Raw genomic sequence first — 115,343 nt, 5'->3', positions numbered from 1 at the left:
GCCATGACGGCCTCCGATGCTTCGTTGCCGCGTCAGTCGACGACCGGCGGCGTCGTCCAGGAGTGGTAGGGTGCCGGCGAAGGCAGATCCCATTCCAATCCATGGGAGCCTTCCCAAACCTTTGCTGTCGCCGGCTCGCCCGCCCTGACGGTCTTGATCACCAGGAACAGGAAAATGAGCTGGGTAGCGCCGAACAGGAAGGCGCCGACACTGGCCACCTGATTGAAATCGGTGAACTGCAGTGCGTAATCCGGGATACGTCGCGGCATACCGGCCAGCCCCAGGAAATGCATGGGGAAGAAGGTCACATTCATGCCGATGAAGGACAGCCAGAAGTGGGTCTTGCCCAGGGTCTCGTCATACATGCGCCCGCTCCACTTCGGCAGCCAGTAATAGACAGCCGCGAAGATGCCGAACAGGGCGCCGGAAACCAGCACATAGTGGAAGTGGGCCACCACGAAGTAAGTGTCCTGATACTGGAAATCCGCCGGCGCGATGGCCAGCATCAAACCGGAGAAGCCGCCAATGGAGAACAACACCACAAAGGCAATGGCAAACAGCATCGGCGTCTCGAAGGTCATTGAGCCGCGGAACATGGTCGCCACCCAGTTGAAGACCTTTACCCCGGTCGGCACCGCAATCAGCATGGTGGTGTACATAAAGAAGATTTCGCCAGCCACCGGCATGCCCACGGTGAACATGTGGTGCGCCCAGACCACGAAGGACAGGAAGGCGATAGAGGCCACCGCGTAAACCATGGAGGTGTAGCCGAACAGCTTTTTACGGGCAAAGGTCGGAATGATCTCCGAGATAATGCCGAAGGCGGGCAGGATCATGATGTACACCTCGGGATGCCCGAAGAACCAGAAGATGTGCTGGTACATCACCGGGTCGCCGCCGCCGGCCGCATTGAAGAAACTGGTGTGGAAGTGGATATCCATCAGCATCATGGTCACGGTGCCGGCCAGTACCGGCATCACCGCGATCAACAGGAAGGCGGTGATCAGCCAGGTCCAGACGAACAGCGGCATTTTCATCAGCGTCATCCCGGGGGCCCGCAGATTCAGGATGGTGGCGATGATATTGATCGCCCCCATGATGGAGGAGATCCCCATCATGTGGACCGCGAAGATGAAGTAGGTGGTGCTCGGCGGGCCGTAAGTGGTCGATAGCGGCGCATAGGCCGTCCAACCGAAGTTAGGGGCACCGCCGGGCATAAACAGGGTCGACTCCAGTAGCACAAAACCGGCCACCAGGAGCCAGAAACTCCAGTTGTTCAATCTCGGCAGCGCCATATCCGGCGCGCCGATCATCATGGGTATCTGCCAGTTGGCCAGACCAACGAAGGCCGGCATGATCGCCCCGAAGATCATGGTCAGCCCGTGCATGGTGGTCATCTGGTTGAAGAACTCGGGTCTGACCAGCTGCATGCCCGGCTCGAACAGTTCCGCCCGGATGACCATGGCGAAACTGCCCGCCAGCAGGAACATCGTGAAGCTGAATATCAGGTACATGGTCCCGATATCCTTGTGATTGGTCGTGAAGAGCCAGCGGGTTATGCCCTTGGCCGGGCCGTGCGCGTGATGCTCTTCCTCGGCATGTGTATCGACGACCGCACTCATGGTGAACTCCCGTTAACGTCATCGTTATTCTTGCTGTTCCGGAATAACTGCTGTTCCGCCTAACCGGATTCCCGACTCGCTATTTTTCCTGTTCCGCCTTGAGCACCTCCTGCGGCGTCACCTTCTGACCGGTGTTGTTGCCCCAGGCGTTACGCTCGTAGGTGATGATGGCGGCGATATCGACCGGACTCAGTTGCTTGCCGAAAGCCGGCATCATGGTGCCCGGGCGGCCATGGATCACTGTGTAGATATGCTGGCTGGGGTCCGGCCCGGTGGTAATGGGTCGACCTTTGAGCGGAGGTATGGTCGGCGGCTGCCCCACGCCGGTCGCCTGGTGGCAGACCGCACAGTTGGCGTCGAACTTATCCTTGCCGCGGGACATCAACTCGGCCATCGTCCAGGTCTTGCTGTTCAGGGCGGCCAGCTGCTCGGCCTGCTTGCGCTGTTCGGCAACCCACTTGTCGTAATCGGCCTTGGGCACGGCCTTGACCACGATGGGCATGAAGGCATGGCCCTGGCCACAGAGTTCGGCGCACTGGCCGCGGTAGATGCCCGGCTTGTCGATCCTGGCCCAGGTTTCGTTGATATAGCCGGGAATGGCGTCTTTCTTCACGCCCAGGTCCGGCACCCACCAGGAATGGATCACGTCGTTGGAGGTCACCAGGAAGCGGACCTTCTCGCCGACCGGCAGGACCAGGGGTTTATCCACTTCCCGCAGGTACCACTTGTCCTTGGGCATCATGTTGTGGATTTCGTCCTGGGGGGTCGACAGCACACTGAAGAACCCGAACTTGTCATCCAGGTACTGGTAATGCCATTTCCACTGATAGCCTGTGATCTTGATATCCACCGCCGACTTGCTGGTGTTGTACATATCCAGCAATGTCGCCGTCGCCGGTACCGCCATGGCCACCAGGATCAGCAGGGGCACGATGGTCCAGGCTATTTCGACCAGGGTATGTTCATGGAAATTGGCGGATTTGTGCCCGAGGGACTTGCGGTGAAACAGCACGGACCAGAGCATGACACCGAACACCACGATGCCGATCACAACGCAGATCCAGAAGATGGTCATGTGGAGGTGGTAGATCGACTGGCTGACTTCCGTCACACCCCGCGGCAGGTTGACCGCCCAGTCAGCAGACACATTCGGTGACATCAGGACAAGTGCGACAGGAACCCCTGCCCACAGAGCGTGCACGCGCATATCGTGTCTCCACAGATTCTCTTATAGTTGTAAACTTCTGCGTGACACTTCCCGTACTGCTTGCCATGCCAGGAGCCGGTAAAACAGCAACAACCTGGCCGTGCAGGAAGCCGTTTCACGGATACACCTTTTCTACGCGCTTTCAGTATAGACAGGTGTGGCCATAACTCTCAAAGATCTGGTTAAAATTTAACCAGCTTAAAAATTCGTTTTTATTCCTTAGCGCCCTTAAAAATGCCTAACTCCCAACAATCCTCTGGGTGGCTATCCGCCTTTTGCCATGCCCCGGGCGCCCTCGACAAGCGACTCTGGAGCCTGGCCTGGCCACTGATGCTGACCAATATCACCGTCCCCCTGCTGGGTCTGGTGGACACCGCTGTGCTCGGCCACCTGTCGCAGCCGGACTATCTGGCTGCCGTTGCCGTCGGTGCCAACCTGTTCAGCGTGCTTTACTGGGCCTTTGGCTTTATGCGCATGGGCACCACCGGGCTGGTGGCCCAGGCGCGGGGCCGCGGTGACGGGGCAGCTGTCAACCGCCTGCTCCTGCAATCGCTGCTGCTGGGACTGGCCATCGGGCTGCTGATCATCCTGCTGCAATGGCCGCTGATTCATATCGGCCTGCATCTCATGCAGGCGAGCCCCGCGGTTACCGTCCTGGCAACGGACTATGCCGACATCCGCATCTGGAGTGCACCCGCGGTACTCTGCCAGTACACGGTGGTGGGATGGCTGATCGGCGTACAATACCCACGCGGCCCGATGCTGGTGATGATCGCCGCCAACGGGCTCAACATGTTGCTGGATATCACCTTCGTCACCGGTCTGGGCTGGAACAGCAGCGGTGTCGCCCTGGCAACACTGTTGGCGGAATACCTGGCCACCGGACTGGGCCTCTGGCTGGTCTGGCGGCAGCGCCCACGGGATGAACCCATTGCTTTTGAGCGCCTCTGGCACTGGCGGGACTATGCCGACATCCTGCACGTCAATCGCTATCTATTGGTCCGCACCCTTTGCCTGCTGCTGACATTTGCGTTCTTTACCGCGCAGGGCGCGCGCCAGGGCGACACCATCGTCGCCGCCAATGCCGTGCTTCTGACCTTCCTGATGCTGATATCCAACGGCCTGGATGGTTTCGCCAACGGCGCCGAAGCCTTGGTCGGGGAAGCCGTCGGTCGCCGCGACAAAGCGCTGTTCAAGGCTGTCTGCGTGACGGCACTGCGCTGGGCCCTGCTGGCGGCAGTATTATTCTCGCTGGTGTTCCTGATCGGCGGTCACCTGATCATCGCAGGACTGACCGACATTCCCGCCGTCCTGACGACCGCAGGGGACTATCTGCCCTGGGTCTGGATCCTGCCGTTGGCCGCCGTATGGAGTTACCTGCTCGACGGCATCTTCATCGGAGCGGTACAGACCCGCGCGATGCAGAACACCATGCTGGCCTCGGTGTTCCTGATCTTCCTGCCGGCATGGTGGCTGACACGCCCTTTCGGCAACCATGGCCTCTGGTTTGCCCTGACGTTGTTCATGCTGAGCCGCGGACTCACCCTCGGTTGGGGCTTCCGCCGGCTTTCGCGACCTTGGCGCTGGTTCTAAAAGTCATTGTTTGCCCACAGGGAATGGCCCAAGCGGACAGCCCGAAATCCTGCCGATTGCGCGCAAGATTCGCAGTCTCGACTACACTGAGAATGATTGCCATTGATCGCCCCGCATCACGGCGCCTTCTCTGGCCCAGGCAGGTTCAACATCGACAGACAGGTTGCCGTTAGCCCGCGTCGTACCGAGTTCGACAGGGCACTGACAGGAATTGGAGCCGACGTGTTTACACTCAGGAGAGGCTTCTCCAGCCCGGCATTGTCACCTCTGGATTTGCACATTCCACGGTCGGCAGGGAATTGATGTACGAAAGAGTAGCAGTACCGTTCATGACACCAGAAACGGTCTTCAGCATCATCGATCAGGCCAAGCAGCAGGAAACGTTGTCAGGTCAGTTCCGCCGGCATATCGCGGCGCGCCTGACCGAGCTGCCGCCCATCGTGACAATACGCCATCGCGACCCCCGGCATTGCCTGCTGCAGTTCGCGATCGAATACATCGAGATGGCACCCCGCCTGATCGAGTGTGTCGGCGTGTGCGCACGCGAAGCGAACAAACAAGCCCTGTTCCGTCCATTCACATCGGCCGCCATCAACTATTTTGTGCAGCCTTCGATGCTGCTGGCCCGTTACGATGGGCTGGACGGTCTGTTGATCAAGGCCTATCTGTGCCACCGGCTGATGGAGGAGATGTATGAAAACAACAAATCCATTCGCAACAGCCAGCTGGTCGAGGTCGAAGCCACCCAGGCCAATCTGCTGACACATCATTTGATCGGCGAACCCTTTGCCAACGAACTGGACCAGGCCATTTTGATCACGGTCCGCCAGATCGCCGGCACGCCCGATTACTATGAACTCAATCTCGACCCCTTTGTCGAACAGGTACGCCACACGGCCTGGAACTGGATGCGTGAATACTGGCGCGACCTCCTGCTGCGTAATCACATTGGTTTTCAGTTCAATTACCGGCGGCCAGTCTGAAGGGCCCCAGGAAGCTACGGTGAATGCATCACCAATCGCAGGACATCCCCGGAACAGGCGCCCGTCGCCACAAAGTAACCGCACCGGTATCATCGCCCTCGTGGGTGCCGGGCCGGGGTGGCTGTGGCGCGGTCTCGCTTTGGCACTCGGTTTCTGTCTCTGCCTGGGCGGCGCCCAGGCGGCCACCCTGTCGGTCACCGTGAGGAACGCTGACGGCAAGCCACTAGACAATGCGGTGGTCACTGCCAATTGGCGGGGTAGCGCCGCGCCGCCACCCACCGCGACACCCGCAATCATGGCACAGGAGCATCGTGCTTTCGTGCCTCACGTGCTGGTGGTGCCGCGGGGCAGTCTGGTCGCCTTTCCCAACCGCGACACCACCCGCCACGAAGTCTATTCGTTCTCTCCGCCAAAAGTTTTTGAAATCGACCTTTACGCCGGTCAACCCAAGAAACCCATTCCCTTCGATAAGCCCGGCGTCGTCGTTCTCGGATGCAATATTCACGACACCATGCGGGGATATATTATCGTGACCGAGTCTCCCGCCTGGGGTAAGACGGATGCCCGGGGACAGATCACGCTTTCCGGCCTCCCCCTCGGAAATGTGACACTGAAGGTTTGGCATCCCTGGCTCGCCGCGCAGGCTGATCGTCCCACCCGACAGGTTGATACCACCCGAACCACCGAGGTCACGATGACCCTCGATGTGAAACCGCCGATCAAAGCCCCCGAACCCCTGTCCAACCTCCAGCAACGCTTCAACCGGCTGAATCCGTGAGCAGTCGACGCCTCGGTTTTCGCGGCAGACTGCTGGTCACACTGCTATGCCTGATTATTATCGCGCAATTGGTTACTGCCTTCGCTGTGTTGCGTGCCGCCCGTCAGGAGGCCTTCAGTCGTGCCCACGAAAAATTGGATGTGGGCGTCCGCGTTCTGCACCAATTGATTGTCGGCCGACAGGCCCAGCTACTGAGCACCGTGCGAGTGCTCGCGGACGACTTCGGTTTCAAGTCAGCGGTGGCAACCGGTGACAAGCCCACACTGGAGTCGGTCCTGGCCAATCATGGCGATCGCGCCCACGCCAACCTGGTCATTCTCAGTAATATTCAAGGGCGCATCGAAGCGGAAGTTCCCGCCGTCGACGCCATGTCCGGCCCCTTTCCCTTTCCGGCACTGCTGCAACAGGCCCGCATGGCTGGCCAAGCGGCGTCGGTTGTCATGTACCGGCACCAGGCTTTTCTCATGGTATTGGTCCCGGTCAAGGCCCCTCAGCCCATCGCCTGGGTCGGTATGGGTTTCAGGCTCGATGCGACCCTGGCCCATTCGCTGAGTCGGCTGACCCAACTCGACGTCGCCTTTTGGGGACAGGACCAGCAGGGTGGGCGTTATGCCGTTTCCACCCTGCCCAAAACACGCCTGACATCGTTGCGAGACCAGTTGCCTGAACAACCGGGTGAGCGGAGGCGCCTGCTGGAGAGCCCGCACTTTCTCTCCATGACCTCAATCCTGGCGGAAAGCCCTGAGTACCGGGTCGATGCCCTCCTGATGCTGGATAAAGCCCAGATACTGGCCGGTTACCGCTCACTGGAAGCCAACCTGTTGCTGCTGTTCGGGATTGCCATGCTGCTGTCCGTTGTGGCGGCCGTCTGGGTGGCCCGTACCATCGGCCGCCCCATCCTGACGTTGAGCCACTTCGCACAGCGCATTGGTGCCGGAGAAACCGTGCCTCGCCCGGACATCCGTGACAGGGGCGAAGTAGGACTACTGGCGCAGACGCTGGAAACCCTGCAGGAACGGATTCGCGAACGGGAAGGTCGTATCCGCTTCCAGGCCCGCCACGATAGCCTGACCGGCCTGCCCAACCGTACCGCCATGGACGAAATCCTGCGTGTTCGCCTGGTGGAGCGCCAGCCGGGTACCGTTCTGCGCCTCTCAGTACGCGAGTTCAAGGAGATCAACGACACTCTTGGCTATCAGATGGGCGACCAGGTCCTGCAGTCCGCCGCCCTGCGCATACGGGCCTTTATCGGGGGCGATGGCTATCTTGCGCGCATTGGCGGCAACGATTTCATGGCACTATTACCGGACAGAAGCCCCTCCGGCATGGATCGCGACGACCTGACACGACATATTCTCAACCTACGCGAACGGATCGAGCAACCCATTCGCCTGATGGACACCCCCATCACCCTGCACATGGTAATCGGCGTATTACGCCTGCCTGAACATGCCGACACCCTGAACAGTCTTTGGCGCCGTTCTGCCATAGCCCTGAGTCAATCGCGAACCGCCAACGGCCAGACGGTGTATTACGAAACGGGCATGGACGAAAGCCACCTGCGCGAACTGACCATTATCCGGGACCTGATTCCCGCGCTGGAGGCTGGCCACATGTTCATGCTCTACCAGCCAAAGATCGATCTGGGCGACGCCAGTCTCAGCCAATTCGAAGCCTTGATTCGCTGGCGCCATCCCGAGATGGGGTTTATACCGCCGGACGAATTTATCGCCCTGGCCGAACGGTCGGGACAAATCGGTATCCTCACCCGCTGGGTGCTCGAACGTGTCATCACGCAGTTGTCGGACTGGTGGGAATCAGGTCGACACTATGGGGTCGCTATCAACCTGTCGGCACAGGATCTCAGCAACGGCGACCTTCTGGTCATTCTCGAAGAACGGCTGAAGGAGAGTCCGGTGCCACGGGATCGCATCACCTGTGAAGTCACCGAAAGCGCGCTCATCCGAGATCCTGAACAGGCTGTCCGGATCCTCGACGGTCTCAAGGCGATGGGGTTGCGGATCGCCATCGATGACTTTGGCACCGGTTACTCCTCCCTCGCCCAATTGAAGCGGCTCCCCGTCGACGAGCTGAAAATCGACAAGTCCTTCGTACTCAAGCTGAACAGCAGCCCGGAAGATCAGATGATCGTACGCTCGACGATCGATCTCGGACATAACCTGGGCGTCGACATCGTGGCAGAAGGCGTAGAGAACATCGAAAGCTGGCACCTGCTGGCCCAGTTCGGCTGCGATACCGCTCAGGGCTACCTGATCGCGAAGCCCCTGGCGGTGGACGATATCATCGACTGGGAAACGGATTTCGACGCACGGCGCCGCCACTTGATGAAGGCCCCCGAAAGCCCCGGTAGCCGCGACCACAGGAGACCATCGTGAAATCGCTTGTTCCACTCATCATTGCCGGCGTTTTGGGCCTGGCGCCAAGTCTCGCCTCTGCCGCTCCCGGTAGCCGCCTGTGGGCCACAGGGGGGGTTACCTCCTTCGAGGGTGCGGCAGGCGGTGGACTTACGCCCTGGGCGCTGATCGCCGGCTATGACAGCAGCCAGCAGTGGGGAGGCACCGTGGCGCAATCCACCGCCCATCTCCAGGATTACACGCTGAATGTGACCGCAGCGGCCGTCAGCTTCGACAATCGTGTCGAGCTCAGCCTGGCTCGCCAGCGACTTGATCTCGACACCCTGGGCGGCAGGCTGTCGATGGATACCCTGGGTCTCAAGGTCCGCCTTTACGGCAGCGCGCTCTACAACCGCTGGGGAGAGTGGAGTCTCGGCATAGAACACAAGCACGATCGCAACTTCGCCCTGCCCAGTGCCGTCGGTGCCCGCAGCAGCTCCGGCACCGATGTTTACCTGGCGGCCAGCAAACTGTTCTTCGGTGTCGTTGCCGGACGCAACCTGCTGCTCAACGCCGATATTCGAGCCACCAAGGCCAACCAGACAGGCTTCCTTGGCTTCGGTGGCGACAAGCATGACCGCTATCAGCCGGAGTTTGAGGGCAGTGCCGGTGTCTTCGTCAACCGACAATGGCTGGTTGGAACAGAATACCGGCAAAAACCGGACAACCTGAATTTTGCCAAAGAGGACGATTGGATGGATCTCTTCGTCGCCTATGTGCCCAATCGCAGTCTGGCGGTTACCGCCGCCTGGGTGGACCTCGGCGCTATTGCCGGCCTCAAGCACCAGAACGGCCCCTATCTCTCCGTGCAGGGCAGCTTCTAGAAAGGAGGAGCGACGATCATGTATCCACGATTGACCCGGACCCTGCTGGCCGCACTCTGCCTATGCGGACTCGGCGCCTGCAGTTCGATGCCTTCAGCCAGTGACAGTCTTTACCAACAGCTGGGCGGCAAGGCCGGTATTTCCAAAACCGTCACCATGTTCCTGTATCAGGTGGTCGATGACGACCGCATCAACCACTACTTCGCGGGCGTCAACGCCGACCGCTTGCAGAAACGCCTCACCAACCAGTTTTGTCAGCTCAGTGGCGGCCCCTGTCATTACGGCGGCGATAACATGCATAAGGTCCACGCCGGCATGCACCTGACTGATGCCGATTTCAATGCGCTGGTGGAAGACCTTATTCTGGCCATGGAGAAGCGCAGGGTGCCCATCAGTGCCCAGAACCGGCTACTGGGAAAACTGGCCCCGATGCATGCGCAGATAGTGGGAAAGTGAAGCCTGTAAAGCACCGATCCTACGCACTTGTGCCGCAGCCGATTTGCCAGGAGAATTGGCCGAAATCATAGCGAAGATATGCTGCTATCATCAGCGCTTATCCCAAAAACCGATCGAGACGCGACGTTGACCGACAGCACCGGAATCCGCCTCAATAAATTCATCAGCGACTCCGGCTTCTGCTCGCGCCGGGAAGCGGACAAACTGATCGAGCAGGGCAGGGTCGTCCTGAATGGCCAGGTGGCGATCATGGGCACGCGATGCATGCCCGGCGATGAAGTCCAGGTGGATGGCCGCAAAATCAAGGCTTCGGCGGCCAACAAGTCGGACCGGATCTATATCGCCTACAACAAACCCGTCGGTATCACCTGCACCACCGAACGCCACGTCAAAGGCAATATCGTCGACGCAATTGGCCACAGGCAGCGCATCTTTCCCATCGGGCGGCTCGATAAACCGTCCGAGGGGCTGATCTTCCTGACCACCGACGGCGATATCGTCAACAAGATCCTGCGGGCAGAGAACGCTCACGACAAGGAGTACCTGGTCACCGTCGACAAACCCATAGACACCCACTTTGTACAGCGGATGTCGAGCGGCATACCCATTCTCGATACCGTGACCAAGCCGTGCCAGGTGTTTGTCGAAGGGCGCTTCCAGTTCCGCATCATCCTGACCCAGGGGCTCAATCGCCAAATCCGTCGCATGTGCGAATACCTGGGCTACAACGTCACGCGGTTGAAGCGCATCCGCATCATGAATGTCCAACTGGGTAACCTGAAACCCGGACAATGGCGCAACCTGACTGCAGAGGAAAAGGCACAGATCAATCAAGCCGTAGCCGGCTCCAGCAAAACCGCCGCTGACAGTCCGCCACGCCCCCGAAACCGCGGAAAACTATCCCGTGGTGCACCGGCACGTCGTACGACGCGATAAAATACCGGCATTTTCCAGAGATGAAGCACCGCAAAGGGCTTGTATTCGCTTATACTCTGTGTGGATATATGTGCTTCCGGGTTAGAAGTTCAGGCGCTGACGCGACGGTTCTCCCGGATTGGCCGTCACCAGTATCGGGAAAGCCTGCGTGAGTCTGAATACACGCCTTTTATGCGTGCTATCCGCGTTAATTATCAGTACCTGCCTCGCGTCATGGCTGATCTTCCAACGAGTCACCGATACCATCGTGGAGCGGTGGGGGCGGGATGTCGCCGACATCGAGGTACGCTATGACAGCTCTCGCCTGCTGCAGGCGGTGGACCGGGAAATCGGCCTTTCCCGGCAACTGGCCGATTCACCCATTATCCAGAACTGGGCCAAGCATCCCGACGACCCGCGACTGAAAGACCAGGCCATTGCGGAAATGGAACGTTTCCGCCTCAACTTCGCCGACAGGAACTATTTCGTCGCGCTGCACACCAACAACGCCTACTACTTCAACAACGCCGCCAACGAATACGCCGGCAAACAACTACGTTATCACCTGAATCCCCAGAATCCGGCGGATGCCTGGTTCTATCAATTGATCCAGAACGACATGTCGTTCCATCTCAATGTCAATCCGGACGAGAATCTGGGAATCACCAAGCTCTGGATCGACGTGCTGGTCAAGGATAAGCAGACCCAGAAGATCCTGGGGGTCGCCGGCACCGGTATCGACCTGGAAAGCTTCCTGAAGAACATCGTGGATCTCAATAAGGCCGGGGTCAATACGCTGTTTGTGGATGAAAACGGCGCCATCCAGCTCTACCGCGATACCAAATACATCGATTACGCCAGCTTCGTTAAACCAGAAGGCCAAAAAAACACCATCGACCTTCTAATGGCCCGGCCATCGGATCAACAGGCCATCCATCGGATGATGAAACAGCTCCTGCAGCCGACCGCCAAACACCATGTCGAAACCGCTTTCGTCAACGTTGAGGGTAAGCGTCAACTGGCCGGGGTGGCCTACTTACCGACCATCGGCTGGTACGAAGTCACGCTGCTCGATCTCGACGTATTGCTGCCGTTCCGGATTTTCCTGCCAGTGGCCGGCGTTTTCGGGGTTGCCCTGATCCTCTCACTGCTGGTGTTTCACTTTTTCGTCCGCCGGATCGTCATCCGGCCCATCAACCGCCTCGACGCGGCTGTTCGGGACTTCCAGGCCGGCGGTGAGCCGCCCTTGCATCTGCCAGCCGCCGCGGGCGAACTGGGGCGCCTGAACACGCACTTCGGGGCCATGGCGAATGCCGTGGCCAATCAGGCACAGATCCTGCGGGATACCGTGGAATCCCGCACCCGGGACCTACAGCGTCAGGCCCGCATCGATCCGCTGACCGGCCTGCTCAACCGCCGGGGCATGAGCGAAAACCTGGAAGAGGCCTTCGAACGGGCACGACGGGAAGAGGCCCGTTTCGGGCTGGTCCTGATCGACGTGGACAATTTCAAGGACATCAATGACCGCCACGGCCATCCGACCGGCGATGCCGCGCTCAAAGCCGTCTCTGAGCAGATCGGCCTGCATATCCGCCCGTACGATCACGCCAGTCGTTGGGGTGGCGACGAATTCCTGGTCACCTTATCGCCTTGCAGCGGAGACATCCTGAACGGACTGTCCGATCGCATCTGTCGCGCGATCACCGAAAATGTCAGCATCAACAACAACGCCGTAACCGTCAGCATCGGCGCCTACCTGGTCCAGAGCGGAGACAGCATGGAGCTGGCCTTGCAGGAAGCCGACCGGGCCCTGTATCGATCCAAGGCTGCCGGCCGCAACCGGGTCTTTATCATCCACCGTGACACCTTGCCGCCGGAAAACGGCAGCTCCTGCGTTTGAGGCCGCCGAAGGCTGGCACTACAAAAGGCCCACCCCCTCCCCGGAAGAAACATTCGTACGCCAAAAGCCCTCGCTGTCACGCCAACCCGGGAATTCACCATCAGCCCCGCAGCCCCGCAGCCCCGCGTGACGCAGACGCTTGATTCAGGCATCCCATCGCACCTGGTAGTAACCCGAAAACCCGGCGATTACGACTTGTCGTCGTAGGCCATGAGATGTTACCGTCTAAAGACGGTACACCTGTACGCTCAAATTCATGCAATTGTCATCTCTCTGGCTCACACTGCCAGAGTGCGCTCAATCTGAAGAAAGAGGATGCCCCCATCACAACGCCTAACGCTCAACGTCTATCGCCAACCGCCAAGGCCGAAGCGCTGACTGCCTTGGAACCGCTGGTGGCGGACCTCATGGAACGCCATATCGGTGAGCGCCGCCTGTGGTTCCCCAACGACTTCCTGCCTGCCAGCGAGGAACTGAGCGAGGAAGACGAGCGCGTCCGTGCCGAGCTGCCCGAAAATGCCCGCGGCCTGCCGGATAGCGTACGCGTGTCCCTGGCGCTCAACCTGCTGACGGAAGAGGGGCTGCCCCATTTCCACCGTCTGATTGCCGTCTATATGGGCAACGACAACGCTTGGTCACGCTGGAACTTCCTTTGGACAGCGGAAGAGGATCGCCACGGCTGTGCCCTGCACGATTACGTACGGGATGCCCGGCTGTTCGATATGGGCGCTTTCGAGAAGCTGCAATACCAGTACCTCGAAGCCGGCTTCGATCCGGAGTGGCATAACGATCCTTACCAACTGCTGGCATACACCAGCCTGCAGGAGCGCGCGACACAGGTCGCCCACGCCAATACCGGCAAGATCGCCGGCAAGTACGAACCGCGCATCCAACGCATTCTGGCGCATATCGCCGGGGACGAAGCACGTCATCACCGCTTCTATCGGGATGCCTTCAAGGGGCTGCTGGAAATCGACTCCACCGGCGCCATGCAGTCGGCACTGAAAGTCATGCCCCGCCTGGCCATGCCCGGCCACAATATCGCCGGTTACGAGGATATGGCAGAAGTGGTGCGCCGTTCCGGCATCTATGGCCCACGCGACTACCGGAAGGTAGTTTCCGATTGCCTCGAGTCCTGGGGCATTGCGGATCTGGTGCCGACGGATGCAGCCGGACGTGAGGCGCAGGACAAGATGATGGCCCTCCCGGATCGACTCGACCGGCTGAGTGGCATTCAGGAAAAGCGCACAAAACCACGTGCCTACGCCTTCGACTTTCTCTATCGGCGCGATATCGCCTTTTCCTGACCGGCGGATCCTGTACCCGGCATACCGGCACGGCAGTCACCCCAGATGGCTGCCGCTCAACGAACGCCTCTCGGGCCCGCCCTATCCGACGGGCCCCACTCCCTGCTCAATTCCCTGACACACATCATCAGCGGATCGACCCGATCAACGCCATGCCGCGTTTTTCCTCTATCGGGATATTCCATCGGCGAGTAAGCTACGGCTTGCACTCGCGGCATGCCAAACTGCAGCCTTTAAGAGCCTATAACCCATGTTTTCTCTCACCACTCGCAAGCGACCATCTATCACCACTCTTACGCTTTGGTTATGTCTACTTACCATCGCTAACCATGCCCGTGCGGCAGGGCCGCTGGGAAACGGCACACTCATGGTCCAGGCCGGCCCCTATGTCGTGCACTGGAATAGCGACACCACCCATAATGCCTGGGCAAAACTCGTGGGTGCCGAATGGGAGAACCCCGACCGCTGGGAGCTGGGAGGAGCATTCTTCAAGAACTCATTCTATCAACCCTGCGTTTACCTATATGCCGGTAGACGCTGGTTTTTGCCGCGGCTTTCGGACAGCCTTTATATAAAGCTCACGGCCGGCCCCCTCTATGGCTACGTCGGTGAGTACAAAGACAAGGTGCCCTTTAATTACCGGGGATTGGGACTGGCCGTGCTGCCCGCTCTGGGCTACCAGTTCAAACGGGCCAATGTGCAGGCTGTCGTGCTGGGAGACGCCGGACTCATTTTCACCTTCGGTTATACGCTCAACTAAGGCACCGGAGATACCCGCATATGGGCGCCAGGAATCGGCGGAGGGCAGAGGCACCGGCATGACAGTCGGCGTTTCCGGGTGTCGCCTTTTCCGACTGGATCTGGCAACGTTATCGGCACGGGATTTATAACATCAGCACTGGATTTAATAACAACTGCGGAGTCTCCAACGGCATGAACAACCCTGATATCGGCAAACTGATCCTGCGCCTGACCCTGGGCATCCTGATCCTGTTCCATGGCGTGCATAAGTTGCTGCACGGCATTGGTTTTATCGAGACGATGGTGGCCGCACACCACCTGCCAGCCTTCTTCGCCTATGGCGTTTACATCGGCGAAGTCGTCGCGCCGCTGATGCTGCTGATCGGCTACCAGACCCGCATCGGCGCCCTGCTGATCGTCATCAACATGCTGGTGGCGCTGGCCCTTGTGCATACCGGCCAGTTCTTCAGCATCAGCGGTACCGGTGGCTATGCCCTTGAACTGCAGGCGTTCTACCTGCTCTCGGCGCTGGCGTTGATCTTCCTTGGGCCGGGGCGTTACAAGGCTCATTCCTAAGGCCCCTTAAAGGCTATCGGTCGCGGGTGCCAAAGGCGCTCGCGGCCACCCTCCGATCCGCCGCCGGCAACATCCGACAATCGCTCGACCTATCCACCGCAGAGACATGACCTCGATCCCGGCAAGGCGAAAGCCCGCCATAGGCAGATCAACGTCCATGGCAAAAGGGAAATGGAAGGGCCGGCCGAATCCGTTAAGATGTACGGCAAACCACAGGAGACAGCATGTCGAGCGCTGCGGCGATCCAACCCGGCCTTTCCATCATTCACGCCAATCACCTGGAAGACCTCCGCGAACTGGCCGTGGAATGGGTGCGGTCATACCCGTTGGGGCCCCTCGAAAACGAGGTATTCCTGGTGCAGAGCAACGGCATGGGCCAATGGCTCAAGCTGCGCCTGGCCGCCGACGACGCCTGCGGTATCGCCGCCGCCCTGGATATGCAGATGCCGGCGCGCTTTCTATGGTCCGCCTACCGGGCCCTGCTGGGTGCCGAAAGCGTCCCCGAAACCAGCGCCTATGACAAGGAACGCCTGATCTGGCGCCTGATGCGCCTGCTGCCACAGTGCCTGGACGCTCCGGCCTTTGCGCCACTCAAACATTTTCTGCGCCAGGACGACGACTTACGCAAGCGTCACCAGCTTTGCGAACACCTGGCCGACCTGTTCGACCAGTACCAGGTGTACCGGGCCGACTGGCTCGGCCACTGGGCGCGGGGAGAGGATCAACTGACCGATGCCCGTGGCCAGGCGCTTCCGCTGAATGAAGACCAGCGCTGGCAGGCCGAACTCTGGCGCCATATCCGCAACGACCTGACAACAGAGCGCCGGGACAGCAGCCGTGCCGACCTGCATGCCCGCTTTCTCGCCGCCTGCCGCGCCCACCGGGAGCGTCCGGCGAGCCTGCCCCGGCGCCTGATCATCTTTGGGATCTCGTCATTACCCGTGCAGATGATCGAAGCCCTGGATGCGCTCTCACACCTCATGCAGATCCAGCTCTTCGTGCTCAATCCCTGTCAGTATTACTGGGCCGACATCATCGAAGAACGCCAGTTGCTCCGCTTCCAGCGCTACCGCCATGCGGACAAGGCGGGTCTGGCCGACCTCGACCCGGACAGCCTGCACCTGCGCGCCAATCCCTTGCTGGCCGCCTGGGGCAAACAGGGCCGGGACTATATCGGCTTGCTCTATCAGTACGACCAGGCGGAAACCAGCACCCGCCAGATCGATGTCTTCAATCCCCGCACCAGCAGCGACGACGCCCCGCTGTTGCACCAGATCCAGCAGCGTATCCTGGACCTCGACCCGCTGCCGGACAAGCGGCTGCCGGTCGCGGCAGAAGACGACTCCGTCGCGCTGCACCTGGCACACAGCCGCCAGCGCGAAGTGGAGATCCTGCACGACCAGCTCCTCGACCGCCTGGAACGCAGTGCCACCGATGACGACCCACTCCAGCCGCGGGACATTATCGTCATGGTGCCCGATATCAGCGCCTATGCGCCGCATATCGAAGCCGTCTTCGGCAACCTGCCGACAGACGATCCACGCCATATTCCCTATACCATCGCCGACCGTCCGGAACGGGCCAGCAATCCTCTGCTGAGCGCACTGGAACAGCTGCTGGCTTTACCCGATGCCCGCTTCGGTGTCAGCGACCTGCTTGACCTGCTCGACGTTCCCGCCTTCCGCGACTGTTTCGGGATCGACGCTGACGACCTGCCCAAGCTGCATCGCTGGATCGAGGACAGCGGCATTCGCTGGGGACTGGATGCCGCACAGCGCCAGAGCCTGGATTTGCCCGCCGACCTGGAACAGAACAGCTGGCTGTTCGGTCTGCGCCGCATGTTGCTGGGGTATGTAATGGGCGATGCCGCCCCCTGGCAGGGTATCGAACCCTATCCGGAACTTGGCGGCCTGGATGCGGCGCTGGCCGGGCGTCTGGCCGATGTGATCGACGCCCTGCGCCAGGGCTGGCAGGCCCTTTCCGACACCTATACAGCCGACGACTGGGTCGCCACCCTGCGACAACTGCTCGAAGACTGTCTGCTGACCAGGGACAGTCACGATACGCTGCTGCTCAACCGCTTCCTCGACGTCCTGCAGCACTGGCAGGACGCCTGTCGCGAAGCCGCACTGGACACCCCCTTGCCCCTGGCCGTGGTGCGCGACGCTCTGCTCGCACGGTTTGACGAAAACAGTCTCTCCCAGCGCTTCCTTGCCGGCCGTGTCAATTTCTGTACCCTGATGCCGATGCGGGCCATCCCATTCAGGATCGTCTGCCTGCTCGGCATGAACGATGGCGACTACCCCCGTCAGCGACCGCCGATGGATTTCGACCTGATGGCCCAACATTATCGCCCCGGCGACCGCTCCCGGCGGGAAGACGACCGCTATCTCTTCCTCGAAGCGCTGCTGTCGGCGCGTGACCAGCTCTATATCAGCTACATCGGTCGCGATGCCCGCGACAACAGTCCGCGCACGCCGTCGGTGCTGGTCGGTCAGCTATGCGACCATATCGCCGACGGCTGGCGTCCCGCGGACACGGCAGGGAGCAGCCCCGAAGCCGGTCATCGCCTCCTGGCGTCACTGACCACCGAACATCCGCTGCAACCGTTCAGCGCGGCGTATTTCCAGTCATTGGATGAGCATGAGCAGCAGCCACGCCTGTTCACCTATGCCCGGGAATGGCGCCAGATTCACGAGCGACCGAATGTCCGCGAGGCAGAACAGCTGCCACCGCTGCAACTGGATGCCCCCATAGCGCTCGACACGCTGACCACTTTTTTCCGGCAACCCGCCGAGACCTTCTTCGAGCAACGCCTGCGGCTCCGCTTCCGCCGCGACACCCTGGCCAGCGAAGACCATGAACCCTTCCGCCTGGACGGACTGGCCGAATACCAGCTCAAGAAAGAGATACTGGAAGGCGCGCTGGCCGTCGCACCGGGGCACCGGGAACAAGCACTGGCGGAACGGGTGGAACGTATTCGTCGCCGCGGCGAGCTGCCGCTGGGACCGGCCGGCGAGCGGGCCGGCACCCAGTTGCGTATCCAGGCGGCCCAGGTCCTCGAGCACTGGCAACAGGTCGAGGCCCACTGGCCGCAAGCGGTCCCCGACCCGATGGAAATCGCCTTGAGTCTGGGGAATACCGCCCTGGAAGGCTGGTTGAGCAACCTCAGAAGCAATGCGGCCGGCCAGTTCGCCATCACCGCGCTCCAGCCCAGTCAGGCCTTCAGCGGCAAGCAGCTTAAGACACACTACTTCACCCGCCTGTGGATCCCGTTGCTGGCCGCCAATGCCCAGGGGCACAGCACCTGCGGACTTTTAGTATCCCGCGACGGCATACACCGGCTTGACCCGTTGCCAAGACAGCAGGCCGAAACGCAGTTGGCAGCCATCGCCGAGGGCTATCTGCAGGCGCTGCAGCAACCCCTGCCCGTTGCCCTGAAAACCGCCATGGCCTGGCTTTCGATGGCAGAGGAAGACAACGGCGACCCGTTGCCATCCGCCGTTGCCGCCGTCTACGACGGCAATGATTTCACCGGCGGCGGTGAAGTGACGGAGAGCGGCGCGCTCGCCCGTTGCTGGCCAGCCTTTGCCGACCTCTGGGGCGACGACTTCCGGCACTGGTCCGAACGCCTTTATCGCGGCTTCCATGACGCCCTCGCAAACCGGGGGGACAGCCCATGAGCCATCCCCTGAATCCATTGGACTTTCCCCTGCATGGCACCCGCCTGATCGAGGCCAGTGCCGGCACCGGCAAGACCTTTACCATTGCGCTGCTGTACGTTCGACTGGTGTTGCAGCATGGTGGCAACGCCGCCTTCGACCGGCCGCTACAACCGCCGGACATCCTGGTGGTGACGTTCACCAACGCGGCGACCGAGGAACTGCGGGACCGTATCCGCAAGCGGCTGACCCAGGCCGCCCGCGTGTTTCGTGGTGACGAGGCCGGCGATGCGCCCTTACAGGCCCTGATGGCGGACTTCACCGAAGCGGAAAGGCCCGCCCGGGCGCGCCTGCTCGATCTGGCCGCCAGCGCCATGGACGAGGCCGCCGTGCATACCATTCACGGCTGGAGCCAGCGCATGCTGCGCCAGCATGCCTTCGATAGCGGAAACCCGTTCCGGGCCGAACTGGACACCGACGACAGCGAGTTACTGCTGGAAGCCGCCCGCGACTATTGGCGAACCTATTGCTATGCCCTGGACCCCGAAACCCTGGCGCAGGTCCAGGCGCTGGTAGCAGACCCCGATGCACTGGCCCAGAGCCTGCGGCCCTTCCTCGACGGCACAGACGAGCCCGGCGCTACCGGCTTTCTGGACACCCTGGCGGCCTGGAGCCGGACACTGGCCGACCTGAGCCAGACTGCCGCTGACAGTTGGCAGACGGATGCCGGGCCCCTGGGCCAATGGTTTGAGGATGCCCTGACCAACAAGCGCCTGAACGGCAACCGCTACCGGCCGGACAGCACCCGCAGTGCCCTTGCGGAAATCGAGACCTGGGCGGCACAGGCCGGCCCCGCGCCCCTGAAAGCGCTGGAGCGTTTCGGCACTTCCCGCCTGAAGCTCAACAAAGGCGCCCCAGCGCCGGACTTTGCCGCACTCCAAGCCGTCGATCGCCTGCTGGATCATGCCGAGGCGAAACCGGATATCGAGGAGGCACTGCTACGTCATGCGGCGGCCTGGTGCCGTCATCGGCTGGAGCGCCAAAAGGCGAAGCTGAACCGCATGGGCTTCGACGACCTGCTGGTGCGCCTCGATGCCGCCCTTCAGGGGGAAAGCGGGCCGCGTCTGGCCCGGACTATCCGCCAGCAGTTCCCGATCGCCCTGATCGACGAATTCCAGGATACGGACCCCCTGCAATACCGTATCTTCCAGACCGTTTACCTGAACCAGCCGGGAACCGGCCTGTTCATGATCGGCGACCCCAAGCAGGCGATCTATGCCTTCCGCGGTGCGGATATCTATACCTACCTGCAGGCACGGGGGGATGCTGCCGGCAACCTGTTCACGCTACCGCGCAACTTCCGCTCAAGCAAAGGCCTGGTGGACGCCGTCAACCGGCTGTTCGGGCTGGCAGGAGATTATCCCCAGGGCAGCTTCCTGCTCGGCGACCGGATTCCGTTCCAGCCGGTTGACGCCCAGGGCCGCAAGGACCAGTTACTGATCGGCAGGCAGAAGCCCACACCACTGCAATTCTGGCTGCCGCAAGGACAGGAAGCCTGGTCGACCACGGACTATCGGAACCTGATGACCGATGCCACCGCCAGCCAGATCGTCCACCTTCTGGACGGCAACACTGGCTTCGTGGATGAAGAAGGACTACGTCGCCCACTTCAGGCCTCCGATATTGCCATCCTGGTCAGGGGCTGGCGCGAAGCCCAGCAGATCCAGTACGCACTGGCCGAACGCGGCCTGCGCAGCGTCTTCCTCAGCGAGCGCAGTTCGGTTTACGCCACGCCTGAAGCACAGGACCTGCTGTTGTGGCTGGAAGCCGTCGCCGAACCCGGCCACGAACAGCGACTCCGCCTGGCCCTGAGCAGTGCCACCCTGGACCTGCCGTTCAGCGAACTCGACACCGCGCAACAGGACGACGATGCCTGGGAAGCGCGGGTTGAGGATTTCCGCGAGCTGCACCAGCTCTGGCGCGGGCAGGGTGTGCTGCCACTGGTGCGCCGGCTGCTCGACCGCTTCGACGTGGCCGCGCGGCTGCTGGGCGAGGACGGCGGCGAACGGCGGCTCACCAACCTCCTGCAACTGGCGGAACTCCTGCATCAGGCCGAAACCCAGCTGGATGGGGAGCTGGCGCTGATCCGCTATCTCGACGAACAGATCCGCGATGCCGGACGTGGCGGTCAGGACGAGCATATCCTGCGCCTGGAGAGCGACGAATCGCTGATCAAGATTGTGACCATCCACAAGTCCAAGGGGTTGGAGTATCCGCTGGTATTCCTGCCCTTCATTGCCGCCGCACGCCCGGTCAGCAAGAAGGACTCGCCGATCCGCTACCATGACGACAGCGGAGAGCCCGTCACCTTGATCCGTGCCGACGACGCGGCATTGGAAAGGGCTGACAGGGAACGCCTGGCCGAGGACCTGCGCCTGCTCTATGTCGCGCTCACCCGAGCCAGTCATGCCTGTTGGGTCGGGGTGGCGCCGCTGGGCCGCCACAACAAGAGTGGGTACCGCTGCGAGCTGCGCGACAGTGCCATCGGCTACCTGCTGGGCGGCGGCACCCCCTTACTGCCCGATGAGCTGCAACAACGTCTCGGCACGCTCACCTCCGCGCCCAACATCGCGGTCGTGCCGCCCCCCGAGCCGGACCTGGCCAGTGTTGCACCGGCCACGCCGGCCATCACACTCGCACCAGCCCGGACGCCGCAGCACTTCCGCGCGCAAAGTTGGTGGATCGGCAGCTACACCGGTCTTCTCACCGGCGCGGCGATGCCCGACGATGGTCTCGCCGCCGCCATCGATAGGGGAGACTTCGCGGAGGACTCGCCCGAGGAAGCGAACCTGCGGGAACTGGGAACCCAGCCCGAAGCCCAGACCGGCGAAGCCGACCCGGAGACCCTGCATGCGTTCCCCCGGGGCTCCCAGCCCGGCACCTTCCTGCACGACATCCTGGAATGGAGCGCCGGCCAGGGGTTTGAGCGCGTTGCCAACGATACCGCGTTACGCAACGAGCATCTGCTTCGCGCCTGCACACCGAGGGGCTGGGAAAACTGGGTACCGGTGCTGGACCGCTGGCTGGCCGGCTTTCTCACCACCCCTTTGGCGCTGCCGTGTGATCGGGGTGCCTGTGCACTCGCCGAGTTATCCCTCATGCAGGCTGAACTGGAATTCTGGTTTGCCGCCAACACCGTCGACAGTGCACGGCTGGACCGGCTGGTCACGCAATCGCTGCTGCCCGGCCAACGTCGCCCCGCGCTCGCACCCCGCCAGCTCAACGGCATGCTCAAGGGTTTTATCGATCTGGTCTTCGAACATCAGGGACGCTACTTCGTGGTGGACTACAAGTCGAATGCATTGGGCGACAGCAACAACGCCTACACGCCGGCAGCCATGAACGAAGCCATGCTGGGCCACCGTTACGAGTTGCAGTACAGCCTGTATATCCTGGCCCTGCACCGCCAGCTCCGGGCGCGGTTGCCCGACTATGATTACGACCGCCATATCGGCGGCGCCCTGTACCTGTTCCTGCGCGGCGTCGACGGGGAGGGCCGGGGCGTCTACCGGGACCGGCCACCACGCACACTGATCGACGCCATGGATGCCCTGTTCCGGGGTGACAGCGGGGAGGGTGCCCGATGAACGGCTACGATCACGACAGCCTCGGAGCGCTCCTCAAACGCTGGGTGGAGCGCGGTTGGCTGAGGTCACTGGATCGCGCCCTGGTCGCTTTTCTCCAGGAACAGGATCAGCGCGCGCAACCATTAACCCTACTCAGCGCTGCGCTGGCCAGCCACCAGTTGGGGCGTGGTCATATCTGCCTGCCGCTGGAACAGGCGCTTGCCGATCCTGACGGTATCCTGTCGCTGCCTCCCGAAGGCGACTACGGACTGGACGGCCCGCCGCCGCGCCCCTCAGAGGTCCTGCAGGGACTGGACCTGCAACGCTGGCAGGACGCTTTAGGGAACGACGCGCTGGTCGGTGACGGCAGCACCGCCACCCCGCTGGTACTGAGCGAAGGCCGCCTCTACCTGTACCGCTATTGGCAGGCGGAACGCCGCGTCGGCCAGGCGGTACGCAGCCGCATGGCACAGGTGCTGGACACCCCCACAGACCTGCCGGCACGCCTCGATGCCCTGTTTGGCCCCTTGCGTAACGATGCCGAAGCGCAACATCAGGATATTCACTGGCAGACCGTCGGCGCCGCCCTGGCGGCACGCAGCGCTTTTACCGTGATTTCCGGCGGACCGGGAACCGGCAAGACGACGACCGTCGTCCGGTTGCTGGGACTGTTGCAGGGTCTGGCACTGGAAACCGGACGTTCTTTACGCATCCACCTGGCCGCCCCGACCGGCAAGGCGGCGGCCCGCCTGACAGAATCCATCAGCGCCGCCGTCGGCCAACTGCCCCCGGAGATCGCTGCCGAGATTCCCACCACCGTCACCACCGTACACCGCTTGTTACGGCCGATACCGCACTCCCGGCGTTTCCGTCATCATGCAGCCAATCCATTGCACCTGGACCTGCTGGTCGTCGACGAAGCCTCGATGGTGGACCTGGAGCTGATGGACGCCCTGCTGGATGCCCTTGCGCCCCGAACCCGCCTGATCCTGCTCGGCGACAAGGACCAGCTGTCCTCGGTGGAAGCCGGCGCCGTGCTCGGCGAACTCTGCCGCGATGCCGAAAACCCCGGCTATTCCAACGGGCTCGGCCATTGGCTCGCACAGCAGACGGGCTATGACCTCGGGGCCTATCAAGGTGATCAGGCAGGCGCTATCGGCGATCACATCGCGCTATTACGCCGCAGTCACCGTTTTGGCGAACACAGCGGGATCGGTCGTCTGGCGCGTGCCGTCAATGCCCAGGACCGTACCGCCATGCGCGGCGTGCTTGACGAGAAAGACAGTGACGACGTCGCCCTCGTCATCGCCGGGGACAGGGAGGGGCTGCCGGATACCGTTTTGGACAATCTGCTGCTGGAGGGCGGCCGGAACCTTTTCCACACAAGGGGAGACGCAGCACCCCAAGGCTACCGCCACTATCTGGAGATCGTTGCCCGCGGAGCACAGGATCAGGATTTCGATACCTGGGCGGCACAGGTCCTTGAGGCCTTCGGGCAATTCCAGGTGTTGTGTGCCCTGCGCAAGGGGCCTTACGGATTAGAAGGTCTCAACCACGCCATTGAGCGACGCCTGCGGGAACGAGGGCTGCTGAGCGAGGGGCATCCCTGGTACGCCGGGCGCCCCGTACTGGTCACAGTCAACGATTACGGCCTGGGCCTGATGAACGGCGACATCGGCATTGCCCTGCCGGACCCAACCTCCGCTGGGCGCCTGAGGGTCTGCTTCCCAACCGCCGACGGGGGCATCAAACGCGTCCTCCCCAGCCGGTTGGGTACCGTTGAGACAGTGTTCGCCATGACCGTCCACAAATCCCAGGGCTCGGAGTTCGGTCATGCCTGCCTGGTGCTGCCGGAACGCATCAGCCCCATCCTGACCAAGGAACTGGTCTACACCGGCATCACCCGGGCACGCCGCTGGTTCAGCCTGGCGTTGTCCGACCTACGCATTCTGGATGCCGCCATTATGCGTCAAACGCAACGCGCATCGGGCCTCGGCGCCTTGCTGCGTCAACACCCACACAACCAGGAGACACTCGAATGAAGCCCGTTCCCGGTATTTACCGACATTACAAAGGCCAGGACTACGAAGTTCTGGATGTGGCCCGACACAGTGAAACCGAGGAGGAATTCGTGGTCTATCGGGCGCTGTACGGCGAACGGGGCCTTTGGGTTCGTCCGCTCAGCCTGTTCCAGTCTCCGGTGGCCGGAGAGGGTCAGCCTGTCGACCGCTTTACCCTGATCGCGCGCCGCGAATCGATGTAGAAGGTTGCTACGCTTTGCCAAAGGAGTTTTGTATGCCCGAGGAAATCACGATCGCACAGGAGATTGATCGCGAAGTCTTCGAAGCGGAGAAGAGGATCCACGAACGCTTCGAATGGCTTCACATCATCAACGACTATATCTCAGCCATTCTATTCCTGATCGGCAGCATCATGTTCCTGAAGGATTCCTGGCATATCCCCGCCACTTGGCTGTTCATCATCGGCAGCGTCTTCTTCCTGTTCGCGCCCATCCTGCGGACCCTGAACAAGCGCTATGTGAAAAACCTGCGCAAGGCCCCCATTCACTGGTAGACGACAGGGGCCCCTATCAAGCAGAGACTCAGTGCTTGGTCGGCGGTTTCTTGAAGAAGCGTAACGGCTGGATGTCCGGATCCTGTTGGGGTTTTTCCACCCGACTGACCCGGGTTTCCAGCTCGGCGACGGGCGCCGCAGGCTCATCCTGCAGCTTGTCTTTGAAGCCGCAACTGACACATTCGCGGAACTGCCCCTCGTCAGTGCTGTAGGTAACGATGCGGTCCATTTCCGCACAGCGCGGACAAACCGCACCGGCTATAAAGCGTTTCTGGGTCTGCATGACCACCACCTCAACTTGCGTCGTTGCCGCCGACGCCAGCGGGCCTCCCGCCAGCATCGGCAACCATGATCAGGTCTCGGCGATCTCGCCGATTCCCGCTTGCAGCAACAGTGCGTCAACCTGCGGTTCGCGACCGCGGAAACCGACGAACAGCGCCATGGGATCGCGCGAGCCGCCCTTTTCGAGGATCTCGTGCAGGAAGGCTCGTCCGGTTTCTGCATCGAACACGCCTTTTTCCTCGAACAGGGAAAACGCATCCGCCGCCAGCACTTCAGCCCACTTGTAGCTGTAGTAACCTGCCGAATAGCCACCGGCAAAGATATGCGAGAAGCTGTTGGGGAAACGGTTGAACGGTGGCGCCTGGATCACTGCCACCTGCTCCCGGACCTTGTGCAGCACTTCCAGTGGGCTCACCGGATTTTCCGGGTCGAATTCCGCATGCATGCGGAAATCGAACAGGGCAAATTCCAGTTGCCGCACCATCTGCATACCGGACTGGTAGTTGCGCGCCGCCAACATACGCTCCAACAGGTCCACTGGCAATGGCTCCCCGGTTTCGTAATGGCCGGAAATCAATGCCAGCGATTCCGGCTGCCAGCACCAGTTCTCCAGGAACTGGCTGGGCAGTTCCACGGCATCCCAGGCAACACCGTTGATACCGGAGACGTCGCTCACCTCGACCTGGGTCAGCATGTGGTGCAGGCCGTGGCCGAACTCATGGAACAGCGTGGTGACCTCGTCGTGGGTCATCAATGCCGGCTGCCCATCCACCGGCGTCGTGAAATTACAGACCAGGAAAGCCACCGGCAACTGCAGGCTGCCGTCCTGACGCCGCCATCTTACGCGACAGTCCGCCATCCAGGCGCCCCCGCGCTTGCCCTGGCGGGCATAGGGATCGAGATAGAACCAGGCGATGGTTTCGCCGTCGCGACGGATGCGATAGGGACGGACGTCGGGATCCCAGGTTTCGACATCGGAAGCCGGCTCGACACGGATGCCGAACAGTTTCTCCGCTGTCGCGAACAACCCCTGGATGACACGCTCGACCGGAAACCAGGGACGCAGGGTCTCGGGCGAGATATTGAACAGGTCCTGGCGCTGCTTCTCGCTGTAGTAGCCCACGTCCCAAGCCTCAAGGCGATCCACGCCATAGTGCTCGCGGGCGAAGTGGGTCAGCTCGGCAAACTCGCGATCGGCCACCGGCTTGGAGCGAACCGCCAGCTCCTCCAGAAACTGCAGAACTTCCGGCACACTGCGCGCCATCTTGGTCGCCAGGGAGCGCTCTGCGTAGTTGTCGAAACCCAGCAGCTGCGCCAGGGCATGCCGGCGCTTGAGGATTTCCGTCATGATCGGCGTATTGTCCCAACGGCCGGCATCCGGCCCCAGGTCGGAGGCTCGGGTCAGGTAAGCCTCGTAGACTTCGCGGCGCAGCTCGCGATTATCGCAGTAGGTCAGCACCGGGAAGTAACTGGGAAAATCCAATGTGATCACATAGCCGTCGAGATCGCGCTGCCGCGCTGCCTGGCGGGCGCCATCCAGGGCCGATTGGGGCAGCCCACTGAGTTCATCGACATTTTCGATATGACGAAACCAGTGCTGGGTCGCGTCCAGAACATTGTCGCTGAACCGGCTGCTCAGCTCGGCCAGCTCGCGGGACAGGCCGGCATAGGTTTCCTTCTCTGCAGGCGGCAGATCGACACCGCCCAGATGGAAGTCCCGCAGGGTATTCTCAATGGACTTGCGCTGCGCCTCGTCAAGTTGCGCAAAGGCGTCGCTCTCGGCCAGTTTCCGGAACGCCTCGTTCAACGCAACGTTCTGGCCGAGTTCGGTTTCATATTCGGTCAGACGCGCCAGGCAACGTTTATAGACCTCGCGCAATGCTTCCGAGTTCTTCACCGTATTCAGGTGGGAAACGATCGACCAAGCGTTGTTGAGCCGGTCCGACAGCGCCTGCATAGGCATCGCCAACGTCTCCCAGGTGGGAGCCTCCAGCGCGGACAGGGCGTTGATCTGCGCCCGGTTGTCGCTGAGAATCTGGTCTATCGCTGGCTCGATATGCTCGGTACGGATATGCTCGAAGCGTGGTAACAGGTCCTGCGCTAACAGCGGATTGTTCATGAATTCCCCGTGTTCGTCTGGCCAATCGCAAAAAGACTGATGAAAACCGTAATACGCCCGTCAGGGCTCCGCAAAAAACCAATTAAGGACTATGTGATGGCTAAGATACGTTCTCACAAGGGTATCACGCCAGATTTCGGTGCGCGGGTCTGGATAGATCCCTGCGCCACCGTAATCGGCGATGTGGTCCTGGGTGACGATTGTTCGGTGTGGCCGATGACGACCATCCGCGGCGACATGCACCGTATCCGCATCGGCCAGCGCTGCAGTATTCAGGATGGCTCCGTCCTGCACATCACCCACGCCGGCCCCTTCAATCCGGACGGCTGGCCTCTGACGCTGGGCGACGATGTCACTGTCGGCCACAGGGCGGTGCTGCATGGCGCCACCCTGGGCAGCCGTATCCTGGTCGGCATGGGCGCCATGGTCATGGACGGCGCCGTGGTCGAGGACGAAGTCATCATCGGCGCCGGTTGCCTGGTACCGCCCGGCAAACGTCTCGAAAGCGGCTACCTGTACGTCGGCGCCCCTTGTCGCCAGGCGCGCGCGCTCAGTGACGAGGAGAAGCAATTCTTCACCTACACCGCAGCGAATTACGTGCGCCTTAAAGACGAGTATCTCAGCGCCGGCTAACCCTGTCCCAGATCAAATTTCATTCAAGTCCACCTGCCTGACGCTTGAAAAGCGCCTGCTCGAACCTATTTACTGATTCTGCAAAGTTAGGGTGATTCGAGAAGGCGCCGCTCGCTGACCCTGACGAAGCTGTTATCCGAGCAACTGTTCACGCAACGACGATTGCAGATTCGTTAAGAGGAGGTGTTATCCATGGCTAACCTGACCCGTTGGAATCCGTTTGCCGAATTGGAAGAAATGCTGGATCGCTATAGCCGGGGAGCCGGGTTCCCGCGCCTGGGCAATGACCGCGAAACCCGCGACCTGATGCGCAGGACCGACTGGTCGCCGGCGGTCGACATCGCAGAAACGCCGACAGCCTATGTCATTTCCGCAGAACTGCCCGGCATCGATCGCAAGGACGTCAAAGTCACTGTCAATGACGGCGTACTGTTGATTCAGGGCGAACGCCATAGCGAGAAAGAGGACAAGGACCGTAAGCACCACCGCGTCGAGCGCTTCTACGGTACCTTTGCCCGCAGCTTCTCGCTGCCGGACAACGTCAATGAGGATAGCATCCAAGCTGACTACAAGGACGGCATGCTGAAGGTGACACTGGAAAAATCGGAGAAGGCGAAGCCGAAGTCGATTGAAGTCCAGGTCAACTAAGATACCGGCAACGCCGTTTGGAGATGTTGGGGCGATGCCTGACCGGCAAGGTCGGGTGTCGCCTTATGCGGCGTCCTGTGCACCAAAATCGCGCAGGGCCTGGGCATACTCCGTGCCCTTGCGGTGCTGGGAGACGCGATCGAGCAACGTCTGGCCAAAGCCGTCGACAGCGTTGATGTTACGCCCGGCTTCAGCAAAGAAAACCAGGAAGCGGCGAAAATCATCAGCCCGCATGGCCTGATAGGCCCGGATCAGCACGTGATAATCGGGGTCGATCGACTTGTCGTAGGGTGACAGGAACAGGAACCCCTGGATCCGCTCGTCGCTCCATTCCTCATCAAGGACTTTGGGTTTATCCGGGCCGCTCACGTCATTACCTCACTATCTTTATCTTTCAGCGCATGTCGAGCGCGACAGTATACGGGCTTTCAGCAGGCGCCGTTATATCCGTTAAGCATGTGTTACTTCCTGATTTTTATAAGGAACCGCAGGAAGCCATGCAAACAGCCCTGAAGGCTTCGCAATACCTTCAGCCGCCGGGTTTCCCAACACTGAAATCCAGGACGCGCCTGGGAGACTCGGGTTCACACTTGGGGTGGTCAATATTGATCTCGACGCGCCGGTTGAGCGCCCGGTTCTCCGGCGTGGTATTCGGCGCCAGCGGGTGGGTTTCGGCGTGGCCGGCGGCGGTGACACGCTCGGCATCTATCTTGCGGTTGAGCACCAGCTCATGGACTACCGAAACCGCCCGTGCCGCCGACAGGTCCCAGTTGGAACGATAGCGGTTGCTCAGGATCGGCTGGTTATCCGTGTAACCCGCCACCACGATATTGCCGCTGCATCGAGCCAACACCGAGACCACCTTGTCGATAATCGGCACCATTGCCGGCTTCAGTTCCGCGCTACCAGAGGGGAAAGTCGCATCTTCTGCAAAGCGGACAACCACCTTCTGACTGTTGTAACTGACGCTGATCTCTTTCTCCGCAATCTGGGTCTGTAGACCGCTGACCAGGGTCTTGGCCAACTGCTCGATCCCCTTCGGCACGATATTGGTCTGCGGCGCAGCGGTGGCGCTATCGGGTAAAAACTCGGGCACCTGAGGCTTTTTCGGCGCGTCCGGAGTGGGTACAGCCTGGGACGAGGGGGGCGACAGCGAAGGCGCAGGTTGATTGACCACCAGCGTAACCACCTGCTTGCCGCTGCCGAAGGCAGATGCCATGGAGGCCACCATCGCCTTGTATTTATTGACGTCCATTTTGGAAAACGACAACAGCAGGATGAAGAACGTCAGCAGCAAGGTCATCAGGTCAGCAAAGGTGACCATCCAGCTCGGTGCACCGGCCGGCTCCTTGCGTGCTTTGCGTTGCAGCGGCGGCATACGCGTCCCTTCAGCTCTCGCGCTTCGGCTGCTTGGACAGCTGCTGGCGCTGCTCGGGAGTCAGGTAGGCCGTCAGGAGTTCAGTCATGACCCGCGGGTTCTGGCCTTTCATGATGTTCTGCAGGCTGGTCACGATCAGGGCCATATTGCGCTGCTCGTCCATGGTCTTGTGCTGCAACTTGTCCGCCAGGGGCAGGGCAATGAGCTGGGCGATAAAGGCGCCGTAGAATGTGGTGAGCAGGGCCACCGCCATGGCCGGACCGATAGAGCCCGGGTCCTTCATGTTGTTGAGCATCTGCACCAGGCCAACCAGGGTACCGAGCATACCCAGCGCCGGCGCGGCATCGCCGATACCGCGGAACACCCGCTCCGCCATTTCATAACGCTCCATCGCCTGCTGCATGTCCTCCAGCAGGGCCTCTTCGATAAACTCCGGAGGATGGCCGTCAACGCAGAGATTGATGCCCTTCTGCAAAAAGGCATTGCTGCTGTTGTAGTTTTCCAGCCCGAGAATCCCTTCCTTGCGAACCTGTTGGGCCAGTTCTCCCACCTGACGGATCAGCTCCATGGGATGTTCGGTGCGCTCCAGAAATACGGTGCGAAGGGCAAGGCGAAACGCGTCCAGAACCGAGCTGAGACGATACTTGATCAGCGTGACCGCAAAGGTGCCACATAGCACGATGGCAACGCTGGGCCAGTTGAGAAAGGTGAGTAGACTGGAGCCGGCCATGATGGCCAGCGTGACAACGGATACGCCGGCCAACAGGCCAACCAGAGTCAATATATCCATGAGATACGCCGATATGCTGACGGAAGGGTTTCCGGATCAAGCATAGTTCAAATCCCGACAGGGATCAGGTCGCATCCGGAACCTTTCAGCTTATCGTCATGACATCAGAAACCTTCCTGGCGCAGCTGGCTGAGCACTTTGGACGTATCCGGTCGTACGCCACGCCAGAGCCAGAAAGCTTCCGCCGCCTGTTCCACCAACATGCCCAGGCCGTCGATACTGCGACAGGCGCCCTGATGCTCCGCCCAGCGGTTGAACACCGTGGTCTCAAAACCGTACATCATGTCGTAGCTGATGGTGCTCTCATCGACCAGCGACGGATCGAGCGGCGGCAGGTCGCCCTGGAGGCTTGCACTGGTTCCGTTGATGATCAGGTCAAAAGGCTCGCGCACGCTGTCGAAACCCTCGGCACTCAGCCTGACCCCGCCCGCGAAGAGATCCACCAGGGCCTGGGCCTTGGTCAGCGTCCGGTTGGCGATAACGACTTCCGCCGGCTGTTCGGCCAATAAGGGCCCGAGAATACCGCGGACAGCACCACCGGCACCCAGGACCAGGACACGCTGGTTGCGCAGGGGAACACCATGATTCAGCGTGAGATCCCGCACCAGGCCGACACCATCGGTATTGTCCCCGCACAGATGCCCTTCGGCATCCCGGTAGAGGGTATTCACCGCGCCCGCCGGACCGGCCCTATCGCTACGCCAGGTGACCAGCTCCCAGGCCTGTTCCTTGAACGGCACCGTAACATTCAGCCCCTTGCCGCCACGGGAGAAGAAGCCACTCACCGTCCCGGCAAAGTCATCCAAGGGCGCCTGTATGGCGGTGTATTCCATGTCCTGATGGGTCTGGGCAGCAAACAGGCTGTGAATCAGCGGCGACTTGCTGTGACTGATCGGGTTGCCGACCACCGCATACAGATCCGAGCTCATACCGATGCCTCCGCCAGCCAGTCACGGGGTTTCAGGAAGTGTTCGGTCAACCGCGCCTCTGGCGATCCCGGCTCTGGCCGCCAGTCGTAACGCCAGCTTACCAGCGGCGGCAGCGACATCAGGATCGATTCGGTACGCCCGCCGGACTGCAGGCCGAACAGGGTGCCCCGATCGTAGACGAGATTGAACTCCACATAGCGGCCCCGCCGGTATAGCTGGAACTCCCGTTCTGTCTCGCCGTAGACGTGGTTGCGGCGCCGTTCCACGATGGGCAGGTAAGCACTCAGGTAGCTGTCACCCACGGCCCGCATGAAATCGAAGCTCTTGGCAAACGTCCATTCATTCAGGTCGTCGAAAAAGAGTCCGCCGATACCGCGCGGTTCATGACGATGCTTCAGGAAGAAGTACTCATCACACCACTGCTTGAAACGTGGATAAACGTCATCGCCGAAGGGCGTGCACGCTGCCCTGGCAACCTGATGCCAGTGCCGGCAGTCTTCCTCGAAGCCATAGTAGGGCGTCAGGTCGTAGCCGCCGCCAAACCACCAGACGTAGTCACCGCCGGGCGTTTCCGCTGAAAAGAAGCGCACATTGGCATGGGACGTCGGGACATAGGGGTTCTCGGGATGTATCACCAGTGACACCCCCATGGCTTCCCAGCGGGCACCGGCCAATTCCGGACGATGGGCCGTGGCGGAGGGGGGCAGCTGGGCACCGGTCACCCGGGAAAAATTCACCCCGCCCTTCTCGATGACATTGCCTTCGGCCACAACGCGACTGCGCCCGCCACCGCCTTCCTCTCGCGTCCAGCTGTCCTCGAGAAACGGCGATCTCACCTCGACCTGCCCAAGTCCTTCACAGATACGATCCTGGAGATTGATCAGGTAGTCGTGGACTGCGCTGGTATCCGGTTTTTCCATGATGTTCCCCTTTCCCGATTCAGTGCGCTTTTTGCCGCCGCAGGCTTGGCGCCCCGGCGACGTTGTGCTCCAACTAGCGCAAAACCCGATTGGTGACCAGATCGATAATTCGGCTGGGCTGGCGTTGGCCGCCCAATGCACCGGGCAGAATACCGTCCAGCGCTTCCCCAAAATACTGGCGCACCTGGATGGCCGAACGGGCAGCGGGCCGCCCGGCGGGATTGCAGGACGTCGACACCAGGGGACCGCCAAAGGCTTCGCACAATGCCACAACCAACGGATGCGCACTGACCCGCACGGCGATGCTGGCATGCCTGCCGCGTAGCCATTCCGGCACCTGCCGGTGAATATCCGGCAGCAGGCAGGTTACCGGCCCCGGCCAATGTGACAAGGCAGCCTGCCTTAGCTCGGCCGGCAACGGGTCCAGCAGATAGGCAACCTGCTCTGGGTGCGCCGCCACAAGGATAAGTCCTTTCTGCTGTGGCCGCTGCTTCAATGCCAGTATGTTCGCCACCGCCGCTTCGTCCCAAGGGTCGCATCCCAGTCCCCAGACTGCTTCTGTCGGATACGCGATCACACCGCCAGCCCGCAGCGTTTCGACCGCCCGACGCAAATGCCACCAATGAGTTTGTTCAACCGCCATTATCTCTCCCAGCTACGGAATGACTGCAGGGCGAATATTCTACGTCAGATCATAAAGAAAGGGGCGTAGCAAAGCACCGGCCGGCATCAGGAGATACGTTGATAGCCTCCCGGTACCGTGGCCAGCAGCCCCTGCATCTCCAGCATCAGCACCGCCTGCAGCAGCCGCTCCGCACTCAAGCCGGTACGTTCGCAAAGCTCGTCGGAACTGCTGGGTGAAAAGCCGCTGGCACCAAGCACCAAGGCCTCGTCGGGCGACAGGTCGCAGTTGGGAGGCGACGATAGTGTCGCACGGCCCGGAGGTTGGCTCGGCGCTTCCCACCCGGGCAACTCCTCCACAATATCCTGCACCGACTCCACCAGCCGCGCGCCCTGTCGCAATAGCTGATTGCAGCCTCTGGCCTGGGGGTTGTGAATGGAGCCGGGAACAGCAAAGACGTCGCGCCCCTGCTCGAGGGCATGGCGTGCCGAGATGAGGGAACCGCTGCGCAGACTGGCTTCCACAACGAGCACGCCGCAACTGAGACCCGTGATGATCCGGTTTCGGCGAGGGAAATGCGGGGCTCGGGGAGGTGTCCCCGGCGGCATTTCCGAGACCAGGGCACCCTGCTGGCACAGCGCAGCAGCAAGATGACAGTGCTGACGCGGATAGATCTCATCGACCCCGGTGGCCAGTACAGCAATGGTCGTACCTCCCGCTTCGACCGCGCCCCGGTGGGCGGCAGCGTCGATTCCCAGCGCCAGGCCGCTGGTCACCGCAAATCCCAGGCGGGCCAGTTCAGCCGCAAAGCGGGTGGCGTTGTCCAGCCCTTCACGGGTGGCATTGCGGCTTCCCACGATGGCAACCTGCCGTGCCGCCAGCGCCTCACGTCGCCCCCGCAGGTAGAGCAGGGGCGGCGGCCCATGAATGGCCCGCAACGCCGTCGGGTAGTCTGGTGCCGCCCAGTCGATCAACTCGATACCGAGGCGCTCGACCGTAGCGGCCACCTGGACGACCCGGCGGTAGAAACGGTTACCCACTTTTCCGTTCCACCAGGCATCAAGGGCCTCACGGGTAGGTTCTGGCAGGCGTAGGCCACGTCCCGATACCTGCGACGCATCAAGCAGGAGCCGGGGATCCCCATCAAGGTCCAGAATGCGCTGCCAGCGGGTCGGCCCCATACCGGGCAATAGGGAGAGTGCCAGCCAGTCACGGCGGTCCGGCGTCATTGCCGTCATCGTTAACATCCTTGTAGAGCGGTGATTCGTGAATTCGGCAGGATACGAGGCTGGACGGGAGAGTCAAGACCGGGGCCCACCGGCCTCTCCGCGCCGTTCCGTCAGCCTCTCAGCAAAAGGCTCACTTCGAAAAGGAAACAAGACGGAAACAAGAAAGGGGCCTTTCGGCCCCTTTTCAACGATCACGAAGGATCAGGGATTACGCACTTCATCCCCGACAGAAAGCGGGCGTGTAGCCTGCAACACGAGACCGTAGCTCACCTTGTCGAAGGTGCGGAACACCATCAGCAGGCCCGCACGTTCGGAAGGCAGCTGTACCAGCTCCTTGGTATAGGGATCCCGCGTAATCTGGCCTTTCTTGAACACCGCCAGCACATTGCCGACTTTCAGGCCATCGCGTTTGCCCTTATTGAGGACCACAACATCATATTGGCCAATCTGGGAAACGCCATTCAATACAGAAATCATATAGCCGTGGATGTCGGTATCCGGCGCGCTCGGTTGGAAGTTCGGGCGAATCGGCTTGTCCTCGGTCGGCAACAGGCGATCACCCGCCATCACTTCCTCGTTGCTCTTCTGCAGGAACAACGTCATGACCTGGCCATTGACGGCAGTGACCTTGCCCTGGCCGAGGGACTTGGCTTCAAGGCCGAGGAATTCGTGGGTAATGGGGTCGTAGTACGCCTTACCCTCCCGGTAAACGCCGAATACCTTCTGGCCTTTGCCGTCACCGCGGGCATAGACGATATCGCCGGCACCACTCGCAATGCGGCCATCCTCACCCTGCAGGACATAAGGCGCCTTTTCCAGAACATCCTTTGCGACGATACGGGTACCGGATAGGAAGCCCTGGATATCTTCCAACGGAATGGTCGGCACCGGGGTTTCCAGCGGCGTCGAACGAATTTTCGGTGACAGCTTGATAACGCCCGAGTTGCTACCGTTCTTCACCTTGGTCAGCATCGGTTTACCGTTGATGTAAACCAGCGCCAACTCGTCGCCCGGGTAGATCAGGTTCGGGTCGTTGATCTGCGGGTTGGCGTGCCATATTTCGGGCCAGTACCAGGGGTTCTTCAGGAAGCGGGATGAAATGCCCCACAGCGTGTCGCCCTTGACCACCGTGTAATGTTGCGGCATGTCCTTGCGGAATTCGGGACCGGCCGCCATTACGAGTTGCGAAAACAGCAACGACAGGGCAGCCACCAAATACAGCAGTTTCCTCATTGTCTGGATCCTTGATGCCTATAGCATGATTGTTCGAACGGTTTTACCCGGCTGGCAGGCCGTCGCATGCAGCCGCAGATCGGCGGTTCTTCCCGGTTGTTCCGTCCGGATTTCCGGGTCCTTCCGTCTAACTATAGAAGAACTCGCGTAATTTGCGATGCCTGATTTACGCCCAAGACGATATCCCTGTCACGATTCCGCGACGGGGTGGTCAGTTTGTACTCAAAGTGCTTATTGAGAGATAATAGACCAAGGTTTAACAAACGAGCGTTATTGCCGTCCTATGATACTCGAAATTCTGGAATTTCCCGATCCGCGCCTGCGCACTGTCGCCAAACCGGTGGAAACCGTGGATGACAGCATCCGTAAGCTGATCGACGATATGTTCGAAACCATGTACGAAGCTCCGGGTATCGGCCTTGCCGCAACCCAGGTCAACGTACACAAACGCATTGTGGTCATCGACGTTTCTGAAGATCACGACCAACCGCTGGTCTTCATCAATCCCGAAGTGGAAGTCCTCGAAGGTGAGGAGATGGAGATGCAGGAAGGTTGCCTGTCCGTGCCCGGCTTCTATGAAAGCGTGGTGCGTATCGAGCATGTTCGGGTCAAGGCCCTGGATCGTGACGGCAAACCTTTCGAAATGGAGGCCGAGGGGCTTCTTGCCGTGTGTATCCAGCATGAGTTGGATCACCTCAACGGCAAGCTGTTCGTGGACTACCTGAGTCCCCTGAAACGCAACCGCATCAAGAAGAAGCTGGAGAAACAGCACAAGATCCGCGCCTGATATCCAGCCGTGGTATCACGAATATCATGACCGGGCCAGTGCCCGGTTTTTCTGTTTATTGACGGCCTGTTGCCGCACCCCTCGATCATCGGGAGATTTGTTTTGCGTATCGTCTTTGCCGGCACTCCGGAATTTGCCGCCGTCAGCCTGAAGGCCATCCTCGCAGCCGATGCCGACTACAACGTTGTCGCCGTTTATACCCAGCCGGACCGTCCTGCAGGACGAGGCCGCAAACTGGTGCCTAGCGAAGTCAAGCAGGTCGCCGAAAACGCCGGCATTCCGGTTTACCAGCCTGCCAGCCTGAAGGGCGATGAGGCGCAGCAAACCCTTGCGGCGTTAGAGGCCGATGTCATGGTGGTTGCCGCCTACGGCCTGATTCTCCCGAAGGCCATTCTCGAGACACCACGTCTCGGCTGCCTGAATATCCACGCATCCCTGTTACCTCGCTGGCGCGGCGCGGCGCCCATCCAACGTGCCATAGCCGCCGGCGACACCGAAACCGGCATCACCATCATGCAGATGGATGTCGGCCTGGATACCGGCGACATGCTGCTCAAGATAGCGACGCCTATCCACGCCGACGATACCGGTGGCAGCCTGCACGACCGCCTCGCCGACATCGGTGGGCAGGCCATCTGTGACGCCCTTCGATCCCTGGCAGAGGGCACACTGAAGGGGGAAAAGCAGGACGACAGCCAGGCCAGCTACGCCGCAAAGCTGTCCAAGGATGAAGGTCATATCGACTGGCAGCGTAGCAGCGAGGAGATCGACCGCCAGATCCGTGCCTTTAACCCGTGGCCCGGAACCTACACCGACGACGGCGATAACCGCGTCCGAATCCATGCCGCGACACCGATGGCTGAACGCCAAAGTGACGAGGCGCCGGGCACGGTTATCCAACGCGACCGCCAGGGTATTCTGGTGGCCTGTGGTGATGGCGTACTGCAGCTGGACCGCATCCAGTTGCCGGGCGCCAGGGCACTCTCCAGCAATGATCTGATCAATGGCGGAAAACCACTGCTACTGGCCGGCAACCAGTTACGTTGACGCCTGAGGGAAGGGCCATGGAATACGGAACCGACATCGTTCGCCTGGTGGCCGCCGAAGTGCTGGCGGATACCGTCTGGCAGGGCAGGTCCCTGTCACAAACGCTGCCCGAGGCGCAGGGCCGGGTTCCCGACGAAGCCCGGGCACGCCTGCAGGATCTCTGTTTCGGCAGCTGCCGCTGGTGGTACCGTCTGCACGCCGAGCTGGATAAGCACCTGCGCAAACCGCTCAAAGCCGGCGATCGCGTGGTGGAAGCACTACTGATCGTGGCGCTCTACCAATTGCGTCACACCCGCACGCCGCCCCATGCGGTCGTCAGCGAGGCCGTTGAAGCCTGCCGGGCCCTGGGCAAACCCTATCTCAGCGGTCTGGTCAACGGCGTGCTGCGCAGCGCCGAACGCGAGGGCGAACCATTGCCCGCCAGCGAAGCCATCCGCACCAGCCATCCCGACTGGCTGGTCTCAAAACTGGAACATAACTGGCCGCAGCAATGGAACAGCATCCTGGATGCCAACAACACCCGGGCGCCCATGACATTGCGCGTCAACGCCCGGCACGGCAGCCGTGAGGCCTATCTCCAGCGACTGGAAGACGCCGGGATCCCCGCCAGCGCCTGTGCCTGGTCGCCGTATGGCATTCAGTTGGAACAGCCTTGCCCGGTCAACCGGTTGCCCGGCTTCGACGATGGGGATGTCAGTGTCCAGGACGAAGCCGCCCAGTTATGCACGGACATCCTCTCGCCGGAACCCGGCCACCATGTACTGGACGCCTGTGCCGCGCCTGGCGGCAAAACCTGTGCCCTGCTGGAACAGGTCGATAATCTGGACCTGGTCGCCCTGGACCAGGACGATTATCGCCTCGACCGGCTACGCGATAATCTGGACCGGCTGCAGCTCGAAGCCGAAGTCCTTTGCGCCGATGCCGCAGATCCGGACCACTGGTGGGACGGACGCCACTTTGACCGCATACTGCTCGACGCCCCGTGCAGCGCCACCGGCGTTATCCGTCGCCACCCGGACATCAAACTCCTGCGGCGGGAAACCGACATAAAGCCCCTCAGCGAACTACAGCTGCGCCTGCTCAAACAGCTCTGGCCAACACTGGCCCCGGGCGGACGCCTGCTTTATGCCACCTGTTCCGTGTTCCCCCAGGAGAACCAACGTATAATCACCCGCTTCCTAAAGGACCAGGTGGATGCCCTGGTACGACCACTCGCGGTCGACTGGGGCCAGGATACCGGCGATGGACGGCAACTGCTGCCGCTACCGGGCGGACATGACGGTTTCTTCTATGCTTGTCTGGAGAAACCCGCCAGCAATTAACACGACGGCAATGACGACGCCAACGACGGGAACGTCTTCATGAAAATCATCATCCTGGGTGCCGGGCAGGTAGGTGGCACCCTGGCAGAAAACCTGGCCAACGAAGCCAACGACATCACTGTGATCGACAGCGACGGCGAACGGCTGCGGCACCTCCAGGATCGCCTGGACATCCGTACCGTTCAGGGGCGGGGTTCCTACCCCAGCATCCTGCGCCAGGCCGGCGCGGAAGACGCCGACATGCTGATTGCGGTGACCAACAGCGACGAGACCAACATGGTCGCCTGCCAGGTCGCCTATTCGCTGTTCAAGACGCCCACCAAAATCAGCCGTGTGAGGGCCAACGCCTATCTGTCCCGCAAGGAACTGTTCGGGCCCGACGGCTTCCCCATCGACGTCCTGATCAGCCCCGAGCAGGTGGTCACCCAGCACATCACCCGCCTGATCGAATACCCGGGAGCCCTCCAGGTACTGGATTTTTCGAAGGGGCTCGCCCGCCTGGTCGCCATTCGTGCAACCTTGGGGGGACCGCTGGTAGGCCATGAACTATCCTACCTGCGCGAACACATGCCGAATATCGACACCCGCGTCGCCGCCATCTTCCGCCGCGACCGGCCGATCATTCCCCAGGGCAATACGGTCATCGAGGACGGCGACGAGATTTTCTTCATTGCGGCCACTGACCATATCCGCTCCGTGATGAGCGAATTGCAGCCGCTGTCCAAACCCTACAAGCGCATCATCATCGCCGGCGGCGGCAACATCGGCCATCGGCTGGCCAGTACTCTCGAAGGCCGCTATCAGGTCAAGGTCATCGAGCATAACCAGGATCGCTGCATGTTGCTGGCCGAGAACCTGCACAAATCCATCGTGCTGCAGGGCGACGCCGCCAACAAGGAAATGCTGCTCGAGGAGAACATCGAGGATACCGACGTCTTCTGTGCGGTGACCAACGATGACGAAGCAAACATCATGGCTTCACTGCTCGCCAAACGGCTGGGTGCCCGCAAGGTGATGACCTTGATCAACAACCCCGATTACGTGGACCTGATACAGGGCCGCGATATCGACGTGGCCATTTCACCACAGCAGACGACCATCGGCAGCCTGCTGACCCATGTCAGACGCGGCGATGTCGTCAACGTACACGCCTTGCGTCGCGGGGCCGCCGAGGCGATCGAAGCCATCGCTCACGGTGATCACCGCTCGTCCAAGGTTGTCGGCCGGCGGTTGGATGAAATCGCCTTGCCGGAAGGCACCACCATCGGCGCCATCGTGCGCCACAACGAAGTGCTGATCGCCCACGACCATGTCCGCGTCCAGCCCGACGACCACGTCATCCTGTTCCTGGTCGACAAGAAACGGACCCGTGAGGTCGAACGGCTGTTCCAGGTGGGGCTGACGTTTTTCTAAAAGAAGGAACCGCGGCGAACAGGCCGCTCCGTGGAATAGGCGACAACCTGCCGGTTTCCGTTTCGAATCTCGGCGGCGGGAAGAGTATAATGCCGTTCTTTCGCACATGACCGTACCGTTACGGGCTCTGCGGGTATCCAAGAGATCCCGCCAAAGAACCCGGCCACAGCGGCGGCGACATCGAACCGATGCAAATGGATTGAGGTGAGTCCTCGTGACTGAATTGTCAAAACCTGACGTGAAAACGTTCCAGGGTCTGATCCTGGCGTTGCAACAATACTGGGCCCGCCAGGGCTGTGTAGTCCTCCAGCCGCTGGATATGGAGGTTGGTGCCGGAACCTTTCACCCGGCCACTTTCCTGCGCGCCATTGGCCCGGAAACCTGGAACGCAGCCTATGTCCAGCCCAGCCGCCGTCCGACCGACGGCCGCTATGGCGAAAATCCCAACCGTTTGCAGCATTACTACCAGTTCCAGGTGGTACTGAAGCCCTCGCCTGACGATATCCAGGAACTGTACCTGGGGTCCCTGCGTATGCTCGGTTTCGACCCGCTGGTCCACGACATTCGTTTCGTCGAGGATAACTGGGAATCCCCCACGCTCGGCGCCTGGGGCCTGGGCTGGGAAGTCTGGCTCAACGGCATGGAAGTCACCCAGTTCACCTATTTCCAGCAGGTGGGCGGGATCGAGTGCTATCCGGTTACCGGTGAAATCACCTACGGCCTCGAACGCCTGGCCATGTATCTGCAGGGCGTCGACAGCATCTATGACCTGGTCTGGGCAGAAGGTCCCGAAGGCAAGGTCACCTACGGCGACGTCTTCCACCAGAACGAAGTGGAAATGTCCGCCTACAACTTCGAGCAGGCCGACACCGCCTTCCTGTTCCAGTGTTTCGACACTTACGAACGGGAAAGCCAGCGACTGATCGAAGTGGGCCTGCCGCTGCCTGCCTACGAACAGGTGCTGAAGGCATCTCACACCTTCAACCTCCTGGATGCGCGTCATGCCATCTCCGTCACCGAACGCCAACGCTACATCCTGCGGGTCAGAACCCTGGCCCGTGCGGTGGCACAGGCATACTACGACCGTCGTCAGGCGCTGGGTTTCCCATTGGCGCCGGCAGCCCTGAGAGAAGAGCTGCTCGGTCCCGAATCCACGGTGGAGGCATAAGATGGCAGCAGTACAGGATTTTCTCGTCGAACTGGGCACCGAGGAATTGCCACCCAAGGCCCTCAAGATTCTGTCTTCAGCGTTCACCGACGGTATTCGCAAAGGTCTGGATGAAGCCGGTCTGACTTACGGAAAGCTGGAGTCCTTCGCCACGCCGCGCCGCCTGGCGGTTCGAGTGCGGGAATTGCAGGCCGCTCAAGCCGACAAGCCGGTGGAAAAACGCGGCCCGGCAGTCAAGGCGGCCTTTGACGACGCCGGCAATCCCACCCGCGCACTGGAAGGTTTCGCCAGCTCTCTCGGTGTGACCCCGGAGCAGCTGGATACGCTGGAAACCGAAAAGGGTGCCTGGGTCATTTATCGCACTGTCGAGAAAGGCAAACCCACCGTAGAACTTCTGCCAGGCATTGTCGAACGCTCACTGGCCGAGCTGCCGATTCCCAAGCGTATGCGCTGGGGCGCTCATAAGGACGAGTTTGTGCGTCCCGCCCATTGGCTGGTCATGCTCTACGGCAGTGTGGTCGTGGACTGCACAATTCTTGGCCAGAAAGCCGGGAATCAGACAGTTGGCCATCGTTTCCACTGTCCACGCAGCCTGATCGTCTCCACCCCGAACGACTACGAACTGGTCTTGCAGGACGAAGGGCGGGTGATCGCATCCTTCGAGGATCGCCGCGAGCGCATCCGTGCCGGCATTATCGAAGTCGCGCACGAGCAGGCTGGCGGCGAAGCCGTCATCGACCCGGATCTGCTCGACGAAGTCACGGCCCTCAATGAATGGCCGGTGCCGGTTGTGGGCCGCTTCGAGGAACGTTTCCTCGAGGTACCGCCCGAGGCATTGATTTCGTCGATGAAGGAACATCAAAAATATTTCCACGTCGTCGATGCCAACGGCCGCATGTTGCCGAATTTCATCACCGTGGCCAATATCGACAGCCACGATATGGCACAAGTGGTCGCCGGCAACGAACGCGTTATCCGTCCGCGCTTGTCGGATGCCGCCTTCTTCTATGAAACCGATCGCAAAACCCCGCTGGGCGACCGTATCGACCGCCTGAAGCCGATCGTTTTCCAGGAAAAACTGGGCAGCCTGTATGACAAGTCCATGCGTGTGGCATCGCTGGCAGCCCGTATCGCCGACGCGATCGGGGGCGATGCGGAAAAGGCCGAACGGGCAGGGCAACTGGCGAAAACCGACCTGGTCACTGAAATGGTCCTCGAGTTCCCGGAACTGCAAGGGATCATGGGACGCTACTACGCCGTGCATGACGGTGAAGCCGATGACGTCGCAGAGGCACTGAACGAGCAGTATATGCCCCGATTCGCCGGTGACGTCCTGCCGGAAACCCTGACAGGAGCTGCGCTGGCGCTCGCCGACAGAATCGATTCGCTGGTCGGCCTATTCGGCATTCAGCAACCGCCAAGCGGCACCCGCGACCCCTTCGGCCTGCGTCGGGCGGCACTTGGCGTTCTGCGCATTATCGTCGAGCGCGAGCTGCCGCTGGATCTGCACACCTGCTGTCAATGGGCCGAGGAAAGCTATTCCGGACTCGCCGCTGAAGGCACGGTCAACCAGGTTATCGACTACGTTCTGGAACGTTTTCGTGCCGGTTACGAAGAGTCCGGCATTCCGGCCGAAGTGTTTCTCGCCGTGCAGGCTCGCCGGCCGACCCGCCCGCTGGATTTCCACCAGCGCGTTATGGCGGTGGAAGCCTTCAGGCAGCTGCCGGCAGCCAGCGCCTTGGCGGCGGCGAACAAGCGTGTCTCCAATATCCTCGCCAAGCAGGGCGGCGATATGGTCGACAGCGGTGCAGCCGTCGATCCGGCCCTGCTGAGCGAAGCAGCGGAACAGGCCTTGGCCAAGGCATTGGACGATCAGGCAGCGCGCGTCGCGCCCCTGTTTGCCGAAGCCCGCTATGCTGACGCTCTCAGCTCACTGGCCGACTTGAGGGAGTCCGTTGATCGCTTCTTCGACGATGTCATGGTCATGGCCGACGACGAAGCTGTCCGCCGCAACCGTTTGGCGTTATTGCAGCAGTTGCGTGACCTGTTCCTTCAGGTGGCCGACATTTCCCTGTTACCGAGTAATAACTGAGGCTCCGATCAGGCGTGCTGATCATTCTCGACCGAGACGGCGTTATCAATGCCTACGAAGACGGCGACTATATCTGCCGTCCCGAGGATTGGATTCCGCTGCCCGGCAGCATCGAGGCAATCGCACGCCTGTCCCGGGCCGGCCACAAAGTTGCCGTTGCCACCAACCAATCAGGGGTTGGCCGCGGCTTTTACACCGAGCAGACCCTCGCGGTCATGCATGACCGCCTGCGCGAGCTGGTACAGCGCTCCGGCGGTCAAATCGACCATGTTGCCTGGTGTCCCCATCTCCCCAGCGAGGGGTGCGATTGTCGCAAGCCAGGGACCGGGCTGCTCGTTCAGATCCGCGATGCACTGGCGCTCGACACGCTCGACGGCAGCTGGCTGGTAGGCGACAGTCGAACAGATCTTGAGGCCGGCCAAAAGGCCGGGTGCCAGCTCGCCCTGGTCAGAACCGGCAACGGCCGTAACACGGAAGAGGGATTGAAAATGGCGCCGCTGGGAACCGTCGACGTTTTCAACAGTCTGTCAGAGTTTGCCAACGCGATCCTACAGCGGACAGACTGATCTCCATGAAACCGGCTCTCCCCCTGATTTATTTACGCAGCGGGTGCTTTTACCTGTGCTTCTTCCTGTTCACGATAGTCTGGTCAATCCTGGCCATGATCGCCGGGCCAACGCTACCCTATAATCAGCGCTTCCGTTTTATTATCGGCAACTACGCCCGTGCCATCATGTGGCTCCTTCGCTGGTGCTGCGATATCCACTATCACGTGAGCGGCCTCGATAACATTCCCGAGCGCCCCTGTGTTATCTACAGCAAGCACCAAAGCACCTGGGAAACCTTTTTCCTGCAGACATTGTTTGCACCTCAGTCCCAGGTCATCAAAAAGGGGTTGTTGGCCATTCCGTTCTTCGGCTGGGCATTTTCGTTGCTGGCACCGATCGCCATCGACCGCGAAAAACGCCGGGAAGCGATGGAGGAGGTGATAACCCAGGGCAAAAGGCGTCTCGACGACGGCATCTGGGTGCTGATTTTCCCCGAAGGTACACGCGTCAATCCCGGCGAGCGAAAGCCCTTCAGTCGAGGCGGCGCCACCCTGGCCAAGGAATCCGGCTACCCGCTACTACCAATTGCCCACAATGCCGGCCTGTTCTGGCCCAACAACCGATTCCTTAAATTCCCAGGCACCGTTAGGGTCGTCATAGGCCGTCCTATCGCGCCTGATCAGCTCGCTGTAGAGGCATTGACAGCGACCGGAGAACGTTGGATCAACGACACTGTAGAGGCGCTGAGCGATAGCGAAATCGCCCCTCAACCCTCGCCCGCTACTGCGAAATAATACCTGTCATTTCAAGCACCTTCTTATCCCATCAACGACTGGTAATCGGATCCCGATCCTGTATAATAGCGGCCGCACAGAATCGGCGTGTAGCGCAGCCTGGTAGCGCACTTCGTTCGGGACGAAGGGGTCGGAGGTTCGAATCCTCTCACGCCGACCAATTTCCCGCCTTAAGCGCGTATGCGTTGCTTCTCCAGTCTGAACACATCTCCTCAGCCAGCGGCTAACCTACTGTTTTTATTTAACTAAATAACCTCAAACCCGCGTCATTCGGTTAATACAGATAACTTCCAGCTTTCGGAAGGTCTCCACCTGTTCACGACACTCGAGCGTAGCTTATTAGACCGTGGACGTATTGCCTTCCTGTGCCCCCAAATCCGCAGGGGAACCAGCACCAGACCTCACCCTATCTCGCCGGTAAAGGTACGCAGGCCGCAAAGCTTGAAGATAAGGTGGAATTCGAAGATGGTATGGTCCCGCAATCGTAGTAACGGGTAACCGGATAGAAATAACAGGGAGAACGGGGCGGCACAAACAGTGCCGCCCCCATTTTAGGCAGGGAAAGTCGTTAGATATCCAGATTTGTCACGGTCAGTGCATTGGTCTGGATGAATTCGCGACGCGGTTCGACCTCATCACCCATCAAGGTGGTGAAGATTTGGTCCGCTGCGATGGCGTCCTCGATCGTTACCTTCATCATGCGCCGTGTTTCCGGGTCCATGGTAGTTTCCCACAGCTGATCCGGATTCATCTCTCCCAGCCCTTTATAGCGCTGTATGGAGAGGCCGCGCTGGGCTTCCTTCATCAACCACTGCAGTGCCCCACCAAAGGTCAGCACGGCCTGCTTACGCTCTCCGCGCTGGATGTAGGCGCCATCCTCGATCAAGCCGTCGAGTTTCTCGCCCAACCGGGCAATAGCCCCATAGGAGGAAGATTCGAAGAAATCCTTGCCCAGGGTATGGAGGTGGGGAATACCGTGAACGGAGAGCTCAACCTGCGGCAGGAAGATCTTACGCTCCTTATCTTCTTCCACAAGGAAGCGGTACTTGGTGCCGGTCTTGGTATCCAGTGTCAGCCCTTCGGCCATCTGGTCAACCCAGCTCTGTACCTTAGCCTGGTCATTCAGGTCCTCGACTGACAGCGTCGCGTTGCCAATCATCTGCTGCAGGACCTTCGCCGGATAGGCGCGAGCCAAACGATCAATCATTGCCATCACACTCTGGTATTCCTTAACCAGAGATTCCAGCGCCGTGTCACCGATTGGTGGCGCACTTGGATTAACGTAAAGCAGCGCATTTTCCAAGGCAGACTGCGTCAGGTAGGCCTGCATGGCCTTTTCATCCTTGATGTATTCTTCCTGCTTCCCACGCTTGACCTTGTAGAGGGGCGGCATGGCGATAAAGATATGGCCATTGTCCAGGACTTCGCGCATCTGGCGGAAGAAGAAGGTCAAAAGCAGGGTTCGAATATGCGACCCATCGACGTCAGCGTCGGTCATGATAATAATGCTGTGATAACGCAATTTTTCCAGGTTGAATTCTTCCCGACCGATACCACAACCCAACGCGGTGATGAGCGTACCGACCTCGGCGGAAGACAACATCTTGTCGAATCGCGCTTTCTCTACGTTGAGGATTTTACCCTTGAGAGGAAGAATCGCCTGAGTACGACGGTCCCGGCCCTGTTTGGCACTACCACCAGCGGAATCACCCTCCACAATGAACAGTTCGGAAAGGGCGGGGTCCTTTTCCTGACAGTCAGCCAACTTGCCCGGTAATCCGGCAATATCCAGAGCCCCTTTGCGGCGAGTCATATCACGAGCCTTACGGGCTGCCTCACGGGCACGGGCGGCGTCGATCATCTTGTTGACGATGGACTTGGCTTCCTGGGGACTCTCCTGCAGGAAGTCACCGAACTGCTGATACATCTCCTGCTCGACCGCTGTCTTGACCTCTGACGATACCAGCTTGTCTTTGGTCTGCGAGGAAAACTTCGGATCCGGCACCTTGACGCTGATAATTGCGGTAATACCTTCACGCGCATCGTCACCTGACGTGGCGACCTTGGTCTTTTTCAGCAAGCCTTCCTGCTCAATGTACAGGTTGAGACTACGAGTAAGTGCACTGCGGAACCCAGCGAGGTGAGTCCCACCATCACGCTGCGGAATATTGTTGGTGAAACAGAAGATGTTTTCCTGGAAACCATCGTTCCACTGCAGCGCCACTTCCACGGCGATACCGTCATCCCGTTGCTTGGTGAAGTGGAATACCTTGTTAATCGGCGTCTTGTTGGTATTCAAATGTTCGACAAAAGCGCGTAGGCCACCGTCGTACTGGAAAACTTCCTGCTTGCCTGAACGCTCATCCTTCAGAACGATGCGAACGCCGCTATTCAGGAACGCCAACTCCCGCAGTCGCTTGGCAAGAATATCGAAGTGGAAAGCGATGTTGGTAAATGTATTAGGCGAGGGGACAAAGTGAACTTCCGTACCAGTGCGGTCGGTTTCACCTACCACCTTCAGCGGCTCTTCAGGAACGCCGTCATGATAGATCTGCTCATAAACCCGGTTATCCCGGCGTACTGTCAGTTTCAGTGTAGATGAGAGCGCATTGACCACCGACACACCAACCCCGTGCAAACCGCCGGATACTTTGTAGGTGTTGTCATCAAACTTACCGCCGGCATGAAGCACAGTCATAATGACCTGCGCGGCAGAAACACCTTCTTCCTCGTGCATGTCCACCGGAATGCCACGGCCATTATCTCTTACAGTAACGGACTCGTCCGGGTGAATAACAATACCGATCTCGGAACAGTATCCCGCCAGGGCTTCGTCGATAGAGTTATCCACGATCTCGAACACCATGTGGTGCAGGCCGGTGCCGTCGTCGGTATCACCGATGTACATCCCCGGACGCTTGCGCACAGCATCCAGTCCTTTTAGGACCTTGATACTGGAAGAATTGTAGGTATTCTCTGCCATAGAAATACGCTCCTGAAGCGTCAAGTCTCTTCTGTGAGTCGGCCCTGTTCCACGTGGAACATTTTCAGATTTCCGACGGAAGCTCCCCAAAGAACCTCTGGTTCCGGCCGCTCGATACTCGTCACAAAAATTTGGCTATTTAACGCCTGAAGGCGATCGGCCAATATCTGGCGATGGTGCTGATCAAGCTCCGCATTTATGTCGTCGAGCAAAAACGTGCAACGCTTACTGGTCAAATCTCCAATGACTTGGACCTGAGCCAGCTTCATCAAAACAATCAGCGTTTTTTGCTGACCCCGAGATAACACCTCGTTCGCATTCTTGCCATCAACCCTAACTCGAATATCACAACGTCCTGGGCCATAAAGCGTATGACCGGATTTAACTTCCTGGTCGAGATGCTCCGCCAATACAGAGAGCAAGGGCTTTTGGCTGTCCCAACCCTGAAAGAAATCAAGGGTGACAGACCGGCACCATGAGTCGGAATGCTGTGAGAGTAGGGATTGGATAACGGGCTGCAACTGTTCAAATGCCGCGCGTCGGGCAAGCGTGACCATATCCGCGAGTGCTGCGTAGCGTTCGTTCCATACCTTCAACTGGGCCGCATCTATTCTAGCATTTCTCAGCAATTGATTCCGCTGTGAAACCACCCTTTGCATCTGTTGCCAGGCACGACCAAATTCATGTTCCACGTGGAACACCATCCAGTCGAGGAATTGCCGGCGCTTTGCCGGCCCACCGGCAATGACATCAAAGGTACCTGGATCGATAACAGAGACAGGGAGCAACCGCGCCAGATCGGACATCGAACGCCGGCGCTCGCCGTCCAACTTAAGCAGGGTCTCCTTGGCCCTCAAATCTCGGGAAATACCCAGTCGGTGAGAAAAGCGGAGGTCTTGATGTGGTGGACCTTCGGTATGAAATGCGGAGCGCCCTTCGCCTTCAACGATACCGAATATCGTGAAGCTGTCATGCCCGTGTGTAACCAGGGCTTCGTGGCGATGACTGCGGAACGAACGTCCGGACGAAAGGACGCCAATTGCTTCGAGTACGCTACTCTTACCGCTACCGTTGTTGCCGAATATAAGATTGACGCCCGGACAGAATGTGGCGTCCTCGAACACCAAATTCCGAAAACCCTGTGTCTGCAAAAGCGTAACCGGCATAGTAATCTCAATCGAGGCCTTCAGATACCATACTGACGATTGAGGTATCGATTAATCTGACGGCTTTCATATAACCGCTCGCCGGTATTAGGATCCACGAGGTGAGGGGCCATGACCAACCCAGTATCACTCAGCAGACGCTGGCGATTTCGTGTCGCCGGCGCATACCCAGGATAGAAACGTCGCCTCAACACCGGCAGCATATAATCTGCCAACCCCGACTTGCCCATATTGTGCAGCAGGTAGGGTATTTCCAGCTCACAAAGTCGCTCCCGAACCGGCTTTGCATAGGGACTCGATTCGAACGCATAAAGTTCCAACATCAGGTCAGGCCGCTTGGAAGGTCGAGCAAATACCCCCGCGCCCATTCTGACGATATTCGCAGCAATCGCGCTTGCCTTGTTCAACGTAAAGAGGCGCCAGATTCCCGGGGTCTCGCCCTGACCGTATTGGCGAAAGAGATACTCGACGATATCCCTAGACTCGTACATGGAGCGGCCGGTATTGGGATCAACAAGGAAAGGAAACTGTTCCTTACCCCCCAACGCCAACACTCGCGACCTAAAACGCTGACCACCTTTCGGACAGGGATAGATCACCACATCAAGATCCAGCTCCGTCAGTGCCTCTCTGACCAAACGGCAAAATGGGCAGCCCTCCATATCGTAAAGCTGCAATGCCTGGAGTTGCTCTTTACCCTCCCTGGATAAGCCATCTTCACGAATGTGAGTACCACGCCAAAAGCCGAGCGTAGATGAAATTAATGCATTGGCTAGTCCCACGTTGTTCCTCTCTTATTCCCCGGATTCAATAGACAGCGCCTCTTCGGGCGCCTAACGATGGTTCAGGATAGAGGGTAAATACCGCCCCAGGCTATCCAGCAGCATCTGAACAGATACGGCAACCAAAATCATCCCCATCAGCCGCTCCATCGCTATAAGACCACGCTGCTTAAGAAAGCGAAATAGAAAGGTGGCCGCCATAAGGATGATCGCATTTGCCAACCAGGCGAGTCCCAACGCCAGCCCCCAATCGAACAACCGGTTAGGTTCGCGGCTGGTCAGCAGCATCAAGGTTGCAAGGACCGATGGACCTGCGATAAACGGAATGGCCATCGGAACGATAAAGGGCTCTCCGTCTGGAAATTCGTCGGTCCAACTGCGATCTCCTGGAAAGATCATTCTGATCGCAATAATCATCAGAACGATACCGCCGGCTATGCCAATAGCGGCCTCGCCCAGTGAAAACAGATTGAGAAGATCCCGCCCTACCAGCAAGAACACCGCCAAAATCACCAATGATATCAACAGCTCTCGCGCCAATACCCAACGACGCCTTCGAGGCTCGACTTTTTCCAACACGGTCAGGAACACCGGGATGTTACCCAACGGGTCCATAATCAATAACAGCAAAATGGTGGCAGACAAAATATCCATGAAACCAACCCCAACCCAATAAGAAAGGCCTCTAGGCAAGCAAAAGCGAGTGCAACCCTAAACGACAGAGGCCCTCATCCGAAGATAAGGGCCTCTCTGACTCTCGCGTAAAAGATCGGCAACAACCGACAATACCGACGCGTATTGCCTTAATGCAGCATATTCAAGCGATCATCCATAAACATATCCATCTCCGGCGCCAGGATATGGACGTAACGGTCAAAGTACAGAAACTGTTTCACCAGCAGCGCAAACTCCCGGGGGAAGTGCAGACCGTGACTTTCGCCAATCTTCACCATATCGATCAAGACATTATTCACCTGATCATCCGTCTGCTGTTCCGACGCATAGGGTGAATAATCCGGAACCATCCGGTCGAGCTGCTGGTACAAGTCCCGTAGATCATCGGCCAATTGGTCAACGTCGACCTGAGAGCGCGTGATTCCAATACGAACCATCGCGTCAGCCATCCCTTCGAAGTTGCCAATCATCACAGATGAGATGAAATCCGAAACGGCTTCCCAGGTGCCCGGAGCGATACGACCGACGATCCCAAAGTCGATGAATCCAACCCGACCGTCACGCAATACCATCAAATTGCCGGCATGCACATCCGCATGGAAAAACTCGCACTGAGTCAGGCTAGCGAACCAGGTATTCATCGCGGCAATCAGCGTTCGCTCAGGATCCTCAGTAACTTGGCGAATACTTTCCAGATCTGTCAGCGGTACACCGTAAAAACGCTCCATCGTCAGCACACGTCGAGTGCTGCAATGCTCGTAGACTCGGGGTACAGTTGCCTCATCATTATGATTTTCTTCAAGAAAACGACGGAATGTCTGAAGATTATTCGCTTCCTTGATGAAGTCGCACTCTTCCATCATCGTCTGTTGGATTTCTTCGACGATCCCTGAAAGAGAGGTCCAGGAGAGTTTCGGCGCTATGGTTTCCAGCAGGCGCGCAGAGGCATACAGGAAATTAAGATCCGTCAGCAGGATGTTTTCCACACCCGGCTTCTGAATCTTGATCACCACATCCTCACCGCTTACAAGTCGCGCCGCATGTACCTGCGCGATAGATGCGGAGGCCAGAGGGGCAGGGTCTATTTCCGAATAGACCGTTTCCAGAGGAACTTTCAGTTCCTGCTGCAAAATACGTTTCATCGTGGCAAAGGGCAGGGGACGAGTCTGATCGAGGCATCCCTGAAACGCTTCGACATACTCCGCCGGGAAAAAGGTCGGCGAGCTGGCAATAAACTGACCCAGTTTGATATAGGTCGCACCCAACTCCTCGAAAACCTGGCGCAACAACACTGGCGCGGGCGGACGATCTCCCCGCAACCAACTAAGCCCCGTTCGCGAAAGAATGCTGGCCGTCTGACCCAGGCGCAACGCACCCTTAATGGAATGAATCACCAGGCTCATGGTCCCGTTCCCTCAATTAGCCACCGCGACCTTTACAGTCGCATCGGCATGACCACATAAACACTATTGCCGTTATCCACATCCTCAATCAGGCCACTGCTGTTGGCGTTGGATAACGTCATACGTACATTGTTGCCTTCCAGGGCATTGAGCACATCGATCAGATAGCCGACGTTAAACCCAATCTGCAAACTCTCACCCACGTAATCCACCGGCAACGAATCTTCCGCCTGCTCCTGATCGGGGTTGTTGGCGAAAACACCCAACTCATTCGTCTGTAATTGCAGTCGAACGCCACGGATATTCTCGTGGGAAAGAATACCAGCCCGTTGCAAGGTTGCTTTCAGCGACTGCCTGTCAGCAATAAAGGTCTTGTCGCCACCACGGGGAATAACGCGGTTATAGTCAGGGAACTTACCTTCGATCAGTTTGGAGGTAAACGTATAAGCCCCCAGGGTCGCCCGCAAATGGTTATCGCCGAACACCAACATGACCGATGTATCAGCATCTGCCAGCAACCGAATCAGCTCTAGAGTCCCCTTACGCGGCAAAATCAGTTGCCGGACCTCCTCACTGCCGGTAACGACAGCCAGCGTCGACATCGCCAGGCGGTGCCCATCTGTGGCAACAGCACGCAGGTAGTTCGAACCGACTTCCAGCATCAGGCCGTTAAGATAATAACGAACATCCTGCTGCGCCATGGCAAAAGAGGTCGCTTCAAGCAAATTACGCAGATCCGCCTGGGCCAGCTCGAGTCGGAAACTCTCGGCGTCCTCTTCCACATTGGGAAAGTGTTCTGCAGGCAGTGTCGACAGCGTGAAATGACTGGCACCGGAACGAACATGTACCTGATCGCCCTGCAATGCGAGCTCAACCTGGGTACCCTCACCCAAAGACCGGCAGATATCCGATAGCTTACGGGCCGGAATGGTAATACGACCGGGCGACTCGACCGCTAAGCCCTCGTTCACATGCGCCACCAACTCCACTTCCATATTGGTGCCGGTCAGTGTCAGGCTGTCGGGCTCAGCCACAAACAGGACGTTGGACAACACAGGCATGGTCTGTTTACGTTCGACCACGCCGGCGATCGCCTGAAGAGGCGTCAACAAGGCTTCTCGAGTAATCGTCAGTTTCATCGTTGTCAGATTCTTGTCTGCTGTAGTTGTCTACTGTAATGGCCGGGTTCCAACCGTGCGGCGCGTCAGGCCGTCAACAATCGCATGAAGTTTTGATAGTCTTCGCGGATTGCGGGATCGCTTTCCTGCAACTCCACAATCTTTTTACAAGCGTGCAGCACCGTCGTATGGTCGCGACCGCCAAACGCATCGCCGATTTCCGGCAAGCTGTGATTGGTCAGCTCCTTAGCCAACGCCATAGCAAGTTGGCGGGGGCGCGTTACTGATCGCGTCCGACGCTTCGACAGCAAATCCGACACTTTAATCTTGTAATACTCTGCCACGGTACGCTGAATATTGTCGATGCTCACCTGTTTTTCATGCAGGGCGAGCAGATCTTTAAGGCTTTCCCGAATAAATGGCGGCGTTATATCCTGCCCGGTAAAGTGGGCATTTGCGATAACCAGCTTTAATGCGCCTTCCAATTCACGAACGTTGGACCGGATCTTCTGCGCAATAAAGAAAGCGGCTTCGCTACTCAAACGCACACCGGCCTGCTCCGCCTTCTTCATTAGAATGGCGACCCGCGTTTCCAGCTCCGGCGGCTCGACCATCACCGTTAATCCCCAACCGAACCGGGATTTAAGGCGCTCTTCCATATTGTCGATTTCTTTTGGAAACCGATCGCAGGTTAGGATGATCTGTTGGCCACCTTCAAGCAACGCGTTGAAAGTATGGAAGAACTCTTCCTGGGAACGTTCCTTGCGAGCGAAGAACTGGATGTCGTCGATCATCAGCGCATCGACAGACCGATAATATCGCTTGAACTCATTGATGGCATTCAATTGGAGGGCTTTGACCATATCCGCGACAAAGCGTTCCGATCGCAGATAAACCACCTTGGCACCGGGGTTGCGCCGAACAATGTCATTGCCTACCGCATGCATCAGGTGGGTTTTGCCCAGTCCCACCCCGCCGTAAAGAAACAATGGATTGTAGGAGCCACCGGGATTTTCCGCGACCTGCATGGACGCTGCACGAGCCAGCTGGTTGGACTTACCTTCAACAAAGGTGTCGAAGGTAAAACTCTCGTTAATAAAGCTTTGGTGCTTGATGCCGCCTTCCACCTGCACGGAGGGGGTGGTACTACGCCTGCCACCGTTGCCTCGACGTTCTGACGACGTACCGGCCGACGGTGCCGCATCGAGCAACCCTTGTTCTTCATCCGTCAGGCTGCCACGATTTTCCTGCTCAACCAGGGCGACTTCGCGAGATACTCTTTCGACTACCTTGCCATTTGATTGTCCGTTGCCCTTAGCCGGAGCAGAGCCAACACGCATGTGAACGCGTGGCGCTTGCCCGCCCTGCAATTCCTTAAGTACTTCTTCTATTCGGCGAAGGTACTTCTCATTGACCCAATCCATCACAAACCGGTTCGGTGCAAACAACATCAACTGACCGTCGTGTTGATCGGATTGCAAAGGCCGTAACCACGTATTGTACTGTTGAGCCGGGAATTCATCCCGGAGTACCTCAAGACACTGGTTCCAGATCTCTTGCGGCACGACAACTCGCTCCCAATCCAAAACACAGAAACCTTCCCGTAAGGGTTAAGCGTTTCTGCTCTTTCGTCAGCTATCCCTGTCGGATACCTGACAAAAATATGTATTTTTTATGTACACAGGTTTTCAGGCGGACACAACTTACCTGTCGGCATGAATCCAACCGTCTGTGTAGATTCTCATTCAGGAGTTCTGCGTGCGGAAGATGTCGCTCCCTAACCCCACAACACCTAACCGAAGCCAGGATTCTAACCCTGCTCAGATCGAAGTAAAAGCCCCTGAGATCGAGCTCATGAACAGCCTGTTGATAACTTTTGTTAGAATTTTCAGCAAATTAGCTTCTTATCTACAGCCTTGTGCACAAATATTGGTTTGTAAATATTTTTTTCTTTTATCCACAGCCCCCTGTTAGCGCCTTGGGTGCAACCCTGTGTGGTTCGTTCAAGTAAACCTGTGCACAACCCCGTTTTGATCCTCGTCCCTCAACTTTTCCAGTTTTCCAGCACAGGAGGTACACCTCTTAACAACCGCTTTTCCCCAATGTTTGATGCTGCATAACCTACTGAAAAATAAAGTCACTTTCCACTTGTTCACAGAAAATCAGCCCCTTAGTAATAACAGTTATTAAAAAATAATCTTTTCTTTAAAACCTATATTTATGACTACTGACAACGCTGGGTTACCAGCAGCATCGGGAGCAACGCCACAGAGTTTCCTTGGAATTCCCGAATTTGATTGAATCCTTCAACAGATTTGACTAGAATTCCGCTCCTGATTTTAAGTCCCGCACCCGGCGCCTGATCCAGAGAAGGTAAGGAGGCTGAGGTGCGCTTTGCATTTGTGAGATACGATCATGAAAAGAACATTTCAGCCCAGCGTGCTCAAGCGTAAGCGTACCCACGGTTTCCGTGCCCGCATGGCAACCAAGAACGGCCGTAAGGTCATTGCTAACCGTCGTGCCAAAGGTCGCAAGCGTTTGAGCGCTTGATTCCTTAGCTAGGTGATGGGCCAATACGCGTTTCCCCGGCAATGCCGCTTACTGCAGGCCGGGGATTATCGCGTTGTGTTCAATAAGGCTGACATCCGGGTTTCACATCGCCATTTTTTAATATTGGCAACGGATACTGGTCTTTCCCATCCCAGGGTCGGGTTGGTTTTTTCCAAAAAGAACCTGAAACTGTCGGTACAGCGAAACCGTATCAAACGTTTGGTACGTGAAACCTTCCGGGTCCAGCAAAGCACGTTACCCGAGTTGGATATTGTCGTACTTGGACGACGCGGTCTCGATACTCTCGATAATCGCGACGTCATACTCATTCTCGATCGCCTGTGGCAGCGACTTTGCCAAGAAGCAAAACGCCGTCAAGCCGCCAAATCGGACGTTCAAACGACCCAGCGTCAGGATTGATCATGCGCCAGCTCTTAAAGCTCCTCATCCGCGCATACCGTTATCTGATCAGTCCTCTGATGGCCAGTCATTGCCGTTATTATCCCAGCTGTTCGGAATATGCAGAGATTGCTATCACCCGTTATGGCGCGATAAAGGGTGGCTGGCTTGCCCTACGTCGACTTTTACGCTGTCATCCGGGCTACCCTGGCGGTTATGATCCCGTTCCCGGTACTGAATCAGACGTGTGTTCATCCCCCACCGGCGACTGCACGCACACGAAATCCCATTCTCACAGAACGATGTATTGACCTATGGATATCCCACGCACACTGATCCTGATTGGACTAGGCGTCGTAGCCTATCTGATGGTTTTGGCCTGGAATCACGACTATCACGAGGCGACACCCGACAACAGTCAAGTCGCTATGCAGTCAGCCACTTCGTCGCAGGGTTCAGAGACCTCCCCCAGCCTTTCTACAACGCAAGGTTCCCTACAGGGTGGGAATGGTTTCAAGACACCTGAGCAAAATAGTCAGCCGAATGTTTCTGGCGGCCATATTGCGCTTAACGGTGAGACCATTGAGGTAAAAACGGACGTTCTGGACACCAAGATCAACCTGGTGGGCGGCAACGTCGTTCAGGCCAGCCTCCTGAAATACGATGTTTCGGTACACGACAAAACGCCGATGCTGTTGTTGGAACACGATAAGACGCGTACCTATTTCCTGGAAAGTGCGTTAATCGGCCAGGATGGGTTCGATTCCGGCAAGAATGGAAAACCACCGGTTTACAAGACGCCGAAACAGCAGTACGAGCTGGCTCCTGGGCAAAACGAATTGCAGGTCAACCTGACCTATACCGCCCCCAGTGGCGTCAAAGTCGTCAAGCAGTACATTTTCAGCCGCGGCAACTATGACGTTAAGCTCAATTACCATATCGTCAACCAGTCCGATAAAGAGTGGCGAGGCAATTTCTCTGCCGATATCGTGCGTGATCAAAGCCCGGATCCCAGTAATCGTCACCATGTTGGTTCCCGCTCCTTCCTGGGCATGATCCTGCATACGCCTGCAGATCCTTACCAGAAAGTCAGTTTTGACGACCTCAAGGAAAAACCGATCGATACGTCGGTCAAAGGTGGCTGGATTGCCTTTATCCAGCATTATTTCCTGACGGCCTGGATCCCGGATCCCAATGTTCAGCACCAGTACCAGACCACAACGCGAAACGGTCTGCATGTAATGGGGTTTGTCAGTCCTGAGACGGTGGTCAAACCGGGCGGAACGGCGAATGTCGGTGCCCAGTTCTACGTCGGACCGAAAATCATCAAGAGCCTGGAAAAAATCGCGCCTGGACTGGACCGGACCGTCGACTATGGTTTCCTGTTCTTCATTGCCCATCCCCTCTTCATTGTCCTGAAGTGGTTCCATAGTGTTGTGGGCAACTGGGGTGTCGCCATTATTTTGCTGACAGTGCTGATCAAGGCGGCGTTTTTCCAGCTATCGGCAACCAGCTATCGTTCGATGGCGAAAATGCGAGCGGTCGGTCCGCAGATGAAGCGGTTACGGGAGCTGTACGGCGATGATCGCCAGCGACTGTCGCAAGAGATGATGTCGCTCTATAAACGGGAAAAGATCAATCCGCTGGGTGGCTGTTTGCCCATCGCAGTGCAGATGCCGGTCTTCTTCTCGCTGTATTGGGTACTTTATGAGAGTGTGCAGTTGCGGCAGGCACCGTTCTTCGGGTGGATTCAGGATCTGTCCGTCATGGATCCGTACTTCATTCTGCCGATCCTGATGGGCATCACGATGTTTGTGCAGATGAGCCTGAACCCGACACCGCCGGACCCCATGCAGGCGAAAGTGATGAAGATGATGCCTTTTGTCTTCACCATCTTCTTCCTCTGGTTCCCAGCTGGTCTGGTGCTGTACTGGCTGGTCAACAACCTGCTGTCGATCGGTCAACAATGGCTGATCACCAAGCAGATCGAAAAGTCGACAGCCAAGGCCTGACGCCTTACGGGACGGAGTAATCTCCGTCCCAGGACTTTCAACGTGACGATACCCGGCAGAACCGACACCATAGCAGCGGTGGCCACCGCGCCCGGTAGGGCCGGTGTGGGTATCGTCCGTCTATCCGGCCCGCTTAGCGAATCAGTCGCCAAGCAGGTACTTGGATACGCCCCCAAAGCCCGTCATGCCCATTTCGGTGCCTTTCTCGATGACGATGGCTCAACCTTAGACGAAGGCATTGCCCTCTATTTTCCTGGCCCTCACTCCTTTACGGGAGAAGACGTCCTTGAGCTGCAGGCCCACGGTGGTCCCGTGATCCTGGACCTCATGCTGCGGCGGGTATTGGCGCTTGGTGTCCGTCTGGCACGTCCTGGAGAATTTTCTGAACGGGCTTTTCTCAACGACAAACTGGATCTTGCCCAAGCCGAAGCTATTGCGGATCTGATCGAAAGCAGTTCGGAGCAGGCTGCACGTTGTGCCGTGCGTTCGTTGCAAGGTGAATTTTCCCGACGTATTGATTCCCTGGTCGCAGCCATCACCCACTTACGGATCTATGTCGAGGCCGCCATCGATTTTCCGGAAGAGGAAATCGATTTCCTGGCGGACGGTAAGGTGGCTACCGATCTGGAGGCCTTGCGTCACCAACTCGATCAGGTCCTCGCCGAGGCCCGACAGGGCAGCCTGATGCGCGAAGGCATGAACGTGGTTATCGCCGGCCGGCCGAACGCAGGGAAATCCAGTCTGCTGAATGCATTGGCTGGTCGGGAAGCCGCCATTGTGACCCCTATCGAAGGGACCACCCGCGATGTCCTGCGGGAACATATCCACATCGATGGGATGCCTCTGCACATTATTGATACCGCCGGATTACGCGATAGTGGCGACGAGGTCGAACGCATCGGTATCGAGCGTGCCTGGAAGGAGATCGAAGGTGCCGACCGTATTCTGCTGCTGGTCGATGCGACGACCACGACGGCAACCGATCCCGAACTGATCTGGCCGGACTTCGTCGACCGTTTGCCTCGTCACTCCCCTATTACCGTGGTGCGTAATAAGACGGATCTTTCGGGTGAGTCCGACGGTATCGAAAACAGCGCTGATCTTCCGGTGATACGGCTCTCTGCCAAATCAGGGATTGGAATCGATGCCCTGCGGGAACATCTGAAACAGTGCATGGGATTTCAAACCACGACTGAAGGTGGATTTATTGCCCGTCGTCGCCATATAGACGCGTTGAATCGCGCCAGCGATGCCATGGCCAGAGGCCAGGCTCAGTTGGAAGGCTATGGTGCTGGCGAACTGCTCGCGGAAGATTTGCGGGAAGCCCAGGATGCCCTTGGCGAAATCACCGGCGCGGTAACCGCCGACGAGCTGCTTGGAAAGATATTCGGCAGTTTCTGCATCGGTAAATAGCGGGCTCATCCCTGAGTCCCTTGCTCGGCATCCTTCCTTAATCTACAAACGCCAGATATTGAGGATCCAGCTGCAGCAGCTTTTTCGATGGCGAAAGCATAGTTGCCGCATGTGTCTGGGCCCGTGGCAGCAGACGCTCGAAGTAAAAATCCGCCGTGGCCAGCTTGCTCCGATAGAATTCCAGCGACTCCCCGCTACCATTTGTCAGTCCGCGTTGCGCGACCACCGCCATGCGCGCCCACATATAGGCCATGAAGACGTAACCGCTGAACATCAGGAAATCATTGGCGGCTGCACTGACGATATCCCGATCCTTGCGGGCTATGAGCGCCAGTCGTACCGTCAGCACATTCCATTGGGCTGCCAGTTTCAGCAGTTCCCAGGCAAAGGGTCGCAGAGTCTTATCACTGAGGTGTTTGCGGGCAAAGTTGGACATGCTCAGGGTGAAATCGCGAACCGCTTTGCCCTGAGTCATCAGCAGCACTTTTCGACCCAGCAGGTCCAGTGCCTGGATACCTGTAGTACCTTCGTAAAGTGTGGCGATCTTGGTGTCTCTGACGATCTGCTCCATACCGTGTTCGCGAATATAACCGTGTCCCCCAAACACCTGCACACCCAGGTTCGTCGCTTCATAACCCAGCTCGGTGAGGAAGCCCTTGAGGATGGGGGTCAGGAAACCCAGTTTGTCGTCATAACGCTCGGCCTTTTTGGTATCGCCTTCAAGGTGGGCGCAAACCATATGATCCGCAAACTTGGCCGCGTAATAGAGCATGGCCCGGCCGCCTTCGGCGATCGCCTTCTGCGTCAGCAGCATACGACGGACATCGGCATGGTGAATGATGCTATCGGCAATCTGATCTGGATCCTTCTTGCCGGATAGGGCACGCATCGAGCGGCGGTCGCGGGCATACGCCAGCGCCCCCTGATAGGACAATTCTGCAGGACCGACCCCCTGGATGGCTGTGCCGATACGGGCGGTGTTCATAAAGGTAAACATGCACTCGAGACCTCTGTTCGGCGGGCCTATAAGAAAACCCTGAGCCTCATCAAAGTTCATGACGCAGGTCGCGGATGCCTTGATCCCCATCTTCTTTTCCAGGGCGCCGCAGGTCACTCCGTTGCGATCGCCGATACCGCCCTGCCCGTCAGGTAGGAACTTGGGCACGATGAACAGGGAAATGCCTCGGGTCCCTTTGGGCGCATCAGGTAACCGGGCCAACACGATGTGAACGATGTTTTCGGTCAGGTCGTGGTCGCCGGACGAAATAAATATCTTGGTACCGCTGATACGGTAGGATCCGTCCGCCTGAGGTTCAGCCCGCGTCTTGACCTGCCCCAGGTCGGTGCCGCATTGGGGTTCGGTCAGACACATGGTGCCCCCCCATCGCCCTTCAGTCAGGGGGACCAGGTAGGTCTGCTTCTGCTCATCATCGCCATGGAGCAGTATGGTATTCATGGCACCTAACGACAGTCCGGGATACATGCTGAAAGACCAGTTGGCCGATCCCATCATTTCCTGCTTGAACAGGCCCATCGACGCAGGTAACCCTTGTCCGCCGTATTCAACGGGATGGGACAGTCCCTGCCAGCCGCCGGCCATATACTGTGCATAAGCCTCGGGGTAGCCTTTCGGTGTGAACACTTCGCCGTTTTCCAGGCGGCAGCCTTCCTCGTCACCAGACTGGTAAAGCGGGCTCAACACTTCCTCGCAGTATTTGGCGCACTCCACCAGGATCGCATCGACAATATCCGGCGTCGCGTCAGCGCCGTTGCTGAGCGTTTGATAGTGTGCGGGATAGTCGAAGACCTCGTTGAGCAGAAATCGCATATCACGCAGGGGGGCCTTATATGTCGGCATCTGAATACCTCTTGCGTCATCTCAGGGGGACGACCCTCTGTCGTCCGATGTAGGCCTTTTTACTGGAAAGCCGCTATCTGGGCATTGACGAATGGGGCCTCGCCGGTTGTCACTTGGGACAATTGGCTGAAATGACGCACACAGGTCCGAAACCATCGGGTCGCCGTACACAGTCCCAGTTAGTGCAACCTGGTGGAGAACAATATGGCGGACCAATCCAAGGCCTCACTGGCCGATCTTCGCGCGTGGCGATGGGTATTGCTGGCGATGATGGGTATCTTGATAACCGGCTGCGCCAATCCTTCTCTTATGGATTACGCAGCACGCAAACCGGTTTTCGATCCCCGCGCCTTTTTTACCGGTGAACTGTGGGCTCGCGGCATCGTCAAGGATCGCTCGGGGAAGGTGATACGCACCTTCGACGCAACGCTGAAAGGGCATTGGTCTGAGAATGGAACGGGAACCCTGGACGAGCGATTTGTGTATGACGATGGCGAAATCCAGACGCGCTTGTGGAAATTTACGCCTTTAAAAACGGGCGGTTACAAGGCAACTGCAGACGATGTGGTGGAACCGGGGATTTGGCGTTTCGAGGGTAATGCCGCACATATGGACTATGTCCTGCGCGTCCCCTGGCATAATCGCACACTCGATATTCATATGAGTGACTGGATGTACGCCGTGACGCCTGACACCGTCATTAACCAAACAAGCATGTCGAAGTGGGGTTTCGATGTCGGTGAAGTGGTGTTGGCCATTCACCGACATTCACCTTGAACCGGGATGTTATTTGGCGGTAACACCGGGTTGCGAAGCCAGGGCACTGACACCCTGCTGGAATAGATCAGCGGCTGAGCTGCTCTTCGAGGAAGCACTGTTGGCGGAGGGAGCACCTTGCAGGTATTGAGTGACCAGATTAATCAGGCTACCAATCTGCTCAGGCGTAAACCCTAAATTTTTCATTGTATTATAAGCTTTCAAAGCGGTTCCCGCCGTCGGGCTGACCTGGCTGGCCATACTCAGGGCATTACCCAGCAAGCCGCCGCTGGCATTGCTCTTTTGAGCCTGCTCGGTTGCCTGCTTCCCAGCGGAAAGTAGCGCTGACATCTGCGGTACGGACTGGCTGACCGTCTGAAACTGATTGCCGGTCAGATTTTGCTGTGCCAGACCAAACAGAACCCCAAGCCCGGATGTGGCTTGGCTGTTACCGACACCTAATGAACTCATGGCCAGGTCCGTGAGTGATTGGGTGGTGCTGGTCCGGGTCGTTGGTGCCGTCGTTGCGGTATTGCTGCTGAGGTTTTGGGTCATCTGCGAGGCGCTATCGAGTGCCTTGGAGGCTGAATCCAGAAAACTGCCGGCCAACGCCGGTGGTGTCAGCACGATACCCAGAGCGAACAGAGAAGAACGGAAAAGCGGCGACATCGGGCAACTCCTGTTTGCAGCGGTCGAGGTCCATCAACGGGTGTGTGGCTGAAGTGTACTGCCGCAACCGGGGCCGGACAACGGAAATTAGGGCCGTTACTTTTACCCCGTCTTCTTGGTTACAGGCTATGGGGCAGATCGAAACGACCGTCGAACAATTCGTCAGGATGGATATCCACACAGAGCACCATGTTTCCCTGGCTGGTGTAAGTGAAGACAGAAAGGGTGATGGTCCGCTCGGCGTCCGGAAGCGCCACATAGGGCCGGGAGATGTTGATCTGGCTGGGGTTATCCATGGCGTTGCGGAAATAATCGCGGTGGGCCCAACAGGCACCGCTGGATTGATACAGCGGATTGAAGAAAGGTGAATGACCGGTTCGATGCTCCGAACTGACGATTTCGCCCTGTTGGATACCCTTGGCATCCAGCAGGAAGCAGCGTTTTACACCTTGCAGGGCAACCAGATCCTGGCAAATTTCCCGCATGGGCTCCTTACGGGCAAGCTTGTGACAGGCCGCCAGGATTTCAAAGCGCAACAGGCGCAGGAAGTCGCCATGCGTCTGTGACTGAAGCCAACTGGCCTGCCGATGGCCATGGACAAAATGGGCCAGCTCCGGGTCCAGCTTCGGATGGTGATCCTGCAATGTGTTGGGTCGGCCAAAAAAGAAGCCTTGGAACATATCGGCATCGGTTTCGAGGGCAATTTCCGCCTGCGCTGCGGTTTCGACGCCTTCGACGACGGCCAGGCTGCCGCTTTCCCGGATCATGGCGACGAGGCTGCGGAACAGTTGCCTTGCCCTGCGATTCTTCTCTGCATTGAGCAACAGGGCGCGATCGAATTTGACGATGTGTGGAGACAGGCGCCAAACACGTTCGAAGTTGGAGTCGCCGACCCCAAAGTCGTCGATAGCGATGCGGAAACCCATGTCCTTCGCTTTGACGATGAAATTGTCGAGTACGGTCGCATCCGCGAGTGTTTCTTCAATGACTTCGAGAACTACCTGTTGAGGGTGGATTCCAAGATGATGCATCTGGGCGCTCAACTCTGCTGGGAGCGCTTCCGGTCCGGCGCTGATGCTGGCCGGGTGGAGATTGAGAAACAGCCAGACAGGAGGTTGTGAACGGGCGAACTGGTTCAGGTGCAGTTGTGCAACGCCACGGTCCAGGCGGTCAATGCCTCCCAGGTTGCGGGCCATTTCGAAAAGGTGCGGGGGCGCAACGGGGGTACCGCTGCTGTTGGCGCGCACCAATGCTTCGTAACCGACGGTCCGCTGATGGGTCAGGCTGACAATGGGCTGGAACGCCGACGTCACCTTCATGCCGCGAAACAATAGATGGTTGGCTACCTTGCCCTTTTTGAGAGTGTCGTTGCCACCGTTCATGAGCGTTTGTGTCAGCGCCATGGTTAGTTGCTCAGCCCTTCCTAAAGAGGTGGTCGTCAGGGGTGTGACGGCCGGTTCAAGAGATCGTTTGAATGTATGACGTTGAGGTGTTCTGTCAAAACAATGACCTGTCAATAGCCAATAATGTGCCAAAAAATAAACTATTTATGGATGGCTCTTATATCAAGGGATTTCGCGATGATTATTGATTTTGTTAACTTATTGAGTCAGTTCCGAGTGCAATTTTTCAGTGCAATATGCCGCTTTATAGTGCCTACCGGATAAGCGGTTGTGAATTTTTAAGGGCTATATGGGTTGCTGTCCGTCTCCAATAACATATGCTGATTAGGCCCCTGCGGACCGGGGTAACTCTCCCAGGGACTTTTGAGAGGCAGATCGCTACATGTCAGAGCACAGCCAGTACAGCTTGTTGAAAACCCGCCGTTTTTTACCCTTTTTTCTGACCCAGTTTGCTGGAGCCTTCAACGACAATCTTTATAAGAACAGCCTTTTGTTACTGGTGACTTACACGGCTGGCGGTATTGCGGGTCTTTCCAGCGATATTGTCGTCAATCTGGCCGCCGGACTGTTCATTTTGCCGTTTTTCCTGTTTTCTGCGCTGGCGGGCCAGATGGCCGACAAATTCGAAAAGTCGGTGATCATTCGCTGGATCAAGGTGGCTGAGATCATCATTATGGCCACCGCTGCAGCGTCGCTGATTTACCATTGGTACCTGATGTTGTTGTTCCTGCTGTTCTGCATGGGAATCCACTCCACCTTCTTCGGCCCCGTCAAATACGCCATTCTGCCGCAGGCACTGGATGATCATGAGCTGGTTGGCGGCAACGCGTTGGTGGAGATGGGAACCTTTGTGGCCATCCTGGTGGGTACGCTGACAGCCGGTTTCCTGATGGAGATGGGAAGTGGTCATTTTGCCGCTATCGCCGTACTGACGACCGCCATCGTCGGATACCTGTTCAGCCGCGGTATCCCCAAGGCCGGTGCAATCGAGCCAGACCTGAAATTGAACTTCAATCCCTGGAGCGAGACGTGGCGAGTGGTGGGTATCGCCCGGGAAAAACACTCGGTTTTCCTTTCTGTGTTGGCGATTTCCTGGTTCTGGTTTCTGGGAGCGGGTTACCTGACCCAGTTTCCCAACTTCGCCCACCACACGCTACATGCCGACGAGTCGGTGGTGACGCTGTTGCTGGCCACCTTCACCGTCGGCATTGGCGTTGGCTCCATGCTGTGTGAGCGGCTGTCGGGTCATCGGGTGGAGTTGGGTATTGTCCCCATCGGCTCCATCGGTATCAGCATGTTCGGAATCGACTTGTTCCTGGCAGTCCCTTCCAGCATGCCGGCTGCCGTGCTGGATTGGCATCAGGTCCTGGGCAGCATTACCTATTTGCGCATCCTAGTCGATCTACTGGGCATTGGGTTGTTCGGCGGTTTCTTCATTGTTCCGCTGTATGCCTTCATTCAGCACGAGACTGCGCCCGGTAAACGCGCACGGATCATTGCCGCCAACAATATTCTCAACGCCTTGTTCATGGTGGCCAGCGCCCTGGTGGGCATGCTCGTATTGGGCGTGTTCAAGGGCAGTATTCCGGAGTTCTTCCTGATTCTGGCACTGATGAACATTGCTATCGCGGTGTTCGTCTATCAGCAGGTCCCGGAGTTTGCATTGCGCTTTATTATCTGGATCCTGTCCCACACGATTTACCGGGTGCGGCATGAAGGGTTGGAGCATATTCCCGACGAAGGGCCGGTCGTTCTGGTCTGCAATCATGTGTCGTACATGGACGCCCTGGTGATCGCCGGTGCGGTAAGGCGTCCCGTGCGCTTTGTGATGGACCATCACATCTTTCGCTCGAAGCTGCTGGGCTGGTTTTTCCGGCTTGCAAGGGCAGTGCCGATTGCCTCCCAGAAAAAATATCCCGAGATCTATGATGCCGCCATGCACACCATTGACGCCGAGTTGGGCGAAGGTCACGTCGTCTGCATTTTCCCGGAAGGGAAGCTGACTACCGATGGGGATGTCGGGGCGTTCAGACCGGGTATCGAAACGATTATCGCGCGTAATCCGGTGCCGGTCATTCCGATGGCCTTGCAGGGTCTGTGGGGGAGCTTCTTCAGCCATAGCGGCGGACAGGCATTCACCCACTTGCCAAAGCGCTTCTGGTCCAGGATCGGGTTGGTGGCCAGTGCACCCTTGGCGCCAGCGGATGTGAGTGCCGAGGTGTTGGAGCAGAAGGTACGTCAGCTGCGTGGTGATTCCCGGTGAATTTTCTGAATTTTTGTGGATAACTTTTTTGATAAGTAGCGAACAAGTTTTGGATATTGATTGGAAAATCTTTTAATTTCAGTTTGTTAGTTTGCTTACAAGGCTTTGTGCAAAGCCTGTTCGCCTGTGGATAACTATCTTGAAAACTTTTTTGAAGAAGGACGCCTAACCGACTGAACAACTGACATATTTTGCAGATTTTGCCATTTCGGTTTGTACCTATGGAGTGGGGTGGTTAAAAACTAGGCATTCGCGCTGCAAATTTTGGGCTTGCCCGGTATACTAGCCGGTTACTTGAACACTGCTCTTTACCTGAGGTGCGCTGTGGATTACCCCAAACGATTCGATGTCATTGTCATCGGTGGCGGACACGCCGGAACCGAGGCCTGTCTGGCCGCGGCGCGCATGGGCTGCCAGACATTGCTCCTGACGCACAACGTCGAAACGCTGGGCCAGATGTCATGCAATCCGGCCATTGGGGGCATCGGTAAAAGCCACCTGGTCAAGGAAATCGATGCGTTGGGTGGTGCCATGGCCCATGCCACGGATCTGGCGGGGATTCAGTTCCGCGTGCTCAACAGCCGCAAGGGTCCCGCCGTGCGCGCGACCCGGGCCCAGGCCGACCGTATTCTCTACAAGGCGGCCATTCGTCAGATCCTCGAAAACCAGCCGAACCTGGAAATTTTTCAGCAGGCTGCGGACGATCTGATCGTCGAAGGCGATCGTGTTACCGGTGTGGTGACCCAGACCGGCATCCGCTTCCATGCCGCCACGGTCGTGTTGACCACGGGTACCTTTCTCGGCGGTGTGATCCATATTGGTTTGCAGAACCATGCCGGTGGTCGCGCTGGCGATCCCCCCTCGATCGCCCTGGCGCGCCGCCTGCGTGAATTGCCGTTCAACGTGGGTCGTCTGAAAACCGGCACGCCGCCGCGTATCGACGGCAAGAGCGTGGATTTCTCCGTCATGGCGCCGCAGCCGGGTGACACGCCGACGCCGGTGATGTCCTTCCTGGGCTCTGTGGAGGAGCATCCGCAGCAGGTGAACTGCTTCATCACGCGAACCAATGAGCGTACCCATGAGATCATCCGCAGCGGTTTTGACCGGTCGCCGATGTTCGCTGGCGTTATTGAAGGGGTGGGGCCGCGTTATTGCCCATCGATCGAAGACAAGGTCAACCGCTTTGCCGATAAGGATTCCCACCAGATTTTCGTCGAGCCGGAAGGCCTGACCACCCATGAGCTTTACCCCAATGGTATCTCGACCAGCCTGCCCTTCGATATTCAGCTGGCGGCGGTACGTTCCATCGCCGGTTTCGAGAATGCGCACATCACGCGTCCGGGGTATGCCATTGAATACGATTACCTGAATCCGCAGGATCTGCGCCACACGTTGGAGACCAAGTTCATCCAGAACCTGTTCTTTGCCGGCCAGATCAACGGCACGACCGGCTATGAAGAAGCCGGCGCCCAGGGCCTGTTGGCTGGAGTAAATGCGGCGCTGCGTGCACAGGAAAAGGACGGCTGGTATCCCCGTCGGGACGAGGCCTATCTGGGTGTGCTGGTCGATGACCTGATTACGCTGGGTACCCAGGAGCCTTACCGCATGTTCACCAGCCGTGCGGAGCATCGACTGATTCTGCGTGAAGACAATGCCGATTTACGCTTAACCGAACAAGGGCGACAGCTCGGGCTGGTCGACGATGAGCGCTGGGCGCGTTTTTGCGAGAAGCGTGAAGCCATCGAGCGCGACCGCTCGCGCATCGATCGCACGGTGGTGCGGCCAGGCAGTGAGCAGAGTGCTATCGCTGATCGTTACCTGGATCGGGCGCTGAGCAGGGAGCATACTTTGGCCGACCTCCTACGCCGCCCCGAAATCGGCTATGCCGAAATCGCCGAGATCAGTGGGGAGGGTGCCATCGACCCATTGGTCGCTGAGCAGGTCGAAATCCAGGTCAAATACGAAGGTTATATCCAGCGTCAGCAGGACGATATCGAGCGGTTGCGACGCCATGAAAACATGCTTCTGCCGACCGAACTGGATTTCGATGCGATCGGTGGGCTTTCCAATGAGGTCAAACAGAAGCTCAAGGCAGTGCGGCCGGAAACCATTGCCCATGCGTCGCGGATTCCCGGCGTGACGCCGGCTGCCGTGTCGCAGTTGCTGATTCATCTTAAGAAGCGTGATCTGCTTCGCAAGCAGCCGGCATGATTCGTCAGTGAGCGACGTACGCTGGGCGGCTGAAATCGCCGCGGGAATCGATACGCTGGGCCTGCCGCTGGATGCCGGTCAGCAGGAAAAACTGCTGGGTTTCCTGCAACTGCTCAACAAGTGGAACAGTGCCTATAATCTCACGGCGGTGCGGGATCCGGCCGAAATGGTCTCGCGCCAACTGCTCGACAGTCTCAGCATCCTGCCTTTCCTGCAGGAGGCGCCGGTGCTTGATGTCGGTGCCGGTGGCGGTTTGCCCGGCGTACCGCTGGCAATAGCCCGCCCGGCACAGGACTTCACTCTGCTGGATAGCAATAGCAAGAAAACCCGCTTTCTGACGCAGTGCCGTTTAGAGCTTCAATTATCCAACCTGAACGTCGTTCACGCCCGTGCCGAGGATTTCCCGATTCGGGAGCCTTTTATGCAGATCACCAGTCGCGCCTTCACGGCACTGGCGAATCTGGTAACGTGGTGCGGCCACCTGCTGGCAGCGGAGGGGCGTTTCCTGGCGATGAAGGGGCAGTTTCCCGATACGGAAATCGCTGATTTGCCAACTGGTTGGAAAGTGCTGGAAAGTCATCGTCTGGCGGTTCCCGGTTGTGAAGCCGAGCGACACTTGCTTATCATTGGTCGCGAGTAGCGGACAGGAGGAATACCCATGGCGCGCGTTGTCGCGGTCACCAACCAGAAAGGCGGGGTCGGCAAGACCACCACCTGCGTCAACCTCGCTGCGTCCCTGGCCGCTACCCGTCGTCGTGTCCTGCTTATCGACATGGACCCTCAGGGTAACGCCACCATGGGGAGCGGGATCGACAAGAATGCGCTGCAGCTTTCGGGCTACGATCTGCTGACCAAGCGGGCGACAGCGCAGGAAGTGTGCATTCGTGCAGAAGCTGCCGGCTATGACCTGCTGCCAGCCAACGGCGATCTCACCGCTGCCGAGGTGGAGCTGCTCAACGAGATCGGTCGCGAACACCGTTTGCGTATCGCATTGAACAGCCTGCGCGAGGAGTACGACTACATTCTGATCGACTGCCCGCCGTCGCTGAACCTGCTTACCGTCAATGCGTTGTCGGCTGCCGACAGCGTGCTGATCCCCATGCAATGTGAGTATTACGCGCTGGAGGGGCTGGCAGCCCTGATGAATACCGTCGAACAGATCCAGGAAACGGTGAACCCGGCACTGGAAATCGAGGGCATTCTGCGTACTATGTACGATCCACGTAACAGCCTTACTCTGGATGTCTCTGCCCAGTTGAACGAATACTTCGGAGAAAAGGTGTATAAGGCCGTCATTCCGCGTAATGTGCGTCTGGCGGAAGCGCCCAGTTACGGACTGCCAGCCCTCAAATATGACCGTGCCTCCAAGGGGGCTATCGCCTACCTGGCACTGGCTGGGGAAGTCGTTCGTCGCACAGGTCTGGGTAAGCCCAAGCAGGCCGTGGCGGTGTAAGCCAGGGCGCCGAAGAGAACCAACCAGACACATAAGCCTTTCCGATCAGCACAATGACAGAACAGACAATGGCCGCTAAGAAAAGAGGGTTGGGTGAACGCGGACTGGGCGCGCTGTTGGCGGGTTCCAAGGTCAATCTGAACCGCGAAACCTCCGAAAACGACGGTGAACTGCGTGATATCCCTGTGGACCTGATCCAACGGGGACGTTACCAGCCGCGTCGTGATATGGACCCGGAAGCGCTGCAGGAGTTGGCGGACTCCATTCGTCAGCAAGGCATCATGCAACCGGTCGTGGTGCGAGCCATCGGTGAAGGGCGTTACGAATTGATTGCCGGCGAGCGGCGATGGCGGGCGACACAGATGGCCGGAATGGACCGTATTCCCGCCATCATCCGCGATGTGCCCGATGAAGCAGCCATTGCCATGGCGCTGATCGAGAATATCCAGCGGGAAAATCTCAATCCGGTCGAGGAAGCCTTCGCGCTGCAGCGTCTGCAGGATGAGTTCGGTTTGACCCAGCAACAGGTCGCCGAAGCCGTTGGCAAGTCGCGCACGACCATCACCAACCTCTTACGCCTGCTGGGGCTCTGCCAGGATGTGCGCCTGATGCTGGAGCATGGCGATTTGGAAATGGGCCATGGCCGCGCCATGTTGACCCTACCGCCCGAGCTGCAGATGCAGGTTGCGCGGCAAGTGGTGTCGAAGGGGTTGTCCGTTCGTCAGACCGAAGCCCTGGTGCGCCACCTCCAGCAGACCCAGGCCGCCCAGAAAACAGCAGCCAAAACGCCTGTGAGCCCGGACATTCGCCGACTGCAGGATGACCTGTCTGATCGCCTGGGTGCCCGGGTGGCAATCAGTCATTCGGCGAAAGGTCGGGGTAAACTCGTTATCGAATATAACACTCTCGACGAATTGGACGGGATTTTGAACCACATCAAGTAATGTTGGGATGTTCCCTTCGAACGAGCCTAACACTACATCTGGTGCCTGAAAAACGGCTTATCTACTAGGGCTACTGCGTCAGTTTTTTAGACGGCGTCCTGCCTGATTTCTGAACAAACTTTCGTTTTTTCCTTTGTTGAACCGGGTGTTCTTAACCCATATAATCTGCCTGCCTTGACGTTAGTGGATTTTTGAGCAGCGCGGGAACTTTTAAGAGAGCGCCTTGTCCACGGCGAAATTTGACAATAAGAGGCAAGGCAACGACGACCGGTAACCGGGAAAAATGATGCAGGCGAGAGACCGACGAACTGATACGACGCGGCCTCCAGTTTACCGCCTGATTCTCGTGCAGATAGTGGTTACGTTGGTGGTCGCGACAGGATTTCTATTTTCAGGTTGGGTAGCAGCGTACTCGGCATTGTTGGGCGGCTTGGTTTACACCGTTCCCAATGCCTTTTTGTTGAAGCATGCCTTTGCGCCGATTCGGGCCGGAGCGGTTGGACATATGCTCCGTTCCTTTTACAGGGGTGAATTCATCAAGCTGTTCCTGGCTGCAGTCATGTTCGCAGCGGTCCTCAAATGGGTAAGACCGTTGGGCATGCTTGCGTTCGTCGTAACCTTTGTTGCGGTGCTGATATCGAATTCGTTTGCTCCGGTTTTTTGGAGCACAAAGACTTTTAAAAAGTTATAGAAGAGAAAAACATGGCCGGAGAGACTCTTACTTCAGCGGAATATATCCATCATCACTTGACCAACCTGACCTTTGGTAAGTTGCCGGCGCATACCCGGCCAGGTCAGGATCAAGCTGTATGGACCATGGCTCACAATTCGAACGAAGCCGGTGCGATGGGCTTCTGGGCCGTTCACCTGGATATGATGGGCTGGTCCCTGGTCCTGGGACTGATTTTCTTTGCCCTGTTTCGCACCGTTGCGCGTAACGTGACCAGCGGCGTACCTCGGGGGCTGCAGAATTTCGCCGAGATCATCGTCGATTTCGTGCAGGACAACGTCAAGAACATGTTCCCCTATAAAAACGTGATGGTTGCGCCGATGGCCCTGACCATTCTCGTCTGGGTGTTCCTGATGAACTTCATGGACCTGATTGCCGTTGACCTGCTGCCCTGGGTAGCCAAGCTGGTCGGTGTGCATTTGATGGGCGCCGAGCCGCATCAGGTCTTCTTCAAGGTGGTTCCGTCGACCGATCCCAACGTGACGCTGGGTATGGCGTTCGACGTCTTCCTGCTGATCCTCTTCTACAGCGTGCGGGAGAAAGGACTGGGCGGCTTTATCGGGGAGCTTTCCCTGCATCCGTTCAGCAGCAAGAATATTCTTCTTCAGATCGTTTTTATTCCCATCAACCTGGTCCTGGAGCTGGTGAACCTGATTGCCAAGCCCGTTTCCCTCGGTCTGCGGTTGTTTGGAAATATGTACGCCGGCGAAATGATTTTTATCCTCATCGCGCTGATGTATAGCGGCGGTATTGTTCTGGGTGTCTTTGGGGGCGCGCTTCAGATTGTCTGGGGCTTCTTCCACATCCTGATCATTTCGCTGCAGGCCTTTATCTTCATGGTGCTCACCATTGTGTACATGGCGCAGGCCTATGACACCGGTGAAAGCCACTAAATAGATGTCGATTTGATATAAAACCACTAAACGGGAGAGAAAACTGTGAATGAAGCACATGCTCTGATCGTACTGGCTGCCGGTATCCTTATGGGTCTGGCTGCTGTTGGTGCCGCTGTAGGCGTAGGTATCCTGGGCAGCAAATTCCTGGAAGGCGGTGCCCGCCAGCCGGAATTGATCCCGATGCTGCGTACCCAATTCTTCGTTGTTATGGGTCTGGTTGACGCCGTTCCCATGATCGGCGTTGGTCTGGGTCTGTACATCCTGTTCGTCATGGCCGGTTAAGCGCCGAAATCACCACCCCATTCATTCCATCCAGTGGAGAAGCGGTGTGAATTTTAACCTCACGTTTATCGGGCAGATGATAGCGTTCGCCATCTTTGTATGGCTGACCATGCGCTATGTCTGGGCGCCGATAACCAAAGCGATGGCTGAACGGCAGAAGCAGATTGCCGATGGGCTCAGTGCCGCTGATCGCGCTGCGCGTGATCTCGAACTGGCGCAGGAAAAAGCATCCCAGGAACTGCGTACGGCCAAGCAACAGTCCGCCGAAATCGTCGAAATGGCGAACAAGCGCTCCAACCAGATTATCGATGAAGCCAAGCATCAGGCACGCATAGAAGGCGAGCGTTTGATCGCAGCGGCTAAGTCGGAGATCGAACAGGAACGCAATCGGGCGAAAGAAGCGCTGCGTGCTGAAGTAGCCGCACTCGCGATTGCCGGTGCAGAGAAGATCCTGGAAACCTCTGTCGACGCCAAGGCTCACAGCGACATGCTGGAGAAGCTGGCCGCGAAACTGTAAAAGAGGTTTGACATGGCAGAGTTGACAACGCTAGTCCGACCCTACGCCAGGGCGGCTTTCGAGTTTGCGCAGCAAAGCGACAAACTGGCGGAGTGGTCCGCAATGCTGGCATTGGCGGCGGAAGTGGCTCGCGACGCGGAGATGCAGCGGGTGCTCAATCACCCGGTGCTCACTGATGAGCAGAAGGCCACAGCGGTCATCGATGTTTGCGAAGGTAAGCTGTCAGACCAGGGCAGGAACTTTATTGTGATCCTGGCTGAGAACAAGCGTTTGACCCTCTTACCTGAAATATCCGCAATGTTTGAGACGCTCCGGGCACAACTGGAGCGTTCCGTCGATGTGGAACTGACCTCGCCGTTCGAACTGAACCAAGAGCAGCAGGAACAGCTGACGAAGGCATTGACCCGGAAGCTCGACCGGCAGGTGAAGCTTACTGCCGAAATCGACCAGAGCCTTATTGGCGGAGTTGTTATCCGGGCTGGCGATATGGTTATCGATGCCTCCGTACGCGGCAAGCTGATGAAGCTCGTCGAAGCGATAGGTTCCTGATTTCAGATTTAGGTTTGAGGACAAAGGCATGCAGCAACTGAATCCATCCGAGATCAGTGAGATCATCAGAAAGCGCATCGAAAAACTCGATGTGTCTTCTGAAGCACGCAACGAAGGGACCATCGTCAGTGTTTCCGACGGTATCGTCCTGATTCACGGCCTGGCCGACGTTATGTACGGCGAGATGATCGAGTTCTCCAATGGCGTTTACGGTATGGCGCTTAACTTGGAGCGTGACGCCGTTGGCGCCATCGTGCTGGGCGATTATGAAGGCCTGGCGGAAGGTCAGAAGGTCAAGTGTACCGGCCGTATCCTGGAAGTGCCGACCGGCGAAGCACTGCTTGGCCGTGTCGTCGACTCTCTGGGTACTCCGATCGATGGTAAGGGCCCGTTGGAAAACGTGACTCTGGCGCCGATCGAGAAGGTCGCTCCCGGTGTTATCGCACGGCAATCGGTTGATGAACCGGTTCAGACCGGTATCAAGGCTATCGACACCATGGTGCCGATCGGTCGCGGTCAGCGTGAGCTGATTATCGGTGACCGTCAGACCGGTAAAACCGCGGTTGCGATCGACGCGATCATCAACCAGAAGGGTACCGGCGTTAAGTGTATCTACGTTGCCATCGGCCAGAAGCAGTCTTCGATTGCTGCGGTTGTGCGCAAGCTGGAAGAGCACGATGCCATGGACCACACGATCATCGTCGCTGCCGGCGCTGCTGATCCTGCGTCCATGCAGTACCTGTCGGCCTATGCCGGTTGTACCATGGGTGAGTACTTCCGTGACCGTGGCGAAGACGCCCTGATCGTTTATGACGATCTGACCAAGCAGGCCTGGGCTTACCGCCAGATCTCCCTGCTGCTGCGTCGTCCGCCGGGCCGCGAAGCCTACCCGGGTGACGTCTTCTACCTGCACTCCCGTCTGCTGGAACGCGCCGCGCGAATCAATGCCGATTATGTCGAGCAGATTACCAACGGCGAAGTCAAAGGTCAGACCGGTTCGTTGACGGCGTTGCCGATCATCGAAACCCAGGCGGGCGACGTTTCCGCATTCGTGCCGACCAACGTTATCTCCATCACCGACGGTCAGATCTTCCTTGAAACCAACCTGTTCAACTCCGGTATCCGTCCTGCCATGAACGCAGGTATCTCGGTATCGCGGGTAGGTGGTGCAGCCCAGACCAAGATCATGAAGAAGCTGGGTGGCGGTATCCGTCTGGCCCTGGCCCAGTATCGTGAACTGGCGGCATTTGCGCAGTTCGCCTCGGACCTGGACGAAGCGACCCGTAAGCAGCTTGAGCATGGTCAGCGCGTCACTGAGCTGATGAAGCAGAAGCAGTATTCGCCGCTGTCCGTGGCGGAGATGGGTACGGTGCTGTACGCAGCGAACGAAGGCTTCCTCGATGATGTCGACGTGAAGAAGGTCGTGGACTTTGAAGCTGCCCTGCTGTCCTGGATGCGTTCCGAGCAAGCAGAGCTGCTGGCCAAGATCAACGAGAAAGGCGACTTCAGCGATGAGATCGCCGCCGGCCTGAAAGCTGCAATCGAGAAATTCAAGTCGACTCAGAGCTGGTAATGAAGCCGGCCCGCGATCTTTGTGATGGCGGGTCTCGCTCCTACCGGTTTGAGCTCCTAACTTGACGAGGCAGTGAAACCATGGCCGTCGGAAAAGAAATACGTAACCAGATCTCCAGTATCAAGAGCACGCAGAAAATTACCAGCGCGATGGAAATGGTCGCCGCCAGTAAGATGCGCAAGGCTCAGGATCGCATGCAGACGACGCGTCCGTATGCTGAAAAGATCCGCACGGTAATCGGGCACATTGCCAACGCCAATGCCGAGTACCGCCACAAGTATATGGAAGAACGGCCCAGCAAACGCGTCGGCTACATCGTTATCAGTACCGATCGCGGCCTTTGCGGCGGCCTCAACGTCAACCTGTTCAAGCGACTGGCCGTTGAAATGCGTGCCAAGGCGAAGGAAGGCGTTGAGATCGATCTTTGTGCCATCGGGCAGAAAGGCGCCATGTTTTTCCGCAACTATGGCGGCAATGTGGTCAGCGCGTTGACGCACATCGGCGATGCGCCGAGTGCCAACGACCTGATCGGCGCGGTGAAGGTGATGCTGGATGCCTATGGCGAAGGCCGTATTGACCGGTTGTTCCTGGTCAATAACCGCTTTGTGAACACGATGACCCAGACGCCGGAGTTTACTCAACTCCTGCCCCTGAAGCCCGTTGATAAAGACGAGTTCAAGCATCACTGGGATTACCTCTACGAGCCCGACGCCAAGCCCCTGTTGGATGGGCTGCTGACGCGCTTCGTGGAATCCCAGGTTTATCAGGGTGTGGTTGAGAACCTGGCCTGTGAACAGGCCGCGCGGATGATCGCGATGAAAAGCGCTACGGATAACGCGGGCGATATCATCAAAGACCTGCAACTGGCTTATAACAAGGCCCGTCAGGCAGCGATCACGCAGGAAATCTCCGAGATCGTCAGCGGGGCAGCCGCCGTCTGAGGCGAGACCGAATACTGAATTTACGAGGAACCGAGCATGAGTAGCGGACGTATCGTTCAAATCATCGGCGCTGTCATCGACGTGGAGTTTTCACGCGATGCCGTGCCGAATGTGTATGACGCTTTGCTGGTCGAAGGTGGCGAAACCACGCTGGAAGTGCAGCAGCAATTGGGTGACGGCATCGTTCGGACCATTGCGATGGGTAGCACCGAAGGTCTTCGCCGCGGCCTGAATGCGGAAAATACCGGTGCCCCCATTTCCGTCCCCGTGGGAACCCAGACCCTGGGTCGCATCATGGACGTACTGGGTCGCCCGATCGATGAGCGCGGCGATATCGGCGAGGAAGAGCGTTGGGCCATCCACCGTAAGCCCCCGGGCTACGCCGATCAGGCAGCCTCCGCGGAGCTGCTGGAAACCGGCATCAAGGTTATTGACCTGGTTTGCCCGTTTGCCAAGGGCGGTAAGGTCGGTCTGTTCGGCGGAGCCGGTGTTGGTAAGACCGTCAACATGATGGAGCTGATCAACAACATCGCCAAAGAGCACAGCGGTCTGTCGGTATTCGCCGGTGTGGGTGAGCGGACTCGGGAAGGTAACGACTTCTACTACGAAATGAAGGAGTCCAACGTTCTCGATAAGGTCGCGATGGTTTACGGCCAGATGAATGAGCCCCCTGGAAACCGCTTGCGTGTGGCGCTGACCGGTCTCACCATGGCTGAGAAGTTCCGTGACGAAGGCCGTGACGTACTGCTGTTCATCGACAACATCTACCGTTACACCCTGGCGGGTACCGAAGTATCGGCACTGTTGGGCCGTATGCCGTCTGCGGTAGGTTACCAGCCGACGTTGGCAGAAGAGATGGGTATCCTGCAGGAGCGGATCACATCGACCAAATCCGGCTCGATCACGTCAATCCAGGCGGTATACGTACCGGCGGATGACTTGACCGACCCGTCGCCAGCGACCACCTTCTCCCACTTGGACGCCACTGTCGTACTGAGCCGGGATATCGCCGCCAAGGGTATCTACCCGGCGATCGACCCGCTGGATTCCACCAGCCGTCAGCTGGATCCGCTGGTTATCGGTCAGGAGCATTACGATGTTGCCCGTGGCGTACAGACCGTACTTCAGCGCTACAAGGAACTGAAGGACATCATCGCGATTCTGGGGATGGACGAATTGTCGGAAGAAGACAAGCTGACCGTTGCCCGTGCGCGTAAGATCGAGCGTTTCCTGTCTCAGCCGTTCCACGTTGCCGAGGTCTTTACCGGTTCCCCCGGTAAGTACGTCTCGCTGAAGGAAACCATTCGTGGCTTCCAGGGCATTCTCAATGGTGAATTCGACGAACTGCCTGAACAGGCGTTCTATATGGTCGGCACCATTGACGAGGCTTTGGAAAAGGCCAAGGGTAGCAAGAAGTAACAGGCGGAACCTGATGTTTCGGGGTGTCGTTCGTCATGGATGAGCGGCATCGCCTGTTCTGATACCCTTCTGTTAAGAGGCATCGATAATGGGTATGTCTGTGCATTGCGATATCGTCAGTGCTGAAGATCAGATCTTCTCCGGCTTGGTAGAGATGGTAATCGCTACCGGGAGCGAGGGGGATTTGGGTATCGCGCCAGGACACACGCCGTTGCTTACTCGCCTTAAGCCGGGCCCCGTCCGGATTATCCGGCAAGGTGGTGAGGAAGAGGTTTTCTATGTGTCTGGTGGCTTTCTGGAAGTACAGCCCAACCTTGTGACCGTACTTGCCGACACGGCAATGCGCGCAGAGGATATGGATGAGGCTGCAGCAGAGGAAGCCAAGCGCGCGGCCGAGAAGGCCCTGGCTAACAAAACGGGCGAATTCGAGTATTCGCGCGCCGCTGTCGAGCTTGCAGAAGCCGCTGCGCGTTTGCGTACGATCCAGCACCTGCGCCGCAAATCGGGCTGAGGTCTCGATCGTCGATCATCTCGACGTAAAACCGCACGCGATCGCATATTCGGGGCCGGTACTGTCTGGCGCCGGGCGAATCGAGTGCGGTTTTTTTTCGTCTACGATTACCTATAGCGCCGTAAAGCAGGGAAAGGTAGCGAGCTTATGAATCAACCGTTGCACATCGTCATTCTGGCCGCAGGGCAGGGCACTCGTATGAAGTCGTCGCTGCCCAAAGTTCTGCATTGCCTTGCCGGCCGACCCCTGCTGCATCATGTGATCAATACGGCGGAAACCTTGGGTGCTGATGGCATCCATGTCGTGATTGGTCATGGCGCGGATAACGTCAAGGCCGCGACGCCAAGCAAGAGCATCCATTGGGCGCTGCAGTCGGAACAGCTGGGTACCGGGCATGCCGTGGCCCAGGCCCTGCCTCAGGTTCCCGATGACGCTAAAGTCCTGGTGCTTTATGGGGACGTACCGCTGATATCGACAGCGACACTTGAGCGTTTGCTGTCGGGCTTGAGCGAAAAAAGCCTGGCGTTACTCACGGTTCGGTTGAGTGATCCTTCCGGCTATGGCCGGATTTTGCGTAACGCCGAGGGGAAGGTGACGGCGATCGTCGAGCAGAAGGACGCCAGTGAGGAACAGAAGCAGATTGATGAAGTCAACACCGGTATCCTTGCAGTCATGGCAAGTCACCTCAAACAGTGGCTCCCACAGCTGTCCAACAGCAATGCTCAAGGCGAGTATTACCTGACAGACGTCATTGCCATGGCTGCCCAGGGTGGGCTGGCCATCGAAGTCGCCCAGCCACCCTGCGAGGAAGAGGTCGAAGGCGTCAACAACCGTGTCCAGTTGGCGACGCTTGAACGTTGGTATCAGCATCGGCAGGCGGAACGCCTCATGCTTGAAGGCGCCACCCTGGCAGATCCCAGCCGTGTCGATATCCGTGGCGAAGTGGAGATCGGGCGGGACCTCTTTATCGATATCAACGTGGTGTTCGAAGGTCGCGTCCGTCTGGGAGATGGCGTCAGGATAGGGCCCAACTGCGTGATCCGGGATGCCGAACTGGAGGCCGGTTGTGAGGTAATGGCCAACTCCGTCATCGAAGAAGCCCACATTGGGACTAATGCCCATGTAGGCCCATTCGCACGTATCCGGCCGGGCACGCGCCTGGCGGAAGGCAGCAAGATCGGCAACTTCGTCGAGGTCAAGAAAGCGATCATCGGCGAGGGGAGCAAGGTCAATCACCTGAGTTATATTGGCGATGCCGAAATCGGCCGTCATGTGAACGTGGGCGCCGGAACCATCACCTGTAACTACGATGGTGTGAACAAGTTCCGTACCGTGATGGAAGACGGTGCCTTTATTGGGTCCAACAGTGCCCTGGTCGCGCCGGTGACTATCGGTCGGGATGCGACCATTGGTGCGGGTTCGACGATTACGCGGGATGTCGCCGCCGGGGAGCTGGCTGTCGCCCGGGGCAAGCAACGCAATATCGAAGGCTGGGAGCGACCGCGTAAGAAATCGTGATCGCATGGCGGGGATACTTAACGTGCATTCGAATGCCTGAAGCGTTCCAATGCGATGAATAGCTCCGGTAACGACGGAAAGAGGCAGGACAACAGATGTGTGGCATTGTGGGCGCTGTGGCGCAGCGGGATGTGCAGGGAATTTTGCTTGAGGGCCTTCATCGCCTCGAATACCGTGGTTACGACTCGGCCGGGATGGCGATTCTGACGCCCAACGGTACCGTCCAGCGTCAGCGTGAAGTCGGGAAAGTGTCTGCACTGGCCGACCTGATTGAGGCCAGTCCGATCAAGGGCCACTCGGGCATCGCCCATACCCGCTGGGCAACACACGGCCGTCCCTCGGTGTTGAATGCCCATCCACATATGTCCGGCGACCGGCTTGCCGTTGTGCATAACGGTATCATTGAGAACTTCCAACCCCTGCGGGAAGAACTGGCCAATGAGGGCTACGACTTTACGTCCGAGACGGATACCGAGGTTGTCGCTCATTTGATCGAGCGTTGCTACCGTCAAACGGGCGATTTTGTCGCGGCAGTCAAGAAGGCGCTTACCCAAATCCACGGGGCCTATGCCTTGGCGGTGATGCATGCGGATGAGCCTGGCCGCCTGGTGGTGACCCGTGAAGGGAGCCCGCTGGTTATCGGTGTGGGTATCGGCGAGAACTTTATCGCATCGGACCAGCTTGCACTGCTGTCGGTGACGGACCGCTTTATTTTCCTTGAAGAAGGGGATGTGGCGGAGATCACCCAGGACGAAATTCGTATCTGGGATAGAGACGACACCCTTGTTGAACGGCCGGTCAGCCGCTATGAGCATGGTGTCGATGCGGTAGACAAGGGTGAGTACCGGCATTTCATGCTCAAGGAAATCCACGAGCAGCCACGGGTTATCAAGGCGACCTTGGAAGGCCGCCTCACGGACTCCCGGGTGCTGGAACAGGCATTGGGTACTGACGCAGGAGCATTGCTGGAAAATGTCCGTCACGTGCAGATTGTTGCCTGTGGTACCAGCTACCATGCCGGCATGGTAGCCCGTTACTGGATCGAGGAACTGGCGGGTATTCCCTGCAGCGTCGAAGTGGCGTCGGAATACCGTTATCGCAAGCATGTGGTGCAGCCGGATACTTTATTCCTGACGATTTCCCAGTCCGGTGAGACGGCGGATACCCTGGCGGCGCTGCGTATGGCCAAAAAGGATGGATTCCTCGCCGCGCTGGCGATCTGCAACGTGCCTGGAAGCTCCCTGGTTCGGGAGTCTGACCTTGTCGTTATGACCCAAGCCGGGCCGGAGATTGGTGTTGCCTCTACCAAGGCCTTCACCACTCAGCTGATTGCCCTGATGCTCTTTACGGTGGCGTTGGCCCGTCACCATGGCCTGCCCGCCGAGCTGGAAGCGGATATTGTCCGGGAGTTGCGGATGCTTCCGGGCAAGGTTCAGGACGTGCTCTCCCTCGATGGCAGTATCGAAACCATGGCCCGCCACTTCGTCGAAAAGTCGCATAGCCTGTTCCTGGGGCGGGGATCTTTGTATCCGGTGGCGATGGAAGGTGCGCTCAAGCTGAAGGAAATCTCCTATATCCATGCTGAAGCCTATCCGGCCGGCGAACTCAAGCATGGTCCGCTGGCCCTGGTCGACAGCGAAATGCCGGTCATTACCGTTGCCCCCAACAACGAACTGCTGGATAAGTTGAAGTCCAATCTTCAGGAAGTCCGTGCCCGTGGTGGCGAGCTGTTCGTCTTTACGGACCAGCATGCCTCGTTGCATGAAGAGGAGGGTGTTCATGTTATGTCCCTGCCGGAAGTGCATAACCTGTTGGCTCCGATTCTCTACACGGTGCCGCTGCAATTGCTGTCCTACCATGTCGCCGTGCTGAAGGGGACGGATGTGGATCAGCCCAGGAATTTGGCAAAATCTGTGACTGTCGAATGAGCTAACGCCTTGCACTAAAAGGCATGTGAAGTGAAACCTTTGCTCTAACCAGAATAAGTGTCTTTCCTGGCGGCGCCTCTAGATGTTGGGGGCGCCGCAAATTCGTCCGGAATGGTTATTGCCCCACGTCCACATTAGCGCCGGAGCGGTAGGGCCGTCGTGTACTTGATCTGCTCCATGGCGAAATTGGAGGAGATGTCCGCCAACCCCTCCGTGCTGCTGATCAGTTTCTTGTAGAAGCGATCGTAAGCCGCGATATCGCTGACCACCACGCGCAAAAGATAGTCCCACTCGCCCGACATACGGTAGAACTCCATGACTTCGTCGAACTGGGTGACCGTATCGGCAAATGTCTTGAGCCATTCGCCTTCGTGATGCCGGGTTTTTACCTGCACGAACACGGAGAGGCCCAGGCCGAGTCGATGCTGATCGAGGAGCGCCACTCGGCCCCTGATGTATCCCTCGGACTCTAAACGTTTTACCCGTTTCCAGCAGGGTGTCATCGATAAGCCGACTTCCTCGGCAAGGTCTTTCAACGGTAAGGAGGCGTCCCTTTGCAGCGCTGAAAGAATCTGGAGGTCAAATTTATCCATTTTCGCCGCTCATAAGAGAAAAATTTTCTAACAGAAAATCTTAAAGCAAAAAATTTTGGAAAAATATCCCCCTGAGCCTTCATTAGACTGTGGCTGAACCGACACCCTGGCCCTTGGCAGTGGGCTGGCAATATTCCCAGCGCGGCTGTTCTCAGGCGGCGTCGGACGTCATTTTGAGATGGAAGGAGAACGCCATTGCTCAATGCGTGGGCCCGCCGGGCGATAAAGCAACTGTCGAGCGACCCGTTCGGAAGCTCTGATACCCCCATCATGAAGCTTGGGATTCCTTCGCTGAAAGGCATCGATATCTATTTGAAAGATGAGAGTGCCCACCCTACAGGCAGCCTGAAACACCGTTTGGCGAAATCCCTTTTCGTGCATGCGATATGCAGCGGCAAGGTAAAGGAAGGCACCCATATCGTGGAGGCATCCTCCGGAAATACCGCGGTGTCGGAAGCCTACTTCTCCCAGTTACTGGGGCTACCGTTCACGGCGGTCATGCCGAGGAGCACAACGCAAAGGAAGGTCGAGCAGATTCGTGGATACGGCGGGCATTGCCACTTTGTGGAATCTGCGGCTGAGGTCTACGAACAGGCCCGGCGAATTGCCCGGGAAAACACGGGCCATTACATGGATCAGTTCACCTATGCGGAGCAGGCGACGGACTGGCGCGGGGAGGACAGCATCGCTGCCGGACTCTACCGCCAGATGTCGGCGGAAGAATGTTCCTGCCCCCGAGGCATCGTCATGAGTGCCGGGACCGGTGGGACGGCTGCTACCCTGGGACGCTATATCCGCTATAAAGGATACGATACACGTCTTGTCGTCGTGGATCCGGAGCGGTCGGTATTCTTCGACAGCTATCGCACTGGGAACAGGGCGCTTACCCGTCATGAGGGAAGCCGGATCGAAGGCATCGGGCGTCCGCAGGTCGAAGCGTCATTCCTGCCGGAGGTGATCGATGACATGCTCAAGGTGCCCGACGCGGCCAGCGTTGCTGCCATGTATTGGCTGGAACGTATTTCCGGGTGTTGTGCCGGTGCCTCGACAGGGACGAACCTTTGGGGAGCACTGACACTGGCCCGTCACATGAAGGTGCGGGGAGAGCGAGGCTCAGTCGTGACCATCATGTGCGACGGCGGGGAGCGATATCCGGATACCTATTGGGATAGGGCGTGGGTCGCCGAGCACATCGGGGACATTACACCCTTTGACGAGGCGCTGTGTGCCATTCGCGCGTGATCGGGTCTACGTCAGTTCCCGGGATTGCAGCTCCGTTTACAGGAGCTGCAAGGGTGGATCGCATGCTCAGGCGAAGCGCATTTCCGGTACATGGTCCGGTACGACCAGCTCCCCAGCGGTCTTCTCCACGATTTCCCCGACGGACACACCCGGTGCGCGTTCCTTGAGAACAAAGGCGCCCTGGTCGATCTCGAGGTAGGCCAGATCGGTCAGAATGCGCTTGATGCAGCCCGCGCCGGTCAACGGCAGGGTGCAGCGCTGCAGCAGTTTGGATTCGCCGTCCTTCGATGCGTGGGTCATGGTGACGATGATATTTTCGGCGCCGGCGACCAGGTCCATGGCGCCACCCATACCTTTAATCAGTTTGCCTGGTACCATCCAGGATGCAATGTTGCCCAGTACGTCCACCTGAAAGGCGCCCAGGACGGTGAGGTCGATATGACCGCCCCGGATCATGGCAAAGGCTTCTGCTGAGTCCATGATGGAGGCCCCGATGCGGGCGGTAACGGTCTGCTTGCCCGCGTTGATCATATCGGGATCGATTTCGTCTTCCGTCGGGAACGGGCCCATACCGAGAAGACCGTTTTCGGACTGCAGCATGACTTCCATGCCGACAGGTACATAGTTTGCGACGAGGGTGGGGATGCCGATGCCCAGGTTAACGTAGAAACCGTCTTTGAGTTCACCGGCGACGCGCTGCGCCATTTGTTCACGCGTGAGTGCCATGATTCATTCCTCTTACTGCTGATTCGATCAGTGCGGATCAATATGTTGTTGTAGTCACAGCCGCGCGGATTAGTCGCGGACGGTCCGCTTTTCGATGCGCTTCTCGAAGGTGCCGCAGATGAGTCGATCGACATAGATGCCTGGGGTCTGGATCTCGCCCGGTTCGAGTTCGCCGGGTTCGACGATTTCCTCGACCTCTACGACGGTAATTTTGCCAGCGGCCGCAGCCAGAGGATTGAAGTTGCGAGCGGTATGACGGTATATCACGTTGCCGTATTTATCGGCTTTCCAGCCTTTAACGATGGCGAAGTCACCGGTGATGGCGTGTTCCAGCACGTAGTGGCGGCCATCGAACTGGCGCACTTCCTTGCCTTCGGCAATCGGTGTGCCATAGCCGGTGGCGGTATAGAAGGCGGGAACGCCGGCTCCCCCAGCACGCATTTTCTCGGCCAGGGTACCTTGGGGCGTCAGTTCCACTTCCAGCTCGCCATCAAGCAGTTGCTTTTCGAACAGGGCGTTTTCGCCCACATAGGAGGAGATCATCTTGCGGATTTGACGATCCTCAAGCAGCAAGCCCAGGCCAAAACCGTCCACGCCGCAGTTATTGGATACGACCGTGAGGTTTTTGGTGCCTTTGCGCTTGATTTCTGCAATGAGGTTTTCGGGAATGCCACAGAGGCCGAAACCGCCAGCAAGAACGGTCATCCCGTCCTCAAGGCCCTCCAGCGCCTGCTCATATGAAGTCACCCGTTTGTCGAACCCGGCCATAACGCCTCCTCTGTATTTATTTTTCGATAACGTAAGAGTGTTGCCTTCGATCAGTAATTTGTTAAATTGATTTTTGGAATTGATTGATTTGTAAAACTGATCAATGTTCTAAGACGTTGTTTCGTCTTGGAACGCCTATGAGACCGGGGTGAGGCCATGACGGTAAAACAGGTGAGGGCTTTCCTCGCCGTGGCGCAAACGCTGAGTTTTGCGCAGGCCTGCGAGATGATGCATGTCTCGCAGTCAGCGCTCAGCCTGTCGATCAAGGCGCTGGAGGAGAGTCTGGGAGGGCCGCTGTTCAAGCGTACGACGCGTAATGTCCGGCTGACGCCAGAAGGCGAGGCGCTGCTACCCCTGGCAAGGCGTTTGATCGCGGACTGGGACAACGCGCGGGATGAGTTGCGGCAACGATTCCGTCTTCAGCAGGGGCTGGTGACTATAGCGGCCATGCCGTCCTTTGCGGGCAATCTGCTACCGGTCATTCTCCGGGATTTTCGTTCACGCTACCCGAAAATCAGCGTGCGAATTCAAGATGTCATTAATGAACGGGTGATCGAAATGCTCCAGGTCCGTCAGGTGGAGCTGGGCATTGCCTTCGAACCGTCGAGTGCGTCCGGCCTGGATTTTACGCCCCTTTACGTGGATCGCTTTGTTGCTGTGGTGTCCTCGGAGTCTCCGCTGGCAGGACTCAGTCGCGTTCCATGGGAGCGACTGCTGGCGGAACCCTTCATCGCCCTGCAACGCCCATCCGCCGTTCGGAATATGCTCGAGCAGAGTCTCAGGGACTGGAAGCTGTCGTTGCCGGTGGAGTTTGAAAGCCATCAACTGACCACGGTGGGACGCATGGTCTCCAGTGGATTGGGCGTAAGTGCGGTACCGGCGCTTTGCATTGGGCAAATGAAGGAATTGGGCGCGCACTGCATCCCGCTTTGCGATCCGGTCATCGAGCAGCCTATCGGTATCCTGACGAAATCCGATGAGGAGCTTTCCGTCGCGGCGCAGGCATTGTTCGAATCGTTGCTGGCCTTCAAGGGGCGGTTTCCTGAAAGCCCTGACCGTGACGGCGGCCTGGGAAGCGCGCCTTAACCGGTGTCGTGCGGGCTTTCATATCGACTGGTGTATCAGCGCGCTGTTAACGCTCCATCACCAGCAAGGTGGAGGTTGCGGACGCATACAGCCTGCCTTCGCTATCAACCAGTTTGGCTTCGGCGAAGGCGACGCGGCGGCCCATACTGATGACGACCCCTTCCGCACGTACTTGGCCGGTATCCCGTCGCATAGCCTTGTGATAGGCGATTTTCAACTCCAGCGTCGTGTAGCTCTGGTGGGCTTCGAGCCTCGAGTGCACGGCGCAACCGCAGGCCGAGTCGAGTAGTGTGGCGGGGTAACCGCCGTGTACTGTCCCGATAGGGTTATAGGCATGATCTCCCGGGATACCGGCGAAGACGGCCCGGCCCTCGTCGATTTCCAGCAGGTCGAAATCCAGAGAATCCCCGATTCCCGGGCGACGTCCCTTGGCCATCAGGGCACGAAGTTGTTCCAGGCCATTCATTGCCTGACCGACTTCTTTCACCAGACTCATTGCTTCTACTCCCTTGTTCGTTGGTGCTACCACCAACATAACGTTAATATATATTATGATCATAATTTAAGTTGACGTGAAAATACAAGGGCCATTTTTTGGTCTGATTGACAAGTTCGCAATGCGAATGTAAGTTTGGCATCCGAACATTTTGAGCCGCCGCCTCTGATGGCGATCAACCACTGCCAGATGTAGACGGTTATTTAACCGGCCTCGTTCGCCTTGCGAACGCAGCGAAGGTTGTTGGTTTAGGCTTCAAGCGTGTGGGGTTGAGGGGGAAGGTCTTGGACGATCAGGTGTTGCAGCCCGGCGATCGGGATTATGTCGGTGCGTTGGCGTCAGGCCTGGACGTGCTGTTGGCATTCGATGCCGAGCATCCCCGGATGACCCTGAGCGAAGTCGCCGCAAAAGCGGAGATGGACCGGGCCAAGGCGCGCCGATTCCTGTTGACGTTGCATGCGCTGGGGTTCGTAAAGCGTGCCGGTCGGTATTTCGAGTTGACACCCAAAGTATTGCAACTGGGCTATGCCTATCAGGCATCGAACCAGTATCGCCCCATGATCCAGCAATACCTGGACGAGATCACGGCAACCCTGGGTGAATCGACCTCCCTGACGGTCCTGGACGGCGATAGCGCGGTGCTCGTGCTGCGTGCGACTCCTCCGCAACGGCTTATGGCGATCCAGCTGTCGGTGGGTACTCGCCTGCCGGCGGCCTACAGCTCCATGGGGCGGGTGCAGTTGGCGCAAATGGACGATGAGACGTTGGATGCTTGGTTGCAGCGGCAGACGCTACAAGCCCATACCGCGTACTCGGTGACGCATGTCAAAGCCTTGCGCGAGAGGATTCTCGAGGCAAGACAGCAAGGCTACTGCATCGTCGACCAGGAACTCGAGCTGGGGCTGCTGTCCGTTGCGGTCCCCGTATTCGCCGCGAATGGTGAGCTGTTGGGTGCCATCAATATCAGTACCAATGCCGTACGGGTCGACATGAATACCCTGGTGAGCCGGTACTTGCCGGCGCTACAGGAAGCCGCTGCGCAAATTCACACCTACGCGCGCTAGCGGAACCTGTTATGAAACGATGGCGAATCGGCAAGGGCTGCCGCCGCCGAATCGCCGTGCGGACAGGGATATCGGCCGGTCGAGATATGACAACAAGAAATGTAGGAGGCGGAATGTTTGTTCCCCCAGTTGCGGTTCTTTCCTCTCGGTATTCGTGTGAGCAGAGCGCTCCCCTGGTCTGCAGGGAGGCTCGGTCATGACGGACTGCATCCTGGAAACCCGTAACCTGACCAAGGAATTCAGTGGCTTTACCGCCGTCAATGGCGTGGACCTGAAGGTTCAGCGTGGACACATCCATGCCTTGATCGGCCCCAACGGCGCGGGCAAGACGACCTTCTTCAACCTGCTCACCAAATTCCTAACGCCGACCGACGGCAGCATCCTGTTCAAGGGCCGGGATATCACTCGTATGCGCCCGGCCGATATCGCCCATCTCGGCGTTATCCGGTCCTTTCAGATTTCGGCCGTCTTCCCGAACATGACCGTGCTGGAGAATGTTCGACTGGCGCTGCAACGCAAGCTGGGGGTCGCTTACCAGTTCTGGCGTTCGGACAGCATGCTGCACCGTCTCAACGACCAAGCCATGGCGTTGCTGGAGGATGTCGGCCTGGGCAAGTTCGCCGACAACATCACCGAAGAGCTGGCCTATGGGCGCAAGCGTGCCCTGGAGATTGCCACGACGCTGGCCCTCGACCCCGAATTGATGCTACTCGACGAACCGACCCAGGGCATGGGTGCGGAAGACGTCGGCATGACCACCGAGTTGATCCGGCGGGTTTCCGCGGATCGCACGATTTTGATGGTGGAGCACAATCTCGGCGTGGTCTCGACCCTCGCCGATTGCATCACGGTGCTGCAGCGCGGTGCCATCCTGGCTGAAGGGCCTTACGAAACCGTCTCCAAGAATCCGGAAGTGATCGAAGCCTATATGGGAGCGAGTGATGTCGAGCATGCCTGACGGTGAACTGTTGCGGATTACCGATCTGCACGCCTTCTACGGCGAATCCCACATCCTGCACGGCATCGACATGACCGTGAGACGCGGCGAGGTCGTGACCCTGCTGGGCCGTAACGGCTCCGGCCGTACCACCACCCTGAAAGCCATCATGGGTCTGGTCGGTAAACGCTCAGGTTCGATCATGGTCAATGGTCGCGAGGTGATGCGTACCGCGACCCACAAGATTGCCCGCCTGGGGATTGGCTACTGTCCCGAAGAACGCGGCATCTTCTCCAGCCTGACGGTGGAAGAAAACCTGATGCTGCCGCCCCGCATCCGCTCCGGCGGCATGTCGGTGGAAGAGATCTACGAGATGTTTCCCAACCTCTACGAGCGCCGCAAGAGCGTCGGTACTTGGTTGTCAGGCGGCGAGCAGCAGATGCTGGCCCTGGCCCGTATCCTGCGCACCGGTGCCAACCTGCTGCTGCTCGATGAAATCACCGAGGGCCTGGCGCCGGTCATCGTACAGGGGTTGGGGCGGGCCATTCGTCTGCTCAAGGACAACGGTTACACCATCGTGCTGGTCGAGCAGAACTTCCGTTTTGCTGCGCCCCTGGCAGACCGCCACTACGTCATGGACCACGGCCATGTGGCGGAGATGATCGAGGCGGCGGACCTGGAGGCGAACATGGACAAGATAAACCGTTATCTCAGTGTGTGAACACGACCGGCGGTCTGATCGCCGACTCTGAAACAACAACAAGCACAACCAGAAACCTGAGGAGATATTTCATGAAGAAGTTAACTCGCTCGTTGGTCTGCGCGGCGGCTCTAGGGCTGTCCGTTGCCGGACCTGTCAACGCCGCCGGCATTTCCGACGGGGTGGTCAAGATCGGTGTCCTGACCGATATGTCCGGTGTCTATTCGGCGATCGGCGGCAAAGGTTCCGTGGTTGCAGCGGAGATGGCTGTGCACGATTTCGGTGGCACCGTTCTCGGCAAGCCGATCAAAATCATTGCGGCTGACCACCAGGAGAAGGCCGATGTCGGTTCCGCGGTGGCCCGTGAGTGGATCGACCGTGATCACGTTGACATGATTACCGACATTCTCAACTCTGCCGTCGGTATCGCCGTGCAGAAGCTGGCGTCGGAGAAGCACACCATCACCATGAACACCGGTGCCGGTTCCACCGCACTGACCAATAAGGACTGCACCAAGTACGGCATCCACTACCTGTATGACACCTATGCGCTGCCGGTGGGCACAGCCACTGCGATGGTGAAGGGCGGTGGCAAGAGCTGGTACTTCATCACCGCTGACTATGCCTTCGGCCATTCGCTGCAGGACAACACGGCGAAAGTCGTTAAATCACTGGGTGGTGAAGTCAAAGGTGAAGTCCAGGCTCCGCTGGGCACCACTGACTTTTCGTCATACCTGATCCAGGCACAGTCTTCCGGTGCCCAGGTTATCGCCCTGGCGAATGCCGGTGCCGACACCATCAACGCCATCAAGCAGGCCAATGAATTCGGTATCGTGGCCCAGGGCCAGAAAATGGCCGGCATGCTGGTTTTCCTGACGGACGTTAAGAGCCTGGGTCTGAACATCGCCAAGGGTCTGCAGTTCACCACCAGTTACTACTGGGATCGCAATGATGCCTCGCGTAAGTTCGGCGATGCCTTCTATGCCAAGTTCGGCAAGATGCCGACCATGGACCAGGCAGGCGTCTACTCGGCTGTCCTGAACTATCTGAGGGCCGTCAAGGCAGCAGGTACCGACAATGCCGATGCTGTCCGTGCGGAGCTGGGCAAGATGAAGATCGACTTCTTCGGTGACACCGGCCACATCCGTGCCGACGGTCTGAACGTTCACGACATGTACCTGGTCAAGGTCAAGAGCCCCAAGGAATCCAATCCCAAGCACGGTCATGGCTGGGATCTGCTGCAGGTTGAGCAGACCATTCCGGGCGACAAGGCCTACATGACCCTGGCGCAGGGCTCCTGCCCGCTGGCCAAGTAACCATCGGAACAGACGGCGGAGGAGCAAGATGGGGTTGCCATTGAATGCGGTGCTTGCCCAGGCGATGCTGGGCCTCAATCAAGGGGCGTTCTACGCGCTCCTGAGTCTGGGCCTGGCGGTGATTTTCGGCTTGCTGAATATCATCAATTTCGCCCACGGTGCCTTCTACATGTTGGGGGCCTTCGTGGCGTTAATCGGCCTGACGCAATTTGGCGGCTGGATCGGTGAACCGGAGCTGCAGATCAATTTCTGGGCAGCATTGGTTCTGGCTCCTCTGATCGTCGGTCTGCTCGGGGTTCTGATCGAGCGGACCATGCTGCAGCGGCTGTACAAGTTCGACCATTTGTACGGTCTGCTGCTGACCTTTGGGGTAGCCCTGGTTCTCCAGGGCTATTTCACCAACTATTACAACGTTAACGGTACACCCTATCCGGGAATACCGGCGTCGCTGAAAGGCATCGTCAATTTGGGCTTCATGTACTTTCCCAAATACCGCCTGTTTGCGATCGCAGCCTCCCTGGTGGTCTGTTTCCTGACCTGGTACGTGATCGAGCGTACCAAGATCGGCGCCTATCTGCGTGCCGGCACGGAAAACCCCAATCTGGTGCAGGCTTTCGGTATCAATGTCCCGTTGATGATTACGCTGACCTACGGCTTCGGTGTGGCACTGGCTGCCCTTGCCGGCGTGCTGGCGGCACCGATCTATTCGGTCGGCCCCCTGATGGGCGCCAATGTGATCATTACCGTGTTCGCCGTGGTGGTGATCGGTGGCATGGGCTCGATCATGGGCTCGATCGTCACGGGCCTGGCGCTGGGTATGATCGAGGGGATTACCAAGGTGGTCTACCCACCAGCGGCCAATACCGTGATCTTCTTCGTGATGGTAATCGTCCTGCTGGTACGGCCGGCCGGGTTGTTTGGCCGGGAACAGTGAGGGCGCGGTAATGAATAAAACCTTCTGGATAATCTTGTTCGTCCTGGGCTTGCTGGCGCCGTTCGCCGTCTACCCGGTACTGATGATGGAGCTGCTGTGTTTCGCGCTCTTTGCCTGTGCCTTCAACCTCTTACTGGGGTACTCGGGCCTGTTGTCGTTCGGGCACGCCGCCTTCTTCGGCAGCGCGGCCTATATCACCGGCTTCGTCATGACGCAGTGGAACTTTGGACCCTTTTCAGGCATCGTCGCCGGCACCCTGTTCGCGGGTGCGCTCGGACTGGTCTTCGGCTTACTGGCCATTCGCCGGCAGGGCATCTACTTCGCCATGATCACCCTGGCGCTGGAACAGATCGTCTTCTTCCTGTCGCTGAAGCTGCCGTTTACCGGCGGTGAAGACGGTTTGCAGGGGATTCCCCGCGGCATGCTGTTCGGGTTTATCGACCTGAACCAGCCGCTCAACATGTACTACACCGTGTTTGCCATTTTTGTCGCCTGTTTCTGGTTGATCCACCGCACGGTGCATTCTCCCTTCGGGCAGGTGCTGCGGGCGATCCGCGAAAATGAGCCGCGCGCCATTTCGCTTGGTTACAACGTCGAGCGCATCAAGCTGCTGGCCTTCGTGTTATCGGCAACCCTGGCGGGCACGGCGGGTGCGACCAAGTCCATCGTCTTCCAGACGGCGTCCCTGACCGACGTCAGCTGGCATACCTCCGGTTCCGTGATCCTGATGACCCTGCTGGGCGGCATGGGCACCTTGCTGGGTCCGATTGTCGGCGCCTTCACGGTGGTGGGCCTGGAACACGAATTGAGCGGCATCGGTTCCTGGGTCACCGTCATTATCGGCATGATCTTTATTGTCTGTGTACTGGCCTTCCGGCGAGGGATCGTCGGTGAAATCGGGCGACTCTGGAAGCGATCCTTCTAAGCGCCCCATGATTTCCCCTTAGGCCCCTGCAGGTTCCATATCGCAGGGGCTTTCTTTTATGCCAGGCCATCTGCTGTCAGCAAACTATACACCTCTCCCGCATGCGGACATTGCCTCTGCGTGCCGAGTCGTTGCCTTGAAACCCCTTCTCCCTGACTGGTATAGCGCTTGCGTCGGTGTTTCCGATTGATGTAGCCGATATCTATTCGGAGTGGTATGCGCCAATAACCGTGCAAAGGGAGATTGTTCGATGGCCAAGACACTGGGGCCTCATTACCCCATCATCTACGTTCGTGGCTATGCCATGACACCTGGCGAAATTGCCGAAACCGTTTCTACGCCATACATGGGCTTCAATCTTGGATCTACCAAGATCCGGCAAATTTGGGACCAAAGCGTCCAGCGACATATCTTTGAGTCCGCGCTGATTCGCCTGATGAAAGAATATGGGTACAGCGATAACTATCAGGATGGGGCAGAGAAAACGGGCGAACTACCGGCCAGGAGTATCGTCATCTATCGCTACTATGACCCGGCGGATAAGGATTTCGGCAATGGTCAGGTGCTGTCTATTCCAGAAGCTGCCACAGGTTTACGCGAGCTGATCCACAGGGTTCGTGACCAGGTCTGTGGCGATGACGACGATTTGCGGGAGCAGTTCAAGGTCAATCTGGTTGCCCATTCCATGGGGGGACTGGTCTGCCGTTGCTTCCTGCAAAACGATGACATCAGCACGCCGGCAGACCGTGAACTCGTCAATAAGGTGTTTACCTACGCCACGCCTCACAACGGTATCGACATGGCCGGTCTTAATGTCCCCTCGATTCTCGGGCTCTGGGACCTGAACAATTTCAACCGCAAACATATGGCGACCTATCTGGGGCTGCCGGACGATTCGGAACGGGTCGATAGTCTGGACGACAAGTTCGAGGCGGATCGTTTCTTCTGCTTCGTAGGCACTAATCATCGGGACTATGACGTTGCGCTGGGACTGTCTCGCAGGTTGGCGGGTGAAATGAGTGACGGCCTGGTAAAAATCGTTAATGCGACGGTATCCGGTGCGCCTCGTGCCTTTGCCTACCGCAGTCATAGCGGACCCTATGGCGTGGTTAATTCCGAGGAAGGCTATCAGAATCTGGTGCGCTTCCTGTTTGGCGATGTGCGGGTGGATGGCATTTTGGAGGTCGATAACCTGCCTTTACCGCCGTCTATCAAAAAGGCCTATGACGATGGCAAGGAGATTCGGGCCTCTTACTATTTCGAGGCAACCGTGGCGACGCGGGGATCGATGGGCGTCAAGCTGACGGAGCGGCGCAAGGATACCTACAGCGCTGTCATTCGGGGGTTTGATGAGCTGATGCGTACTGAAAGACTGAATATGACGCAAGCCCGCTCCCCGGTCCTGTTTTCCATCTTTCTGGATACGCAGCGTATCACCGTCGGCAGGACGCTGGTTTTCAGCCTGGATCTCGCTGTATCCACAACAGGCTACTATGTCGGAACGGTGCCGTTGCTACGCCGTCATGTCGACGGGGAATACCTCTTCCGGAACACCATTACCTTTAAGCTGGCCCATAATCGAGGGGACTGGTCTGCCCGCTATACACTGACGGACGATCACTGGAGTGAGAACCCGGGCACTAAGGTTAACCGGGAAGGCGACAACACCTTTGTTATGGAACTTTCTTCGCCCAAGGGATTCAAGGGGCGGCTACGTTTCAACGTCACCAATGTCGTGCAGCTCGAGGAATTGGCCTCGGCAGGGGCGGGATGAGGTGCAGGTGCCGCTGGTGGGAGAGTTGGGGGCATCACATTGAGCCCCCAACACTCTGGAGCCATCAGAACGCCTTTACGACCGTCATTCGCAACAAGCTGCCTTTGGTCGCACCGTCGCGACTCGAATACTCCTTATAGCCGGCAAATTTCAGGAACAGGCCCTGACTCAGGATCGGATAGTCGAATTCCAGGCCCACCGCTGATTTCTGCGGCCTGAGGTCATTCGAACCGGGCCCGCTGTCATTGGATGTCTGCTTTTGCAGATAGCCCACGACACCTAACTGCTTGCCGCCACCGAGTTGTCTGGCGACTCCCCACTCAACAGAGAGCTGATTGCCTCGCGTGATCTCCGTCTGGGTTTGCTTGCCATTTTTCTCGAAGCGGGACAGGGCGGTTACCGACCACTGCTTTTGGCTGTCCGGATAGAAGGTTCCCCCGAGGGTGACCATGGTCGATTTGTAGCCGAGCCCGATGGACGAAGGGTTGGTTTTTGAGTAGCTGCCGTTATCGAGCCATTCCCCCAGGGCGAAAATGCCGTCCCACTGGCTGCCGTGCCAGGCCATGACCACCGGTCCCAGATAGATGTCGCCGAGTCCGCGACTGGTGTCGTTAAAGCCGATGCCGTTGAAGGTGAGGGATGTGGCCTGAAACGGCACTATGGCCTCTGCGCCGTAGTTGGCGCCAAGGAAGGTATAGTCGGAGATCCAGACGAAGCGGTTGGCAAGTGCGGAGACGGTCCCGGTGTTGTCCCCCGGTGCTCCGCTCACGGAGTCAATATTGTAATTAACCACATACCCCAGATAGTAGAGGCCGGGAGGCGGTGCGGACGCCGCCTGGATGCCCTCCACCCCGGTCACGTAATGGCCGGCGGCGAAAGCCGCGGGGGCCAGGGTGGATAGGGCGACAGTGGATAGGGCGAGGGCCGCGATGGATGAACCCTTGATGATTTTCATTATGCCTCCTTCTTATTAGGTCTTTGTCTTATCACTCAAGAGTGGTCAAAGAGGTTTCTCCCGGTAGCGGGAGGGGGTGTTGTGTTGGCGGGAGGGCTGAAGAGATATCTGCCCCTGTCTCGGGTACGCCAGACAACCGGAGAAAAGCCGTCTGCATCAACTATGCCATGTCGATAATGTTTATGTTTATCGATATTTGTATTGAATATGGGCAAAATGTAGACTGGAATTGGTTGATGAAATCATAAAACCAGGGGTGGCGTTTGATGATATCGTTAACGATTTGGGGAGTTTCGATAGGAGCTGCATTTAATCGAGTGCACTGAAAGGACAGGGAAGGAACTGAGGAAAAACGGTGTGCGTCCCCGTGTTGAGAGGTGGCCCCTCGGCGCGGTTTGTCGAGGCAGGAGAATAATATGACATCCGGTTTTGAGTTCGACGAGTTGCCTGAACTGGCCTCGCAGCTTCACCTGTCCTTCCGGTCCGGCCATATATCGCTGGAAGGGCAGCGCATGGTTCTGCTGCATACCGGAGCGCTGGGCTCCTTGCGTAAAGAAATGGTGGATACGCTGGGCCTCGATCGCGCCCGCGGCGTGCTGACGCGAATGGGCTATGCCTCTGGACAGCGTGACGCGAAGATGGTGCGTCAGATGATGCCCAGTGCTTCCGACGAGGACCTGATGAATCTGGGTCCCCAACTGCATTCCCTTGAGGGTATCGTCGACGTCAAGCCGATCCAGTTCGAGATCGATGTGGCTGCCGGTACCTTCCATGGTGAGTTTGCCTGGGACCACGCCTACGAAGCTGAAGTTCACCTCGAACATTTCGGGATGCATAACGAATCCGTGTGCTGGATGCAGGTGGGCTATGCCTCGGGTTACACCAGTGCCGTGATGCGCCGGCCGGTGGTATTCCGTGAAGTGGACTGTCAGGGTAAGGGTGACAGCCGGTGCCGGATCATCGGCCGCACCGTCGAAGAGTGGGGGCCGGAGATCAAGCAGGAGTTGAGGTACTTCCAGCCAGACCGGGTGGCGGACCAGATCGTGCAGTTGCAGAATCAGGTGGAGCACCTGCGCTATTCGCTGGACCAGGAGTTCACCGTGGGGGACATGGTGGGCGTCTCCGAAGCCTTCCGGCGCACCGCCGATATGATCCGCAAGGCCGCCGAGAGCAATGTGACGGTGCTGTTGCTGGGTGAGACCGGCGTCGGCAAGGAGATGTTTGCCCGGGCGCTCCATGAGATGAGTCCCCGGGCGAGCAGTGCTTTTGTGGCGGTCAACTGTGCTGCCATGCCTGAAGAGCTGATTGAGTCCGAATTGTTCGGGGTGGAGAAGGGCGCCTTTACCGGTGCGCAACAGTCCCGGCCCGGTCGTTTCGAGCGGGCCCATGGCGGGACCCTGTTCCTGGACGAGGTGGGCGAGTTGTCTCCAGCTGCCCAGGCCAAATTGTTGCGGGTGCTGCAGGAGGGGGAGCTGGAACGGGTGGGCGACACCCAGACCCGACGCGTCGATGTGCGTCTGGTGGCCGCGACCAATGTGGATCTGCTGCAGGCCGTGCAGGATGGGCGCTTTCGCGCTGACCTCTATTACCGTCTTAATATCTATCCGGTCCTGTTACCCCCGTTGCGGGAGCGCCAGGAAGACGTGCCGCTTTTGGTACAACGCTTCCTCGACAAGTACAACGCACGGCACAGCAAGCGTATCACCGGCGTTACCGAAAGGGCGATCACGGCGCTTAAGGCCTATGAGTGGCCTGGCAATATCCGTGAACTGGAGAATATGATCGAACGTGGTGTGATCCTGGTTGGTAATGGCGACTGCATCGATATCAAGGATCTGTTCCCCGCAGTGACCTTCAGTCATCGTCCTCCCGCCCGCAGCGAGCCTGTACCCGAGGGAGACCGTTCAGCCGGGGCATCCCCGGTCGAGGCACCGGCGGGCGACAGCATGGACGCTGTTGTGGAAGATGCCCTCGCCAGCGGGGCGTCATTGGACGATCTGGAAAAGCGCCTGATGGAAGCGGCGGTAGAACGTAGCGACGGCAACCTCACCTCGGCCGCCCGCATGCTGGGCATGACCCGCGCCCAGTTGGCGTATCGCCTGAAAAAGGTCACCTGACCCGAATGGGCCCCGGTCGGTTCCGACCGGGGCTGTCGACATCCTTCCTTTCCCAAATGATTAATCAAATCATCAATTCCCTTCACTGTTTTGATGATTTGGTCACCTGCTTTCCCTCGATTATTTCCCTTACCCGCTCAAAATATCGATAAAACATCATCTTATCGATTTGGCACGCTTGATGCTTTTCTGTGTTCAGCGACTGGCCTGCTTTACCGGCCGGTATCTGGGGAAATGCGTCCCTGCGCCTCGCGCGGGGCACTGAGGTGGAAGTGCCATGAACCGACTGACCGACAGACAACCCTATGTGCGGGTGACCGACCGCCGGCCGGATGGTTTCGTCGAGTTCGATTTCTCCTACGGGGATTCGGATCTCTACGTGGAGCTGATTCTGCCGGTACAGGCATTCAGCGAATTCTGTGCCAACAACCAGGTGGCCTACCTCTCCGATAACGATGCCGCGGCGCTCGACGCCGACCGGCGTAAATGGCGGGAAGGAGGGCTGAACTGAAGAGCGTTCCGGCCCGCGGTGGGTGGCCGGACCCAGCAGTTACGCATCGCAGTATCGGGCACCGGTCCCGTTCCGGAAAACTGGAGGATAACAATGACAATAGAAATCAAGACCACATCCGTTGAACCGTTGCGACACACCTTCGATAACGTGGCCCGTCGCCTGGGAGCCGATAAACCGGCTTCCCGCTATCTGGAGGCCATGTACGATCTGCAGCCCACGGCCAACTTCCATTATCGCCCCTACTGGGATCCCGACCACGCCCTGTACGACACCGGTCGCACCCGTATCGAGATGACGGACTGGTACGTCTTCAAGGACCCACGCCAGTTCTATTACGGCACCTGGACCATGGCGCGGGCCAAGCAGCAGGATGCCGCCGAGCGCAACTTTGCGTTCGTCGAAAAGCGCAATCTCGCCGACACCCTGGAAAGCGCCTGGCGCGAAAAGGCCGCCCGTTTGCTGGTACCGCTGCGTCACCTCGAGTACGCCGCCAACATGAACAACTGCTATGTCGCCGCCTACGGCTACGGTACGGCCATCACCCAGGCCGCGATGTTCGTGGGGATCGACCGTCTGGGCATTGCCCAATACCTGTCCCGTATCGGTCTGATGCTGGACGGCGGCAGCGCTGAATCCCTGGATGCGGCGAAGCAGGACTGGATGCAGGCTCCTGTATGGCAGCCTCTGCGGCGCCTGGCAGAGGACCTGATGGTCACCAGGGATTGGTTTGAGCTGCTGGTGGCCCAGGACTTTGTGCTTGATGGAATCCTTTACCCGCTGGTCTATGACCGTTTCGATCGGGTGCTGGAGCAGCACAGCGGTTCCACCATCTCCATGCTCACCGAGTTCATGAACGAATGGTTTACCGAAACCAGTCGTTGGGTGGATATGACCCTCAAAACGGCTGCCGCCGAATCCGACGCCAACAAGGCGCAGCTCGAACAGTGGATGGGTCACTGGGTGGACCGTGTCGCCGAGGCACTGACGCCGGTCGCTGTGGAGATGCTGGGCAGCGATGCCGGCGCCGTCATGGACGAGCTGCAGACGGCACTGGCGCAGCGAGCCACCAAGAAATGCGGTCTGCATGTCGGCGAGCCTGCGCCGGCAATGGCCAGTTGAACCCCGCGAATCACGTTTAGGGCCGCGGTGTCGCCGGGGCCGAGGAGCATCACATGGTCAACAAAAACAACAATGTTTACATCGCTCTGCAAAACAATGAGGAATCACGCCCCCTCATCGAAGCGATCGAACACGACAACAGCGACGCCCGGGTCGAGTTCTACCCGGCCATGGTCAAGATCGACGCGCCGGGACGCCTGGTCATCCGGCGTGAAACGGTCGAGGACCTGATCGGCCGGGACTGGGACCCCCAGGAAATCCACATCAATCTGATCTCGCTCTCGGGGAATGTCATCGAGGACGAGGACCAGTTCGGGCTGGAGCGGGCCAACTGAGCCTGCCGTCGTGATTCAACGATTCGAGGAGAACAACAATGAGTGCCAACCAGCGTCTCAACCTGCGTGAGAAATACCAGAAATTCACCCGTGATCTGGCCTGGGAACCGAGCTACCAGAAGAAGTCGGATATCTTTCCCCAGACCGATTTCGAGGGGATTCACATCCACGACTGGGACAAGTGGGAGGACCCTTTCCGCCTGACCGTCGACGCCTACTGGAAATACCAGGCGGAGAAGGAGAAGAAGCTCTACTCCATCATTGATGCCTTCGCCCAGAACAACGGCCAGCTCAATGTCACCGACGCGCGCTATATCAATGCGCTCAAGCTGTTCCTGACCGGAGTGTCGCCGCTGGAATACGCGGCCCACCGGGGTTTCGCCATGGCCGGCCGGCAGTTCGGCGGCGTGGGGCCGCAGGTATCCTGCCAGATGCAGTCCATCGACGAGCTGCGTCATGTGCAGACCCAGATTCACACCATCAGTCACTACAACAAGTACTTCAACGGCTTCCACGACTGGCAGCACATGCACGACCGGGTCTGGTACCTGTCCGTGCCCAAGAGCTTCTTCGACGACGCCATGTCCGCCGGACCCTTTGAGTTCGTCACCGCGATCTCGTTCAGCTTCGAGTACGTGCTGACCAACCTGCTGTTCATGCCGTTCATGTCCGGTGCCGCCTTCAACGGCGATATGGCCACCGTGACCTTCGGCTTCTCCGCCCAGTCGGACGAGTCCCGTCACATGACCCTGGGGCTGGAAGTCATCAAGTTCATGCTCGAACAGGACGAGCGCAACGTTCCCATCGTCCAGAAGTGGATCGACAAGTGGTTCTGGCGCGGTTACCGCCTGCTGGCGCTGGTGTCCATGATGATGGACTACATGCTGCCCAAGCGGGTCATGTCCTGGAAGGAAGCCTGGGAAATGTACTTCGAGCAGAACGGCGGCGCCCTGTTCGAGGACCTGGCCCGTTACGGTATCCGCATGCCCAAGTACTGGGAAGTGACGGTCAAGGAGAAGGAGCGCCTGTCCCACGAGGTCTGGAGCACCTTCTACAACTACGACCACGCTGCAGCCTTCCATTCCTGGGTGCCGGACGAAGCTGAAATGCAGTGGCTGACGACCAAGTACCCGCACACCTTCGATCAGTACTACCGCCCCCGCTTCGAGCACTGGCAGTCGCAAACGGACAAGGGAGAGCGTTGGTACAACAACACCCTGCCCATGCTCTGCCAGACCTGTCAGATCCCCATGGTCTTCACCGAGCCGGACGATCCCACCACCACCTGCTATCGCAGCAGCGATTACAAGGGCGAGAAGTATCACTTCTGCTCCGACGGCTGTAAGGACATCTTCGACGACGAACCGGAGAAGTATGTCCAGGCGTGGTTGCCGGTCCACCAGATCTATCAGGGCAACTGCGGCGGCGCCAGTGTCCCGGAGGTCCTGGAGTGGTACCACCTGCGCGACGGCGAGGACAACAAGGATTACCTCTACTCCCAGGACCGGGCCAACTGGCTCAAGTGGAAGGGGTTGACCGAAGAGGCCGAGCGCACGCTCAAGGCCGTGGTCAACGGGTAATCGGAAGGTGGCGCCCCAAGGCTTGGTGCCACCGGGGATTGAATTGCGCAAGGGGGAGCAACGGCTCCCCCGGGAGAAGACAGATGCCAGTAACAGCGATGTACGACTACCAGGGCCAACCCAAAGACGTCCAGGCCAATTTCCACGGTAACCAGTTGGTGTATTTCGGCTGGGACAAACACCTCATGTTCTGTGCGCCGGTGTGCTTGCCGCTGCCACCGGACATGCCCTTCGGTGCGGTGCTCACGGAAGTGCTGCCCGGTGTCTACGGCAGTCATCCGGACTGGGCCCGGCTCGACTGGGAGCAGGCGGAATGGTCGTTGGATCAGCAGCCGTTTACGCCGGATCCCCAGCAGTCGCTCGAGGCCCAGGGGATTCATCACAAATCCCTGCTGCGCTTCCGGGTGCCCGGTCTCGACGGTATTGCCGGTTCGGCCAGCTGAACACTGCACCAAGGGCTTCCGCGGGAGGTAACGCGACATGACATACGAACTCAGCATCGAGCCGGTGGGCGAGCGCCTGGAGGTGGATGAAGAGCAGACGCTGCTCGACGCCGCGCTGCGTAACGGCCTTTATCTGCCCCATGCCTGCTGCCACGGATTGTGCGGCACCTGCAAGGTGCAGGTGGTGGAAGGCGAAGTGGACCATGGCGATGCATCGCCCTTCGCGCTGATGGACTTCGAGCGGGAAGAGGGGCTGGCGCTGGCCTGTTGCGCCCGCCCGCTGTCCGACGTGGTGATTGAGGCGGATATCGAGGAAGAGCCCGATGCTCTGATCCAGCCGGTTCAGGATTTCGACGGCACCGTGGTGGAGCTGGTGGATCTGTCGCCCACTGCCAAGGGTGTGTTCATCGAGCTGGACCGGGATCTGGAGTTCCAGGCGGGTAAGTACATCAACCTGCATGTGCCGGAGGTTGCTCTGCCGCGGGCGTTCTCCCTGGCCAACGCGCCGGGCGAGAAACGGGTTATCGAACTCAATATCCGTCTGGTGCCGGGCGGTGAGGCAACCAGCTATATCCACCAGTCGCTGAAGGTGGGTGACAGGCTGAAGCTGTCCGGCCCTTACGGTCGTTTCTTCGTGCGCAAGTCGGCACCGGAGAACCTGATCTTCTTTGCTGGCGGGACCGGACTGTCCAGCCCCAAGTCGATGATCCTGGACCTGCTGGAAAGCGGCGACCCGCGCCGGATCACCCTGGTGTACGGCGCCCGCAACAGGGCCGAACTGTATTACCACGACCTGTTTACCGACCTGGCCGCCAAACACGACAACTTCACCTATATCCCGGCCCTGTCCGAACCCGCGCCGGACGACGACTGGGACGGCGATGTGGGCTTCGTGCACGACGTGGCGCGCAAGCGTTTCGACGGCATGTTCGCCGGCCATAAGGCTTACCTGTGCGGGCCGCCGCCAATGATCGATGCCTGTCTGACCACGCTGATGCGCGGTCGGCTGTTCGAGCGTGACATCTATATGGAGAAGTTCATCACGGCGGCTGATGCCTCTCAGGGCAACCGGCGTTCACCCCTGTTCAAGAGTCTTTGAGCCGGAGGACCCCGAGCATGTCTGAGTGTATCTACACCGTGAGCCTGTCGGACACCGGCGAAAGCTATCCCTGCAGCGATGAGCAGAACCTGCTGCGAGCCATGGAGGCCCTGGGACGTAAGGGGATTCCGGTGGGTTGCCGGGGCGGCGGTTGCGGTGTGTGCAAGATCCGAGTGGGCGAGGGAAGGATCCGCGCCCTGAAGATGAGCCGGGCCCATGTCACGGCGGAAGAGGAGGCCGAGGGTGTTGTCCTTGCCTGCCGGGCCTTTCCGCTATCGGACCTGCGCCTGGCAGTGATTGGGAAGATGCGAAAGAACCTGTGTCGTATTCAATCCGCCCCCGGGGCGGGCCATAAGCAGACCTGAGTTTTTCAGGAGGAGAATAAAAAATGGCTTGTAACGATGTACTGCGACCGGGGCACGTTCAGCTCCGCGTACTGGATATGGACGATGCCCACAAACACTACACCAAGCGTCTCGGTCTGATCGAGACCGGCCGTGACGCCCAGGGCCGGGTCTACCTGAAGGCCTGGGACGAGTACGACTGGTTTTCGGTAGTCCTGCGCGAGGCCGATGAGCCGGGGATGGACTTCATGGCCTTCAAGGTCCGTGACACCGACGCCTTGGACCGGCTCGAGAAGGCGGTGCGGGAGTTTGGCTGCAACGTCGAGCGCATCCCCGCCGGAGAATTGGAGCACTGTGGCGAGCGAGTCCGTTTCGATTCGCCGACCGGACACACGTTCGAGCTCTACGCCGAGAAAGACTTTCACGGCAACGCGGTCGGCACCACCAACCCCGATTGCTTCTGTGACGAAGTCAAAGGCATGGGGGCGCATCGGTTCGATCACTGCCTGCTGTACGGCGATGACCTGGACGGCACCGTCAAGCTGTTCCGTGAGGCCCTGGGTTTCGACCTGACCGAGCAGGTCATGGATGGCGATCTGATGATCGGCGCCTTCCTGACCTGTTCCAACAAGGCCCACGACCTGGCCATCATCCGCCATGCGGAGAAAGGCAAACTCCACCACGCATCGTTCTACCTGGAGAGTTGGGACGAAGTGCTGCGAGCGGCGGACCTGATCTCGAAATACGACATCTCCATCGATATCGGTCCCACCCGTCACGGGATCACCCGGGGCAAGACGATCTATTTCTTCGATCCTTCGGGTAACCGCAACGAGGTGTTTGCCGGGGGGTCCACCTGGTATCCGGATCAGCCCACCATTACCTGGACCACGGACCAACTGGGCAAGGCAATCTTCTACCACGATCGCCAACTCAACGAGCGATTCCTGGAAGTGGTGACCTGAGGCGCTGCGGTCCCCCGTGACATGCCCGGCGTTATGCCGGGCACTTTCAGCCGAAAGCCAGGAGGGCCGGGAGAGGGTTGGAAATCCAGCGCTTAGCCGTCGTCAGTTAAGGCCGGCGGCTTCCCGTAGTTCGGTATCGCCGCTAGCCAGCACCTGCTCCACGTTGTGGGCGGTGCGCTCGATGTGGCTTCTCAGCACCTCGGTCGCCTTGTCCGCATCGCGGGCCAGGGCGGAATCGCGCAGGGCACGGTGCTCGGCAGCGACATCACGACTGGGCTCGAAGCGGGTACTGAGGAAACGGTAGCGGCGATGCTGGTCGTGAAGGATGGCGCGCATCCGTTGCAGCCAGCGGGAGGGACTGGCGGCGACCAGGGCTTCGTGGAACGCCTGGTTGCGGCGCTCCCATTCCGCGAAGTCGTGGTCCGGCTTGTATTCCATCTTTTCGAGTTGGTGATAGGTCGCGACCACATTCGCTTCCCAGGCGTCGTCACCGGCTTCGATGCTTTGGCGCAGGGCCTGGCATTCGACCAGAACGCGGGTGTTGGTGACGTCCCAGAGATCAGCCAGATCGATTGGTGGCACCCGGAAGCCCCGCTGGCCGAATACCCGCACAAGGCCCTCGCCCACCAGGCGGGCCAGGGCTTCACGGATGGGACTGGCGCCGATCTCGTAGCTGTCGGAGAGCTGTTTCACTGCCAGGCGGGTACCGGGCGGGAGGGTGCCACGAATGATGTCTTTTTTCAGTCGCTCGTAGGCGCTTTCGGAGAGCGTGATGTTTTCGTTGTTGGACATGCCGGCGATCTTGGATTTGGAAATTTGCTGAAAAGTATATCAGCGCTATTGACATCCATCCACGTAATATCCATGCTTTTACAAAATATCGATATTTAAATAAACAATCGATAAGTTGTTTTGAGGCCTCGCCGGACCTGTAGCGTCGGCGGCAAATCGGAGACCCAACATGCTATTGACGGAAACCCTGCCCGGCATCCATTGGGAAGCGGCTATGGCCGCCGCCAGGGCTGCCGTGGAAAAAGCCGCAGCGCTGGGGATTCGCATCAATGTGGCCGTGGTGGACCGCGCCGGACTGCCCATGGCTTTCCTACGGATGTCGGGTGCGCCGCTGCATTCCATCGGTATCGCGGAAGACAAGGCTTATACGGCAGCGAGCTTCGGTCTTTCGACCGCTGCCTGGGCATCTGTCCTGGCGGATAACGACGGCCTGCGTCAGGGGCTGGCCAGCCGGGAACGGCTGGTGATGTTCGGCGGCGGGCTGCCGGTGATGCTGGAGGGAGCCTGTATCGGTGGCATCGGTGTTTCCGGCGGCAGTGAGGAACAGGATGAGATTTGTGCCCGGGCGGGACTGGCTGCTCTGGGTTAGTGCATTTTGGTCAAGCGTATCAGGTGAGCGACATGAAAGAGATCCGACACTTCATCAACGGCGAATACGTGGCTTCCTCGACAGGTCGTGTCTTCAATGACGTGAACCCGGCCAACGGCGAGGTGATCGCCCGGGTCCACGAGGGCGGTCAGGCTGAGATCGATCAGGCCGTGGCGGCAGCAAGAGCCGCCATGGCCGGCGAATGGGGCAAGATGCCTGTCGCACGGCGCACCGAGTTGCTCCACAAGGTGGCCGACGGCATCAATGCCCGCTTCGACGAATTCCTTGAAGCGGAATGCCTCGATACGGGCAAACCCAAGTCCCTGGCTTCCCATATCGACATTCCCCGTGGGGCGGCCAACTTCAAGGTCTTCGCCGACCTGGTCAAAAACGTACCCACCGAAAGCTTCCATATGGATACGCCGGACGGCGCTGGTGCCCTGAACTATGCGGTGCGCAAGCCTCGCGGCGTCATCGGCGTGATTTCCCCCTGGAACCTGCCCTTGCTGTTGATGACGTGGAAAGTGGGACCGGCGCTGGCTTGCGGTAATGCCGTGGTGGTCAAACCCTCGGAGGAAACGCCTCATACCGCCGCACTGCTGGGCGAGGTGATGAACGAGGCGGGTATTCCCAAGGGCGTCTACAACGTGGTGCATGGTTTCGGGCCCGATTCGGCCGGCGAGTTCCTGACCCGGCACCCGGGTGTGGACGGCATTACCTTCACCGGCGAGACCCGCACGGGCACGGCCATCATGAAGGCCGCCGCCGAGGGTATCCGCAATGTGTCCTTCGAGTTGGGCGGCAAGAACGCTGCCATTGTGTTTGAGGATGCGGACCTGGATAAGGCGGTCGAGGGCACCATGCGCTCGGCGTTCGCCAACTGCGGCCAGGTCTGTCTCGGTACCGAGCGGGTGTACGTGCACCGTTCGCTGTTCGACGAGTTCGTCGCCCGCCTGAAAGCAGGTGCCGAAGAATTGCGCATGGGCTGGTGGGAAGATGCGGGCAACAATTTCGGCCCCCTGATCAGCGAGGAGCACCGGGCCAAGGTGCTGTCCTACTACGAGCGGGCGGTTGCGGACGGCGCCACCGTGGTGACCGGCGGTGGCGTTCCTGACATGCCGGCGGAGCTGGGCCGCGGCGCCTGGGTCCAGCCGACCATCTGGACCGGTCTGTCCGAGGACTCAGCGGTGATCCGCGAGGAAATCTTCGGCCCCTGCTGCCACATTGCGCCTTTCGATACCGAAGAAGAAGCCGTCCGTCTGGCCAACGACACGCCTTACGGTCTGGCGTGCGCCATCTGGACCGAGAACCTGACCCGCGCCCACCGTGTGGCGCCACAGATCGATGTCGGGCTGTGCTGGGTCAACAGCTGGTTCCTGCGTGACCTGCGCACGCCCTTCGGCGGCAGCAAGCAGTCCGGTATCGGTCGTGAGGGCGGTGTCCACGGCCTGGAGTTCTATGCCGAGCTCTCCAACGTCTGCATCAAGCTCTGAGGAGTCGGTCATGAGCGACAACCCTGAAATCGGCCGTCAGATCCGCACCGGCGATTTCCTGACCAATTACCACGATCAGGGCAGCGGGGAGCCGGTACTGTTGATCCACGGTTCCGGTCCCGGTGTCAGCGCCTGGGCCAATTGGCGATTGGTGCTGCCGGCACTGGCCGAACAGTTCCGGGTTATTGCCCAGGACATGGTCGGCTTCGGCTACACGGAAAGGCCTGCGGGTATCGACTACACCATGGACACCTGGTGCCGCCATGCCCTGGACCTGTTGGACGCCCTGGATATCGAAAAGGCCCACATCGTGGGGAATTCCTTCGGTGGCGCCCTGGCGCTCTCTCTGGCTGCACGTCACCCCGAGCGGGTGGGCAGGCTGGTGCTGATGGGCAGTGCCGGTCTCAGCTTCGACCTTACGCCGGGACTGGATGCGGTCTGGGGTTATACCCCCTCGGTGGCCAACATGCGGGCGTTGCTGGATATCTTCGCGGCGGATCGAAGCCTGGTCACCGACGAACTGGCGGACCTGCGTTACCAGGCCAGTATCCGGCCGGGCGTGCAGGAAGCCTATGCCGCCATGTTCCCGGCCCCGCGCCAACGTTGGGTCGACGCCCTGGCCACGCCAGAGGCGGCAATTCGAGCACTGAACCGGGAAGTGCTGATCGTCCATGGCCGGGACGATGCCGTGATCCCGCTGGCATGCAGCCTGCGTCTGCATCACCTGCTACCCCATTCCCAGCTCCATGTGTTCGGCCCTTGCGGCCACTGGAGCCAGATCGAACACAGCACCCGTTTCAACCGGCTGGTGGCCGACTTCCTGGCCGAAGCCGGTCCGGCATCCTGAGGAGCTAACCCATGGCTTTGACCGACCAACAAATACAGCACTACGGCGACGAACTCTATCAGGCCCTGCGCCATCGCCGCACCGTCGCGCCGCTCACCGAGCGTGAGGCCGACATCAGTATCGACGACGCCTACCACATTTCGCTGCGCATGCTTGAGCAACGACTGGCGGACGGCGAACGGGTCATCGGCAAGAAGATCGGCGTCACCAGTAAGGCGGTGCAGAACATGCTGAATGTGCACCAGCCCGATTTCGGTTATCTCACCGACCGCATGCTATTCGCCAATGGCGATGAGATGCCCATCAGCGAGCAGCTGATTGCACCGCGGGCGGAAGGGGAAATCGCTTTCATCCTCAAGAAGGATCTGGTTGGGCCGGGGATCACCCACGCCGAGGTGCTGGCCGCGACCGAATGCGTCATGCCCTGCTTCGAGATAGTCGACTCACGTATCCGGGACTGGCAGATCCGCATCCAGGACACGGTCGCCGACAACGCCTCCTGCGGTCTGTTCGTGCTGGGCGACCGGGCTATCAGCCCGCGCCAGCTGGATCTGGTGACCTGCGGCATGGTGATGGAAAAGAACGGTCAGATCTGCGCCACCGGCGCCGGGGCCGCCGCCCTGGGTTCGCCGGTCAACTGCGTGGCCTGGCTGGCCAATACCCTGGGGCGTTTCGGTATCAAGCTGGAAGCCGGCGAGGTGATCCTGTCCGGATCGCTGGTGCCGCTGCAGCCTGTCGCTGCCGGGGATCATGTCCATGTATCCGTGGGTGGGCTGGGTACCGCCTCGGTCCGTTTTGTGTGATGGGAGGATGACAATCATGAAAATCAGAGCCGCGCTGATCGGGTCCGGCAATATCGGCACCGATCTGCTCTACAAGGCCCTGCGTTCGGACTGGATCGAGCCGGTCTGGATGGTGGGCATCGACCCGGATTCCGACGGTCTGGCCAAGGCCCGTGAACTGGGACTGAAGACCACCCATGAGGGCGTCGACGGTCTGGTGCCGCACCTGGCGGCCGACAACATTCAGATCGCCTTCGATGCCACCTCGGCCTACGTGCATGGCGAGAACAACGCCAAGCTGCAGGCCCAGGGCGTGCTGGTCATCGACCTGACGCCTGCGGCCATCGGGCCCTATTGCGTGCCCCCGGTGAACCTGAAGGAGCATGTCGGCAAGCAGGAAACCAACGTCAACATGGTGACCTGCGGCGGCCAGGCGACGATTCCCATGGTGGCGGCCGTGAGTCGTGTCCAGACGGTGGACTATGCCGAGATCGTGGCGACAGTGGCCTCCCGCTCCGCAGGGCCCGGTACCCGCAAGAACATCGACGAATTCACCCGTACCACGGCCGGTGCCGTAGAGCAGGTGGGCGGCGCGGCCAAGGGCAAGGCGATCATCATCCTTAACCCGGCCGAGCCGCCGCTGATCATGCGTGACACGGTGCACTGCCTGACAGCAGACGAGCCGGACCAGGAGGCGATTACCGACTCGGTGCATCGCATGGTGCGCGAGGTACAGAAATATGTGCCGGGTTACCGGCTCAAGAATGGCCCGGTCTTCGACGGCAACCGGGTGTCCATGTTCCTGGAAGTGGAAGGGCTGGGGGACTACCTGCCCAAGTACGCCGGCAACCTGGACATCATGACGGCGGCGGCGCTGCGCACGGCGGAAATGTTCGCCGAGGAAATCGCCAACGGCACACTCAAACCCGCCGCGGCGGCCAGCTGAGGAGGACTGCATCATGGATCTCAAAGGCAGGAAAGTAACACTGCATGACATGTGCCTGCGTGACGGCATGCACTCCAAGCGCCACCAGATCAGCCTCGACGAGATGATCGCCGTGGCCACCGCCCTGGACGACGCCGGTGTACCCCTGATCGAAGTCACCCATGGCGACGGCCTGGGTGGCGCTTCGGTGAATTACGGTTTCCCCGCCCATAGCGACGAGGAATACCTCAAGGCGGTGGTGCCCCGGATGAAAAACGCCCGGATCTCGGCATTGCTGCTGCCGGGCATCGGTACCGTGGACGAACTGCGCATGGCGCGGGACTGCGGGGTCAGCACCCTGCGGGTCGCCACCCACTGCACCGAGGCGGATGTCTCCGAGCAGCACATCGGCCTGGCCCGCAAGCTGGGCATGGATACGGTGGGCTTCCTGATGATGGCCCATATGAGTGAGCCGGAAGCCCTGGTCAAACAGGCCAAGCTGATGGAGTCCTACGGCGCCAACTGCATCTATTGCACCGACTCGGCCGGCTACATGCTGCCCGACGATGTCACGGCCCGCATCGGGGCCCTGCGCGCCGCACTCAATCCGGACACCGAACTGGGTTTCCACGGTCACCACAATATGGCGATGGGAGTGGCCAACTCCCTGGCTGCTATCGAGGCGGGCGCCAACCGCATCGACGGCTCGGCCGCAGGACTGGGTGCCGGCGCCGGCAACACGCCACTGGATGTGCTCAACGCGGTGCTGCACCGAATGGGTGTGGAAACCGGTATCGATGTCTTCAAGCTCAGCGATGTGGCCGAAGACTACATAGTGCCGATGATGGACACCCCTGTGCGCATCGACCGCGATGCCCTGACCCTGGGTTATGCCGGCGTCTATGGCTCCTTCCTGCTGTTCGCCAAGCGTGCGGAGCAGAAGTATGGCGTGCCGGCCCGGGACATCCTGGTGGAACTGGGCCGTCGCGGCACCATCGGCGGACAGGAAGACATGATCGAAGACGTGGCTCTGGACATGGCCCGGGGCGACACCGAACAACAGCATCAGATGGCCGGAGGTAGCGCATGAGCCTGACCCAAGAACAGATCCTGGCCCTGGCCGAGCACCTGGAGAACGCCGAGCTCGCGCCCCATGACGTCAAGAAGGTCACCGACGACTACCCGGACATGGACTTCCATGACGCCTACGCGGTGCAGGAAGCCATCCGCGCCCGCAAGGAGGCCCGCGGCACCCGCATCGTGGGCATGAAGATGGGCCTGACATCCCGCGCCAAAATGCAGCAGATGGGGGTAGACACCCCGGTCTACGGCTTCCTGGCGGATTACTTCGAGCGCCCCGATTCCGGCGAGATCAAGGTCAGCGAACTGATCCACCCGAAGGTGGAGGCCGAGATCGCCTTTGTCACCAAAAAGGCCCTGCGTGGTCCCGGTTGCCATGTGGGCGCGGTGCTCGCAGCGACGGATTTCGTGATCCCCGCCGTGGAGATCATCGATTCCCGTTACGAGAACTTCCGCTTCGACCTGGTCAGCGTGGTCGCGGACAATGCCTCCTCGTCCCGCTTCGTCACCGGCACGACCATGGGCGATCCCGCTCAGCTGGATCTGCGCAATATGGGCATGGTGCTGGAGAAGAACGGCCAGATCATGGAACTGGGGGCCGGTGCCGCCGTGCTGGGGCATCCCGCGACCAGCATTGCCATGCTGGCCAACATGCTGGCCGAACGGGGTCAGGAGATTCCCGCCGGTAGCCTGATCCTGTCCGGCGCGGTGACGGCGGCCATTCCGGTGGAAGCGGGCGACAGTATCGTCATGCGTGCCCAGGGGCTGGGCTCGGTATCGATGCGTTTCGTCTGACCGGCCGGTCTGTCGGTCTGTCGGTCTCTTGAGCAATTCACGTGATAAGGAGAATGTGCCATGCCCTTTGCCCATATTCAGATTCTGGAAGGCCGCACCGATGAGCAAAAGGCCCTGCTGATCCGCAAGGTCACCGAAGCCATTGCCGAGAGCTTGGGCGCACCGCCCGAGGCGATACGGGTCCTGGTTCAGGATGTGCCCAAGACCCAGTGGGGAATCGGAGGGAAAACCGCCAAGGAGCTTGGCCGCTGACATGCCCGCCTGAAGATCCGTCTCTGGGGCGCTGATATTCCAGGGGCTGTTGTTGGCCGGGAGCGATTTCCGGCCTTTTTTGGGAGTGGGCAGCCGTACTGCCGTCGTCATCGTGTGGAGGCTTTTATGTCGCAGCCCGTTGATCTGTACCTGTACTTCAAATTCCGAAGCGTTTATCGCGACCTCGCTGGCAGGCGGCTGTTTCCGTCGCTGGATGGGATTCGCGTCAATCGATGCTGGCACCCGGTGACGCGACTATGAGTACGGCTGGTGTGAAGCGCGGAAGTGCAAAGGATATGAGGGCCTCTTCGGGCGTTGCCGATAAGGGGGATAAGCCTGGTTTAGCTGGAATCCCGCTCGCGCTGTGGATGGGCACCTCGATGTTGTTGCTGGCTGTACTCCTTGCCGCAGAGCAGCCGGACTGGCGTTATCTGGCCTATGGCTTGGCGTTGACCGGTGCGGCGTTCGTGCTGTTGCCCCCTAGGGCGCAAAGCGTTATCGACGGGGCGGATGGTCCGACGATGACGGAATATCAGCTGGACCGGCTCGACAGTGCCAGCCTGGACCTGACGGTGACCAGTGCCACCCTGGTATCCCAGTTCACGGGGGTGATGGACAGCGCCGACCGTCAGGTGGCGGTGGCGCAGGAAGTGTTGCGCCTGAAGGAACAACTCGGCGAACGTTCGGACAACACGGTCGCAGCGGCCGGCCAGTGTACCGCCAGCGTTGCGGCAACCTTCGTCAATGCGGAAGCGGGCGGCGGCTATGTACGGGATGCGTCACAGGCCATCGAGACGGTGGCCCGGACCGTGGACGCCGTGATCGCCGAATTCCAGGGTGTCGTCAGTTCCTCGGATGAAATCGGTGGAATCGCCCGCACCATTCAGGATATCGCCAAGCAGACCAGCCTGCTGGCCCTGAATGCCGCTATCGAAGCCGCCCGCGCGGGCGAGCAGGGCCGAGGCTTTGCCGTCGTCGCCGATTCGGTACGGGAGCTGGCGGAACGAACCAGTGTGGCCACCGCCGATATCGAGACCATCATTGGTCGTATCACCGGTAGCACGGAGTCTGTCGCGGGTGCGTTGACGGGTGCCGGTGAGGAGGTGGGGCGCAGCGTCGAGCTGTCGTCACAGGCGGCGACGGCGTTGGAGGCCATCAACCGCCATGCCGCTGAAGCCAAGCGGGTGAGCGAGGTATTGCAGAGCGAATGCCAGGCACAGCAGGGGATTTTCGTTGAGGTGGCCGGCCAGCTGGAAGCGCTCGAGACTGCAGTGCAGGCGGGTGACGATGCCGTGTTGCAGTGCAACCAGCAACTTCGTCTGCTGATCGACAAGGTGGTCGCGGTCAAGGCTTCCACCTCCTCGCTCAATCCGGACAAGGACCCGAAAACAGGGCTGGTGGAAGCGATAGAGGAGATGCGGGTCTGCAATATCCTGGTGATGAACTCCCGTAACAGGGACGAAGCCGCGGCGCCCATCAGCCGGATCGTCGAGGTGGACCGGCAGATCGATGACAACTGGCAGCGTTTCAAACAGCAAGGCGCCGTCGCGGAGGCCGAGGCGTTTACCGCGGCCTTGAAAGACTATCGCGCGGCCAGGGATGCCATGCTGGGGCCTGCGCGCCAAGGGGATTTCGGCGCTGTCCGCGAGGTGCTGGCGCAGCGGGTTCGCCCTGCCTATGGCCATCTCAAGCGGGTTATGGATACGTTGTAGGCGATGCCCGGGCCTCGCGGAGGTGAGGCCCCTCGGGTTATCCTGCGGTGGTGGCTATCCCGCGCCTTCTGAACCCCTTTCTGGAGTGACACCATGAGTGACCGGCCCGAGATGCAGGACCCCCAACTGTCATCGCTGCTGGCGGCATTGGGCCGCGAGCTGGGCGAAAGCGGGGTGCTGACGGGAACGGCAGTCACTGAACGCCAGACAGCAGACTGGAGCGGCACCGCCGCCGCCCAACCCCTGGCCATCCTCCTGCCTCGTACACCCGCCGAGGTGGCGGCAGCGCTGCGGTTGTGTTCGGAATATCGTCAACCGCTCAGCATTCAGGGCGGGTTGACCGGCCTTACCGGCGGCGCCAATCCCCATGAGGGTGAGTTGGTGCTGTCCCTCAGTCGGTTGAACCGCATCGAGGAGATGGACCCGCTGGGTGGCACCCTGGTGGCGCAGGCCGGTGTCACCCTGGAGGCCTTGCAGGCTTTTGCCACAGAACAGGGCTGGTTTTTCCCGGTCGATCTGGGGGCCCGCGGTTCCTGTCAGATCGGCGGCAATGCGGCGACCAACGCCGGCGGTAACCGGGTACTGCGCTACGGCATGATGCGCCAATCCATTCTCGGGCTGGAGGTCGCCCTGCCGGACGGTACCCTGCTCACCATGCTTGATCGTGTGATCAAGAACAATGCGGGCTACGACCTGAAACAGTATTTCATCGGCACTGAAGGTTCGCTGGGGGTGATCACCCGGCTGGCGCTCAAGCTGGAGCCGCAGCCTAGTGCCAGTTGTACCGTGTTGTGTGCCCTGCCGGATTTCCGTGCCGCCGCGGAGCTGCTGCGCGAGGCCCGGCGTCAACTGCCGGACCTCTCCGCCTTCGAGCTGATGTGGGACGATTATTTCGAGGCCTGCCTGCTGGCCCTGAAACGGCAGCCGCCCTTCCGCAATGCGTATCCCCTCTATGCCCTGGTCGAAACTCTGGGCGGTGACGAACAGGCGGGGCAGCGGGCTATCGAAGATTTCTTCGAACAGATGATGACGCAGGGGCTGGTCTGCGATGCGGTCATTGCAAACAGCCTCGAACAGGCCGGACAGCTATGGGACCTGCGCGACGGCGTCAGCGAACTGCTTGCGCAGATGAAACCCTGCATTGCCTTCGATGTGAGTGTGGCCATGCCGCACATGGACGATTTTGTCGCCTACCTGCGGCGCGGGCTGGCGTCTGATTTTCCCGACCAGCGCCACCTGTTCTTCGGCCATCTCGGTGACGGCAACCTGCATCTGGTTTGCGGTCCTTTCCCGGACGAAGCCCGGATCGAGGCCATTGAACACTATGTGTATCAGGCGGTATCCGACGTGGGCGGCAGCATCTCGGCGGAGCACGGCATCGGTATGATGAAGAAGGCCTTTTTGCACTACAGCCGCGACCCGGCAGAAATCGCGGTGATGCGCCGTCTCAAGCAGACCTTCGATCCCCACGGGATTCTCAATCCAGGGCGCCTGATACCGGACTGAAACCGCGTCAGGGTTTGGCGCTGTCCGCCAGTGGCGAGCGCAGGGTCGGGCGCGGCATGCTGCGTTGCCAGCCCTTCATCAGGGCCTGGCGCAGCTTGTTGTGCACTTCTGCAGAAATAATGCTCTCCGTCAGCATCAGTTCGATCGACGATATTCCCCGCCGTAAGGCGACCAGAAGCAGCAGGCGCCGTTCGAGGGCGAGGGTAAAGGCGCCGAACTGGTGCCGCATTGCCGCCAGCGCCTCGTCCACGGAGGCGATCCGGCCTTCCAGAATACTGTGTAGGATCGTCGCCAACCTTTCGCCGAAGACCGGTGCCAGTGAATCGTCGATATAGAGCTGCAGGCGCTCGAAGACGGCCCGTCGGCAGACGATCAATTCAAAGCGGTTGGCCAGCGCGATTTCCAGCGGCCGGGAGAGGCCTGCGCGATGATAGAGGAACAGTGCAGCCTTGTAGCTCCAGGGGTAGTCGAGGATGCTCCGCGC

107 protein-coding genes and 1 tRNA gene (2 of these 108 running past the window's edge) are annotated in these 115,343 nt (G+C 58.9%); 78 read left to right on the top strand and 30 right to left on the bottom strand.

The features are described 5' to 3' along the window. The 3 genes from CLR77_RS05595 to coxB form a co-directional block, all read right to left on the bottom strand. On the bottom strand, positions 1-5 hold the 5' end (the start) of the coding sequence (locus tag CLR77_RS05595) for a cytochrome c oxidase subunit 3 (protein ID WP_097459558.1). It extends 883 nt beyond the left edge of the window; only the first 5 of its 888 coding nucleotides appear in the window; its start codon is at positions 3-5; the stop codon falls past the left edge of the window. Between the two features lie 27 nt (positions 6-32). After that, positions 33-1,622, bottom strand: a complete 1,590-nt coding sequence (gene ctaD / locus CLR77_RS05590) for a cytochrome c oxidase subunit I (RefSeq protein ID WP_097459557.1) — start codon at positions 1,620-1,622, stop codon at positions 33-35. A gap of 79 nt (positions 1,623-1,701) precedes the next feature. Continuing rightward, positions 1,702-2,829 carry a cytochrome c oxidase subunit II gene (gene coxB, locus CLR77_RS05585; RefSeq protein ID WP_097459556.1) on the bottom strand — a complete coding sequence of 376 codons (1,128 nt, stop codon included), beginning with the start codon at positions 2,827-2,829 and terminating at the stop codon, positions 1,702-1,704. Positions 2,830-3,063: 234 nt separating this feature from the next. Between coxB and CLR77_RS05580 the strand changes: the two genes are divergently transcribed. The 16 genes from CLR77_RS05580 (at position 3,064) to CLR77_RS05505 (ending at position 25,178) form a co-directional block, all read left to right on the top strand. After that, positions 3,064-4,422 carry an MATE family efflux transporter gene (locus tag CLR77_RS05580; protein WP_227519810.1) on the top strand — a complete coding sequence of 453 codons (1,359 nt, stop codon included), beginning with the start codon at positions 3,064-3,066 and terminating at the stop codon, positions 4,420-4,422. A gap of 329 nt (positions 4,423-4,751) precedes the next feature. Next, positions 4,752-5,405 carry a hypothetical protein gene (locus CLR77_RS05575; protein ID WP_097459554.1) on the top strand — a complete coding sequence of 218 codons (654 nt, stop codon included), beginning with the start codon at positions 4,752-4,754 and terminating at the stop codon, positions 5,403-5,405. Positions 5,406-5,424: 19 nt separating this feature from the next. Continuing rightward, positions 5,425-6,183 (top strand): methylamine utilization protein, encoded by a 759-nt coding sequence (locus CLR77_RS05570; protein WP_097459553.1) that lies wholly within the window; start codon positions 5,425-5,427, stop codon positions 6,181-6,183. Continuing rightward, positions 6,180-8,579 (top strand): putative bifunctional diguanylate cyclase/phosphodiesterase, encoded by a 2,400-nt coding sequence (locus tag CLR77_RS05565; RefSeq protein WP_097459552.1) that lies wholly within the window; start codon positions 6,180-6,182, stop codon positions 8,577-8,579. Before CLR77_RS05570 ends, CLR77_RS05565 begins: the two co-directional genes overlap by 4 nt. Further along, positions 8,576-9,421: a DUF3034 family protein gene (locus tag CLR77_RS05560; RefSeq protein WP_227519809.1), complete on the top strand. Its 846-nt coding sequence runs from the start codon at positions 8,576-8,578 to the stop codon at positions 9,419-9,421. The genes CLR77_RS05565 and CLR77_RS05560 overlap by 4 nt, the downstream gene beginning before the upstream one ends. An 18-nt stretch (positions 9,422-9,439) precedes the next feature. Further along, positions 9,440-9,877, top strand: a complete 438-nt coding sequence (locus CLR77_RS05555; protein WP_097459550.1) for a group I truncated hemoglobin — start codon at positions 9,440-9,442, stop codon at positions 9,875-9,877. A 126-nt stretch (positions 9,878-10,003) separates the two neighbouring features. After that, positions 10,004-10,813 carry a 23S rRNA pseudouridine(2604) synthase RluF gene (gene rluF, locus CLR77_RS05550; RefSeq protein ID WP_097459709.1) on the top strand — a complete coding sequence of 270 codons (810 nt, stop codon included), beginning with the start codon at positions 10,004-10,006 and terminating at the stop codon, positions 10,811-10,813. A 148-nt stretch (positions 10,814-10,961) separates the two neighbouring features. Next, positions 10,962-12,692 (top strand): GGDEF domain-containing protein, encoded by a 1,731-nt coding sequence (locus CLR77_RS05545; RefSeq protein ID WP_097459549.1) that lies wholly within the window; start codon positions 10,962-10,964, stop codon positions 12,690-12,692. A 302-nt stretch (positions 12,693-12,994) separates the two neighbouring features. After that, on the top strand, positions 12,995-13,999 hold the full coding sequence (locus CLR77_RS05540) for an acyl-ACP desaturase (RefSeq protein WP_319823064.1): 1,005 nt from the start codon (positions 12,995-12,997) through the stop codon (positions 13,997-13,999). A gap of 367 nt (positions 14,000-14,366) precedes the next feature. Further along, the gene (locus tag CLR77_RS05535; protein ID WP_097459547.1) at positions 14,367-14,759 is read left to right on the top strand and encodes a hypothetical protein; all 393 of its coding nucleotides are present in this window, start codon (positions 14,367-14,369) and stop codon (positions 14,757-14,759) included. Between the two features lie 173 nt (positions 14,760-14,932). Further along, complete coding sequence (locus CLR77_RS05530) at positions 14,933-15,316, top strand: DoxX family protein (RefSeq protein ID WP_097459546.1); 384 nt, start codon at positions 14,933-14,935, stop codon at positions 15,314-15,316. A gap of 224 nt (positions 15,317-15,540) precedes the next feature. Then, positions 15,541-18,999: an exodeoxyribonuclease V subunit gamma gene (gene recC, locus CLR77_RS05525; protein ID WP_097459545.1), complete on the top strand. Its 3,459-nt coding sequence runs from the start codon at positions 15,541-15,543 to the stop codon at positions 18,997-18,999. After that, complete coding sequence (gene recB, locus CLR77_RS05520) at positions 18,996-22,625, top strand: exodeoxyribonuclease V subunit beta (protein WP_097459544.1); 3,630 nt, start codon at positions 18,996-18,998, stop codon at positions 22,623-22,625. The genes recC and recB overlap by 4 nt, the downstream gene beginning before the upstream one ends. Next, positions 22,622-24,646 carry an exodeoxyribonuclease V subunit alpha gene (recD, locus tag CLR77_RS05515; RefSeq protein WP_097459543.1) on the top strand — a complete coding sequence of 675 codons (2,025 nt, stop codon included), beginning with the start codon at positions 22,622-22,624 and terminating at the stop codon, positions 24,644-24,646. Before recB ends, recD begins: the two co-directional genes overlap by 4 nt. After that, positions 24,643-24,867 (top strand): DUF1653 domain-containing protein, encoded by a 225-nt coding sequence (locus tag CLR77_RS05510; protein ID WP_097459542.1) that lies wholly within the window; start codon positions 24,643-24,645, stop codon positions 24,865-24,867. Before recD ends, CLR77_RS05510 begins: the two co-directional genes overlap by 4 nt. A gap of 32 nt (positions 24,868-24,899) precedes the next feature. After that, positions 24,900-25,178 carry a YrhK family protein gene (locus CLR77_RS05505; protein WP_097459541.1) on the top strand — a complete coding sequence of 93 codons (279 nt, stop codon included), beginning with the start codon at positions 24,900-24,902 and terminating at the stop codon, positions 25,176-25,178. Positions 25,179-25,206: 28 nt separating this feature from the next. Here CLR77_RS05505 and CLR77_RS05500 read toward each other — a convergent pair whose 3' ends face one another. Both CLR77_RS05500 and prlC read right to left on the bottom strand, forming a co-directional pair. After that, positions 25,207-25,461, bottom strand: coding sequence for a YheV family putative zinc ribbon protein (locus CLR77_RS05500; protein ID WP_097459708.1), 255 nt, complete (start codon positions 25,459-25,461; stop codon positions 25,207-25,209). A gap of 69 nt (positions 25,462-25,530) precedes the next feature. After that, positions 25,531-27,579, bottom strand: coding sequence for an oligopeptidase A (prlC, locus tag CLR77_RS05495; protein WP_097459540.1), 2,049 nt, complete (start codon positions 27,577-27,579; stop codon positions 25,531-25,533). A gap of 96 nt (positions 27,580-27,675) precedes the next feature. On the opposite strand from prlC, the gene CLR77_RS05490 reads away from it, so the two are divergent. Both CLR77_RS05490 and CLR77_RS05485 read left to right on the top strand, forming a co-directional pair. Further along, positions 27,676-28,212, top strand: coding sequence for a gamma carbonic anhydrase family protein (locus tag CLR77_RS05490; RefSeq protein ID WP_097459539.1), 537 nt, complete (start codon positions 27,676-27,678; stop codon positions 28,210-28,212). A 192-nt stretch (positions 28,213-28,404) separates the two neighbouring features. Then, the gene (locus tag CLR77_RS05485) at positions 28,405-28,860 is read left to right on the top strand and encodes an Hsp20/alpha crystallin family protein (protein ID WP_097459538.1); all 456 of its coding nucleotides are present in this window, start codon (positions 28,405-28,407) and stop codon (positions 28,858-28,860) included. Positions 28,861-28,923: 63 nt separating this feature from the next. On the opposite strand, the gene CLR77_RS05480 is transcribed toward CLR77_RS05485, so the two are convergent. From CLR77_RS05480 to CLR77_RS05445, 8 genes are all read right to left on the bottom strand, one after another. Beyond that, a complete protein-coding gene (locus CLR77_RS05480; RefSeq protein ID WP_097459537.1) occupies positions 28,924-29,229 on the bottom strand; it encodes a PA4642 family protein in 306 nt (101 codons plus the stop codon). Between the two features lie 160 nt (positions 29,230-29,389). Continuing rightward, positions 29,390-30,238: a flagellar motor protein MotB gene (locus CLR77_RS05475; RefSeq protein WP_097459536.1), complete on the bottom strand. Its 849-nt coding sequence runs from the start codon at positions 30,236-30,238 to the stop codon at positions 29,390-29,392. 10 nt (positions 30,239-30,248) lie between these two features. Further along, entirely contained in the window at positions 30,249-31,028 is a 780-nt protein-coding gene (locus CLR77_RS05470; RefSeq protein WP_097459535.1) for a motility protein A, read from the bottom strand. A 104-nt stretch (positions 31,029-31,132) separates the two neighbouring features. Beyond that, positions 31,133-31,957 carry a shikimate dehydrogenase gene (aroE, locus tag CLR77_RS05465; protein WP_097459534.1) on the bottom strand — a complete coding sequence of 275 codons (825 nt, stop codon included), beginning with the start codon at positions 31,955-31,957 and terminating at the stop codon, positions 31,133-31,135. Then, positions 31,954-32,877: an oxygen-dependent coproporphyrinogen oxidase gene (hemF, locus tag CLR77_RS05460; protein WP_097459533.1), complete on the bottom strand. Its 924-nt coding sequence runs from the start codon at positions 32,875-32,877 to the stop codon at positions 31,954-31,956. The genes aroE and hemF overlap by 4 nt, the downstream gene beginning before the upstream one ends. Before the next feature lie 73 nt (positions 32,878-32,950). Further along, a complete protein-coding gene (locus tag CLR77_RS05455; RefSeq protein WP_097459532.1) occupies positions 32,951-33,520 on the bottom strand; it encodes an L-threonylcarbamoyladenylate synthase in 570 nt (189 codons plus the stop codon). 86 nt (positions 33,521-33,606) lie between these two features. Continuing rightward, entirely contained in the window at positions 33,607-34,737 is a 1,131-nt protein-coding gene (dprA, locus tag CLR77_RS05450; RefSeq protein WP_158227121.1) for a DNA-processing protein DprA, read from the bottom strand. Positions 34,738-34,929: 192 nt separating this feature from the next. Further along, positions 34,930-35,961 carry a LysM peptidoglycan-binding domain-containing protein gene (locus tag CLR77_RS05445; protein WP_097459530.1) on the bottom strand — a complete coding sequence of 344 codons (1,032 nt, stop codon included), beginning with the start codon at positions 35,959-35,961 and terminating at the stop codon, positions 34,930-34,932. A gap of 283 nt (positions 35,962-36,244) precedes the next feature. Between CLR77_RS05445 and def the strand changes: the two genes are divergently transcribed. The 9 genes from def to CLR77_RS05400 all read left to right on the top strand — a co-directional run bounded on the left by def (position 36,245) and on the right by CLR77_RS05400 (position 45,292). Continuing rightward, entirely contained in the window at positions 36,245-36,748 is a 504-nt protein-coding gene (def, locus tag CLR77_RS05440; protein WP_097459529.1) for a peptide deformylase, read from the top strand. Positions 36,749-36,850: 102 nt separating this feature from the next. Beyond that, the gene (gene fmt, locus CLR77_RS05435) at positions 36,851-37,795 is read left to right on the top strand and encodes a methionyl-tRNA formyltransferase (RefSeq protein WP_097459528.1); all 945 of its coding nucleotides are present in this window, start codon (positions 36,851-36,853) and stop codon (positions 37,793-37,795) included. Positions 37,796-37,812: 17 nt separating this feature from the next. Beyond that, positions 37,813-39,117, top strand: a complete 1,305-nt coding sequence (gene rsmB / locus CLR77_RS05430) for a 16S rRNA (cytosine(967)-C(5))-methyltransferase RsmB (RefSeq protein ID WP_097459527.1) — start codon at positions 37,813-37,815, stop codon at positions 39,115-39,117. A 39-nt stretch (positions 39,118-39,156) separates the two neighbouring features. Continuing rightward, positions 39,157-40,530 carry a Trk system potassium transporter TrkA gene (trkA, locus tag CLR77_RS05425; RefSeq protein ID WP_097459526.1) on the top strand — a complete coding sequence of 458 codons (1,374 nt, stop codon included), beginning with the start codon at positions 39,157-39,159 and terminating at the stop codon, positions 40,528-40,530. A 214-nt stretch (positions 40,531-40,744) separates the two neighbouring features. Beyond that, on the top strand, positions 40,745-41,698 hold the full coding sequence (glyQ, locus tag CLR77_RS05420) for a glycine--tRNA ligase subunit alpha (protein WP_097459525.1): 954 nt from the start codon (positions 40,745-40,747) through the stop codon (positions 41,696-41,698). A gap of 1 nt (position 41,699) precedes the next feature. Continuing rightward, a complete protein-coding gene (gene glyS / locus CLR77_RS05415) occupies positions 41,700-43,790 on the top strand; it encodes a glycine--tRNA ligase subunit beta (protein WP_097459524.1) in 2,091 nt (696 codons plus the stop codon). Positions 43,791-43,804: 14 nt separating this feature from the next. Next, positions 43,805-44,356, top strand: coding sequence for a D-glycero-beta-D-manno-heptose 1,7-bisphosphate 7-phosphatase (gene gmhB / locus CLR77_RS05410; protein WP_097459523.1), 552 nt, complete (start codon positions 43,805-43,807; stop codon positions 44,354-44,356). Positions 44,357-44,361: 5 nt separating this feature from the next. Beyond that, positions 44,362-45,132, top strand: coding sequence for a lysophospholipid acyltransferase family protein (locus tag CLR77_RS05405; protein WP_097459522.1), 771 nt, complete (start codon positions 44,362-44,364; stop codon positions 45,130-45,132). 83 nt (positions 45,133-45,215) lie between these two features. Then, positions 45,216-45,292: transfer RNA gene (locus CLR77_RS05400), tRNA-Pro, on the top strand. A gap of 408 nt (positions 45,293-45,700) precedes the next feature. Here CLR77_RS05400 and gyrB read toward each other — a convergent pair. From gyrB to dnaA, 7 genes are all read right to left on the bottom strand, one after another. Further along, positions 45,701-48,115, bottom strand: a complete 2,415-nt coding sequence (gene gyrB / locus CLR77_RS05395; RefSeq protein ID WP_097459521.1) for a DNA topoisomerase (ATP-hydrolyzing) subunit B — start codon at positions 48,113-48,115, stop codon at positions 45,701-45,703. Positions 48,116-48,135: 20 nt separating this feature from the next. After that, positions 48,136-49,281: a DNA replication/repair protein RecF gene (gene recF, locus CLR77_RS05390; protein WP_097459520.1), complete on the bottom strand. Its 1,146-nt coding sequence runs from the start codon at positions 49,279-49,281 to the stop codon at positions 48,136-48,138. Between the two features lie 20 nt (positions 49,282-49,301). Next, positions 49,302-50,063, bottom strand: a complete 762-nt coding sequence (locus CLR77_RS05385; protein ID WP_097459519.1) for a glutathione S-transferase N-terminal domain-containing protein — start codon at positions 50,061-50,063, stop codon at positions 49,302-49,304. Positions 50,064-50,114: 51 nt separating this feature from the next. Next, positions 50,115-50,717 (bottom strand): MarC family protein, encoded by a 603-nt coding sequence (locus tag CLR77_RS05380; protein ID WP_097459518.1) that lies wholly within the window; start codon positions 50,715-50,717, stop codon positions 50,115-50,117. Positions 50,718-50,866: 149 nt separating this feature from the next. Beyond that, positions 50,867-52,141 (bottom strand): ABC1 kinase family protein, encoded by a 1,275-nt coding sequence (locus CLR77_RS05375; protein ID WP_097459517.1) that lies wholly within the window; start codon positions 52,139-52,141, stop codon positions 50,867-50,869. 32 nt (positions 52,142-52,173) lie between these two features. Further along, the gene (gene dnaN / locus CLR77_RS05370) at positions 52,174-53,280 is read right to left on the bottom strand and encodes a DNA polymerase III subunit beta (protein ID WP_097459516.1); all 1,107 of its coding nucleotides are present in this window, start codon (positions 53,278-53,280) and stop codon (positions 52,174-52,176) included. Between the two features lie 65 nt (positions 53,281-53,345). Continuing rightward, on the bottom strand, positions 53,346-54,824 hold the full coding sequence (gene dnaA / locus CLR77_RS05365) for a chromosomal replication initiator protein DnaA (RefSeq protein ID WP_097459515.1): 1,479 nt from the start codon (positions 54,822-54,824) through the stop codon (positions 53,346-53,348). An 850-nt stretch (positions 54,825-55,674) separates the two neighbouring features. Between dnaA and rpmH the strand changes: the two genes are divergently transcribed. The 5 genes from rpmH to mnmE are packed head-to-tail and all read left to right on the top strand — an operon-like array spanning position 55,675 to position 59,633. Continuing rightward, positions 55,675-55,809 carry a 50S ribosomal protein L34 gene (rpmH, locus tag CLR77_RS05360; protein WP_097459514.1) on the top strand — a complete coding sequence of 45 codons (135 nt, stop codon included), beginning with the start codon at positions 55,675-55,677 and terminating at the stop codon, positions 55,807-55,809. Positions 55,810-55,824: 15 nt separating this feature from the next. Beyond that, positions 55,825-56,229: a ribonuclease P protein component gene (gene rnpA / locus CLR77_RS05355; protein ID WP_097459513.1), complete on the top strand. Its 405-nt coding sequence runs from the start codon at positions 55,825-55,827 to the stop codon at positions 56,227-56,229. Positions 56,230-56,231: 2 nt separating this feature from the next. Further along, a complete protein-coding gene (yidD, locus tag CLR77_RS05350) occupies positions 56,232-56,519 on the top strand; it encodes a membrane protein insertion efficiency factor YidD (RefSeq protein WP_227519808.1) in 288 nt (95 codons plus the stop codon). A 3-nt stretch (positions 56,520-56,522) separates the two neighbouring features. Then, the gene (gene yidC, locus CLR77_RS05345) at positions 56,523-58,220 is read left to right on the top strand and encodes a membrane protein insertase YidC (RefSeq protein ID WP_097459512.1); all 1,698 of its coding nucleotides are present in this window, start codon (positions 56,523-56,525) and stop codon (positions 58,218-58,220) included. Positions 58,221-58,268: 48 nt separating this feature from the next. Continuing rightward, entirely contained in the window at positions 58,269-59,633 is a 1,365-nt protein-coding gene (gene mnmE / locus CLR77_RS05340) for a tRNA uridine-5-carboxymethylaminomethyl(34) synthesis GTPase MnmE (RefSeq protein ID WP_097459706.1), read from the top strand. Positions 59,634-59,670: 37 nt separating this feature from the next. Here mnmE and CLR77_RS05335 read toward each other — a convergent pair whose 3' ends face one another. Next, positions 59,671-61,491: an acyl-CoA dehydrogenase C-terminal domain-containing protein gene (locus CLR77_RS05335; protein ID WP_097459511.1), complete on the bottom strand. Its 1,821-nt coding sequence runs from the start codon at positions 61,489-61,491 to the stop codon at positions 59,671-59,673. 204 nt (positions 61,492-61,695) lie between these two features. Here CLR77_RS05335 and CLR77_RS05330 point away from each other — a divergent pair, with 204 nt between their 5' ends. Then, positions 61,696-62,268 carry a DUF3833 domain-containing protein gene (locus CLR77_RS05330; RefSeq protein ID WP_097459510.1) on the top strand — a complete coding sequence of 191 codons (573 nt, stop codon included), beginning with the start codon at positions 61,696-61,698 and terminating at the stop codon, positions 62,266-62,268. A gap of 9 nt (positions 62,269-62,277) precedes the next feature. On the opposite strand, the gene CLR77_RS05325 is transcribed toward CLR77_RS05330, so the two are convergent. Continuing rightward, on the bottom strand, positions 62,278-62,916 hold the full coding sequence (locus tag CLR77_RS05325; protein WP_097459509.1) for a DUF2780 domain-containing protein: 639 nt from the start codon (positions 62,914-62,916) through the stop codon (positions 62,278-62,280). A 119-nt stretch (positions 62,917-63,035) separates the two neighbouring features. Next, complete coding sequence (locus tag CLR77_RS05320) at positions 63,036-64,319, bottom strand: sensor domain-containing phosphodiesterase (protein WP_227519807.1); 1,284 nt, start codon at positions 64,317-64,319, stop codon at positions 63,036-63,038. A 382-nt stretch (positions 64,320-64,701) separates the two neighbouring features. Here CLR77_RS05320 and CLR77_RS05315 point away from each other — a divergent pair, with 382 nt between their 5' ends. The 16 genes from CLR77_RS05315 to glmS all read left to right on the top strand — a co-directional run bounded on the left by CLR77_RS05315 (position 64,702) and on the right by glmS (position 82,054). Next, positions 64,702-66,582 (top strand): MFS transporter, encoded by a 1,881-nt coding sequence (locus CLR77_RS05315; RefSeq protein WP_097459508.1) that lies wholly within the window; start codon positions 64,702-64,704, stop codon positions 66,580-66,582. Between the two features lie 324 nt (positions 66,583-66,906). Further along, positions 66,907-68,793, top strand: a complete 1,887-nt coding sequence (gene mnmG, locus CLR77_RS05310) for a tRNA uridine-5-carboxymethylaminomethyl(34) synthesis enzyme MnmG (RefSeq protein WP_097459507.1) — start codon at positions 66,907-66,909, stop codon at positions 68,791-68,793. 34 nt (positions 68,794-68,827) lie between these two features. After that, positions 68,828-69,433, top strand: coding sequence for a 16S rRNA (guanine(527)-N(7))-methyltransferase RsmG (rsmG, locus tag CLR77_RS05305; RefSeq protein WP_264754674.1), 606 nt, complete (start codon positions 68,828-68,830; stop codon positions 69,431-69,433). A gap of 18 nt (positions 69,434-69,451) precedes the next feature. Beyond that, entirely contained in the window at positions 69,452-70,246 is a 795-nt protein-coding gene (locus tag CLR77_RS05300; RefSeq protein ID WP_097459505.1) for a ParA family protein, read from the top strand. Positions 70,247-70,314: 68 nt separating this feature from the next. Beyond that, the gene (locus CLR77_RS05295; RefSeq protein ID WP_097459504.1) at positions 70,315-71,190 is read left to right on the top strand and encodes a ParB/RepB/Spo0J family partition protein; all 876 of its coding nucleotides are present in this window, start codon (positions 70,315-70,317) and stop codon (positions 71,188-71,190) included. 283 nt (positions 71,191-71,473) lie between these two features. Beyond that, positions 71,474-71,881, top strand: a complete 408-nt coding sequence (locus CLR77_RS05290) for an ATP synthase subunit I (RefSeq protein WP_097459503.1) — start codon at positions 71,474-71,476, stop codon at positions 71,879-71,881. 11 nt (positions 71,882-71,892) lie between these two features. Beyond that, positions 71,893-72,813: a F0F1 ATP synthase subunit A gene (gene atpB / locus CLR77_RS05285; protein WP_097459502.1), complete on the top strand. Its 921-nt coding sequence runs from the start codon at positions 71,893-71,895 to the stop codon at positions 72,811-72,813. A 45-nt stretch (positions 72,814-72,858) separates the two neighbouring features. Continuing rightward, on the top strand, positions 72,859-73,098 hold the full coding sequence (gene atpE, locus CLR77_RS05280) for a F0F1 ATP synthase subunit C (RefSeq protein WP_097459501.1): 240 nt from the start codon (positions 72,859-72,861) through the stop codon (positions 73,096-73,098). Positions 73,099-73,144: 46 nt separating this feature from the next. Then, entirely contained in the window at positions 73,145-73,615 is a 471-nt protein-coding gene (locus CLR77_RS05275; RefSeq protein WP_097459500.1) for a F0F1 ATP synthase subunit B, read from the top strand. A gap of 12 nt (positions 73,616-73,627) precedes the next feature. After that, positions 73,628-74,164, top strand: coding sequence for a F0F1 ATP synthase subunit delta (locus CLR77_RS05270; RefSeq protein WP_097459499.1), 537 nt, complete (start codon positions 73,628-73,630; stop codon positions 74,162-74,164). 28 nt (positions 74,165-74,192) lie between these two features. Further along, the gene (atpA, locus tag CLR77_RS05265) at positions 74,193-75,737 is read left to right on the top strand and encodes a F0F1 ATP synthase subunit alpha (RefSeq protein ID WP_097459498.1); all 1,545 of its coding nucleotides are present in this window, start codon (positions 74,193-74,195) and stop codon (positions 75,735-75,737) included. An 80-nt stretch (positions 75,738-75,817) separates the two neighbouring features. Continuing rightward, the gene (atpG, locus tag CLR77_RS05260; RefSeq protein ID WP_097459497.1) at positions 75,818-76,678 is read left to right on the top strand and encodes a F0F1 ATP synthase subunit gamma; all 861 of its coding nucleotides are present in this window, start codon (positions 75,818-75,820) and stop codon (positions 76,676-76,678) included. Positions 76,679-76,714: 36 nt separating this feature from the next. Further along, on the top strand, positions 76,715-78,097 hold the full coding sequence (gene atpD / locus CLR77_RS05255; protein WP_097459496.1) for a F0F1 ATP synthase subunit beta: 1,383 nt from the start codon (positions 76,715-76,717) through the stop codon (positions 78,095-78,097). Between the two features lie 88 nt (positions 78,098-78,185). After that, a complete protein-coding gene (locus CLR77_RS05250; protein ID WP_097459495.1) occupies positions 78,186-78,608 on the top strand; it encodes a F0F1 ATP synthase subunit epsilon in 423 nt (140 codons plus the stop codon). Between the two features lie 147 nt (positions 78,609-78,755). Next, entirely contained in the window at positions 78,756-80,126 is a 1,371-nt protein-coding gene (glmU, locus tag CLR77_RS05245; protein ID WP_097459494.1) for a bifunctional UDP-N-acetylglucosamine diphosphorylase/glucosamine-1-phosphate N-acetyltransferase GlmU, read from the top strand. 95 nt (positions 80,127-80,221) lie between these two features. Then, the gene (gene glmS, locus CLR77_RS05240) at positions 80,222-82,054 is read left to right on the top strand and encodes a glutamine--fructose-6-phosphate transaminase (isomerizing) (RefSeq protein WP_097459493.1); all 1,833 of its coding nucleotides are present in this window, start codon (positions 80,222-80,224) and stop codon (positions 82,052-82,054) included. Between the two features lie 134 nt (positions 82,055-82,188). Here the strand turns inward: glmS and CLR77_RS05235 are convergent, their stop codons facing one another. Then, on the bottom strand, positions 82,189-82,647 hold the full coding sequence (locus CLR77_RS05235) for an Lrp/AsnC family transcriptional regulator (RefSeq protein ID WP_097459492.1): 459 nt from the start codon (positions 82,645-82,647) through the stop codon (positions 82,189-82,191). A gap of 195 nt (positions 82,648-82,842) precedes the next feature. On the opposite strand from CLR77_RS05235, the gene CLR77_RS05230 reads away from it, so the two are divergent. After that, on the top strand, positions 82,843-83,889 hold the full coding sequence (locus CLR77_RS05230) for a PLP-dependent cysteine synthase family protein (protein WP_227519806.1): 1,047 nt from the start codon (positions 82,843-82,845) through the stop codon (positions 83,887-83,889). A gap of 66 nt (positions 83,890-83,955) precedes the next feature. Here CLR77_RS05230 and CLR77_RS05225 read toward each other — a convergent pair whose 3' ends face one another. After that, the gene (locus tag CLR77_RS05225; protein ID WP_097459491.1) at positions 83,956-84,615 is read right to left on the bottom strand and encodes a 3-oxoacid CoA-transferase subunit B; all 660 of its coding nucleotides are present in this window, start codon (positions 84,613-84,615) and stop codon (positions 83,956-83,958) included. A gap of 69 nt (positions 84,616-84,684) precedes the next feature. Further along, entirely contained in the window at positions 84,685-85,383 is a 699-nt protein-coding gene (locus tag CLR77_RS05220; RefSeq protein ID WP_097459490.1) for a CoA transferase subunit A, read from the bottom strand. A 156-nt stretch (positions 85,384-85,539) separates the two neighbouring features. On the opposite strand from CLR77_RS05220, the gene CLR77_RS05215 reads away from it, so the two are divergent. Next, positions 85,540-86,469 (top strand): LysR family transcriptional regulator, encoded by a 930-nt coding sequence (locus CLR77_RS05215; RefSeq protein ID WP_097459489.1) that lies wholly within the window; start codon positions 85,540-85,542, stop codon positions 86,467-86,469. A gap of 46 nt (positions 86,470-86,515) precedes the next feature. On the opposite strand, the gene CLR77_RS05210 is transcribed toward CLR77_RS05215, so the two are convergent. After that, on the bottom strand, positions 86,516-86,965 hold the full coding sequence (locus CLR77_RS05210; RefSeq protein WP_097459488.1) for a PaaI family thioesterase: 450 nt from the start codon (positions 86,963-86,965) through the stop codon (positions 86,516-86,518). Between the two features lie 284 nt (positions 86,966-87,249). Between CLR77_RS05210 and CLR77_RS05205 the strand changes: the two genes are divergently transcribed. The 7 genes from CLR77_RS05205 (at position 87,250) to CLR77_RS05175 (ending at position 94,615) form a co-directional block, all read left to right on the top strand. Beyond that, positions 87,250-88,029 carry an IclR family transcriptional regulator domain-containing protein gene (locus CLR77_RS05205; protein ID WP_097459487.1) on the top strand — a complete coding sequence of 260 codons (780 nt, stop codon included), beginning with the start codon at positions 87,250-87,252 and terminating at the stop codon, positions 88,027-88,029. Between the two features lie 196 nt (positions 88,030-88,225). Continuing rightward, positions 88,226-88,987 carry an ABC transporter ATP-binding protein gene (locus CLR77_RS05200; protein ID WP_097459486.1) on the top strand — a complete coding sequence of 254 codons (762 nt, stop codon included), beginning with the start codon at positions 88,226-88,228 and terminating at the stop codon, positions 88,985-88,987. Next, complete coding sequence (locus CLR77_RS05195) at positions 88,971-89,687, top strand: ABC transporter ATP-binding protein (RefSeq protein WP_097459485.1); 717 nt, start codon at positions 88,971-88,973, stop codon at positions 89,685-89,687. Before CLR77_RS05200 ends, CLR77_RS05195 begins: the two co-directional genes overlap by 17 nt. A 71-nt stretch (positions 89,688-89,758) precedes the next feature. Further along, positions 89,759-90,982: an ABC transporter substrate-binding protein gene (locus tag CLR77_RS05190; protein WP_097459484.1), complete on the top strand. Its 1,224-nt coding sequence runs from the start codon at positions 89,759-89,761 to the stop codon at positions 90,980-90,982. Between the two features lie 28 nt (positions 90,983-91,010). Then, positions 91,011-91,916 (top strand): branched-chain amino acid ABC transporter permease, encoded by a 906-nt coding sequence (locus CLR77_RS05185; protein ID WP_097459483.1) that lies wholly within the window; start codon positions 91,011-91,013, stop codon positions 91,914-91,916. Between the two features lie 10 nt (positions 91,917-91,926). After that, positions 91,927-92,841 (top strand): branched-chain amino acid ABC transporter permease, encoded by a 915-nt coding sequence (locus CLR77_RS05180; protein WP_097459482.1) that lies wholly within the window; start codon positions 91,927-91,929, stop codon positions 92,839-92,841. A 250-nt stretch (positions 92,842-93,091) separates the two neighbouring features. Then, entirely contained in the window at positions 93,092-94,615 is a 1,524-nt protein-coding gene (locus CLR77_RS05175) for an esterase/lipase family protein (RefSeq protein ID WP_097459481.1), read from the top strand. Positions 94,616-94,679: 64 nt separating this feature from the next. Here CLR77_RS05175 and CLR77_RS05170 read toward each other — a convergent pair whose 3' ends face one another. Next, complete coding sequence (locus tag CLR77_RS05170; protein WP_097459480.1) at positions 94,680-95,570, bottom strand: SphA family protein; 891 nt, start codon at positions 95,568-95,570, stop codon at positions 94,680-94,682. Positions 95,571-95,986: 416 nt separating this feature from the next. On the opposite strand from CLR77_RS05170, the gene CLR77_RS05165 reads away from it, so the two are divergent. The 9 genes from CLR77_RS05165 (at position 95,987) to CLR77_RS05125 (ending at position 104,086) form a co-directional block, all read left to right on the top strand. Continuing rightward, positions 95,987-97,687 carry a sigma-54-dependent Fis family transcriptional regulator gene (locus tag CLR77_RS05165; protein ID WP_097459479.1) on the top strand — a complete coding sequence of 567 codons (1,701 nt, stop codon included), beginning with the start codon at positions 95,987-95,989 and terminating at the stop codon, positions 97,685-97,687. Positions 97,688-97,964: 277 nt separating this feature from the next. Further along, entirely contained in the window at positions 97,965-98,198 is a 234-nt protein-coding gene (locus tag CLR77_RS05160; RefSeq protein ID WP_097459478.1) for a phenol hydroxylase subunit, read from the top strand. Between the two features lie 93 nt (positions 98,199-98,291). Further along, positions 98,292-99,320 (top strand): aromatic/alkene monooxygenase hydroxylase subunit beta, encoded by a 1,029-nt coding sequence (locus CLR77_RS05155; RefSeq protein ID WP_097459477.1) that lies wholly within the window; start codon positions 98,292-98,294, stop codon positions 99,318-99,320. 53 nt (positions 99,321-99,373) lie between these two features. Further along, on the top strand, positions 99,374-99,655 hold the full coding sequence (locus CLR77_RS05150; RefSeq protein ID WP_097459476.1) for an MmoB/DmpM family protein: 282 nt from the start codon (positions 99,374-99,376) through the stop codon (positions 99,653-99,655). A 38-nt stretch (positions 99,656-99,693) separates the two neighbouring features. Then, positions 99,694-101,235, top strand: coding sequence for an aromatic/alkene/methane monooxygenase hydroxylase/oxygenase subunit alpha (locus CLR77_RS05145; RefSeq protein WP_097459475.1), 1,542 nt, complete (start codon positions 99,694-99,696; stop codon positions 101,233-101,235). A gap of 83 nt (positions 101,236-101,318) precedes the next feature. Next, complete coding sequence (locus tag CLR77_RS05140) at positions 101,319-101,678, top strand: phenol hydroxylase subunit P4 (protein ID WP_097459474.1); 360 nt, start codon at positions 101,319-101,321, stop codon at positions 101,676-101,678. A 37-nt stretch (positions 101,679-101,715) separates the two neighbouring features. Continuing rightward, entirely contained in the window at positions 101,716-102,777 is a 1,062-nt protein-coding gene (locus CLR77_RS05135) for an NADH:ubiquinone reductase (Na(+)-transporting) subunit F (protein WP_097459473.1), read from the top strand. 17 nt (positions 102,778-102,794) lie between these two features. Beyond that, a complete protein-coding gene (locus CLR77_RS05130) occupies positions 102,795-103,142 on the top strand; it encodes a 2Fe-2S iron-sulfur cluster binding domain-containing protein (RefSeq protein ID WP_097459472.1) in 348 nt (115 codons plus the stop codon). Between the two features lie 23 nt (positions 103,143-103,165). After that, positions 103,166-104,086, top strand: a complete 921-nt coding sequence (locus CLR77_RS05125; RefSeq protein ID WP_097459471.1) for a catechol 2,3-dioxygenase — start codon at positions 103,166-103,168, stop codon at positions 104,084-104,086. Between the two features lie 102 nt (positions 104,087-104,188). On the opposite strand, the gene CLR77_RS05120 is transcribed toward CLR77_RS05125, so the two are convergent. Further along, entirely contained in the window at positions 104,189-104,878 is a 690-nt protein-coding gene (locus tag CLR77_RS05120) for a GntR family transcriptional regulator (RefSeq protein WP_097459470.1), read from the bottom strand. Between the two features lie 169 nt (positions 104,879-105,047). Here CLR77_RS05120 and CLR77_RS05115 point away from each other — a divergent pair, with 169 nt between their 5' ends. From CLR77_RS05115 to CLR77_RS05070, 11 genes are all read left to right on the top strand, one after another. Continuing rightward, positions 105,048-105,467 (top strand): GlcG/HbpS family heme-binding protein, encoded by a 420-nt coding sequence (locus tag CLR77_RS05115; protein ID WP_097459469.1) that lies wholly within the window; start codon positions 105,048-105,050, stop codon positions 105,465-105,467. A gap of 32 nt (positions 105,468-105,499) precedes the next feature. Continuing rightward, positions 105,500-106,960 carry a 2-hydroxymuconic semialdehyde dehydrogenase gene (locus tag CLR77_RS05110; protein WP_097459468.1) on the top strand — a complete coding sequence of 487 codons (1,461 nt, stop codon included), beginning with the start codon at positions 105,500-105,502 and terminating at the stop codon, positions 106,958-106,960. A 10-nt stretch (positions 106,961-106,970) separates the two neighbouring features. Next, positions 106,971-107,807: an alpha/beta fold hydrolase gene (locus CLR77_RS05105; RefSeq protein ID WP_097459467.1), complete on the top strand. Its 837-nt coding sequence runs from the start codon at positions 106,971-106,973 to the stop codon at positions 107,805-107,807. An 11-nt stretch (positions 107,808-107,818) separates the two neighbouring features. Further along, entirely contained in the window at positions 107,819-108,610 is a 792-nt protein-coding gene (gene dmpE / locus CLR77_RS05100) for a 2-oxopent-4-enoate hydratase (protein WP_198962666.1), read from the top strand. Between the two features lie 16 nt (positions 108,611-108,626). Next, entirely contained in the window at positions 108,627-109,535 is a 909-nt protein-coding gene (locus tag CLR77_RS05095; RefSeq protein ID WP_097459466.1) for an acetaldehyde dehydrogenase (acetylating), read from the top strand. 13 nt (positions 109,536-109,548) lie between these two features. Continuing rightward, positions 109,549-110,604 (top strand): 4-hydroxy-2-oxovalerate aldolase, encoded by a 1,056-nt coding sequence (gene dmpG, locus CLR77_RS05090; protein WP_097459465.1) that lies wholly within the window; start codon positions 109,549-109,551, stop codon positions 110,602-110,604. Continuing rightward, the gene (gene dmpH / locus CLR77_RS05085; protein ID WP_097459464.1) at positions 110,601-111,389 is read left to right on the top strand and encodes a 2-oxo-3-hexenedioate decarboxylase; all 789 of its coding nucleotides are present in this window, start codon (positions 110,601-110,603) and stop codon (positions 111,387-111,389) included. Before dmpG ends, dmpH begins: the two co-directional genes overlap by 4 nt. Before the next feature lie 60 nt (positions 111,390-111,449). After that, entirely contained in the window at positions 111,450-111,641 is a 192-nt protein-coding gene (locus CLR77_RS05080) for a 2-hydroxymuconate tautomerase (protein ID WP_097459463.1), read from the top strand. Positions 111,642-111,767: 126 nt separating this feature from the next. Continuing rightward, positions 111,768-111,902 (top strand): hypothetical protein, encoded by a 135-nt coding sequence (locus tag CLR77_RS20420; RefSeq protein WP_264754672.1) that lies wholly within the window; start codon positions 111,768-111,770, stop codon positions 111,900-111,902. Further along, complete coding sequence (locus CLR77_RS20495; RefSeq protein WP_319823063.1) at positions 111,899-113,353, top strand: methyl-accepting chemotaxis protein; 1,455 nt, start codon at positions 111,899-111,901, stop codon at positions 113,351-113,353. Before CLR77_RS20420 ends, CLR77_RS20495 begins: the two co-directional genes overlap by 4 nt. 93 nt (positions 113,354-113,446) lie before the next feature. After that, positions 113,447-114,859 carry an FAD-binding oxidoreductase gene (locus CLR77_RS05070; protein ID WP_198962664.1) on the top strand — a complete coding sequence of 471 codons (1,413 nt, stop codon included), beginning with the start codon at positions 113,447-113,449 and terminating at the stop codon, positions 114,857-114,859. Positions 114,860-114,866: 7 nt separating this feature from the next. Here the strand turns inward: CLR77_RS05070 and CLR77_RS05065 are convergent, their stop codons facing one another. Further along, a protein-coding gene (locus tag CLR77_RS05065; RefSeq protein WP_097459461.1) for a cation:proton antiporter crosses the window boundary here: on the bottom strand, positions 114,867-115,343 show its final stretch. 1,626 nt of this gene lie beyond the right edge of the window; only the last 477 of its 2,103 coding nucleotides appear in the window; its start codon lies beyond the right edge, outside the window; the stop codon is at positions 114,867-114,869.

It is taken from the genome of Mangrovitalea sediminis (assembly GCF_002514725.1).
Lineage (GTDB): Bacteria > Pseudomonadota > Gammaproteobacteria > Pseudomonadales > Oleiphilaceae > Mangrovitalea > Mangrovitalea sediminis.
Note: the sequence above shows the minus strand (reverse complement) of the source record. Positions and strands in the feature narration are given on the sequence as shown.

What these genes read in the sequence shown, in the direction of transcription:
- CLR77_RS05455 (WP_097459532.1), bottom strand. Translation starts at nt 33,520, where the DNA reads ATGGCGGTTGAACAAACTCATTGGTGGCATTTGCGTCGGGCGGTCGAA.
- trkA (WP_097459526.1), top strand. Translation starts at nt 39,157, where the DNA reads ATGAAAATCATCATCCTGGGTGCCGGGCAGGTAGGTGGCACCCTGGCA.
- CLR77_RS05095 (WP_097459466.1), top strand. Translation starts at nt 108,627, where the DNA reads ATGAAAATCAGAGCCGCGCTGATCGGGTCCGGCAATATCGGCACCGAT.
- CLR77_RS05555 (WP_097459550.1), top strand. Translation starts at nt 9,440, where the DNA reads ATGTATCCACGATTGACCCGGACCCTGCTGGCCGCACTCTGCCTATGC.
- def (WP_097459529.1), top strand. Translation starts at nt 36,245, where the DNA reads ATGATACTCGAAATTCTGGAATTTCCCGATCCGCGCCTGCGCACTGTC.
- coxB (WP_097459556.1), bottom strand. Translation starts at nt 2,829, where the DNA reads ATGCGCGTGCACGCTCTGTGGGCAGGGGTTCCTGTCGCACTTGTCCTG.
- yidD (WP_227519808.1), top strand. Translation starts at nt 56,232, where the DNA reads ATGCGCCAGCTCTTAAAGCTCCTCATCCGCGCATACCGTTATCTGATC.
- CLR77_RS05080 (WP_097459463.1), top strand. Translation starts at nt 111,450, where the DNA reads ATGCCCTTTGCCCATATTCAGATTCTGGAAGGCCGCACCGATGAGCAA.
- CLR77_RS05170 (WP_097459480.1), bottom strand. Translation starts at nt 95,570, where the DNA reads ATGAAAATCATCAAGGGTTCATCCATCGCGGCCCTCGCCCTATCCACT.
- atpG (WP_097459497.1), top strand. Translation starts at nt 75,818, where the DNA reads ATGGCCGTCGGAAAAGAAATACGTAACCAGATCTCCAGTATCAAGAGC.
- yidC (WP_097459512.1), top strand. Translation starts at nt 56,523, where the DNA reads ATGGATATCCCACGCACACTGATCCTGATTGGACTAGGCGTCGTAGCC.
- CLR77_RS05160 (WP_097459478.1), top strand. Translation starts at nt 97,965, where the DNA reads ATGAACCGACTGACCGACAGACAACCCTATGTGCGGGTGACCGACCGC.
- recF (WP_097459520.1), bottom strand. Translation starts at nt 49,281, where the DNA reads ATGCCGGTTACGCTTTTGCAGACACAGGGTTTTCGGAATTTGGTGTTC.
- CLR77_RS05475 (WP_097459536.1), bottom strand. Translation starts at nt 30,238, where the DNA reads ATGCCGCCGCTGCAACGCAAAGCACGCAAGGAGCCGGCCGGTGCACCG.
- recB (WP_097459544.1), top strand. Translation starts at nt 18,996, where the DNA reads ATGAGCCATCCCCTGAATCCATTGGACTTTCCCCTGCATGGCACCCGC.
- CLR77_RS05250 (WP_097459495.1), top strand. Translation starts at nt 78,186, where the DNA reads ATGGGTATGTCTGTGCATTGCGATATCGTCAGTGCTGAAGATCAGATC.
- CLR77_RS20420 (WP_264754672.1), top strand. Translation starts at nt 111,768, where the DNA reads ATGTCGCAGCCCGTTGATCTGTACCTGTACTTCAAATTCCGAAGCGTT.
- atpA (WP_097459498.1), top strand. Translation starts at nt 74,193, where the DNA reads ATGCAGCAACTGAATCCATCCGAGATCAGTGAGATCATCAGAAAGCGC.
- CLR77_RS05335 (WP_097459511.1), bottom strand. Translation starts at nt 61,491, where the DNA reads ATGCCGACATATAAGGCCCCCCTGCGTGATATGCGATTTCTGCTCAAC.
- CLR77_RS05320 (WP_227519807.1), bottom strand. Translation starts at nt 64,319, where the DNA reads ATGGCGCTGACACAAACGCTCATGAACGGTGGCAACGACACTCTCAAA.
- CLR77_RS05185 (WP_097459483.1), top strand. Translation starts at nt 91,011, where the DNA reads ATGGGGTTGCCATTGAATGCGGTGCTTGCCCAGGCGATGCTGGGCCTC.
- glmU (WP_097459494.1), top strand. Translation starts at nt 78,756, where the DNA reads ATGAATCAACCGTTGCACATCGTCATTCTGGCCGCAGGGCAGGGCACT.
- CLR77_RS05405 (WP_097459522.1), top strand. Translation starts at nt 44,362, where the DNA reads ATGAAACCGGCTCTCCCCCTGATTTATTTACGCAGCGGGTGCTTTTAC.
- CLR77_RS05485 (WP_097459538.1), top strand. Translation starts at nt 28,405, where the DNA reads ATGGCTAACCTGACCCGTTGGAATCCGTTTGCCGAATTGGAAGAAATG.
- CLR77_RS05535 (WP_097459547.1), top strand. Translation starts at nt 14,367, where the DNA reads ATGGTCCAGGCCGGCCCCTATGTCGTGCACTGGAATAGCGACACCACC.
- CLR77_RS05220 (WP_097459490.1), bottom strand. Translation starts at nt 85,383, where the DNA reads ATGGCCGGGTTCGACAAACGGGTGACTTCATATGAGCAGGCGCTGGAG.
- CLR77_RS05155 (WP_097459477.1), top strand. Translation starts at nt 98,292, where the DNA reads ATGACAATAGAAATCAAGACCACATCCGTTGAACCGTTGCGACACACC.
- dmpE (WP_198962666.1), top strand. Translation starts at nt 107,819, where the DNA reads ATGGCTTTGACCGACCAACAAATACAGCACTACGGCGACGAACTCTAT.
- CLR77_RS05235 (WP_097459492.1), bottom strand. Translation starts at nt 82,647, where the DNA reads ATGGATAAATTTGACCTCCAGATTCTTTCAGCGCTGCAAAGGGACGCC.
- CLR77_RS05115 (WP_097459469.1), top strand. Translation starts at nt 105,048, where the DNA reads ATGCTATTGACGGAAACCCTGCCCGGCATCCATTGGGAAGCGGCTATG.
- CLR77_RS05290 (WP_097459503.1), top strand. Translation starts at nt 71,474, where the DNA reads ATGATGCAGGCGAGAGACCGACGAACTGATACGACGCGGCCTCCAGTT.
- recD (WP_097459543.1), top strand. Translation starts at nt 22,622, where the DNA reads ATGAACGGCTACGATCACGACAGCCTCGGAGCGCTCCTCAAACGCTGG.
- CLR77_RS05120 (WP_097459470.1), bottom strand. Translation starts at nt 104,878, where the DNA reads ATGTCCAACAACGAAAACATCACGCTCTCCGAAAGCGCCTACGAGCGA.
- CLR77_RS05140 (WP_097459474.1), top strand. Translation starts at nt 101,319, where the DNA reads ATGCCAGTAACAGCGATGTACGACTACCAGGGCCAACCCAAAGACGTC.
- gyrB (WP_097459521.1), bottom strand. Translation starts at nt 48,115, where the DNA reads ATGGCAGAGAATACCTACAATTCTTCCAGTATCAAGGTCCTAAAAGGA.
- CLR77_RS05500 (WP_097459708.1), bottom strand. Translation starts at nt 25,461, where the DNA reads ATGCAGACCCAGAAACGCTTTATAGCCGGTGCGGTTTGTCCGCGCTGT.
- CLR77_RS05510 (WP_097459542.1), top strand. Translation starts at nt 24,643, where the DNA reads ATGAAGCCCGTTCCCGGTATTTACCGACATTACAAAGGCCAGGACTAC.
- dmpG (WP_097459465.1), top strand. Translation starts at nt 109,549, where the DNA reads ATGGATCTCAAAGGCAGGAAAGTAACACTGCATGACATGTGCCTGCGT.
- CLR77_RS05180 (WP_097459482.1), top strand. Translation starts at nt 91,927, where the DNA reads ATGAATAAAACCTTCTGGATAATCTTGTTCGTCCTGGGCTTGCTGGCG.
- dmpH (WP_097459464.1), top strand. Translation starts at nt 110,601, where the DNA reads ATGAGCCTGACCCAAGAACAGATCCTGGCCCTGGCCGAGCACCTGGAG.
- CLR77_RS05315 (WP_097459508.1), top strand. Translation starts at nt 64,702, where the DNA reads ATGTCAGAGCACAGCCAGTACAGCTTGTTGAAAACCCGCCGTTTTTTA.
- CLR77_RS05330 (WP_097459510.1), top strand. Translation starts at nt 61,696, where the DNA reads ATGGCGGACCAATCCAAGGCCTCACTGGCCGATCTTCGCGCGTGGCGA.
- CLR77_RS05200 (WP_097459486.1), top strand. Translation starts at nt 88,226, where the DNA reads ATGACGGACTGCATCCTGGAAACCCGTAACCTGACCAAGGAATTCAGT.
- CLR77_RS05150 (WP_097459476.1), top strand. Translation starts at nt 99,374, where the DNA reads ATGGTCAACAAAAACAACAATGTTTACATCGCTCTGCAAAACAATGAG.
- CLR77_RS05215 (WP_097459489.1), top strand. Translation starts at nt 85,540, where the DNA reads ATGACGGTAAAACAGGTGAGGGCTTTCCTCGCCGTGGCGCAAACGCTG.
- rsmB (WP_097459527.1), top strand. Translation starts at nt 37,813, where the DNA reads ATGGAATACGGAACCGACATCGTTCGCCTGGTGGCCGCCGAAGTGCTG.
- CLR77_RS05175 (WP_097459481.1), top strand. Translation starts at nt 93,092, where the DNA reads ATGGCCAAGACACTGGGGCCTCATTACCCCATCATCTACGTTCGTGGC.
- CLR77_RS05145 (WP_097459475.1), top strand. Translation starts at nt 99,694, where the DNA reads ATGAGTGCCAACCAGCGTCTCAACCTGCGTGAGAAATACCAGAAATTC.
- CLR77_RS05325 (WP_097459509.1), bottom strand. Translation starts at nt 62,916, where the DNA reads ATGTCGCCGCTTTTCCGTTCTTCTCTGTTCGCTCTGGGTATCGTGCTG.
- prlC (WP_097459540.1), bottom strand. Translation starts at nt 27,579, where the DNA reads ATGAACAATCCGCTGTTAGCGCAGGACCTGTTACCACGCTTCGAGCAT.
- CLR77_RS05470 (WP_097459535.1), bottom strand. Translation starts at nt 31,028, where the DNA reads ATGGATATATTGACTCTGGTTGGCCTGTTGGCCGGCGTATCCGTTGTC.
- CLR77_RS05225 (WP_097459491.1), bottom strand. Translation starts at nt 84,615, where the DNA reads ATGGCACTCACGCGTGAACAAATGGCGCAGCGCGTCGCCGGTGAACTC.
- CLR77_RS05375 (WP_097459517.1), bottom strand. Translation starts at nt 52,141, where the DNA reads ATGAGCCTGGTGATTCATTCCATTAAGGGTGCGTTGCGCCTGGGTCAG.
- dprA (WP_158227121.1), bottom strand. Translation starts at nt 34,737, where the DNA reads ATGACGGCAATGACGCCGGACCGCCGTGACTGGCTGGCACTCTCCCTA.
- CLR77_RS05125 (WP_097459471.1), top strand. Translation starts at nt 103,166, where the DNA reads ATGGCTTGTAACGATGTACTGCGACCGGGGCACGTTCAGCTCCGCGTA.
- rpmH (WP_097459514.1), top strand. Translation starts at nt 55,675, where the DNA reads ATGAAAAGAACATTTCAGCCCAGCGTGCTCAAGCGTAAGCGTACCCAC.
- ctaD (WP_097459557.1), bottom strand. Translation starts at nt 1,622, where the DNA reads ATGAGTGCGGTCGTCGATACACATGCCGAGGAAGAGCATCACGCGCAC.
- CLR77_RS05165 (WP_097459479.1), top strand. Translation starts at nt 95,987, where the DNA reads ATGACATCCGGTTTTGAGTTCGACGAGTTGCCTGAACTGGCCTCGCAG.
- CLR77_RS05380 (WP_097459518.1), bottom strand. Translation starts at nt 50,717, where the DNA reads ATGGATATTTTGTCTGCCACCATTTTGCTGTTATTGATTATGGACCCG.
- atpD (WP_097459496.1), top strand. Translation starts at nt 76,715, where the DNA reads ATGAGTAGCGGACGTATCGTTCAAATCATCGGCGCTGTCATCGACGTG.
- CLR77_RS05110 (WP_097459468.1), top strand. Translation starts at nt 105,500, where the DNA reads ATGAAAGAGATCCGACACTTCATCAACGGCGAATACGTGGCTTCCTCG.
- CLR77_RS05300 (WP_097459505.1), top strand. Translation starts at nt 69,452, where the DNA reads ATGGCGCGCGTTGTCGCGGTCACCAACCAGAAAGGCGGGGTCGGCAAG.
- rnpA (WP_097459513.1), top strand. Translation starts at nt 55,825, where the DNA reads ATGGGCCAATACGCGTTTCCCCGGCAATGCCGCTTACTGCAGGCCGGG.
- CLR77_RS05505 (WP_097459541.1), top strand. Translation starts at nt 24,900, where the DNA reads ATGCCCGAGGAAATCACGATCGCACAGGAGATTGATCGCGAAGTCTTC.
- aroE (WP_097459534.1), bottom strand. Translation starts at nt 31,957, where the DNA reads ATGAGCTCGGATCTGTATGCGGTGGTCGGCAACCCGATCAGTCACAGC.
- recC (WP_097459545.1), top strand. Translation starts at nt 15,541, where the DNA reads ATGTCGAGCGCTGCGGCGATCCAACCCGGCCTTTCCATCATTCACGCC.
- CLR77_RS05580 (WP_227519810.1), top strand. Translation starts at nt 3,064, where the DNA reads ATGCCTAACTCCCAACAATCCTCTGGGTGGCTATCCGCCTTTTGCCAT.
- dnaN (WP_097459516.1), bottom strand. Translation starts at nt 53,280, where the DNA reads ATGAAACTGACGATTACTCGAGAAGCCTTGTTGACGCCTCTTCAGGCG.
- CLR77_RS05295 (WP_097459504.1), top strand. Translation starts at nt 70,315, where the DNA reads ATGGCCGCTAAGAAAAGAGGGTTGGGTGAACGCGGACTGGGCGCGCTG.
- atpB (WP_097459502.1), top strand. Translation starts at nt 71,893, where the DNA reads ATGGCCGGAGAGACTCTTACTTCAGCGGAATATATCCATCATCACTTG.
- CLR77_RS05270 (WP_097459499.1), top strand. Translation starts at nt 73,628, where the DNA reads ATGGCAGAGTTGACAACGCTAGTCCGACCCTACGCCAGGGCGGCTTTC.
- CLR77_RS05490 (WP_097459539.1), top strand. Translation starts at nt 27,676, where the DNA reads ATGGCTAAGATACGTTCTCACAAGGGTATCACGCCAGATTTCGGTGCG.
- CLR77_RS20495 (WP_319823063.1), top strand. Translation starts at nt 111,899, where the DNA reads ATGAGTACGGCTGGTGTGAAGCGCGGAAGTGCAAAGGATATGAGGGCC.
- CLR77_RS05530 (WP_097459546.1), top strand. Translation starts at nt 14,933, where the DNA reads ATGAACAACCCTGATATCGGCAAACTGATCCTGCGCCTGACCCTGGGC.
- hemF (WP_097459533.1), bottom strand. Translation starts at nt 32,877, where the DNA reads ATGGAAAAACCGGATACCAGCGCAGTCCACGACTACCTGATCAATCTC.
- CLR77_RS05575 (WP_097459554.1), top strand. Translation starts at nt 4,752, where the DNA reads ATGACACCAGAAACGGTCTTCAGCATCATCGATCAGGCCAAGCAGCAG.
- CLR77_RS05190 (WP_097459484.1), top strand. Translation starts at nt 89,759, where the DNA reads ATGAAGAAGTTAACTCGCTCGTTGGTCTGCGCGGCGGCTCTAGGGCTG.
- CLR77_RS05195 (WP_097459485.1), top strand. Translation starts at nt 88,971, where the DNA reads ATGTCGAGCATGCCTGACGGTGAACTGTTGCGGATTACCGATCTGCAC.
- CLR77_RS05130 (WP_097459472.1), top strand. Translation starts at nt 102,795, where the DNA reads ATGTCTGAGTGTATCTACACCGTGAGCCTGTCGGACACCGGCGAAAGC.
- CLR77_RS05210 (WP_097459488.1), bottom strand. Translation starts at nt 86,965, where the DNA reads ATGAGTCTGGTGAAAGAAGTCGGTCAGGCAATGAATGGCCTGGAACAA.
- glmS (WP_097459493.1), top strand. Translation starts at nt 80,222, where the DNA reads ATGTGTGGCATTGTGGGCGCTGTGGCGCAGCGGGATGTGCAGGGAATT.
- CLR77_RS05445 (WP_097459530.1), bottom strand. Translation starts at nt 35,961, where the DNA reads ATGAGGAAACTGCTGTATTTGGTGGCTGCCCTGTCGTTGCTGTTTTCG.
- CLR77_RS05105 (WP_097459467.1), top strand. Translation starts at nt 106,971, where the DNA reads ATGAGCGACAACCCTGAAATCGGCCGTCAGATCCGCACCGGCGATTTC.
- CLR77_RS05135 (WP_097459473.1), top strand. Translation starts at nt 101,716, where the DNA reads ATGACATACGAACTCAGCATCGAGCCGGTGGGCGAGCGCCTGGAGGTG.
- CLR77_RS05070 (WP_198962664.1), top strand. Translation starts at nt 113,447, where the DNA reads ATGAGTGACCGGCCCGAGATGCAGGACCCCCAACTGTCATCGCTGCTG.
- glyS (WP_097459524.1), top strand. Translation starts at nt 41,700, where the DNA reads ATGGCAGCAGTACAGGATTTTCTCGTCGAACTGGGCACCGAGGAATTG.